The organism is Nocardiopsis sp. YSL2, from assembly GCF_030555055.1.
Taxonomy (GTDB): Bacteria; Actinomycetota; Actinomycetes; order Streptosporangiales; family Streptosporangiaceae; genus Nocardiopsis.
This window is the reverse complement of the sequence record NZ_JAMOAO010000001.1, coordinates 513,972-629,314: the sequence shown is the minus strand read 5'-3', so window position 1 is coordinate 629,314 and position 115,343 is coordinate 513,972. Positions and strand designations below refer to the sequence as shown.

Annotated in this window: 104 protein-coding genes and 1 riboswitch (1 of these 105 only partly in view); of the genes, 66 read left to right on the top strand and 38 right to left on the bottom strand. The window is 71.5% G+C overall.

The genetic code is table 11. From position 1 onward, the window contains the following. The first annotated feature begins 164 nt into the window (after nucleotides 1–164). From M1P99_RS02740 to M1P99_RS02725, 4 genes are all read left to right on the top strand, one after another. Complete coding sequence (locus M1P99_RS02740) at nucleotides 165–1,577, top strand: LCP family protein (RefSeq protein ID WP_304451104.1); 1,413 nt, start codon at nucleotides 165–167, stop codon at nucleotides 1,575–1,577. A gap of 158 nt (nucleotides 1,578–1,735) precedes the next feature. Next, nucleotides 1,736–3,148, top strand: a complete 1,413-nt coding sequence (locus M1P99_RS02735; protein ID WP_304455550.1) for an LCP family protein — start codon at nucleotides 1,736–1,738, stop codon at nucleotides 3,146–3,148. Between the two features lie 136 nt (nucleotides 3,149–3,284). Then, complete coding sequence (locus tag M1P99_RS02730) at nucleotides 3,285–3,932, top strand: DUF2975 domain-containing protein (RefSeq protein ID WP_304451103.1); 648 nt, start codon at nucleotides 3,285–3,287, stop codon at nucleotides 3,930–3,932. After that, nucleotides 3,932–4,159: a helix-turn-helix transcriptional regulator gene (locus M1P99_RS02725; RefSeq protein WP_304451102.1), complete on the top strand. Its 228-nt coding sequence runs from the start codon at nucleotides 3,932–3,934 to the stop codon at nucleotides 4,157–4,159. The genes M1P99_RS02730 and M1P99_RS02725 overlap by 1 nt, the downstream gene beginning before the upstream one ends. 60 nt (nucleotides 4,160–4,219) lie before the next feature. On the opposite strand, the gene M1P99_RS02720 is transcribed toward M1P99_RS02725, so the two are convergent. The 10 genes from M1P99_RS02720 to M1P99_RS02675 all read right to left on the bottom strand — a co-directional run bounded on the left by M1P99_RS02720 (nucleotide 4,220) and on the right by M1P99_RS02675 (nucleotide 15,699). Then, on the bottom strand, nucleotides 4,220–4,939 hold the full coding sequence (locus tag M1P99_RS02720) for a DUF4191 domain-containing protein (RefSeq protein ID WP_304451101.1): 720 nt from the start codon (nucleotides 4,937–4,939) through the stop codon (nucleotides 4,220–4,222). Between the two features lie 214 nt (nucleotides 4,940–5,153). Next, the gene (gene lipA, locus M1P99_RS02715) at nucleotides 5,154–6,107 is read right to left on the bottom strand and encodes a lipoyl synthase (RefSeq protein WP_304451100.1); all 954 of its coding nucleotides are present in this window, start codon (nucleotides 6,105–6,107) and stop codon (nucleotides 5,154–5,156) included. A 68-nt stretch (nucleotides 6,108–6,175) separates the two neighbouring features. Then, on the bottom strand, nucleotides 6,176–6,874 hold the full coding sequence (lipB, locus tag M1P99_RS02710; RefSeq protein WP_304451099.1) for a lipoyl(octanoyl) transferase LipB: 699 nt from the start codon (nucleotides 6,872–6,874) through the stop codon (nucleotides 6,176–6,178). A 9-nt stretch (nucleotides 6,875–6,883) separates the two neighbouring features. After that, nucleotides 6,884–7,816, bottom strand: a complete 933-nt coding sequence (locus M1P99_RS02705) for a TIGR01777 family oxidoreductase (RefSeq protein ID WP_304451098.1) — start codon at nucleotides 7,814–7,816, stop codon at nucleotides 6,884–6,886. Nucleotides 7,817–8,087: 271 nt separating this feature from the next. Continuing rightward, complete coding sequence (locus tag M1P99_RS02700; RefSeq protein ID WP_304451097.1) at nucleotides 8,088–8,663, bottom strand: NADPH-dependent FMN reductase; 576 nt, start codon at nucleotides 8,661–8,663, stop codon at nucleotides 8,088–8,090. A 137-nt stretch (nucleotides 8,664–8,800) separates the two neighbouring features. After that, nucleotides 8,801–10,546 carry a 2-oxoglutarate dehydrogenase, E2 component, dihydrolipoamide succinyltransferase gene (gene sucB, locus M1P99_RS02695; protein WP_304451096.1) on the bottom strand — a complete coding sequence of 582 codons (1,746 nt, stop codon included), beginning with the start codon at nucleotides 10,544–10,546 and terminating at the stop codon, nucleotides 8,801–8,803. 103 nt (nucleotides 10,547–10,649) lie between these two features. Next, nucleotides 10,650–12,026: a dihydrolipoyl dehydrogenase gene (gene lpdA, locus M1P99_RS02690; protein WP_304451095.1), complete on the bottom strand. Its 1,377-nt coding sequence runs from the start codon at nucleotides 12,024–12,026 to the stop codon at nucleotides 10,650–10,652. Between the two features lie 99 nt (nucleotides 12,027–12,125). Next, on the bottom strand, nucleotides 12,126–13,643 hold the full coding sequence (locus M1P99_RS02685; protein ID WP_304451094.1) for a leucyl aminopeptidase: 1,518 nt from the start codon (nucleotides 13,641–13,643) through the stop codon (nucleotides 12,126–12,128). A 260-nt stretch (nucleotides 13,644–13,903) separates the two neighbouring features. Further along, nucleotides 13,904–14,662, bottom strand: a complete 759-nt coding sequence (locus M1P99_RS02680; protein ID WP_304455549.1) for an adenosylcobinamide-GDP ribazoletransferase — start codon at nucleotides 14,660–14,662, stop codon at nucleotides 13,904–13,906. Between the two features lie 41 nt (nucleotides 14,663–14,703). After that, nucleotides 14,704–15,699: a bifunctional adenosylcobinamide kinase/adenosylcobinamide-phosphate guanylyltransferase gene (locus M1P99_RS02675; RefSeq protein WP_304455548.1), complete on the bottom strand. Its 996-nt coding sequence runs from the start codon at nucleotides 15,697–15,699 to the stop codon at nucleotides 14,704–14,706. 208 nt (nucleotides 15,700–15,907) lie between these two features. Here M1P99_RS02675 and M1P99_RS02670 point away from each other — a divergent pair, with 208 nt between their 5' ends. Continuing rightward, nucleotides 15,908–16,114, top strand: coding sequence for a hypothetical protein (locus M1P99_RS02670; RefSeq protein WP_304455547.1), 207 nt, complete (start codon nucleotides 15,908–15,910; stop codon nucleotides 16,112–16,114). 113 nt (nucleotides 16,115–16,227) lie between these two features. Here M1P99_RS02670 and M1P99_RS02665 read toward each other — a convergent pair whose 3' ends face one another. Beyond that, entirely contained in the window at nucleotides 16,228–17,235 is a 1,008-nt protein-coding gene (locus M1P99_RS02665; RefSeq protein WP_304451093.1) for an aldo/keto reductase family protein, read from the bottom strand. A 159-nt stretch (nucleotides 17,236–17,394) separates the two neighbouring features. Further along, the gene (locus M1P99_RS02660) at nucleotides 17,395–18,054 is read right to left on the bottom strand and encodes a DUF3043 domain-containing protein (protein WP_304451092.1); all 660 of its coding nucleotides are present in this window, start codon (nucleotides 18,052–18,054) and stop codon (nucleotides 17,395–17,397) included. A 96-nt stretch (nucleotides 18,055–18,150) separates the two neighbouring features. Between M1P99_RS02660 and M1P99_RS02655 the strand changes: the two genes are divergently transcribed. The 7 genes from M1P99_RS02655 (at nucleotide 18,151) to rpsD (ending at nucleotide 23,812) form a co-directional block, all read left to right on the top strand. Further along, complete coding sequence (locus tag M1P99_RS02655) at nucleotides 18,151–18,924, top strand: PspA/IM30 family protein (protein ID WP_304451091.1); 774 nt, start codon at nucleotides 18,151–18,153, stop codon at nucleotides 18,922–18,924. Beyond that, complete coding sequence (locus tag M1P99_RS02650) at nucleotides 18,921–19,199, top strand: hypothetical protein (RefSeq protein ID WP_304451090.1); 279 nt, start codon at nucleotides 18,921–18,923, stop codon at nucleotides 19,197–19,199. Before M1P99_RS02655 ends, M1P99_RS02650 begins: the two co-directional genes overlap by 4 nt. Before the next feature lie 308 nt (nucleotides 19,200–19,507). Next, nucleotides 19,508–20,434, top strand: coding sequence for a zinc metalloprotease HtpX (gene htpX / locus M1P99_RS02645; RefSeq protein WP_304451089.1), 927 nt, complete (start codon nucleotides 19,508–19,510; stop codon nucleotides 20,432–20,434). A gap of 39 nt (nucleotides 20,435–20,473) precedes the next feature. After that, a complete protein-coding gene (locus tag M1P99_RS02640) occupies nucleotides 20,474–21,088 on the top strand; it encodes a hypothetical protein (protein ID WP_304451088.1) in 615 nt (204 codons plus the stop codon). 275 nt (nucleotides 21,089–21,363) lie between these two features. Then, nucleotides 21,364–21,711, top strand: a complete 348-nt coding sequence (locus M1P99_RS02635) for an iron-sulfur cluster assembly accessory protein (RefSeq protein ID WP_053615247.1) — start codon at nucleotides 21,364–21,366, stop codon at nucleotides 21,709–21,711. A gap of 181 nt (nucleotides 21,712–21,892) precedes the next feature. Further along, a complete protein-coding gene (locus M1P99_RS02630; protein WP_304451087.1) occupies nucleotides 21,893–22,864 on the top strand; it encodes a carbohydrate kinase family protein in 972 nt (323 codons plus the stop codon). Between the two features lie 336 nt (nucleotides 22,865–23,200). Beyond that, entirely contained in the window at nucleotides 23,201–23,812 is a 612-nt protein-coding gene (gene rpsD, locus M1P99_RS02625) for a 30S ribosomal protein S4 (protein WP_304451086.1), read from the top strand. Nucleotides 23,813–23,986: 174 nt separating this feature from the next. Here rpsD and M1P99_RS02620 read toward each other — a convergent pair whose 3' ends face one another. Continuing rightward, complete coding sequence (locus tag M1P99_RS02620) at nucleotides 23,987–24,235, bottom strand: sulfurtransferase TusA family protein (RefSeq protein WP_304451085.1); 249 nt, start codon at nucleotides 24,233–24,235, stop codon at nucleotides 23,987–23,989. Nucleotides 24,236–24,772: 537 nt separating this feature from the next. On the opposite strand from M1P99_RS02620, the gene coxB reads away from it, so the two are divergent. The 4 genes from coxB (at nucleotide 24,773) to M1P99_RS02600 (ending at nucleotide 29,162) form a co-directional block, all read left to right on the top strand. Then, complete coding sequence (coxB, locus tag M1P99_RS02615; protein WP_304451084.1) at nucleotides 24,773–25,630, top strand: cytochrome c oxidase subunit II; 858 nt, start codon at nucleotides 24,773–24,775, stop codon at nucleotides 25,628–25,630. After that, nucleotides 25,631–27,301: a cytochrome c oxidase subunit I gene (ctaD, locus tag M1P99_RS02610; protein ID WP_304451083.1), complete on the top strand. Its 1,671-nt coding sequence runs from the start codon at nucleotides 25,631–25,633 to the stop codon at nucleotides 27,299–27,301. It begins immediately after the preceding gene. 10 nt (nucleotides 27,302–27,311) lie between these two features. Beyond that, on the top strand, nucleotides 27,312–27,737 hold the full coding sequence (locus M1P99_RS02605) for a cytochrome c oxidase subunit 4 (protein ID WP_304451082.1): 426 nt from the start codon (nucleotides 27,312–27,314) through the stop codon (nucleotides 27,735–27,737). A gap of 234 nt (nucleotides 27,738–27,971) precedes the next feature. Beyond that, nucleotides 27,972–29,162 carry an Ig-like domain-containing protein gene (locus M1P99_RS02600; RefSeq protein ID WP_304455546.1) on the top strand — a complete coding sequence of 397 codons (1,191 nt, stop codon included), beginning with the start codon at nucleotides 27,972–27,974 and terminating at the stop codon, nucleotides 29,160–29,162. Between the two features lie 81 nt (nucleotides 29,163–29,243). Here M1P99_RS02600 and M1P99_RS02595 read toward each other — a convergent pair whose 3' ends face one another. Continuing rightward, complete coding sequence (locus M1P99_RS02595; RefSeq protein ID WP_304451081.1) at nucleotides 29,244–30,374, bottom strand: glycosyltransferase family 4 protein; 1,131 nt, start codon at nucleotides 30,372–30,374, stop codon at nucleotides 29,244–29,246. Nucleotides 30,375–30,727: 353 nt separating this feature from the next. Here M1P99_RS02595 and M1P99_RS02590 point away from each other — a divergent pair, with 353 nt between their 5' ends. Continuing rightward, nucleotides 30,728–31,033: a YrhK family protein gene (locus M1P99_RS02590; RefSeq protein ID WP_304451080.1), complete on the top strand. Its 306-nt coding sequence runs from the start codon at nucleotides 30,728–30,730 to the stop codon at nucleotides 31,031–31,033. Nucleotides 31,034–31,049: 16 nt separating this feature from the next. On the opposite strand, the gene M1P99_RS02585 is transcribed toward M1P99_RS02590, so the two are convergent. The 4 genes from M1P99_RS02585 to M1P99_RS02570 form a co-directional block, all read right to left on the bottom strand. Continuing rightward, on the bottom strand, nucleotides 31,050–32,093 hold the full coding sequence (locus tag M1P99_RS02585; RefSeq protein WP_304451079.1) for a C40 family peptidase: 1,044 nt from the start codon (nucleotides 32,091–32,093) through the stop codon (nucleotides 31,050–31,052). Between the two features lie 324 nt (nucleotides 32,094–32,417). Then, the gene (locus M1P99_RS02580) at nucleotides 32,418–33,419 is read right to left on the bottom strand and encodes an NlpC/P60 family protein (RefSeq protein WP_304451078.1); all 1,002 of its coding nucleotides are present in this window, start codon (nucleotides 33,417–33,419) and stop codon (nucleotides 32,418–32,420) included. Between the two features lie 252 nt (nucleotides 33,420–33,671). Next, nucleotides 33,672–35,105: an NYN domain-containing protein gene (locus M1P99_RS02575; RefSeq protein WP_304451077.1), complete on the bottom strand. Its 1,434-nt coding sequence runs from the start codon at nucleotides 35,103–35,105 to the stop codon at nucleotides 33,672–33,674. Further along, on the bottom strand, nucleotides 35,102–35,365 hold the full coding sequence (locus M1P99_RS02570) for a hypothetical protein (RefSeq protein WP_304451076.1): 264 nt from the start codon (nucleotides 35,363–35,365) through the stop codon (nucleotides 35,102–35,104). Before M1P99_RS02570 ends, M1P99_RS02575 begins: the two co-directional genes overlap by 4 nt. Before the next feature lie 131 nt (nucleotides 35,366–35,496). Between M1P99_RS02570 and M1P99_RS02565 the strand changes: the two genes are divergently transcribed. The 3 genes from M1P99_RS02565 to M1P99_RS02555 are packed head-to-tail and all read left to right on the top strand — an operon-like array spanning nucleotide 35,497 to nucleotide 38,343. Further along, nucleotides 35,497–37,275, top strand: a complete 1,779-nt coding sequence (locus M1P99_RS02565) for a DEDD exonuclease domain-containing protein (RefSeq protein ID WP_304451075.1) — start codon at nucleotides 35,497–35,499, stop codon at nucleotides 37,273–37,275. Beyond that, entirely contained in the window at nucleotides 37,250–38,017 is a 768-nt protein-coding gene (locus M1P99_RS02560; RefSeq protein WP_304451074.1) for a rhomboid family intramembrane serine protease, read from the top strand. Before M1P99_RS02565 ends, M1P99_RS02560 begins: the two co-directional genes overlap by 26 nt. A gap of 50 nt (nucleotides 38,018–38,067) precedes the next feature. After that, nucleotides 38,068–38,343 (top strand): Lrp/AsnC family transcriptional regulator, encoded by a 276-nt coding sequence (locus M1P99_RS02555; RefSeq protein WP_053615267.1) that lies wholly within the window; start codon nucleotides 38,068–38,070, stop codon nucleotides 38,341–38,343. A 58-nt stretch (nucleotides 38,344–38,401) separates the two neighbouring features. Here the strand turns inward: M1P99_RS02555 and trpD are convergent, their stop codons facing one another. Both trpD and M1P99_RS02545 read right to left on the bottom strand, forming a co-directional pair. Next, entirely contained in the window at nucleotides 38,402–39,493 is a 1,092-nt protein-coding gene (trpD, locus tag M1P99_RS02550; RefSeq protein WP_304451073.1) for an anthranilate phosphoribosyltransferase, read from the bottom strand. A 232-nt stretch (nucleotides 39,494–39,725) separates the two neighbouring features. Next, nucleotides 39,726–40,163, bottom strand: coding sequence for a hypothetical protein (locus M1P99_RS02545; RefSeq protein ID WP_304451072.1), 438 nt, complete (start codon nucleotides 40,161–40,163; stop codon nucleotides 39,726–39,728). A 553-nt stretch (nucleotides 40,164–40,716) separates the two neighbouring features. On the opposite strand from M1P99_RS02545, the gene M1P99_RS02540 reads away from it, so the two are divergent. The 4 genes from M1P99_RS02540 to M1P99_RS02525 all read left to right on the top strand — a co-directional run bounded on the left by M1P99_RS02540 (nucleotide 40,717) and on the right by M1P99_RS02525 (nucleotide 45,042). Continuing rightward, on the top strand, nucleotides 40,717–41,271 hold the full coding sequence (locus M1P99_RS02540; RefSeq protein ID WP_304451071.1) for a heme-copper oxidase subunit III: 555 nt from the start codon (nucleotides 40,717–40,719) through the stop codon (nucleotides 41,269–41,271). A 95-nt stretch (nucleotides 41,272–41,366) separates the two neighbouring features. Beyond that, complete coding sequence (locus tag M1P99_RS02535; protein ID WP_304455545.1) at nucleotides 41,367–42,269, top strand: cytochrome c; 903 nt, start codon at nucleotides 41,367–41,369, stop codon at nucleotides 42,267–42,269. Continuing rightward, entirely contained in the window at nucleotides 42,262–43,386 is a 1,125-nt protein-coding gene (locus tag M1P99_RS02530; protein ID WP_304451070.1) for a ubiquinol-cytochrome c reductase iron-sulfur subunit, read from the top strand. The genes M1P99_RS02535 and M1P99_RS02530 overlap by 8 nt, the downstream gene beginning before the upstream one ends. Before the next feature lie 3 nt (nucleotides 43,387–43,389). Then, on the top strand, nucleotides 43,390–45,042 hold the full coding sequence (locus tag M1P99_RS02525; protein WP_304451069.1) for a cytochrome bc complex cytochrome b subunit: 1,653 nt from the start codon (nucleotides 43,390–43,392) through the stop codon (nucleotides 45,040–45,042). 753 nt (nucleotides 45,043–45,795) lie between these two features. On the opposite strand, the gene M1P99_RS02520 is transcribed toward M1P99_RS02525, so the two are convergent. Next, on the bottom strand, nucleotides 45,796–47,595 hold the full coding sequence (locus M1P99_RS02520) for a long-chain fatty acid--CoA ligase (RefSeq protein ID WP_304451068.1): 1,800 nt from the start codon (nucleotides 47,593–47,595) through the stop codon (nucleotides 45,796–45,798). Nucleotides 47,596–48,095: 500 nt separating this feature from the next. Here M1P99_RS02520 and M1P99_RS02515 point away from each other — a divergent pair, with 500 nt between their 5' ends. Both M1P99_RS02515 and M1P99_RS02510 read left to right on the top strand, forming a co-directional pair. Next, nucleotides 48,096–48,536, top strand: coding sequence for a hypothetical protein (locus tag M1P99_RS02515; RefSeq protein WP_304451067.1), 441 nt, complete (start codon nucleotides 48,096–48,098; stop codon nucleotides 48,534–48,536). A gap of 146 nt (nucleotides 48,537–48,682) precedes the next feature. Continuing rightward, nucleotides 48,683–49,630, top strand: a complete 948-nt coding sequence (locus M1P99_RS02510) for an ROK family glucokinase (protein WP_304451066.1) — start codon at nucleotides 48,683–48,685, stop codon at nucleotides 49,628–49,630. Nucleotides 49,631–49,711: 81 nt separating this feature from the next. Here the strand turns inward: M1P99_RS02510 and M1P99_RS02505 are convergent, their stop codons facing one another. Beyond that, nucleotides 49,712–50,551 carry a 1-acyl-sn-glycerol-3-phosphate acyltransferase gene (locus M1P99_RS02505; protein ID WP_304455544.1) on the bottom strand — a complete coding sequence of 280 codons (840 nt, stop codon included), beginning with the start codon at nucleotides 50,549–50,551 and terminating at the stop codon, nucleotides 49,712–49,714. 633 nt (nucleotides 50,552–51,184) lie between these two features. Here M1P99_RS02505 and M1P99_RS02500 point away from each other — a divergent pair. Genes M1P99_RS02500 through macS form a run of 3 tightly spaced genes read left to right on the top strand, consistent with a single transcriptional unit; the run spans nucleotide 51,185 to nucleotide 53,937 of the window. Beyond that, a complete protein-coding gene (locus M1P99_RS02500) occupies nucleotides 51,185–51,982 on the top strand; it encodes a carboxylesterase (RefSeq protein ID WP_304451065.1) in 798 nt (265 codons plus the stop codon). Then, entirely contained in the window at nucleotides 51,979–52,812 is an 834-nt protein-coding gene (locus M1P99_RS02495) for a hypothetical protein (protein ID WP_304451064.1), read from the top strand. Before M1P99_RS02500 ends, M1P99_RS02495 begins: the two co-directional genes overlap by 4 nt. Before the next feature lie 3 nt (nucleotides 52,813–52,815). Beyond that, complete coding sequence (gene macS / locus M1P99_RS02490) at nucleotides 52,816–53,937, top strand: MacS family sensor histidine kinase (protein ID WP_369696577.1); 1,122 nt, start codon at nucleotides 52,816–52,818, stop codon at nucleotides 53,935–53,937. Nucleotides 53,938–54,291: 354 nt separating this feature from the next. Here the strand turns inward: macS and M1P99_RS02485 are convergent, their stop codons facing one another. Beyond that, the gene (locus M1P99_RS02485; RefSeq protein ID WP_304455542.1) at nucleotides 54,292–54,852 is read right to left on the bottom strand and encodes a molybdopterin-dependent oxidoreductase; all 561 of its coding nucleotides are present in this window, start codon (nucleotides 54,850–54,852) and stop codon (nucleotides 54,292–54,294) included. A gap of 398 nt (nucleotides 54,853–55,250) precedes the next feature. On the opposite strand from M1P99_RS02485, the gene aroF reads away from it, so the two are divergent. Beyond that, nucleotides 55,251–56,297 carry a 3-deoxy-7-phosphoheptulonate synthase gene (aroF, locus tag M1P99_RS02480; protein ID WP_304451063.1) on the top strand — a complete coding sequence of 349 codons (1,047 nt, stop codon included), beginning with the start codon at nucleotides 55,251–55,253 and terminating at the stop codon, nucleotides 56,295–56,297. A gap of 63 nt (nucleotides 56,298–56,360) precedes the next feature. Here the strand turns inward: aroF and thiI are convergent, their stop codons facing one another. The 7 genes from thiI to thiO form a co-directional block, all read right to left on the bottom strand. Next, nucleotides 56,361–57,641, bottom strand: a complete 1,281-nt coding sequence (gene thiI, locus M1P99_RS02475; protein ID WP_304451062.1) for a tRNA uracil 4-sulfurtransferase ThiI — start codon at nucleotides 57,639–57,641, stop codon at nucleotides 56,361–56,363. Nucleotides 57,642–57,805: 164 nt separating this feature from the next. Further along, nucleotides 57,806–58,831, bottom strand: a complete 1,026-nt coding sequence (locus M1P99_RS02470; protein ID WP_304451061.1) for a 6-phosphofructokinase — start codon at nucleotides 58,829–58,831, stop codon at nucleotides 57,806–57,808. Between the two features lie 118 nt (nucleotides 58,832–58,949). Then, nucleotides 58,950–59,612, bottom strand: a complete 663-nt coding sequence (locus M1P99_RS02465) for a response regulator transcription factor (protein ID WP_304451060.1) — start codon at nucleotides 59,610–59,612, stop codon at nucleotides 58,950–58,952. Between the two features lie 50 nt (nucleotides 59,613–59,662). Continuing rightward, a complete protein-coding gene (gene pknB / locus M1P99_RS02460; protein ID WP_304451059.1) occupies nucleotides 59,663–61,645 on the bottom strand; it encodes a Stk1 family PASTA domain-containing Ser/Thr kinase in 1,983 nt (660 codons plus the stop codon). A 789-nt stretch (nucleotides 61,646–62,434) separates the two neighbouring features. Beyond that, a complete protein-coding gene (locus tag M1P99_RS02455; protein WP_304451058.1) occupies nucleotides 62,435–63,199 on the bottom strand; it encodes a thiazole synthase in 765 nt (254 codons plus the stop codon). Nucleotides 63,200–63,201: 2 nt separating this feature from the next. Beyond that, the gene (gene thiS, locus M1P99_RS02450; RefSeq protein WP_304451057.1) at nucleotides 63,202–63,417 is read right to left on the bottom strand and encodes a sulfur carrier protein ThiS; all 216 of its coding nucleotides are present in this window, start codon (nucleotides 63,415–63,417) and stop codon (nucleotides 63,202–63,204) included. Beyond that, on the bottom strand, nucleotides 63,408–64,604 hold the full coding sequence (gene thiO, locus M1P99_RS02445) for a glycine oxidase ThiO (RefSeq protein WP_304451056.1): 1,197 nt from the start codon (nucleotides 64,602–64,604) through the stop codon (nucleotides 63,408–63,410). The genes thiS and thiO overlap by 10 nt, the downstream gene beginning before the upstream one ends. Beyond that, nucleotides 64,602–64,714, bottom strand: a riboswitch (TPP riboswitch). It overlaps the preceding gene by 3 nt. Nucleotides 64,715–64,780: 66 nt before the next feature. Between thiO and M1P99_RS02440 the strand changes: the two genes are divergently transcribed. Continuing rightward, a complete protein-coding gene (locus M1P99_RS02440; RefSeq protein WP_304451055.1) occupies nucleotides 64,781–65,158 on the top strand; it encodes an Rv2175c family DNA-binding protein in 378 nt (125 codons plus the stop codon). Between the two features lie 120 nt (nucleotides 65,159–65,278). Continuing rightward, a complete protein-coding gene (thiE, locus tag M1P99_RS02435) occupies nucleotides 65,279–65,953 on the top strand; it encodes a thiamine phosphate synthase (RefSeq protein ID WP_304451054.1) in 675 nt (224 codons plus the stop codon). Nucleotides 65,954–66,120: 167 nt separating this feature from the next. Here the strand turns inward: thiE and M1P99_RS02430 are convergent, their stop codons facing one another. The 3 genes from M1P99_RS02430 to M1P99_RS02420 form a co-directional block, all read right to left on the bottom strand. After that, entirely contained in the window at nucleotides 66,121–67,014 is an 894-nt protein-coding gene (locus tag M1P99_RS02430; protein ID WP_304451053.1) for an SDR family oxidoreductase, read from the bottom strand. A gap of 67 nt (nucleotides 67,015–67,081) precedes the next feature. Continuing rightward, entirely contained in the window at nucleotides 67,082–68,365 is a 1,284-nt protein-coding gene (locus M1P99_RS02425; RefSeq protein WP_304451052.1) for a DUF418 domain-containing protein, read from the bottom strand. A gap of 157 nt (nucleotides 68,366–68,522) precedes the next feature. Beyond that, a complete protein-coding gene (locus M1P99_RS02420; RefSeq protein WP_304451051.1) occupies nucleotides 68,523–69,605 on the bottom strand; it encodes a polyprenyl synthetase family protein in 1,083 nt (360 codons plus the stop codon). A 251-nt stretch (nucleotides 69,606–69,856) separates the two neighbouring features. Between M1P99_RS02420 and metF the strand changes: the two genes are divergently transcribed. Then, nucleotides 69,857–70,723 (top strand): methylenetetrahydrofolate reductase [NAD(P)H], encoded by an 867-nt coding sequence (gene metF, locus M1P99_RS02415; RefSeq protein ID WP_304455541.1) that lies wholly within the window; start codon nucleotides 69,857–69,859, stop codon nucleotides 70,721–70,723. Here metF and M1P99_RS02410 read toward each other — a convergent pair. Together M1P99_RS02410 and M1P99_RS02405 are read right to left on the bottom strand one after the other, a co-directional pair. Continuing rightward, on the bottom strand, nucleotides 70,632–71,249 hold the full coding sequence (locus M1P99_RS02410; protein ID WP_304451050.1) for a GNAT family N-acetyltransferase: 618 nt from the start codon (nucleotides 71,247–71,249) through the stop codon (nucleotides 70,632–70,634). The two genes, metF and M1P99_RS02410, sit on opposite strands and share 92 nt — an antisense overlap. Nucleotides 71,250–71,525: 276 nt before the next feature. Further along, a complete protein-coding gene (locus tag M1P99_RS02405) occupies nucleotides 71,526–72,020 on the bottom strand; it encodes a transcriptional regulator (RefSeq protein WP_053615297.1) in 495 nt (164 codons plus the stop codon). A gap of 563 nt (nucleotides 72,021–72,583) precedes the next feature. Here M1P99_RS02405 and pyrR point away from each other — a divergent pair. From pyrR to M1P99_RS02330, 15 genes are all read left to right on the top strand, one after another. Then, nucleotides 72,584–73,222, top strand: a complete 639-nt coding sequence (gene pyrR, locus M1P99_RS02400; protein ID WP_304455540.1) for a bifunctional pyr operon transcriptional regulator/uracil phosphoribosyltransferase PyrR — start codon at nucleotides 72,584–72,586, stop codon at nucleotides 73,220–73,222. After that, entirely contained in the window at nucleotides 73,222–74,130 is a 909-nt protein-coding gene (locus M1P99_RS02395; protein ID WP_304451049.1) for an aspartate carbamoyltransferase catalytic subunit, read from the top strand. The genes pyrR and M1P99_RS02395 overlap by 1 nt, the downstream gene beginning before the upstream one ends. A 137-nt stretch (nucleotides 74,131–74,267) precedes the next feature. Further along, on the top strand, nucleotides 74,268–75,569 hold the full coding sequence (locus M1P99_RS02390; protein WP_304451048.1) for a dihydroorotase: 1,302 nt from the start codon (nucleotides 74,268–74,270) through the stop codon (nucleotides 75,567–75,569). 50 nt (nucleotides 75,570–75,619) lie between these two features. Then, a complete protein-coding gene (gene carA, locus M1P99_RS02385; protein WP_304451047.1) occupies nucleotides 75,620–76,765 on the top strand; it encodes a glutamine-hydrolyzing carbamoyl-phosphate synthase small subunit in 1,146 nt (381 codons plus the stop codon). A 10-nt stretch (nucleotides 76,766–76,775) separates the two neighbouring features. Next, a complete protein-coding gene (gene carB, locus M1P99_RS02380; protein ID WP_304451046.1) occupies nucleotides 76,776–80,081 on the top strand; it encodes a carbamoyl-phosphate synthase large subunit in 3,306 nt (1,101 codons plus the stop codon). Between the two features lie 309 nt (nucleotides 80,082–80,390). Next, on the top strand, nucleotides 80,391–81,290 hold the full coding sequence (locus M1P99_RS02375) for a dihydroorotate dehydrogenase electron transfer subunit (RefSeq protein ID WP_304451045.1): 900 nt from the start codon (nucleotides 80,391–80,393) through the stop codon (nucleotides 81,288–81,290). 79 nt (nucleotides 81,291–81,369) lie between these two features. Then, nucleotides 81,370–82,311: a dihydroorotate dehydrogenase gene (locus M1P99_RS02370; protein ID WP_304451044.1), complete on the top strand. Its 942-nt coding sequence runs from the start codon at nucleotides 81,370–81,372 to the stop codon at nucleotides 82,309–82,311. Nucleotides 82,312–82,616: 305 nt separating this feature from the next. After that, a complete protein-coding gene (pyrF, locus tag M1P99_RS02365; protein ID WP_304451043.1) occupies nucleotides 82,617–83,330 on the top strand; it encodes an orotidine-5'-phosphate decarboxylase in 714 nt (237 codons plus the stop codon). Between the two features lie 327 nt (nucleotides 83,331–83,657). Next, a complete protein-coding gene (mihF, locus tag M1P99_RS02360; RefSeq protein WP_121179861.1) occupies nucleotides 83,658–83,981 on the top strand; it encodes an integration host factor, actinobacterial type in 324 nt (107 codons plus the stop codon). Between the two features lie 321 nt (nucleotides 83,982–84,302). Continuing rightward, nucleotides 84,303–84,890 (top strand): guanylate kinase, encoded by a 588-nt coding sequence (gmk, locus tag M1P99_RS02355; protein WP_304451042.1) that lies wholly within the window; start codon nucleotides 84,303–84,305, stop codon nucleotides 84,888–84,890. A gap of 99 nt (nucleotides 84,891–84,989) precedes the next feature. Further along, complete coding sequence (gene rpoZ, locus M1P99_RS02350; RefSeq protein WP_053615306.1) at nucleotides 84,990–85,256, top strand: DNA-directed RNA polymerase subunit omega; 267 nt, start codon at nucleotides 84,990–84,992, stop codon at nucleotides 85,254–85,256. A 363-nt stretch (nucleotides 85,257–85,619) separates the two neighbouring features. Next, nucleotides 85,620–86,813: a bifunctional phosphopantothenoylcysteine decarboxylase/phosphopantothenate--cysteine ligase CoaBC gene (coaBC, locus tag M1P99_RS02345; protein WP_304455539.1), complete on the top strand. Its 1,194-nt coding sequence runs from the start codon at nucleotides 85,620–85,622 to the stop codon at nucleotides 86,811–86,813. Between the two features lie 251 nt (nucleotides 86,814–87,064). After that, nucleotides 87,065–88,258 (top strand): methionine adenosyltransferase, encoded by a 1,194-nt coding sequence (metK, locus tag M1P99_RS02340; RefSeq protein ID WP_053615308.1) that lies wholly within the window; start codon nucleotides 87,065–87,067, stop codon nucleotides 88,256–88,258. A gap of 151 nt (nucleotides 88,259–88,409) precedes the next feature. Continuing rightward, on the top strand, nucleotides 88,410–89,156 hold the full coding sequence (locus M1P99_RS02335; RefSeq protein ID WP_304451041.1) for a hypothetical protein: 747 nt from the start codon (nucleotides 88,410–88,412) through the stop codon (nucleotides 89,154–89,156). Between the two features lie 129 nt (nucleotides 89,157–89,285). Next, on the top strand, nucleotides 89,286–90,146 hold the full coding sequence (locus tag M1P99_RS02330; protein WP_304451040.1) for an LPXTG cell wall anchor domain-containing protein: 861 nt from the start codon (nucleotides 89,286–89,288) through the stop codon (nucleotides 90,144–90,146). A 205-nt stretch (nucleotides 90,147–90,351) separates the two neighbouring features. On the opposite strand, the gene M1P99_RS02325 is transcribed toward M1P99_RS02330, so the two are convergent. Next, nucleotides 90,352–91,584: a DUF349 domain-containing protein gene (locus M1P99_RS02325; RefSeq protein ID WP_304451039.1), complete on the bottom strand. Its 1,233-nt coding sequence runs from the start codon at nucleotides 91,582–91,584 to the stop codon at nucleotides 90,352–90,354. A 439-nt stretch (nucleotides 91,585–92,023) separates the two neighbouring features. Here M1P99_RS02325 and M1P99_RS02320 point away from each other — a divergent pair, with 439 nt between their 5' ends. Together M1P99_RS02320 and aspS are read left to right on the top strand one after the other, a co-directional pair. Further along, complete coding sequence (locus M1P99_RS02320) at nucleotides 92,024–92,701, top strand: MBL fold metallo-hydrolase (RefSeq protein ID WP_304451038.1); 678 nt, start codon at nucleotides 92,024–92,026, stop codon at nucleotides 92,699–92,701. A 143-nt stretch (nucleotides 92,702–92,844) separates the two neighbouring features. Further along, nucleotides 92,845–94,617, top strand: a complete 1,773-nt coding sequence (aspS, locus tag M1P99_RS02315) for an aspartate--tRNA ligase (protein ID WP_304451037.1) — start codon at nucleotides 92,845–92,847, stop codon at nucleotides 94,615–94,617. Between the two features lie 101 nt (nucleotides 94,618–94,718). Here aspS and M1P99_RS02310 read toward each other — a convergent pair whose 3' ends face one another. After that, nucleotides 94,719–94,859: a hypothetical protein gene (locus M1P99_RS02310; protein ID WP_179827869.1), complete on the bottom strand. Its 141-nt coding sequence runs from the start codon at nucleotides 94,857–94,859 to the stop codon at nucleotides 94,719–94,721. 588 nt (nucleotides 94,860–95,447) lie between these two features. Between M1P99_RS02310 and M1P99_RS02305 the strand changes: the two genes are divergently transcribed. The 3 genes from M1P99_RS02305 to M1P99_RS02295 all read left to right on the top strand — a co-directional run bounded on the left by M1P99_RS02305 (nucleotide 95,448) and on the right by M1P99_RS02295 (nucleotide 99,442). Next, a complete protein-coding gene (locus tag M1P99_RS02305; RefSeq protein WP_304451036.1) occupies nucleotides 95,448–97,514 on the top strand; it encodes a SpoIIE family protein phosphatase in 2,067 nt (688 codons plus the stop codon). Between the two features lie 9 nt (nucleotides 97,515–97,523). Next, nucleotides 97,524–98,867 carry a replication-associated recombination protein A gene (locus M1P99_RS02300; protein WP_304451035.1) on the top strand — a complete coding sequence of 448 codons (1,344 nt, stop codon included), beginning with the start codon at nucleotides 97,524–97,526 and terminating at the stop codon, nucleotides 98,865–98,867. 83 nt (nucleotides 98,868–98,950) lie between these two features. Beyond that, nucleotides 98,951–99,442 (top strand): SRPBCC domain-containing protein, encoded by a 492-nt coding sequence (locus M1P99_RS02295; protein WP_304451034.1) that lies wholly within the window; start codon nucleotides 98,951–98,953, stop codon nucleotides 99,440–99,442. A 19-nt stretch (nucleotides 99,443–99,461) separates the two neighbouring features. On the opposite strand, the gene M1P99_RS02290 is transcribed toward M1P99_RS02295, so the two are convergent. Further along, nucleotides 99,462–101,018, bottom strand: coding sequence for a serine/threonine-protein kinase (locus M1P99_RS02290; RefSeq protein WP_304451033.1), 1,557 nt, complete (start codon nucleotides 101,016–101,018; stop codon nucleotides 99,462–99,464). Between the two features lie 376 nt (nucleotides 101,019–101,394). Here M1P99_RS02290 and M1P99_RS02285 point away from each other — a divergent pair, with 376 nt between their 5' ends. The 13 genes from M1P99_RS02285 to M1P99_RS02225 all read left to right on the top strand — a co-directional run. Next, a complete protein-coding gene (locus M1P99_RS02285; RefSeq protein WP_304451032.1) occupies nucleotides 101,395–101,790 on the top strand; it encodes a DUF948 domain-containing protein in 396 nt (131 codons plus the stop codon). Further along, nucleotides 101,787–102,077: a hypothetical protein gene (locus tag M1P99_RS02280; RefSeq protein ID WP_304451031.1), complete on the top strand. Its 291-nt coding sequence runs from the start codon at nucleotides 101,787–101,789 to the stop codon at nucleotides 102,075–102,077. Before M1P99_RS02285 ends, M1P99_RS02280 begins: the two co-directional genes overlap by 4 nt. Before the next feature lie 128 nt (nucleotides 102,078–102,205). Then, on the top strand, nucleotides 102,206–102,853 hold the full coding sequence (locus M1P99_RS02275; protein ID WP_304451030.1) for a hypothetical protein: 648 nt from the start codon (nucleotides 102,206–102,208) through the stop codon (nucleotides 102,851–102,853). A 95-nt stretch (nucleotides 102,854–102,948) separates the two neighbouring features. Beyond that, on the top strand, nucleotides 102,949–103,458 hold the full coding sequence (locus M1P99_RS02270) for a hypothetical protein (protein ID WP_304451029.1): 510 nt from the start codon (nucleotides 102,949–102,951) through the stop codon (nucleotides 103,456–103,458). A 224-nt stretch (nucleotides 103,459–103,682) separates the two neighbouring features. Next, nucleotides 103,683–106,355, top strand: a complete 2,673-nt coding sequence (gene alaS / locus M1P99_RS02265; RefSeq protein WP_304451028.1) for an alanine--tRNA ligase — start codon at nucleotides 103,683–103,685, stop codon at nucleotides 106,353–106,355. An 822-nt stretch (nucleotides 106,356–107,177) separates the two neighbouring features. Beyond that, on the top strand, nucleotides 107,178–107,681 hold the full coding sequence (gene ruvX, locus M1P99_RS02260) for a Holliday junction resolvase RuvX (protein ID WP_304451027.1): 504 nt from the start codon (nucleotides 107,178–107,180) through the stop codon (nucleotides 107,679–107,681). Then, nucleotides 107,665–110,502, top strand: coding sequence for an endolytic transglycosylase MltG (gene mltG / locus M1P99_RS02255; protein ID WP_304451026.1), 2,838 nt, complete (start codon nucleotides 107,665–107,667; stop codon nucleotides 110,500–110,502). Before ruvX ends, mltG begins: the two co-directional genes overlap by 17 nt. Before the next feature lie 16 nt (nucleotides 110,503–110,518). Then, nucleotides 110,519–111,355: a shikimate dehydrogenase gene (locus M1P99_RS02250; protein ID WP_304451025.1), complete on the top strand. Its 837-nt coding sequence runs from the start codon at nucleotides 110,519–110,521 to the stop codon at nucleotides 111,353–111,355. A gap of 378 nt (nucleotides 111,356–111,733) precedes the next feature. Continuing rightward, nucleotides 111,734–112,318, top strand: a complete 585-nt coding sequence (gene infC, locus M1P99_RS02245; protein WP_082376763.1) for a translation initiation factor IF-3 — start codon at nucleotides 111,734–111,736, stop codon at nucleotides 112,316–112,318. A gap of 186 nt (nucleotides 112,319–112,504) precedes the next feature. Beyond that, complete coding sequence (gene rpmI / locus M1P99_RS02240) at nucleotides 112,505–112,699, top strand: 50S ribosomal protein L35 (RefSeq protein ID WP_304451024.1); 195 nt, start codon at nucleotides 112,505–112,507, stop codon at nucleotides 112,697–112,699. A gap of 171 nt (nucleotides 112,700–112,870) precedes the next feature. Beyond that, nucleotides 112,871–113,245, top strand: a complete 375-nt coding sequence (gene rplT, locus M1P99_RS02235) for a 50S ribosomal protein L20 (protein WP_179827896.1) — start codon at nucleotides 112,871–112,873, stop codon at nucleotides 113,243–113,245. Nucleotides 113,246–113,278: 33 nt separating this feature from the next. Next, nucleotides 113,279–114,130, top strand: a complete 852-nt coding sequence (locus M1P99_RS02230) for an RNA methyltransferase (protein WP_304451023.1) — start codon at nucleotides 113,279–113,281, stop codon at nucleotides 114,128–114,130. A gap of 648 nt (nucleotides 114,131–114,778) precedes the next feature. After that, nucleotides 114,779–115,343 carry the 5' portion of an ATP-binding protein gene (locus M1P99_RS02225; protein WP_304455538.1) on the top strand. Its footprint extends 500 nt past the window's final position, so the window shows 565 of its 1,065 coding nt (coding positions 1–565); its start codon is at nucleotides 114,779–114,781; its stop codon lies off the right edge, out of view.

Sequence of the window (115,343 nt, the reverse complement as noted above, 5' to 3'; positions counted from 1 at the left end):
GGATGGATCCGCGCCCGGGTGCGTGCGGAGCACCCCGGACCTGCTGTTAGCATCCGTTCATCGCCTGACCCGGACGGTGTCGCCTTCCCGTCCGTCCCGTCAGCCGAATCCCCCGCACCTCCCCGTGCTCCCCCGCGTCCCACCGCACCCTGCCGAAGGTACGTATGGCTGGCAAACGCTCCGCCCCTCGCCCCTCGGGCGTCCTCAGCGCCGCCCGGCTGTCCACGGGCCAGTGGGTCGCCTGCGCGGCCACCGCGCTGGCCATCATCGCGAGCCTGGGCGGCTACACCTGGTACCAGGGCATCGTCGGCAACATCACCACCGCGGAGGTGGACACCGACGAGTGGGACCGCCCGACCAGCGTGGAGGGCGTGATGAACATCCTCATCATCGGCTCCGACGTGCGCTCGGGTGAGAACGCCGAGTACGGCGAGGCGGAGGGCGAGCGCCCCGACACCATGGTCATCGCCAGCGTCAACGTCGACAGCGGCGCGGCCACGCTGGTGAACCTGCCCCGGGACCTGGTCGTCGACCTGCCCGGCTGCGAGCCCTCCGAGGGGTACGACGGGATGAGCGCCCAGAGCGGCATGCTCAACTCGGCGATGACCTTCGGCGGGATCGGCTGCCAGTGGACCACCGTCGAGCAGGTGACCGGCGTGCACCTGGACCACTTCGTCATGATGGACTTCGGCGGCTTCAAGGAGATCGTGAACGCCATCGGCGGGGTGGAGATGTGCGTCCCCGAGCCGATCGACGACCCCAAGGCCCACCTGAACCTGGAGGCCGGGCGCCAGACGCTCAACGGCGAGGACTCCCTGGGCTTCGTGCGCTCGCGCTACGGCCAGGGCGACGGCAGCGACCTGTCCCGGATCGGGCGCCAGCAGGAGTTCATGGGCGCCATGCTGCGCCAGGTCCTCAGCAGCGAGGTGATGTCCAGTCCCGTGACCGTCACGAACTTCCTCGGCGCCGTCACCGACTCGATCACCACCGACGAGGAGCTGACCATCGACACGATGGCCGACATCGCCATCTCCATGCGCGAGGTCGACCTGGAGCGGGTCCAGTTCGTCACCGTCCCCAACGGCCAGCACCCGGCCGACCCCAACCGCATCATCATGAGCGCCGACGCCCCGGCGCTGTTCGAGGCGGTCAACAACGGCACCCTCATGCCGGAGGAGGACGAGGAGGACGCCGGCGGCGAGGAGGCCGAGGCGGCTCCGGACCCCTCCGAGATCTCCGTGGAGGTCCTCAACAACACGGGCATCGGGGGGCTGGCCGCCGAGGTGGAGGGCGTCCTGCTCGGCGAGGGTTACGCGGTCACGGGGACGGGCAACCCCGTGGAGCGCTTCCCCGAGGCCACCACCGTGTACTACGCGCCGGGCGAGGAGACCGCGGCGGAGCTTCTGGCCGGTTCCCTGGACCAGGCCGAGACCGCGGAGGCCGAAGGGCTGGAGCAGACCCTCGAACTGGTCATCGGCGCCGACTGGGCGGGCTTCGCCGACGCGGGGTCCGAGGTGTCGGTCACCGAGGACCTGGGCGGCTCCACCGCCGCGGCCGACGAGGAGAGCGCCTGCTGAACGCGGGTCCCTGACCGGGGGCGCCGGTCGCGGTCTGGCCCCGGGTGTCGTGTTCGGGTAGCATCCGCCCGTTGTGTTCGTGCCGTTATCTCCCATTTCGGACGGATCCCGCCCCGCCCCCGGATCGGATCGCAGGTGCCCCGTTGTCCCGTAGGAAGATGCCCGCGCGCAGACGTCTGAGCCTGGGCCAGTGGTCGGCGTGCGGAGCGACCGGTGTGGTGATCGCCGCCTGCCTGACCGGATACGGCATGTACAACGATGCCCTGAGCGTCGAGACCGAGACCGTGGACCCCGACGGCTGGGGCGACCGGCCTCCCGAGGTGGAGGGGCTGCACAACATCCTGCTGTTGGGGACCGACGAGCGTGCCGGGGACGAGGCGCAGTTCAGCGAGGAGAACGGCATCCGTCCCGACGTCCTCGTGATCGTCAGCATCGACGCGGACAACGGCGGCGTCACGATGGTCAACCTGCCACGCGACCTCATCGTCGACCTGCCCGCCTGTGACCCGGTGGGCGACTACCCGGGCTGGGCGGGCGGCTCGGACCAGCTCAACCACGCCATGTTCTACGGCGGTATGGACTGCCAGGGCAACGCCGTGGAGACCATCACGGGCGTGCACCTGGAGCACATCGTGGCCGTGGACTTCGCGGGCTTCGAGGCCATCGTGGAGACCATCGGCGGCGTGGAGATGTGCGTGCCCGAGCCGGTGAACGACCCCAAGGCCCACCTGACACTGGAGGCCGGCGAACAGCGGCTGACCGGCGAGCAGGCGCTCGGCCTGGCCCGCTCGCGGGCCAGTACCGAGTTCGGCAGCGACCTGAACCGTATCGAGAACCAGCAGCGGCTCATGGGCGCCATCATGCGCGAGGTCACCAGCGGGGACATCCTCTCCAGCCCCACCACGCTCTACAGCTTCATCGACGCGGTCACCGACAGCCTCGTGACCGACGACGGCCTCACCGTGGACAAGATGCGCGAGTTGGCCGTGGCCGTGCGCGAGGTCGACCTCGAACAGATGACCATGGTGACGGTGCCGGTCGTGGAGCACCCGGCCGATGACAACAAGTTGGCCTTCAAGGAGCCCGCGGCGCAGGACCTGCTCGCCGCCGTCGCGGCCGGCGAGGTCCAGGCGGAGGACGAGGGGGAGGACGAGGACGGCGGGTCCGAGGAGGAGTCCGAGGCTCCGGTCGAGCCCTCGGATGTTTCCGTGCGGATCCTCAACGGGACGGGCCAGACCGGTCTGGCGGCGCAGGTCGAGCCGCTCCTGGCCCAGGAGGGCTTCACCGTGACCGGCACGGGCAACCCCGAGACGCGGTTCCCCGAGGCGACCACGGTCTACCACGGCCCCGGCCAGGAGGCCGAGGCCGAACTGCTCGCCTCCGCGCTGACCGCTGCGGTGACCGAGGAGGTGCCGGACCTGGAGGGCGGCCTGGAACTGGTGATGGGCGCCGCGGACTGGGGGCCGGTCGTGGGCCTGGGCGGCGGATCGGACGGCGGTGAGGGCGACGACGGCGCCCTGGGCGGGCTGGACACCAGTACCGCGGCCGAGGACGAGGTCACCTGCGGCTGATCCTGCGAGCGAGGCGCCGGGCCCGGTACGCGCCGCCCGGAGCGCACGGGGCCCTCGCCGTGTCTGGGGAGCGGGATGACACGTCTGAACTTATCGTTTATCGTTATTATCGAGAAACGATAAGAGAGAGGTCTTCGTGCGCGCACTGCCCACGCTCCGCTGGTCCAGGGCCGACACCCTCGCCACCCACCTCATCCTGGTGCTCGGCATCGGGCTCTCCGTCCTGGGCGCAACCGCCCAGCTGCTGTGGGTCGCGCTCGGCATCGGCAGCGGGACGTCTTCCGGCGCCGTCACCGCCACCAGGCCGGACGGCGTCCCCGAGCCCCGCACCGAGGCACCGACGAGCGCGCAGGACGTGACGGTCACCGACACCGGGCGGATGGTGATCGAGTTCCACGATCCCACGGCCTGGGAACGCTTCCTGATCGCGGCACCCGGTCTGCTCGGCGTCTCCGCCACCCTGCTGGTGCTCCTGATGGTCTGGAGCCTGGTCCGCGGCCTGGGAGCCGGAGACCCCTTCGTCCCCGCCAACGCGCGCCGGGTCTACGTCATCGCGCTGACCGTGCTGATCGGTTCCGTGGTGGTGCCGACGGTCGCCGCGGTGTGCGAGAACGTCCTGCGGGGCCGGGCGCTGGAGTCCGACGAGATCGCCTTCTCCTTCGTCGTCTTCGGCGAGGGAGGGATCTCGCTGCCCCTCGTCCTCACCGGCTTCCTCCTGGCGGCGCTGGCCGAGGTGTTCCGCCGGGGCACGGCCCTGCGCGCGGACGTCGAAGGGCTGGTCTGATGCCGCCGGAGGAGGCCGCGGGCATCCGGGTCCACCTGGACAAGGTGCTCGCCGAACGGGGGATCACCCTCACCGAGCTGGCCCAGCGGGTGGGCGTCACCGTCGTCAACCTGTCGGTGCTCAAGAACGGCCGCGCCCGCGCGATCCGCTTCTCCACCCTGGCCGCGCTGTGCCGAGAACTGGACTGCAAGCCCGGTGACCTCCTCGACTACGAGGAAGGGGAGTGACAGACGCCGAAGGGGGCCGTCCCGGTGCGGGACGGCCCCCTTCGGCGTTCGCGGAGGCGGCTAGCCGCCCATCTTGCCGCGCATGCCCTTGGGCATCTTCGCGCCCTTGGGGACCGGGCCCTTGGGCATCTGCATCGCGGCGGGAAGCGCCTTGAGCCGGTAGTTCAGCTCGGCCGTTCCGGACTTGTCCAGGTTCCGGGGCAGCTTGACCAGCGCCCGCTGGAGCTTGGAGACCGGCACCTGGTCCTCGCCGTTGCCGACCTTGAAGTCGTAGATGGGCGTGTCCATCGCCACGCGCGAGACGCGCTTCTTCTCGGCCGCGATCAGCCCCCGCAGGCGGCCGGGGTCGCCCTCGCCGACGAGCACCACGCCCGGACGGCCCACCACGCGGTGCACGACGTCCATCTGCTTGTTGGCGGCCACACCGGGCTCGACGACCCAGTTGCCGCGCATGTTCTCCAGGATCGCCATACCCGCGCCCAGGCGGCCGTCCAGCATCTTGTACTGCACGCGCTGCGCCGAGCGGGTGAAGATGATGAAACCGACCAGGAAGGCCAGCGGGATACCGGTGAGCGTCCAGATGATCCACGAGCCGGTCCAGATCCCGACGGCGACGGCGACGGCGAGGATGACCACCGCGACGGCGGCGGCCAGCGGGATGCTCTTGGGACTCTGCTGGTGGACGACCTTGGCGACCATGCCGATCTGCTTGAGCCGGCCAGGCTGCTTCTCGGCCCCGTCCTTGCCGGACGTCGTCTGGGAACTGGGCTTTTTCGCCATCGTGCTCTCAGGCAGCGCGCGCCGACCCGGGGTCGGCGGGGAACGGATTCCCTGGGCTGCCTTGCCTCCTCTTCGCGGTCGACCTGGTGCGGCGCCTTCCGGCGCCACCAGCTGGGCGCCTCTCCCACCAGGATAGGCGGAACGGTCCGCCCAAGCGGAACGGTGGCCCGGAGGCCACCGTTCCAGCTTGGTTACGACTCGGGCGGATTGCCCGTTATGCCTCGTTCTTGGCGGCGGCCAGCTCGGCGTCCCGCTTCTCGCGCGCCTGCTTGTACAGGCGCCCGGCGCGGTAGGAGGAGCGCACCAGCGGGCCGGACATGACCCCGGCGAAGCCGATCTCCTCGGCCTCCTCGCCCAGCTCCACGAACTCCTCCGGCTTCACCCAGCGGTCGATCGGGTGGTGCAGCTTGGAGGGGCGCAGGTACTGGGTGATGGTCAGCAGGTCGCAGCCGGCCTCGTGGAGGTCGCGCATCGCCTGGCTGATCTCCTCACGGGTCTCGCCCATGCCCAGGATCAGGTTCGACTTGGTCACCAGGTCGTCGGCGCGCGCCTGGGTGATGACGTCCAGGGAGCGCTCGTAACGGAACCCGGGGCGGATGCGCTTGAAGATCCGCGGCACCGTCTCGACGTTGTGCGCGAGCACCTCGGGGCGGGACCCGAAGACCTCGGCCAGCTGGTCGGGGTCGGCGTTGAAGTCGGGGATCAGCAGCTCGACGCCGGTGTCCGGGTTGAGCTCGTGGATCTTGCGGACCGTCTCGGCGTAGAGCCAGGCCCCGCCGTCCTCCAGGTCGTCGCGCGCCACGCCGGTGACGGTCGCGTAGCGCAGCTCCATCTTCTTGACGGAGGTGGCGACCTTGGTCGGCTCCATGCGGTCCAGCGCGGTGGGCTTGCCGGTGGCGATCTGGCAGAAGTCGCAGCGCCGGGTGCACTGGTCACCGCCGATGAGGAACGTGGCCTCGCGGTCCTCCCAGCACTCGTAGATGTTGGGACATCCGGCCTCCTGGCACACCGTGTGCAGGCCCTCGCTCTTGACCAGGGAATGGAGCTCGGTGTACTCGGGCCCCATGTGCGCCTTGATCTTGATCCACGGCGGCTTCTTCTCGATGGGGGTCTCGCTGTTGCGCGCCTCCACGCGCAGCAGCTTGCGGCCCTCAGGAGCGATGGTCAACGTGAACCCGTTCCCTTCTGTGCCCCGTGTGCGGGGACCCTCTGCCCCTTGTGGGGGCTGTGTCATCCTCAGGCGGCGGCACCGGCGAGCAGCGCCGTGCCGTCGGTGTGGCCGTACTCCGTCGCGCCGAGGACGTCGGCCAGGTGGCGTTCCACGCGCGGGCGCACGTCGGCGACGGTCACCGGGCGGCCCAGCTCGGCCGAGATGGTGGTGACGCCGGCGTCGGAGATCCCGCAGGGGACGATCCGGTCGTACCACGTCAGATCATTATCGCAGTTCAACGCGAGTCCGTGCATACCGACCCCGCGGGCGATCCGGCAGCCGATCGCGGCGACCTTGCGCTCGATGAGCCCGCGCTCGGGATCGGCGTCCAGCCACACGCCCGTACGGCCCTCGACGCGCCTGCCGGTCAGGCCGTACTCCGCGATCGTGCGGAGGATCGCCTCCTCCAGCATGCGCACGTAGGCGATCACGTCGATCGGGTCGGGCAACTTCACGATGGGGTACACCGTGAGCTGACCCGGCCCGTGCCAGGTGATCTTCCCGCCCCGGTCGATGTCCACGACCGGAGCGCCCGGGTCGGAGGTGGGACGATCCCACCTCCCGGTGCGCTTGCCCGCCGTGTACACGGGTTCGTGTTCGAGGAGCAGGACCGTGTCGGCCACTTCGTCGGCGACGCGGCGCTCGTGGAGCCGCTTCTGCAGGTCCCAGCCCTCGTGATAGGGGACGGGGCTGTCGCCCAGCCATGCGTAAACGAGATCACTCACACACACACCTTACGCCCCGGATCGGGGTGCGGGTCTGGCCAGGATGTCGGAAAGCGCACTGTCGATGGTGGGCAGGCGAAAGGAATACCCGGCGGCCAGCAGGCGTTCGGGCACCACCCGCAGGTCCAGCAGCGCCGACTCCTCGGCCAGGTCCCCCATCGTCGCCCGCAGCGCGGTGGCCGGGAGCGAGACCAGGGTCGGACGGCCCAGCGCGCGCCCCAGCGCCTCGGTGAAGGCGGCGTTGCTCACCGGCTCGGGGGCGCACAGGTTCACCGGCCCGGTGATCTCCGGCCGTTCGAGCAGGAACAGGATCGCGTCGACCTGGTCGCGCAGCGAGATCCAGCTCATGTACTGCGCGCCCGACCCCAGGCGCCCGCCCAGTCCGGCACGGTACAGCGGGATCAGCGTCCTGAGCAGCCCGCCCGAGCGGTCCAGCACCACCGAGGTGCGCAGGTGCGCCACCGACAGCCCCGCCTCCTCGGCGGGACCGGTGGCCGCCTCCCAGGCCTGGCACATCCCGGAGAGGAAGCCGGTTCCCGCGGGGCTGTCCTCGGTGGCGACCTCGCCGCCGGTGTCCCCGTAGTAGTACGCGCCCGACGCCGACAGCAGGCGCGGGGGAGGGCAGGCCATCGACGCCAGGGCACGGGAGAGGACACGCGTGCCCCTGACCCGGCTGCGGCGGATCTGGGCCCGCCGGTGCCGTGACCACGGGACGCGGTGGGCCGGCTCGCCGGCCAGGTGCACCACGGCGTCGACCTCGTGCAGGGCCACGGTGTCCACGCGCCCCTGCTCCGGCCGCCACTCCGCCTCTTCCACGCAGGGCACACGGCTTCCCCTGGGCGGATGGCGCACCACGCGCACGACGCTGTGGCCCCCGTCGAGCAGGGCCGCGCACAGCGCGCCGCCGATGAGGCCCGAGGCCCCGGTGATCGCCACTCTCATGCACCTTGACCTACCCCGCCCGGCGTGCGCGGCGGTGGGCGGACCCGCCAAGTTTTCTCCGGCTTTTTCGGCGAAAGGCCTGCGCGGGGTGCCGCCGTCTTCTACCTTGAAGGTGGGACGGGGGACTCCGCGTCAACGCGGAGCTACCGTGGGCGACGCGCCGTCATTGCGACGGGCGCGCGCCCGGCCACAGACCTTTGATGATGGGGATCATCAGGGGATGGTGATTGGTGGGGTAAGGGACGGGGCGGTGCCATCGGCACCGCCCCGTTCATCGTGCCAGGGACTCGATGCCCGGATAGGGGCGGCGCTCCCGCGCCTCGCGCAGGGCGAGCGCCCACCACCGCAGCTCCTCGACGAGCACACGCACCGCCATCCGGGCCTCCGCCATGTCCTGCGCCGGGAGGCCGTCCGGACCGAACGCCAGGTGCGCGTCGTGGAAGCTCACGGTGTCGCGCAGGGTGGCCGTGTGCAGCTCGGAGAAGACCGACCGCAGCTGCTCCACCGCCCGCAGGCCGCCGGAGCGCCCGCCGTAGGAGACGAACCCCACCGGCTTGCCGAACCACTCCCGGCGGGCGGAGTCGATCGCGCTCTTCAACGGCCCCGGGTAGCCGTGGTTGTACTCGGGGGTGACGACGACGAACCCGTCGGCGGCCGCCACGCGGGAACCGAAGTCGGCCATCGGCGCCCCGTGCCCGTCGCCGGGCCCCAGGTCCGCCACGTCCAGGACGTCGACGTCCAGGCCGGAGTGGTCGCCCACCTGCTCCAGGAACCAGTTCCCGACCAGGGTGCCCGTGCGGCCGTTGCGGTTCGCGCCCAGGATGACCGCGATCCGGAGGTTGTCCATATGCGTCCTTGTCCTCGTCCTTCCGGTCCACGGTAGGACCTCAAGGTAGCTTGAGGTCAACTCGGGGCGGGGTGGCCCCGCACACGACCGGGCCGGACGCCGACGACGGCGTCCGGCCCGGTTCGGGGTCGGAGGAGCTACAGACCCAGGTCGCGCTCGAAGTCGCCCTCCTCCAGGCGCGCCTTGACGTCCTGGAGGAAGCGGCCGGCGTCGGCGTTGTCGATCAGGCGGTGGTCGTGGGCCAGCGACAGGTAGACCATCGACCGCACCGCGATCACCTCGCCGCCCATGGCCTCGTCCTCGACGACGACCGGGCGCTTGACGACCGCGCCGGTGCCCAGGATGGCCACCTGCGGCGTGTTGATGATCGGCGTGCCGAACAGGGCGCCGACACTGCCGGTGTCGGCGATGGTGAACGTGCCGCCGCTCAGGTCGTCCGGACCGAGCAGGCCGGTGTGCGCCTGGTCGGTCAGCTTGGTGATCATCCTGGCGAGGGACCCCAGGTTCAGTCCGCCGGCGTCCTTGACGACCGGGACGAGCAGGCCGCGCTCGGTGTCGACCGACACACCGAGGTTCTCCACCGCGTGGTAGGTCACCTCGTGCGAGTCGTTGTCGATCACCGCGTTGATCTGCGGGTGGGACTTGAGCGCCTCGACGGCGGCCAGGGCGAAGAACGGGAAGAAGTCCAACTCCACGCCCTCGCGCTTGGCGAAGTCGACACCCGCCTGCTCGCGCAGGCGCGCGATCTTGGTGACGTCCACCTCCACGACCTGGGTGATCTCGGCCGCCGTGTTGAGCGACTCCACCATGCGGTCGGCGATGGACTGGCGCAGACGCGACAGCTTCTCGGTCCGGCCGCGCAGCGAGGAGGCGTCCGAGACCGCCTTGTGCTGGGTCGTGCTCGGCGCGGGCGCGGCGGCGGCCGCCTTCTGCTCCTCCGCGGCCTTGAGCACGTCCTGCTTGCGGATGCGGCCGCCCACACCGGTGCCCTTGACGCGGCTCAGATCCACGCGGTTCTCGGCGGCGAGCTTGCGCACCAGCGGAGTGACGTAGGCCTCGGTCACCGTGTCGGTGCCCGAGGCCTGCCCGGTGCCGCTCAGCGTCTCGATGTCCACCGACGGCACGTCGTCGGCCGCGGACTGCCGCGCGGGGGCCGGGGCCGACGGGGCGGCGGGCTCCTCGGCGGCGGGCTCCTCGGCGGGGGCGGGCTCGGGCTGGGCGGGAGCGGCGGGCGCGGCCGGAACTGGAGCGGAGCCCTCGGCCCCGATCAGCGCGATCTCCGCGCCGATCTCCACGGTGTCGTCCTCGGCGGCGATGATCTTGGTGAGTACACCGGCGACCGGGGACGGGATCTCGGTGTCCACCTTGTCGGTGGAGACCTCCAGGAGCGGCTCGTCCACCTCGACGGTGTCGCCCTCGCTCTTGAGCCACTGGGTGACGGTGCCCTCGGTGACGCTCTCGCCCAGGGCGGGCATGGTGACCGACGTGGTGGGGCCGTCCGCGGAGGCGGGCGCGGCCGGGGCGGGCTCGGGGGCGGCCGCGGGCTCCGGCTCCTCGGCACGGGCGGGCTCGGGGGCGGGCTCCGGCTCGGGCTCGGGCTGCGCGTCCTTGGCCGTCGACCCGCCGTCCCCTCCCTCGCTCTCGCCTTCGCCGCCGATGACCGCGATCTCCGCGCCGATCTCCACGGTCTCGTCCTCGTCCACCAGGATCTTGGTGAGTACACCGGCGACCGGGGACGGGATCTCGGTGTCCACCTTGTCGGTGGAGACCTCCAGGAGCGGCTCGTCTACCTCGACGGTGTCGCCCACGTTCTTCAGCCACTGGGTGACGGTGCCCTCGGTGACGCTCTCACCCAGGGCGGGCATGGTAACGGAAGTCGGCATGGGTTCCTCGTTGGATCTGGACGCGGTACCTGCCCAACCCCTTGACTGGGCAGCGCGGATGTGGCGGGGGCGGGCCGTATCGGCCCGCCCCCGGGTGGTGCGGTCAGTCGTGGACGTGCAGCGGCTTGCCCGCCAGCGCCAGGTGCGCCTCGCCCAGCGCCTCGGACTGGCTCGGGTGCGGGTGGATCAGCTGGGCGACCTCCGAGGGCAGGGCCTCCCAGTTGTAGATCAGCTGGCCCTCGGCGATGAGCTCGCCGACCCGGCTGCCGACCATGTGGACGCCCAGGACGGGGCCGTCCTTCTCGGCGATGACCTTGACGGCCCCCGAGGTCTGCAGGATCTGGCTCTTGCCGTTGCCCGCGAGGTTGTAGTTCATCTCCACGACGTCGTGGCCGCGCTCCTTGGCCGCCTTCGTGGTCAGGCCCACGGACGCGACCTCGGGCTCGCAGTAGGTGACGCGCGGGACACCGTCGTAGTCGATCGCGGGCGGGTTCTGCCCGGCGATGTGCTCGGCGACGAAGATGCCCTCGGCGAAGCCGACGTGGGCCAGCTGCAGGGTCGGGATGAGGTCGCCCGCAGCGTAGATGTTGCCCACGCCCGTGTGCAGGTTCTCGTCCACCTGGACGAAGCCGCGGTCCAGGGTGATGCCCTGCTCCTCGTAGCCCAGGCCCTCCGAGACCGGTCCGCGGCCGATGGCGACCAGCAGCAGCTCGGCCTCCAGGGTCTTGCCGCCCTTGAGGGTGACGGTCACGCCCGCGTCGGTGGTCTTGACCGACTCGAAGGGGGTGCCGAGCTCGTACTTGATCTTGCGCTTGCGGAAGGCCCGCTCCAGGAGCTTGGAGCTGGACTCCTCCTCCACGGGGACCAGGTGGGGCAGGGCCTCGACGATGGTGACGTCGGCGCCGTAGGAGCGCCAGACGCTGGCGAACTCCACGCCGATGACGCCGCCGCCCAGGACGATGACGGACTCGGGGACGCGGTCCAGGCCCAGGGCCTGGTCGCTGGTCATGACCTTCTCGCCGTCGATGTCCAGGCCCAGGGTCTTGGGCTTGGAGCCGGTGGCGAGCAGGATGTTGCGGCCCTTGTAGACCGTGTCGCCGACCGTGACCTCGTCGGCGCCGGTGAGCTTGCCCTCACCCTCGACGACGGTGATCTTGCGGGACTTGACCAGGCCGGTCAGACCCTTGAACAGGCCGTTGACGACCTTGTCCTTGTACGAGTGCACCGCCTGGATGTCGATGCCCTCGAACGTGGCCCTGACACCGAAGTTCTCGCTCTCCTTCGCGGTGTCGGCGACCTCGGCCGAGTGCAGGAGGGCCTTGGTGGGGATGCAGCCGCGGTGCAGGCAGGTGCCGCCGAGCTTGTCCTTCTCGATCAGTACGACGCTCTGGTCCAGCTCCGCGGCGCGCAGTGCCGCCGCGTAGCCGCCGCTGCCGCCGCCAAGGACGACGAGGTCGAAGGTGCCGCCGTTCTCACTCACGGGAACGAACTCCTTGTTGTGGTGGCTGGTGGGAATGCAGGGGGTGACCGGGGGGAGCGGCGCTCCCGGCTCACAGGAGCGCCGCCCCGACCACGGGAACTACTTCGCGTACTCCTCGGCGATGCGGACCAGGGTGCGGGTGCCCGCGCCGGTGCCGCCCTTGGAGGTGTAGCCGTGCGGTCCGCCCTGGTTGAAGGACGGGCCCGCGATGTCGAGGTGCGCCCACTTGACGCCCTCCTCGATGAACTCGTTGAGGAACACGCCCGCGGAGAGCATGCCGCCCCAGCGCTCACCGGCCACGTTGGCGATGTCGGCGACCGCGGAGTCCAGCCCCGCGCGCAGCTCGCCGGGCAGCGGCATCGGCCAGGCGGCCTCGCCCGCGGCGCCGGCGGCGGCCACGACGTCCTCGCGCACGCCGTCGTCGTTGGACATGACCGCGAACACGCGGGTACCGAGCGCGACGAGCTGTGCGCCCGTCAGCGTGGCGATGTCCACGACCAGGTCCGGCCCGTCCTCCTGCGCGCGCACCAGGGCGTCGGCCATGACCAGGCGGCCCTCGGCGTCGGTGTTGAGGACCTCGACGGTCTTGCCGCCGTACACGCTCAGCACGTCGGAGGGGCGCTGGGCGGTGCCGCTGGGCATGTTCTCGGCCACCGCCAGGTAGGCGACGACGTTGACCTTCACGCCCAGCTCCGCGATGGCGCCCATGGCGGCGAGCACGGAGGCGGCGCCGGCCATGTCGGACTTCATCCAGTCCATCCCGCCCGCGGGCTTGAGGGACAGGCCGCCGGAGTCGAACGTGATGCCCTTGCCGACGAAGGCGACGGTGCGGCTCGCCTCGGGGTGGGAGTGGGCCAGGCGGACCAGGCGCGGCGGGTTGGCCGACCCCTGCCCGACACCGGTCAGGCCGCCGTAGCCGCCCTCGGCCAGCGCCTGCTCGTCCATGACCTCGATCGCCAGGCCGGTGCGCTGGGCCACCTCCTGCGCGGCGGAGGCCAGGTCCTCGGGGACCAGGTCCGCCGGGGCCGTGTTGACCAGGTCGCGGGTGAGGGCGACGGCGTCGGCCAGGACGCCGGCGCGCTCGACGGCGGACGCGGCGTCCTCCGCCGGGCTGATGACGGTCAGGGTGACCGCACCGGCCTTCTCCGCGCTGCGCTCGGCCTTCTCGCCGGTGCGGTAGCGGTCGAAGGCGTAGGCGCCCAGGCGGGCGCCGAGCGCCACGGCGCCGGCCTCCGCCGCGCTCTGGGCGGGCAGGGCGAGTGCGACGCGGCCCGCGCCCTCGGGGCGGGCGGACAGCGAGCGCAGGGCGGCGCCCGCGGCGCGGGACAGGGTGTCGGGGTCGACCGGGCCGTCGGTGGGCGCCGGGCCGAGTCCGACCGCGACGACGACCGGGGCCTTCACGGCTCCGAGGGAGGCAATGGTGTGCACCTCCTCAGGGGCGCCGCTCGCTCCCAGGAGCGACAGGGTCGAGGCGAGGCCGCCGGAGAAGGCGGCATCGACGTCATGTGCGCCCGACGCAGGCTCCGGAGCGTCGCCTCCGGAGTGGTAACCGACGACGACCGCGTCGGCGTCGAGCGAACTGGGGGACTCCGTATGTACTGACAACGACGTGCTCACGCCCCCGATGCTAGTCGCCCCACGTGCCGATCGGCGACGTGCCGCCCCGCGCTGCCAGGGCGCTGACGCGGCTCGCGTGCGGGCGGAGCGCCCCCCGGGGCGGCCGGGGCCCGCGCGTGCGGCGAGGGTGGCTCTGGTCGCCGGTGGGGGGTCTCGCACGGCGTCGGCGTGGCGGACCGCGGTTCCCCGGGCCTGGGTGCGATGAAACCTGGTGTGAAAAAATGTGATCATGGCGACACTGGTCACCCGTCCGAGCGCCGTCAGAGCCAGGCCGTACCCGCGGCCGCCACGACCAGGACCGACGTCCCGGCCGACTCCGCCAGCGCGCCCAGCACGTCGCCGGTGATCCCGCCGAGCCGGCGCACCGCCCGGCGCAGCAGCAGCCCCGCCACCGCCAGGCCGAGCACGACCGCCCCCGCGCAGAGCGCGGCGAACCCCGCCCCGTGGGGCAGACCCGTCAGACAGAGCAGTGCCACCACCGCGCAGGCCGCCGCGGCCAGCGGCGCACGGACCGTGCCCGCCACGAACGCGCCCAGACCCTCCGGCCGGGCCGACGGAACCCGAGCGGTGCAGGCCAGGGTCACCGCCAGGCGGCCACCGGCCCCGGCCACCACCGCCGCGGCCGTCGCCGCCCAGGGCGAGGCCGCCACCAGCTGCCCGAGCGCCAGCACCTGCGCGACCAGGACCAGGACCAGCGTGACCACGCCGAACGGCCCGATGTCGGAACGGCGCATCACCTCCAGGGCGCCCTCGGCGGGCCGCCCGCTCCCCAGGCCGTCGGCCAGGTCGGCCAACCCGTCCAGGTGCAGGCCCCGGGTCAGCAGCGCCGCCGCCCCCACTCCCAGCCCCGCCGCCAGGGCGCCGGACAGCCCCAGCCAGGCCCCGGCCACCGCCACCGCGCCGGTGGCCGCGCCCACGGCCGCGCCGACGACCGGGGCCCAGAACATCGCCCACCCGGCCGTGGAGCGGTCCACCCGCTCCACGCGCACCGGGACGGCGGTGAACGTGCCCACCGCCATCCGGGCCCCCGCCCGCGCCGCCGCGACCCCGGCCCCCGCGGTCACGGCAGCTCCGTCACGCGCCCGGCGGCGGCCAGGACGACCTCCTCCGACTCGGCCCCCACCCACTGGTTCAGCAGGCCCAGGTAGTCGCGGAAGATCCGGCCCGCGCGGGTGGCCGGGACCACGCCCGACCCCACCTCGTTGGTGACCGCCACGACGTAGGCCTGCGTGGTGCGCCAGGCCTCCAGCAGCCCGTGGATCCGGCCCTCCACCATCTCCTCGGCCTCCTCGGGAGGGGTGTCGTCCCACATGCCGTTCTCGTCCATCACCGCGGCCAGCCAGGTGCCCAGGCAGTCCACGAGGACGGCGCCGCGGGTGCGCTTGAGCACCTCGGCCAGCTCGACGGTCTGCTCCGTGCGCCACCACCAGGGACGCCGGTCCTGGTGCAGTGCCACGCGCCGCGCCCACTCCGGGTCCCGGTCGGGGTCGGGCACGGGGCCGGTCGCGGCGTAGACCACCCGCGGCTCGGCCAGCAGCCGAAGCTCCGCCTCGGTGGACTTGCCCGAGCGGGCGCCGCCGGTGATGAGCGTGCGGTGGGGGCCGTGCGGGCGCGACCCCGGCCACACGGTGGGAGGACACGACATCTCCGCCCCGTCACTGGGCGCCAGGGCGCCCCACAGCCGGGCCCGGCGGGCGAACTCCTGGGGCGAGCGGACGCGGTGGTCGCCGCCGACCGCCACGACCGCGGTGGTCACGCCGACCACGCCCGACCGGCGCAGCTCGCCGATCACCTCGGGGCGCTGGGCGGCGTCGACGATCACCATGTCGACCTGCTGGTCGGGGGGAGACGAGGCGTAGGCCGACCCGCCGCCCGGCCCGGCCTCGACCGGGGGCGGGGCCGGTTGCGGACCGGGGGAGGAGCGGGCGTACAGCAGCCGCCCCCCGTCGGGGCCCACCACCAGCACGCCGTCGGCGGTCACGGTCACCGAGTAGGCAGGGGGGACCGGGCCGACCACCGCCCCCTCGCGGATGCGGAAGCGGTCGTCGACAGTCACGCGCAGCGGAAGCCGGCGTTCGGCGAGAGCCCTGTTGCAGGAGGCGCAGGTGCACTGCGGGGCCGGCCAGCCCGCGTGCCCCGCGGTCCCGAGGAATCGGATACGCACCCGATCGAGTAAACCGCATGTCGGACCAAGGCTTGGTTAAGCTCGGGCCAGGAACACGGTGGCCCGCACTGTGAACCCCGTGACGAAGGGCGGTCGAACAATGGCGTGGACCTGGCGGTATCTCGACGCGGACGGCGCGGACAAGGCGGAGGAAGGGCTCCCCGCGGAGTCGTTCACCTCGCGCGGCGACGCCGAGAGCTGGTTGGGGGAGAACTGGCAGGAGCTCGCCGAGGGCGGCGTGGTCCGCGTCGTGCTGTCGGAGGACGGCGACGAGGCCTACACCATGTCCCTGGAGCCGACCGGGTAGCCCCCCGGGCCCGGGCCGAAGCAGGAAGGGCCGCGCCGCAGGGGCCGAAGGTTCCCGTGCTCAAGGCGCCCGAAGCGGCCCCGGTGCCCTCGGGCACCGGGGCCGCCCGCGTGTCAGCGTGTGCGGATGTTGTCCGGGCTCTTGGTCAGGGCCGGGTCCCGCTCGACGCTGTCACCGAGGATCTCGTCGATCCTGGCGAGCAGCTCGGCGTCGAGCTTCACCCCGGCCGCCCGGACGTTGTCCTGGACCTGTTCCGGACGGGACGCGCCGATGATCGCGGCGGAGACGTTCGGGTTCTGCAGCACCCAGGCCACGGCCAGCTGGGGCATGCTCAGCCCGGCCTCGGCGGCCAGCGGCTCCAGCTGCTGCACCCGCTCCAGCAGGGCCTGGTCGCCGGCCTTGTCGGCGATGAAGTGCTTGCTCTTCGGGTCGTCCGCGCGCGACCCGGCGGGGGCCGCCTGGCCCGGCTTGTACTTGCCGGTCAGGACGCCGCCGGCGATGGGCGACCACACGACCTGGCCGATGCCCTCGCGCTCGCACACCGGCACGACCTCGGACTCGATGACCCGCCAGAGCATGTTGTACTGCGGCTGGCTGGAGACGATGCGGTCGAAACCCATCTCGTCGGCGATCTTGAGCGCGCGCTCGATCTCCTCGGCGCGCCACTCCGAGACGCCGATGTAGAGGGCCTTGCCCTGGCGGACCAGGTCCTCGAAGGCCCGCATGGTCTCTTCCAGGGGCGTGGTGTAGTCGAACCGGTGGGCCTGGTAGAGGTCCAGGTAGTCCGTGCCCAGACGGCGCAGGGAGTCCTCCGCGCCGCGCAGGATGTGCTTGCGCGACAGGCCCTTGTCGTTCTTCCCCTCGCCCATGGGCCAGTAGACCTTGGAGAAGATCTCCAGCCCGTCGCGGCGCTCGCCCTTGAGCGCGCGGCCGAGCACCTCCTCCGCCCTGCCCTGGGCGTAGACGTCGGCGGTGTCGAACGTGGTGATGCCGGCGTCCAGCGCCGCACGGACACACGCGGTGGCGGTGTCCTCCTCGACCTGGGACCCGTGGGTGATCCAGTTCCCGTAGGCGATCTCGCTGATGATGAGACCGCTCTTGCCTAGATGCCGAAATTCCATGCCGAGCACTCTAGTCAGCCGGGGCGGTCGCGACCACAGTGGCCCCGGCGGTCGGCAAGCGCTTTCATCGCGCAACACGGTGAAGGGCCGGTGCGAACACCGGCCCTGCTCACGTGATCGGTATGGGGATGTCGGGGAGACGGAACGGTGATGGACGGGTCAGCGCACACCGGCGGCGGGGTCGTCGCCGACCTTCACCGTCGGCTTGGGCAGGCGCAGGCGCCGGAACTGGAGCTGGCGCATGGCCGCGTACATGCCCACGCCGGCGACCTTGGGGTCGTCGGGGAAGTGGGCGGCGGCCGTGCGCTTGACCTTGCGCGCGGTGAAGACGCCCTCGGCGACGAGGGTCACCATCATCAGCGGCCACGCGACGTAGGCGACCCCGACCTGGAAGACGGGGTTGTTCACGAACAGGAGTGCGATGATGAGGATGGAGAAGGGCAGGAAGAACTCACTGGCGCTGCGCCGCGAGTCGACGTAGTTCCGTGCGAAGGCACGGGGCTTGCCGAGGTCCTGCTCTCGGAAGTAGCGCTCCTCGCCCTGCGGGACGCCGGAGCGCCGGGCGGGCTGACCCTTCTGGCGGTCGAGGCGGTCCCGGTAGGCCCGGTACGCCTCCTTGCGGGTCTGTGGAGCTTGCACGGGCCGGCGCAGGTCCTTACCGGATTCCTTGCGCTTTGGGGTGGGGACACCCTTCTTGGGGGTGTATCCCTTAGGTTGGGTGGCCTCAGTGGCCTCAGGGCTGGCGGATTCGGCAGAGTTCGAATCCGTGGCTGCGGAAGCGGAGCGACGTCGGAACACACCCTCAGGGTAGCCGGTCACAGCTTTATGGCGACCGTGGGCCAGAGCGCGTAGGGTTGGGCGAAGCGCCCGCTGGGAACAGCCGATGTACGCAGCGAGAAGGGGACGGCCACGCCGATGAGCGTGTTTCAGCGACTTTCGATGATCTTCAAGTCCAAGGCCAACAAGGCGTTGGACTCCGTCGAGGACCCCAGGGAGACCCTCGACTACTCGTACCAGAAACAACTCGAACTCCTCCAGAAGGTCCGTCGCGGGGTGGCGGACGTCGCGACCTCGCGCAAGCGCGTCGAGCTGCAGATCCAGCAGCTCGAACAGCAGTCCGGCAAGCTGGAGAACCAGGGCCGGGCGGCCCTGACCCAGGGACGTGAGGACCTCGCCCGCGAGGCCCTCACCCGCAGGTCCGGTCTGGCCACGCAGATCGAGGGCCTGCGCGAGCAGCACGCCAACCTCCAGAACGAGGAGCAGAAGCTCACCACGGCCGCCCAGCGGCTGCAGGCCAAGGTCGACGCCTTCCGTACCCGCAAGGAGACGATCAAGGCGACCTACACCGCGGCCCAGGCCCAGACGCAGATCAGCGAGGCCTTCTCCGGCATCTCCGAGGAGATGGGTGATGTCGGCATGGCCGTGCAGCGCGCCGAGGACAAGACCGCCGAGATGCAGGCCCGCGCGGGCGCCGTCGACGAGCTGCTCGCCTCCGGGGCGCTCGACGACGTCACCGGCACGGCCAAGGACGACATCCAGGGCGAGCTGGACCGCATGGCCAGCACGACCGGAGTCGAGGCCGAGCTCGAGCGCATGAAGATGGAGCTCGGCGGCGGCAGCGGCAGTGCCGCCCCCCAGATCGAGGGCGGGAACGGCGCCGGCAGCACCGGGAACCGGGAGGGCGCATGATCGTCCGTATCTTGGGTGAGGGCCAACTGGACCTGACCGACGCCGACCTGGGCGTCCTCAACGAGTTCGACGCCGCGCTGGAGGCGGCGCTCGACTCGGCCAACGAGGAGACGTTCCGCGAAGCCCTGCACCGGCTGCTCGAGCGGGTGCGTGCGGACGGCAGCCCGCTGCCGGACGACGCCCTGGAGCCGTCGGACTTCATCCTTCCGCACGCCGAGGCCAGCATGGCCGATGTGCGGGAGATGCTGCAGGACGACGGTCTGATCCCGGGCTAGCGACCGGACCCTCCACCACCGTCCAGGTGGGTCCGGTGACCGCGCGGGCCAGGACCTCCGGCCGGGCCACGGCCGACCGGGACCCCGCCCGCCGACCGCGTGCGCGTACTTTGGTGCCGCGGCCGCCGTGACGACGTCACGGCGGCCGCGGCTTCCTCGTGTGGGGGACCGGTGCCCGCCGTCGCGGCACCGCGACGCGCCCGTGTCCCCGTGTCCCCGGGGCCCTCCAGCACGCCGGGAGTACGGCCTTAACCCTTCTCTCACCTGGTCGAACTAGACTCCGAATCACTCATCGCAGAGGAGTCGCAATGGCGGGTTCGAAGTTTCGACCGGACGGCGGCCTCACCGCCCGGATGGTGATGACCATGGCGCTGCTGGCGCTGGTCTACGTCGCCTTCATCGTGGGGCTGGTCCTGGCGGGCCTGAACATCTGGCTCGTCATGGTCATCGTGGGCGCCTTCGCCCTCTTCTCCTACTTCGCCTCGGACAAGATCGCCATGTTCTCCATGGGCGCGCGCGAGGTCTCGCCGGAGCAGGCACCCGATCTGCACGCGCTCGTCGACCGGCTGTGCGCGATGGCGGACATGCCCAAACCCCGGGTCGGCATCGCCGACTCCGACGTTCCCAACGCCTTCGCCACCGGGCACAGCGAGAAGTCCGCGGTCATCTGCGTGACCTCCGGCCTGCTGCGCCGTCTGGACGGCCCGGAACTGGAGGCGGTCCTGGCGCACGAGCTCTCCCACATCGCCCACCGCGACGTGATGGTGATGACCATCGCCGGCTTCCTCGGCATCGTCGCCGGCTTCCTCACCCAGGCGGGACTGCGCTTCGCCGCGTTCAGCGGCGCCGCCGGGGGCCGCAGCAACAACGGCGGTCCCGCGCCCGCGGTCGTCGCGCTGCTGGTCGTCCTGGTCAGCGCCATCGCCTGGGCCCTGAGCTTCCTGCTCATCCGGGCGCTGTCGCGCTACCGGGAGCTGTCGGCCGACCGCGCCGCCGCCTACCTGACCGGCCGCCCCTCCACGCTGGGCAGCGCCCTGAGCAAGATCACCGGCGACATGGCGCGCATCCCCACCCGGGACCTGCGCCAGGCGGAGCCGTTCAACGCCTTCTTCTTCGCCCCCGCGTCCTCGCGCAAGGGCTTCAGCGTCAGCCAGCTGATCGCCACGCACCCGCCGGTGGACCAGCGCCTGGCCCAGCTCTCCGACATCTCCCGCCAACTCGGTCAGGGCAGCTGACCGCCACGCCACCGCCGATCTGGGAACGAGGCAACCACGATGAGCTTCTGGCGCGCCCTGCTGGGCCGGTCCGCACCGGCCCGACCCGACCTGGACGCCCTGTTCGCGCTCCCCTCCGCGGCACTGACCCTGCGGGCGTCGGTGGGCCTGAGGCCCACCGGCACGGCCTCGGTGGCCTACCGCGCGGCCGAGGGCGCGGCCTTCGCCGACCTTCAGCGGGACGTGACCGCCCTGCTGGACGCCGACGACGGGCCGCCGGTCAGGCAGGTCACCGACGACTACGGCTACTCATGGCTGGTCGTGCGCTCGCACCAGGCCACGCCGGGGGAGGGGGAGGTCACAGACGCCGACGTCTCCGGCCTCGTCACCGACCTGCACGCGGTCAACTCGACGCTGGAGGCCAACGGCTACGGGCCCTCCCTGCTGTGCTCCCTGCTCGGCTTCTCCGACGAGGGCGGAGGGCGGCGGCTGGGACTGGTGTACCTCTACAAGCGCGGCACCTTCTACCCCTTCGCCCCGGCCGGTGGACAGCGGCGCGACAACGCGCTGGAACTCCAGGTGGAGGCGGCGATCGGTGACGACCTGCCGATGGAGAAGGACCGGTCGCGCTGGTTCCCCGTCTACGGCGCTCCCGGACTCGACCCCTCCGCCTGACCGGCGGGCGGCGTGCACAGGGGTCGCTCGGGCATGGCATCGTGGAGCCGTCGACACTACCCTGGTGGACACGAGCACACGAGTGCTCCGCCGGCTCCAACCGCACCTGGGGCCACGGACACAGGGAGAACACGGCGGCCGCACGGCGGAATGCCGTGCGAAGCCCGGGCGTTGACCCCGGTTGAGGAGGACCGCACCGCCACCCGCGGGACGGTCCGCTACGCGACCGGGGGTCGCCAGGCGGCCGCAACCCCTTTCAAGAGGAGCTTGACAACATGACGGTTCAGAGCGAGACCACCGAGGGGATCATCCTCACCGACGAGGCGTCCGGCAAGGTCAGGGCGCTCCTGGAGCAGGAGGGACGCGACGACCTGCGTCTTCGGGTGGCCGTTCAGCCGGGTGGTTGCTCAGGTCTGCGCTACCAGCTCTACTTCGACGAGCGCGACCTCGACGGCGACGTCGTCACCGACTTCGGCGGTGTGGAGGTCGTCACCGACAGGATGAGCTCCCCCTACCTCGTCGGTGCCACGATCGACTTCGTCGACACCATCGAGAAGCAGGGCTTCACGATCGACAACCCCAACGCCACCGGCTCCTGCGCCTGCGGCGACTCCTTCAACTAGGGGTCCCGGAAGCAGAACCCGGGGAGGGCGGATCCGTCCGCCCTCCCCTTCGTCGTCCTCCGCACGCGTGAGGGCGCGGTGTACTGGGTACGCTGAGGCGGTCATGTCGGGGGTCGAGTGCCGCCCGACCGCCGTCCGGTCGTCCACGACCGACAACTCCCGACCAAGGAGCCCACGTCCCGTGCGTATCGCGGTTGCCGGATCCATCGCCACCGACCACCTGATGTCCTTCGAGGGTCGGTTCGCGGAACAGATCATCCCGGACCAGATCCAGCAGTTGTCCCTCTCCTTCCTCATCGACGAGCTGGACGTGCGCCGCGGCGGCGTCGCCGCCAACATCTGCTTCGGGATGGGCGCCTTCGGCCTCGACCCGGTCCTGGTGGGTGCGGCCGGCGCCGACTTCGAGGACTACCGGGCCTGGCTGGACCGCCACGGTGTCGACACCCTGTCCGTCTACATCTCCGAGCTGCGCCACACCGCGCGCTTCATCTGCACCACCGACCGCGACCAGAACCAGATCGCGTCCTTCTACGCCGGCGCCATGGCCGAGGCCCGCAACATCGAGCTCAAGCCGATCGCCGACCGCCTCGGCGGCCTCGACCTCGTCCTCATCGGCGCGGACGACCCCGACGCCATGGTCCGCCACAGCCAGGAGTGCCGGACCCGCACCATCCCCTTCGCCGCCGACCCCTCCCAGCAGCTCGCCCGGATGGACGGCGACGCGGTGCGCACCCTCATCGAGGGGGCCGCCTTCCTGTTCGGCAACGAGTACGAGAAGGCGCTGGCGGAGCAGAAGACCGGCTGGAGCGACGCCGAGATCCTCGCCAGGGTCGGCACCCGCGTCACCACTCTGGGCGCCAAGGGCGCCCGCATCGACCGGCGGGGCGAGCCGTCCGTGCACGTGCCCGCGGCCCAGGTCGGCGACCTCGTCGACCCCACCGGCATGGGTGACGCCTTCCGTGCCGGCTTCCTGGCCGCCCACGCATGGGGCCTGTCCCTGGAGCGGGGCGCCCAGGTCGGCAACGCCACCGCGGTGCACTGCCTGGAGGTCGACGGGCCGCAGGAGTACCGGCTGACCGCCGCGGGCCTGTTGGAGCGCCTGGAGCGCTCCTACGGCACCGAGGCCGCCGACGAGGTCCGCTCCTTCCTGTGAGCGCGCACCCGCCCGGGCCGGGTGCTCCTGGTCCGGGCGGTCCCGGCGAACCCGTAGAGTAGTAAGCCGCGACCCGCACGACCCGGTGGATTCCGCCGGGCCGCGCCCCGAAGGGTCGGCCCCGGCCGACCAGCACGGGTGCCCCGTGCCGGCCGGTGCGCTGAAACGCGTGCCGGTCTTCCTAGCCCAAGCCGTCCGCGCCGGGTCGCCGCGACGGTGGGGAACCCGTTCCTGAGCACGCGTCCCGCGCGCGCGGGGACTCGGGCGCCGTGAGCGCCTCCCAGATTTAGGCAAGCCTTACCTGGGATTCCCTGATTGACCCTGAAAGGACATTGCATGCGCTACACCGGACCGAAGGTGCGGTTGTCCCGGCGCGCCGGCACTCCGCTGACCCGTAAGGCGGTCAGCTACTTCGAGAAGCGTCCGTACCCGCCCGGCGAGCACGGCCGCCGCGTCCGTCGCAACAGCAGCGACTTCGCCGTCCGTCAGTCGGAGAAGCAGAAGGTCCGCTGGTACTACGACCTGACCGAGAAGCAGCTGCTGCGCATCTACGAGAACGCCAAGAAGCGTTCCGGCCGCACCGGTGAGGAGATGCTCGCCGAGCTGGAGCTGCGCCTGGCCACGGTCGTGCTGCGCGCCGGTCTGGCCGCCTCGATCTACGCCGCCCGCCAGTTCATCAACCACGGCCACATCACCGTGGACGGCAAGAAGGTCGACATCCCGTCGTACCAGGTCAAGCCGGGCCAGATCATCAGCGTGCGGGAGAAGTCCCGCTCCATGGTCCCGTTCGTCGAGGCCGCCGAGGGCGTGCACGCCGACGACAAGATCGCCGGCTTCCTCGCCGTCAGCCACAAGGACCTGCGCATCGCGGTCACCGACCGCCCCAAGCGCGAGCAGATCCCCGTGCCCTTCGACGAGCAGCTCGTCGTCGAGTTCTACGCTCGCTAGGAACCGCGCGGGCTCCGCGGAGCACCGACGCGCGAAGGCCGCACGGACACCGTCCGTGCGGCCTTCGCCGTGTCCGGGGCCGCCCCCGAGCCCCGGTATCGGTCCCTGCCGAATCGTTATGGCACCGGAACCGGAATGCGGAACGGGTCGGGGGAGCCGTCCGCCCCGCCCGGATCAGTACTTCCGGCGGATGTGAAAAGCGCTACCCCGCGCCAGCGGCTCCTCCACGAGGAACTCGTGCATCTTCATCCGGCACCACGCCGGGATGTCGGCTCGTGCGGCCGGATCGTCCGCGGTGACCGCGATGACCGCCCCGATGGGCACCTCGTGCAGCCGCTGGGACAGCATGATGATCGGCAGCGGGCACTTGCGGCCCACCGCCTCCACCGTCACCAAAGGCCCGCCGGACGCGTGCTCAGGCATGCGCACCCCCTGTGTCGTCGTCGCCGTAGCCCAATCTTGACCTGCGCCTCCCCTTAAGGCGAACCCGGTTAAGGGCGTCGTAAACACAGCGATACGCTCGCAATGGCCTCGCGCCGCGAACCGTGTCCACCTCAGCCGCAGGCGGAGACCGACACGGCCCACGGCCGGGGGCCCGGGGGGTACGCCGGGCCGCGCCACGTAGCCAGCCGGGAGGTCCCGCCTCCGCGGGGCGACGGGCCCGGCTCCGCGCGCCGCCGCGGGCCGTGCACGGGCTCGGTCGGCAACACGCTGACCAGGCAAGCCCATGAACGGGACGCTGGGCGGTTCGCGATAATGTTTCCCCCTGACAAGCTTTGGATACTTAGGCCGCCCGTGGAGGATCCACGGGCTTCACCGCTGGGAAGGCAATCCGTGAGTCCGACCCGCCAAGAAAATCGGCGTTCCAACACGCGCCGATGGGCACCACGCGGCGCCGCGCTCGCCGTGTTGGGGCTGGCCGCGACCGGCTGCGCGTCGAACGAGCTCACTCGTTTGGGCATGCCGGAGCCGATCACCGAGCAGGCCGAGCGTGTTCTCTCGCTCTGGCAGGGTTCATGGGTGGCGGCGTTCGCGGTCGGCATTCTCGTGTGGGGGCTGATGATCTGGACGATCATCTTCCACCGCAAGCGCTCTGAGCAGCTGCCGCCCCAGGTGCGGTACAACCTGCCCATCGAAGCGCTCTACACCGTGCTGCCGATCGTCATCATCTCGGTGCTGTTCTACTTCACCGCGCGAGACCAGGCCTACCTCCTCGAGACCGAGGAGCCCGCCGACGTACACGTCGAGGTCGTGGCCTTCCAATGGGCCTGGCAGTTCAACTACCTCGACGACACCAAGGAGGAGGGCGGCGAGACGCTCTTCACCGAGGTGGGCACGCCCAACCCCGACGGCACCGCCGACCGCTCGACGCAGCCCACGCTCGTCCTGCCGGAGAACGCGGTGGTCCACTTCGACCTCCACTCGCCCGACGTCATCCACTCCTTCTGGGTCCCGTCCTTCGGCTTCAAGATGGACGTCATCCCCGGCCGCGACAACGCGTTCCAGGTGAAGCTCAACGAGGGCACCGAGGGCGAGTACGTCGGCCGCTGCGCCGAACTGTGCGGTGTCGACCACACCCGCATGCTGTTCAACGTCGAGGTCCTGCCGCAGGACGAGTACGAGGCGTGGGCCGCCGACCAGCAGGTCGAGGCCGAGGCCGAGGCGGCCGAGACGGCCGAGGACCCCGAGATGTCCGAGGGCACCGGAGCCGAGGGCACCGATGCCGAGGGCACGGGGGCCGAGGGTGCGGAGAGCACCGAGGCCGATGCCGAGGGCACGGGCGTCGGAGCCGACGACGCCGAGGAGAATGACGAGTAAATGACCACCACGGCAACAGAACCCCGTAGCGGCGCCCAGGCGCCGGCCAAAGGGTCGATCATCGTCAACTGGCTGACGTCGACCGACCACAAGGTCATCGGGTACATGTACCTGATCACCTCCTTCGCGTTCTTCCTCTTCGGTGGCATCCTGGCGCTGCTCATGCGCGCCGAGCTGTTCTTCCCGGGCATGCAGGTCATGTCCAACGAGCAGTTCAACCAGATGTTCACCATGCACGGCACCATCATGCTGCTGATGTTCGCGACCCCGCTGTTCGTCGGGTTCTCGAACATCATCATGCCGCTGCACATCGGCGCCCCCGACGTCGCCTTCCCCAGGATCAACCTGTTCGGGTACTACCTGTACCTGTTCGGCAGCCTCATCGTCGTGGCCGGGTTCCTGACCCCGGGCGGCGCCGCCAGCTTCGGCTGGTTCGCCTACACCCCGCTGTCCGACGCGGTCCGCTCGCCGGGCCTGGGCGGCGACCTGTGGATCCTCGGCCTGGCCGTGTCCGGTCTGGGCACCATCCTCGGTGCGGTCAACTTCATCACCACCGGGCTGTGCATGCGCGCGCCCGGTATGACGATGTTCCGCATGTCGATCTTCTCCTGGAACACGATGCTCACCAGTGTCCTGGTGCTCATCGCCTTCCCGGTGCTGACCGCGGCCCTGATCGCCCTGGGCGCCGACCGCATGGTGGGCACGCAGGTCTACAACGCCGAACACGGCGGTGCCATCCTCTGGCAGCACCTGTTCTGGTTCTTCGGGCACCCCGAGGTCTACATCATCGCCCTGCCGTTCTTCGGTATCGCGACCGAGATCCTGCCGGTGTTCAGCCGCAAGCCGATCTTCGGCTACAAGAGCCTGGTGGCGGCCACCATCGCCATCGCCGGCCTGTCGGTGACCGTGTGGGCGCACCACATGTTCCCGACCGGCGCGGTGCTGCTGCCCTTCTTCTCCTTCATGACGTTCCTCATCGCGGTCCCCACCGGTGTGAAGTTCTTCAACTGGATCGGGACGATGTGGCGAGGGCAGCTCTCGTTCGAGACGCCGATGCTGTTCACGATCGGCTTCCTGGTGACCTTCCTCTTCGGCGGCCTCACCGGCGTGCTGCTGGCCTCCCCTCCGATCGACTTCCACGTCACCGACTCCTACTTCGTGGTGGCGCACTTCCACTACGTGGTGTTCGGCACCGTGGTGTTCGCGATGTTCGCGGGCTTCTACTTCTGGTGGCCCAAGTTCACCGGAAAGATGCTCAACGAGAAGCTGGGCAAGGTGCACTTCTGGCTGCTGTTCCTCGGCTTCCACGGCACCTTCCTGGTCCAGCACTGGCTCGGCGCGATGGGCTTCCCCCGCCGCTACGCCGACTACCTGCCCGGTGACGGCTTCACCGAGCTGAACCAGATCTCCTCGGTCTCCTCCTTCGTGCTCGGCGCCTCGACTCTGCTGTTCTTCTGGAACATGTACGTCACGGCCAAGAAGGCACCGAAGGTGACCGTGGACGACCCGTGGGGCTACGGCTGCTCCCTGGAGTGGGCGACGTCCTGCCCGCCGCCGCGGCACAACTTCACGTCGCTGCCGCGGATCCGGTCCGAGCGCCCCGCGTTCGACCTGAACCACCCGCACGCCGCGGCCCCGGGCGCCGTCCCGGCGGGCGCCACGAAGGAGTAGGGCGCACACAATGAAGATGCAGGCCTATCTGTTCATGGGCATCTCGACCTTCTTCGGTCTGGCGGCGGCCCTGTACATCTACTGGTCCGTCCAGGACACCGGACAGGTCGAGTGGACGGGTGCCACCGCGCTGGTGGTCTCCATCGGCTTCGGCTGGATGATCGGTTTCTGGCTCTGGCAGGCGGCCCGCCGCAGCGAGCACTTCCACGGGCTTCCCGCGGAGGAGCGGCTGGACGGCGAGATCGCGGAGAACTCCGGCGAGTACGGCTTCTTCAGCCCGCACAGCTGGTGGCCGATGTTCGTCGCCCTGGCCGTGGCGTTCACCGCCGTCGGCGTGGCGATCGGCTGGTGGATGGTCCTGATCGGCGGCTTCGCCGTCATCCTCACCGCGATCGGCTGGGTGTTCGAGTACTACCGCAAGGAATTCCAGCACTAGCACGCTCGCAGTACCGACCCCGGTGACCGGGGGTTTCGCTACACGGAACCCACCCGGTCGCCGGGGTATCTTTTTGTGTGACCGATGCGTGACTTGGTGTGATTTGCGCCGGTCGCGGCCTATCCACAGCGGTTGCTGGAGGTGTTGGGCGTGGAGGGACGAGTCAACGGACCCGCGGCGGCCCGTGCGACGGCGGCGGGCACCGCCGTCCTGCTCGCGGCGGCCGGATGCGGGATCCTCGGGGGCGGGGACGCCGCCGAGGACGACGAAGGGCTCGCGGGGCCCCAGGTCTCCGTCAGCCCCGCTCCCGGGGCGACGGACGTGCCCCCGGACACCCCGGTCCGCGTCTCCGTGACCGAGGGCTCGCTCGCCGGCGTCACCATCGAACAGGTGCGTGCGGGCGAGAGGGTCGAGTCGCTTCCGGTCACCGGCACGCTGTCCGAGGACGGCACGACCTGGACCAGCGACTGGAACCTCGTGCCCGGGACGGCCGTGGGCGTCTACGCCGCCGCCGAGGGCGCCTCGGGCCGTCAGCGGGAGTTCCGGTCGGAGTTCACGACCGCGCCGGTGGAGGAGGGCGGGGCGCTGGGCATCGAGTTCAACTTCCCGCGCTCGGGCGACGTGGTCGGCGTGGGCATGCCCGTGATCGTCGGCTTCGACACGCCGGTCGAGCACAAGGAGCAGGTGGAGAACTCCATCGAGGTCACCTCAGAGCACCCGGTGGAGGGCGCTTGGAACTGGCTCGACGACGAGACGGCCGTGTTCCGGCCGCGCGAGTTCTGGGAGCCCTACCAGGAGGTCACCGTCGACCTGCGCCTGACCGGCGTGCAGGCGGCCGAGGGCGTGCACGGTACCGAGGACCACCGCCTGGAGTTCGAGATCGGGCGAGAGATGATCTCCACGATGCACGTGCCCGACCACGAGATGACCGTGGCCGTCGACGGCGAGACGGTGCGCACGATCCCGGTGAGCAACGGCAAGGCGCACCGGCGCTTCAACACCACCACCTCGGGCGTCCACCTGCTGATGGAGAAGTACTCCCGGCTGGTGATGGACTCCGCCACCGTCGGCATCCCCCAGGGCTCCCCGGGCTACTACCGCGTGGACGTGGACTGGGCCGTGCGCACCTCCAACAGCGGCGAGTTCACCCACGCGGCGCCGTGGAACACGGGCAACCTGGGGGTGGCCGACGCCTCCAACGGGTGCACCAACATGTCGGTGTCCGACGCCCGCTGGTACCACGACCAGGCGCTGATGGGCGACGTCCTGGAGACCACCGGCACGGACCGGCAACTGGAGTGGGACAACGGGTGGGGCTTCTACCAGCGCTCATGGGAGGAGTGGCTCGACCACAGCGTGACGGGCGAACCCCAGGTGACCGACGGTTCGGGAACGCCGGGCAGCGTCCACGGCCAGGGGCTGTAGCGCCGCCTTCGCGCCCTCGCCGGTCGCGCCGCGCGCCCGGGGCGCCGGGGCCAGGAGTCCGCGCGCGGGTCCGTGCGCGCCTCAGGGGGCGCTCAGGAGCTCGTCGAGCCCCTGAGCCGTGCGCTCCCAGGTCCAGGACCGGGCCACCCATTCCCGCCCGCGTGCGCCCATCTGGGCGGCGCGGTCGGGATCGCGCAGCAGTCCGATGAGCGCGCGGGCGGTCGGCCCGGGCACCGAGCCGTCGACGACCAGGCCGGTCTCGCCGTCGAGCACCGCGTCCGGGGCGCCGCCCGAGTCGCCGGTGACGACCGGCACACCCGTGGCGGACGCCTCCAGGTAGACCATGCCGAGGCCCTCCACGTCCAGGCCGCCCCTGCGGGTCCGGCACGGCATGGCGAACACGTCGGCCGCGTCGTGGTGGGCGGGCAGCTCGTCGGCGGGGACCGGTCCGGTGAAGACCACCGACTCGGTCCCGCGGGCCGCGGCGCGCAGCCGGCCGGCGTAGGGGCCGTCGCCGACGATGAGCAGGGCGGCGTCGGGCACGTCGGCCAGCACGCGCGGCCAGGCGCGCAGAAGGGTGTCCTGGCCCTTGCGGGGGACCAGACGGGAGACGCACACGACCACGGGCCGCGCGCCCAGCCCGTGCCGGGCGCGGATCATCGCGCCGCCCGCGCCCGGGTGGAACCGGTCGGTGTCCACCCCGGGCGGCAGGTGCCGCATCCGGGCCGCGGCCGGGGCCGACAGCGCGCGGGACAGCCGTCGGCGCGTGTAGCCGCCGAGGTAGGTGACGGCGTCGGTCGTCTCTCCGACGCGCCGCAGCGCCTCGCGGGCACCGGGCAGACCGGACCAGCCGGTCTCGTGCCCGTGGGTCAGGGCCACCTGGCGGCGGACGCGGCCGCGCAGGCCCGCGGCCAGCAGGCCCAGCGGCGCGGCGGCGCCGTAGAGCACCGAGTCGCAGCCCTCCAGGTCCACGATCGCCCGTGCCCGCGCCGCCACCCGGGGCGTGGGCAGGAGCACGCGCGCGGCGTCGCGCACGATCGGGAACGGCTGGCGCAGGTCGAAGCCGGGATCGGCCGCGTCGTCGCGCCTGGTGGGGGAGGAGCAGTACACCACCACCGAGTCGGAGCGGCGCAGCGCCAGTTCGTGGACGAAGGACTCGATCCCCCCGGCGCGCGGGGGGAAGTCGTTGGTGATGATCAGCGTTCGCGGCACGGGGGAGAGTCTAGGGCGTGTTCCGTGGATGCCGCCCGTCGCGAGCGGCGTTCCGGTGCGGCCGTCACAAGGCCGAAGAAGAAGGCGTCCCGGTGTGGCTGTCGACTGATGAGAACGCGGCGAGAGCCGTGCCGGGGCGCCGCGCAGCAGGGGGAGTATCCGCGGAACATGCCCTAAGGCGGGTAGCGCTGGAGGGGCGGGACCGTGGGACGCGCCCAGAAGGCCCCGGCGCGCCGCGGTGTCCCTCGGAGGAGGCGGTCCGACCGCGTGGGAGGATCGTCCGGCGCCCGCCGGGCGGTCCTGGAGCCGTGCCGCGCCGGGACGGGCGGACGACCAGTACCCGAGGAGGTGCCGTGCCCGGTCCGCACAGGGAGAAGCCGCTCGACGTGAAGATCGGCCGACACGAACTGGTCGTCCGGCAGCGCTACGAGGCGGCGAGCATCTGCAACGACATCCTCATCGGTCTGTGGTTCGTCGCGGGCAGCATCATGTTCTTCTCACCCGCGTGGTCGACGACGGGGACGTGGCTCTTCCTCATCGGCAGTGTGCAGATGCTCATCCGCCCGGTCATCCGCCTGTCCCGCCTGGTCCACGTCCGCCGCGTGCGCTCCCGCTCGGGTGCGGGACCGGCCTCCTCCGAGACGGCGATGGACTTCTGAGGGCCGGGGCCGGGGTTCAGGGGCGGACGGCCACGTAGAAGTTCGAGCGGTAGTAGTCGTTCAGCGTGACGGTGCCGATCGGCTTGCTGGACGTGGAGGCGTGCACCATGACGCCGTCGCCCGCGTACATGCCCACGTGGCCGGGGTTGGGGCCGTAGAAGAACAGCAGGTCGCCCGGCTGGATGCTGTCCCAGGAGACCTGGGTACCCGCGTTGACCTGGTCGTAGGTGGTCCGGGGCAGGCTCACACCGGCCGCGGCCCAGGCCGCCTGGGTCAGGCCCGAGCAGTCGTAGCCGTTCGGACCCGTGCCGCCCCAGATGTAGGGCTTGCCGACCTGCGCGTAGGCGAAGTCCAGGGCCGTGCGGGCGTTGCCCGAAGCGGAGCCGGTGTAGCTGCTGCCCGTGCTCCCCCCGGTACCGCCGCCCGATCCGCCCGTGGACGCCTCGGTGTCGTTGCTGACGTTCTCCGTGGCGGCGGCGCGCTCCTCGGCGGTCAGCTCCGAGAGCAGCTCCTCCTGCTCCGCGATGGCCTCCTCCGCCTCCTCGGCGGCGGTCTCGGCCTCCTCCAGCGCCTCGGCCGCGGCCTCTTCGGTGGCGCTGGCCTCGGCCTCCAGCGACTCCAGGTGCTCGAGTTCCTCGAGGTACTGCTCCAGGCCCTCGTTCTGCGTGTTGGCGAGGTAGCTCAGATCGGCCTGGTGCTCCAGCGCCTCCTGGGGGCCCTCGGCGCCGATCAGGTGCGTGGGCGAGGTGAGGTCGACACCGCTGTAGGTCGCGTTGGCCAGGCCACGCACACCCACGCCCAGCGACTCCACCTTCTCCTCGGTGTCCTCGATGCCCGCGAGGATCTCCTCCAGCTCCTCCTCGGCCGCCTCATGGACCTCCTGGGCGTCGTTGTAGACGGCGTTGAGGTCGCTGTACTCCTCCTCCAGGCTCTCGATCTCCTCACGGACCTCGTCCGCGGTCGGATCGGCGTGCGCGACGGAGGCCGGCAGCAGGAGGACCCCGGCGGCGAAGGAGGCGACGATCGCGGTGCGGCGGCCGCCGGTGCTGGAAACAGACACGTTGGGTGACACCTTTCTCCCCTCGATGGAGCGCGTCCGGGACGCGGACCGAGGGACTGCACCGGGCGGGATCGGAGGCCGGTGGGGACGGCCGAAACGGTGAGGGGGTGTGCCCGACCCGGGCGTGGCCGTCACCTCCGGGGGGAGGTGAAGAGGTCCAACCACGCTCGGCGATGAACACTAGTGCATCCCTTGGTGCGCTCTCAACCGATTCGTGATGTTCGGCCGGATCGTAAGGACTGTCCGAAAACCCCCTGGTAGGCCACCGGAAACGACGAGGCCGCCGCCCCGGAAGGGGACGGCGGCCTCGTGCGGTCGCGGTGCCTAGACGCGCACGGCGAACTGGAAGTGTTGGGCCCAGTAGGCCGCCAGCCCCACGGACTCGATGTTGCGTCCGGTCCGCGGCGCGTGCACCATCGTCCCGTTGCCCGCGTAGAGCCCGTTGTGGCCCAGCTCGGGGTAGAAGAACATGATGTCGCCCGGCTGGAGCGCGCTCATGTCGTAGATGCGCGTGCCCACGTCGGCCTGCGCGTACGTCGTCCGCGGCAGGTCCACCCCGCCGTTGCGCCAGGAAGCCTGCACCAGGCCGGAGCAGTCGTAGCCGTTGGGGCCCGTACCGCCGTAGATGTAGGGCTTGCCGATCTGGGCGTAGGCGAAGTCCAGGGCGGAACCCGTGCTGCCCGACGCGCTGCCGGTGTACTCACCGCCCGCGTCGCTGGCGCCCTCGGTGGAGGCGTCGGCGTCGGGGAACTCGGCGAGCAGCTCCTGCTGCTCCTCGATCTTGCCCTCGACCTCGTCCTTGGCCTCCTCGGCCTCCTCCAGCGCCTCCTCGGCCTCCTCCAGAGCGGTCTCGGCCTCGTCCTTGAGCGAGAACAGGCGCTCGGCGGACTCGCCGAACTCGTCCAGCTCTGCCTGCTGGGTCTCGGAGAGGTAGTTCAGGTCGGCGTTCTGCTCCAGCAGGCCCTCGGGCCCGTCGGAGGTCAGCACGTTGGTGGTGGAGTCCAGGTCCCCGGACTGGTAGGTGGCGCTGGCGAACTGCGTGACCTTCTCGCGCAGCTCGTCGTAGCGCTCCTCCTCGTCGCCGACCTGCTCCTCGAGCTCCTCGTACTGGGCCTGGGCTACCTCGTAGTCCTCTTCGGCCTGGTTGTAGGTCTCGACGGCGCTGGCCGACTCGGTGTTCAGCTCCTCGATGCGCTCCTCGACGTCCTCACGGGTCGGGTCCGCGTGGGCGGTACCGGGCACGAGAAGGGAGCCGGCGACGACGGCGCCGATGCCGGTCGAAGCAGCGATTCGGCGCGCCGCACTGCGACCACCGGAGTTCTTCATGGCGGTCCACGCTCCTTGGGGTTGGGATGTCCGCACGAAATGCTGAGGGGGAACGACGGGGGTGCCGCGCCGGAGCGGGCACGCGCGAGTGTGCCGGCCTCCACCGGGTCAAGAGCGCACAGCTCTCGATCTCACTCCGGTCAAGCACTCACGTTCCTGGAAGAACCTAGCGGAACGGCAGGCACGGCTCAACCACGCGAGGGCACCAGCACCACGCGTGGTGATCCGTATCACGATCGGGCGGGGCCGTGATCAGCCGTGGGCCTCCAGACGGCGCAGAAAGATCGCCGACGGCACGGCCCGCGCGCCGGACCGGCGTACGGCGGAGACGATCTCCTTGTCGGAGGTCACCACCGCGACCGGCCGACCGGGCGGTTCGGCGCCCACCAGGCGCACGATCAGCTCGTCGGCCGTCTCCCCGGGCGCGCTGAACAGCAGCCGTACACGCCGGGGCGAGGCCACCACCGGGGGCGTGTCCACGTCGGCGCCGTCGAAAACACAGGTGATCTCCGCCTTGGTCCGGCTCGCCAGACCCTCCAACGACCCGAGGAGCCGGGCCCGCTGGTCGGCCAGGGGAAGCGTGCCGTACCCCGTCTTGGTGACGTTGTAGCCGTCCACCAGCAGGTGGACGCGCGGGGCGGTGAGCATGTGCTCCAACAGCCCCGGGTCGTCGTCGGGCAGGCCGCCGAGCGAGACCCGCCGGTGCTCGCGCTCGGCCTCGGCGACCAGATCCGCCGGGCTGTCCAGCCCGGTGGGCAGCGCCAGTTCGCGGCGCAGCCCGTGGGCGGCGTCCACCATCACGTCCACCAGGACCCGCAGCCGTGCCTCGTCGGCGTTGCGCCCGCTGCGCACGGCCCGGCGCGCGTTCTCCACCTGCGCCTCCGCCGCCGTCAGGCGTGTGCGCAGCCGCCGGTTCTCCGACTCCAGAGCGCTGACCTGGGTCGCGGACTCGCTCTCCCGGTCCGCGGTCTCCGCCAGCGTGCGCTCGGCCTCCTCACGGGCACGCCGGGCGCGCTGGCGCTCGGTGTGCACCTTGCGCCGCAGGTCGGAGATCTCCGCGCGCTGATCGCGGATCTGTGCCCGCAGCCGTTCCACGTCGGCCTGGTGGCCGTGCCTGGTCTCGTCCAACTGGCGGCGTGCCGCGTCCAGCGCCTCGACGGCCGCGTCCGCCTCCCGGGTACTGGCCGCGCGCTCCAGCTCCTCGTGGACGCCGTCGATGATGCGGGGCCACCCCTCGGGCCGCAGCAGGTACGCGCACGCGGCCACCGCCACGGGGTCGGCGGCGGGGGGCACGACGCCGGAGCGCAGGCCCTCGGCGAGCTCCGGCCACACCTGCTCGACGCGCGCGGCGACCATCGCGCGGAACCCGTCATCGGACTCCAGCTGTGCGGCGATCTGCGGGCCCGCCAGGCGGGCCCTGCGGCGCGGCTCGAACTTGGCCACCCGGCGCAGCAGCGGCGGAAGGTCGGCGGCGCGCATCCCGCCCAGCACGTCGGACCCGTACTCCACGATCCGGGCGCGCACGGCCTCGGGCAGGGGACGGCTCAGGTGCTCCGACCCCGCGCCGGCACCGTCGACGGGCGCGTCGGCGGCCGACTCGTCCCGCTCCCGCGAAGCGGCCTCCGACGCCTCCGACGCCTCCGACGCCTCCGCACCCTCGCCGCCCTCGTCCGGGCGGCCGCTCATGACCGACCCGTCGCGCTCTCAGCCGCGTCTGCGTCGGGGCGCGCGACGATCTCCACCGCGTCGGTCGCGCCGCACCAGCGGCACTTCACACGCTCCACGGACTCCGAGAGGACGGTGCGGTCCTCGACCAGCCCCGCACCCGACAGGTCCTGGTGCACGTAGTCCTGGGAGCGGACGGTCCTGGTGACGTCGAACCGTGTGAGGTTGCCGCATCCGGTGCACCGCCACCGCTCACTGTCACCCGGCATCGCGATCCCCACGGTTCCTCCTCGTCGTCGTCCTGTCGGCGGAGCGCCTGCACTCACGCCCCACTCACCCCCATCTTTCCATGTCGGGCAGGTCAGGCCGCATCCCGACCGCTTTGGTCGGTACCGCGCACTACCCTGACCGGGTGGTTCGACAGTCCGCGGCGTCCACCGGCGTCCAAACCAGCCTCGGCGACCTCGGCACGCCGCTGGCCGAGACGACGTTCGTCGTGCTGGACCTGGAGACCACCGGCACCAGCGCCTCCAACGCCCGGATCACCGAGGTCGGAGCGGTCAAGGTCCGCGGCGGCGAGGTCCTGGACGAGCTGTCCACCCTGGTCGACCCCGGTGTCCTCATCCCGGCGAGCATCACCCTGCTGACCGGTATCACCCAGTCCATGGTGGCGACCGCCCCGCCGATCGAGGACGTCCTGCCCAAGGTGCTGGCCTTCCTCGACTCCGACCCCGACACCGCGCTGGTCGCGCACAACGCGCCCTTCGACACCGGCTTCCTCAAGGCCGCCTGCGAGCGCCAGGGCCTGGAATGGCCCGGCTACCCGGTGGTGGACACCCTGCGCCTGGCGCGGGCCCTCCTGCCGCGCAGCGAGATCCGCAACCACAAGCTCGGCACGCTCGCGGCCTTCTACGGCGCGCCGACCACACCCAACCACCGCGCGCTGGACGACGCCCGCGCCACCGTCTCGGTGCTGCACGGGCTCATCGAGCGGCTCGGACCCATGGGCGTGCACAGCCTGGAGGAACTGCGCGCGGTCAGCAAGCCCCCGAGCCGGGCCCAGATCGCCAGGCGCCACCTGGCCGAGGACCTGCCCGAGGAACCCGGCGTGTACGTGTTCACCGACGCCCGCGGGGACAGCCTCTACGTCGGCAAGAGCAACAACCTGCGCCGCCGCGTGCGCTCCTACTTCACCGCCGCCGAGAACCGCCGGCGCATCCGGGAGATGGCCGGGCTGGTCGAGGGCGTCACCCCCATCGTGTGCGCCACCGAACTGGAGGCGTCGGTGCGCGAGCTGCGCATCATCGCCGAGCGCAAACCGCCCTTCAACCGGCGCTCGCGCAATCCCGAACGCGCCAGCTGGGTCAAGCTCACCACCGACGCCTACCCCCGGCTGTCGGTGGTGCGCGTCGTCCGCGACGACGGCGCCCCCTACATCGGCCCCTACGCCTCGGCCAAGGACGCCGAACGCGCCAAGGAGGCCCTGCTGCACACCCTCCCGTTGCGCCAGTGCACGCACTCCCCCTCCGCGGGCGCGGGGAAGGGCCGGCGGGGCGAGGGATCTCCGCCGGGGGCGGTGGGCATCGGGTGGGCCGAGCCCTGTGTGCTGGCCCAGATCGGCCGGTGCGGCGCGCCCTGCGACGGCAGCGAGTCGCTCCAGGACTACACCGCCCACGCCGACGCCGCCGCCGAGGCCATGACGGGCGACCCCGCGCGAGTCGTGGCCGCCCACACCGCGCGCATCGACGAGCTCGCCGCCGACCTGCGCTACGAGGAGGCCGCCGGCCACCGCGACCGCCTCGCCGCCTTCCTGAACGGCGCCCGGCGCGCCCAGCGCCTGTCCGCGCTCTCGGCCGTCCCGCACCTGGTGGCCGCGCGCCGCACGGGCGCCGACTGGGAGACCTGCGTGGTCCGCCACGGCCGCCTGGCCGCCAGCGCGGTGCTGCGGCCCGGCACCGACCCCGCGGCCTTCCTCGCCTCGCTGGTGGCCACCGCCGAGCGCGTACCCGCCGGACACGGCCCCAGCCCCCGCGCCCTGCCCGGGGAGAGCGAGCTCATCCTCGACTGGCTCGCCGACCCCGCGACGCGCCTGGTGGAGATCGAGGGGGAGTGGACATGCCCCCTGCGGGGCGCCGAAGCGCACGCCGAGCTGACACACTGGGCCCATGGCCGCGCTGCTCCCGCTCAATGACGACTACCCCGTCCGCCGAGCTCCCGTCGTCGCGTTCACGCTGATCGCGGTCAACGTGCTGGTCTACCTGGCCTCGCCGCAGGCGTCCACCGCCGTGTGGTACCCGGCGGACATGATGGGCCGCTACTGCGCCATCGAGGACTACTTCCTGCGCTGGGGCGCGATCCCCAACGAGATGCTCGGCCGCGTCGACCAGGCCCGGCCCCTGACCGAGGCGTGCGGTGCCATCGGCGGCAAGTCCGTGTGGCTGTCGGTGTTCGCCTCGATGTTCGTGCACTCGGGCCCGATGCACATCATCGGCAACATGGTCTACCTGTTCGTCTTCGGCCCGGTGGTCGAGGACCGGATCGGGCGGGTCCGCTTCCTGGGCCTGTACCTGGTCACCGGCGTCACCGCGGCCTACGCGCACGCGATCACCGACATCGACGGCTCGATCCCCATGGTGGGCGCCTCCGGCGCGATCTCCGGTGTGCTCGGCGCCTACCTGGTCGTGCAGTTCCGCAGCCGCGTGACCTCGCTGGTGTTCGGGGTGATCCCGATGCGGCTCCCCGGGTGGGCCCTGGTGGGAAGTTACTTCGCGTTTCAGTATCTTCTCTATGTCACCACCTCGTACGCTCCGGGCGCCGGATCCAACGTGGCCTACGCGGCGCACGTCTACGGGTTCATCGCCGGGGTGATCGCGGGACTGGCGGTCTACCGGCTGCGATGGCGCTCCGGGACGCGGCTCTCCGACGTCTACTAGCGCGCCGACGCGCCGGGCGCCCGTCCCGCACCCAACGCCCAGGAGGCACTGTGATCACCGCGATCGTCATGGTCAAAGCCGACGTCAACCGCATCCCCGAGGTCGCCGAGGCGATCGCGGAGATCGAGGGCGTCAGCGAGGTCTACTCCGTCACCGGCAACGTCGACCTCATCGCCATGGTGCGGGTCCGCCGCCACGAGGACCTCGCCGAGGTCATCCCAGGGCGGGTGAACAAGGTCCCGGGCGTGATCGCCTCCGACACCCACATCTCGTTCCAGACCTACTCCAAGCACGACCTGGAGTCGGCCTTCGCCCTCGGCTGGTGAGACGACGGGGGCGCGGCACCGCATCCGGCGCCGCGCCCCCGTGCGATCCCCGCCGGGCTCACAGGCCCTTGGCGTACTCCTGGCTGGTCTCCACCCAGGTGGACAGCGTGCGCTCGGCGGCGCCGCTGTCGACGGCGGCGGCCGCGCGCTCGTACCCGTCCCGCACGGACTCCAGGAGGGGGCCCTCCACACCGGCCACGGCGGCCAGCGCCGCACCCGCGTTGAGCAGGACCGCGTCGCGCACCGGCCCGGGCCGGCCCGCCACCAGGTCGCGTACGGCCTGGGCGTTGAACTCCACGTCGCCGCCGCGCAGGTCGTCCGGCTCCGACCGGGCGATGCCCAGGTCGGCCGGGTCCAGGCGCTCGCGGCGCTTCTCACCGTCGCGGACCACCCAGACCGTCGAGCTCGTGGTGGTGGTCAGCTCGTCCAGCCCGTCGTCGCCGCGGAACACCAGGGCCGAGGAGCCGCGCTCGGCGAACACGCCGGCCATGATCTCGCACATGCGCTCGTCGAACACCCCGATCGCCGAGGTCGAGGGCCGGGCCGGGTTGGTCAGCGGGCCCAGGAAGTTGAAGATCGTCGGCACCGCCAGTTCGCGCCGGGTCTTGGCGGCGTGCCGCAGCGACGGGTGGAACATCGGTGCGAAGCAGAAGGTGATGCCGGCGTCCTCGGCGACGCGGGCGGTCAGCTCCGGCGACAGGTCCAGGACCACGCCCAGGCGCTCCAGGACGTCGGCCGTGCCGCACGAGGACGAGGCCGCGCGGTTGCCGTGCTTGACCACGCGCGCGCCCGCGGCCGAGGCCACGATCGCGGCCATGGTCGAGACGTTCACCGTGTGCGCACGGTCGCCACCGGTGCCGACGATGTCCAGGGTCGGCCCGGACACGGTCATCCGGACGGCGTGGTCGAGCATGCCCTGTGCCAGGCCGGTCACCTCGGACACGCTCTCGCCCTTGGCGCGCAGCGCGACGGCGAAGCCGGCGATCTGGACGTCGCTCGCGGAGCCGGACATGATCTCGTCCATCGCCCACTCGGTGTCGGACGCGCTGAGCGTCACGTCGTTGAGCAGGGCGGTGATGAGGTTGGACCAGGTGCGCTCGGCGACGGCGGAGCGGTCGGAGGCGGGGCTGGAAGCAGAAGGGGCGTTCATCGGTTCTGGGACTCCACGGTGAGACGGGCTCTGAGGGCGTTGGCGGGCGAGGGGACGCGAGGGCCGGAGCCGGAGGCTCTCCGCCGGGGGCGGAGGACCTATCCCCTTCGCGGGGCGGGCCTGCGCCATCGCCCGATGTCGGCGCCGTGGTTCAGGGCGCCGCCCACCACCCGGCGGCGTCGCATGTCCCGCTCACCGTTCTCGTCCGTTCCGCGGCCGTGTCCCACCAGGGTCACCCGCTGAGCGCCGCGACGCGCCGGCGCATGAGCTCGGCCAGCGACTCGGCGAGCGCGATGGGGTCGATCGGGTGGCTGACGACCTGCTCGGCCTGCGACCAGGTCGCGAGCCAGCCGTCGTCGCGCCGGCCGACCAGGAGCAGCACCGGCGGGCAGCGGTAGATCTCGTCCTTGACCTGGCGGCACAGGCCCATCCCGCCGACCGGGGCGGTCTCTCCGTCGAAGACGGCGACGTCGATCCGCTCGGCCGGGTCGGTGGAGGCCAGCTTGCGGAGCACGACAGGAGCGGTCGCGACCTCGACGAACTCCACCTTGGGCACGTCGGCGGCCGGGCGCCGCCCGATCGCGGTCATGACCTGCTCCCGGGTGTCGGCCTTGTCGCTGTAGACCAGCACGCGCATCCTGGCACCCGTGTCCGTACCGCTCTCGACCATCGCGCAACCGTCCCATCGCGTCGGACCGCGGCCGCTGCCATCGGGGGGTGCGGCCGGGGCGTTCGTTGGCTCTCGCCTATGACTGTATTGCCTCGCGGGCCCACTGCCCAGGACGGATCACGCGACCGCCGCCGGGCTGAGACCTTCGACACCACAGGATGCCAGCACGTCCGGGAGCAACTCTCACCCGCCCCGGCGGCGGCGTTGTGCAACAGTGACCGTTTCGTTGTCCGGCCGTAGGCTGAGCGCGGTTGGAGCGCCCCGGGCGGGGGTACGGAACGCCTCAGCCGCCCAGGATCGCGTCAGATGGCCCGTCAGGGCGCGTCTTCGGCTGACAGGCGGCAGCCGAGCGGCTACAGTAACGCCCGAGTCACGGTGAAGCGCCCCCTCCCCGGCCCGCGGAGGGCCGGTCCGGGGTCTGATCGGCCTCCTTACGGGGGGTCGAGTTCGGGTCTTCGCGAGATGCCGTAATAATGCTCCCGTGGCGACAGCAACCGCGAAACCAAAATCAGCACCGACACCAGCACATGGTGCGGCAAAGCGTCCTGACCTGGTGAGCGTTGGCACCATCGTGTGGTTGGCCAACGAGCTCATGTTCTTCGCTGCGCTGTTCGCGATGTACTTCACCATCCGATCGGTGACCAACGGGAACCCCGAGCTCGGGCCCTGGCCGGCGACGCACCTCAACGTGCCGTTGGCGACCTCCATCACCGTTGTCCTGGTGGCTTCCAGCTTCACCGCGCAGGCCGGCGTCTGGGCCGCCGAGCGCGGGGACGTCAAGAAGCTCCGCCTGTGGTTCTTCATCTCGTTCTTCATGGGACTGTTCTTCATCTGCGGACAGGCCTTCGAGTACTACCAGCTCATCGCGCACGAGGGCCTGACTCTGCAGTCGAGCGCCTACGGGTCGATGTTCTACCTGACCACGGGCTTCCACGGACTCCACGTCATCGGCGGGTTGGTGGCGTTCCTCATCATGCTGGGACGCACGTACGCCGCGAGGCGCTTCACTCACCAGCAGGCGACCAGCGCGATCGTCGTGTCCTACTACTGGCACTTCGTCGACGTCGTCTGGATCGCTTTGTTCTTCACCATCTACTTCATCCAGTAACCCGAAACGGGGAAACCGTGAAATGGATTACCGCGCGGCGACGGCATCCCCTCGCGGGGTATGTCGTCGTCATCCTCGCGCTAGCCCTGTTCGGGGTGGGGTACGCCGCACTGGCGCCCACCTCCGACCAGGCACAGGCGCGCACCCTCGCCGCTGACGTCTCGTCACAGGATGACGCCGACGTCGACGTCGCCGAGGGCCGGGCCATCTTCGACCAGACGTGCGCCACGTGCCACAACTACGACGGTTCCGGGTCCGCGACCGGTCCGGACCTGCGCGACGTTGGCCCCGCGGCGATCGACTTCCAGGTCAGCACCGGCCGCATGCCGTCGATGAACCCGAACGCCCAGATGCCGCGCAAGGACATGGTCATGTCCGAGCAGGAACTGGCGAACCTGATCGCGTACTACAACGCGGAGATCAGGAACGGCGAGGCCGGGGCCGAGATCCCCACCGACGTTCCCGACCAGGCGCCCGACCGGGAGGAGTTCCCGACTCCGGTCCGCGCCGACTTCGAGGACGAGGAGTCCTACGAGGAGGCGGTCGAGGAGGCCGAGGCCGAGTACGAGGCCGCCGTCGAGGAGTACGAGGCCGAGTACGACGCCTACATCGCCGGTGCCGACAACACCGACATGGGCATGAAGCTCTACCTGACCAACTGCGCGCACTGCCACAGCTGGTCCGGTGGCGGCGGCGCCCTGACCGACGGCCGCTGGGCCCCGGAGATCCACGACGCGAGCCCGCGTGAGATCTACGAGGCCATGGTCAGCGGTCCCGGTGCCATGCCGATGTTCAGCGACACAGTGATCGCGCCGGACGAGAAGCAGGAACTGATCTCCTACGTCAAGACCCTCCAGGCCGAACCGAACGCCGGCGGCCCCATCGACCTCCAGCGTGTCGGCCAGGTCGCCGAGGGCTTCATCTCGTGGACCATCGGGCTGGCACTGATCGTCGCCTGCGCGATCTGGATCACCGCTAAGCAGCGTGCACATGACTGACAAGACGAACAACGACAACAACGAGCCCGACGAGACTCCCGAGCGCGTCGTGGGTACGCCCACGGCCGAGGAGCACACGGTGGCCGAGGCCGAGGCCGAGCGCTCACACGAGGGCCCCTACAAGGCGTCGGAGACCCACCAGCGCTCCGAGGAGCAGCAGCGCCGTGGCGAGAAGCTCGCGTCGCTGTGGTTCATCATCGCCTTCCTCGGCGGTATCGGTTTCCTGGCCTCCTACTTCGTGTTCGGGGCCGACGAGATCGGTGATCCGCAGATCGGCCAGTACTCGAACGCGCTGCTGGGTGGCACGCTCACCCTCTCGCTGTTCGGTATCGGCGCGGGGATGACCGTGTGGGCGCGCAATGTGATGCCCCACTACGAGGTCGCCTCGCCCTACGACGAGCTGCCCTCGGACGACAAGGAGAAGGGCTCCTTCAGCGCCTTCTTCATGCAGAGCGCGGACGAGAGCGGCTTCACCCGCCGTCCGCTCATGCGGCGCACGCTCATCGCGGCCATGCTGCCGCTGGGCATCGCGCCGATCGTCCTGCTGCGTGACACCGGCCCCCTGCCCGGGGACAAGCTCAAGGTCACGCCGTGGGCCGACGGCCGCCGCATGGTGGTCGAGGGCACGCACCGCGAGCTCCGGCCCGAGGACCTGGCGGAGGACCCGTACGGCATGATCTCCGCGCTCCCCCTCATGCACGAGGAGGACTACGGGGAGAACGTGCACTACCCGCACGGGATCAGCCTCAACGACCAGGCCAAGTCGGTCATCCTGCTGATCAAGATGCCGACGGGCGAGGACGGCCAGGTCGAGTGGGGGGAGGAGATGACCGAGGAGCGCCGCAACTGGACGCACGAGGGCATCATCGCCTACTCCAAGATCTGCACCCACGTCGGTTGCCCCGCGGCACTGTACGAGCGCACGACGCACCGCATCCTGTGCCCGTGCCACCAGTCCACGTTCGATGCCGCGAACGCCGCCGAGGTGGTCTTCGGACCGGCGCACCGCCCACTGCCCCAGCTGCCGATCGGCGTCGACTCCGAGGGCTACCTCGTGTCGACGGGCGACTTCTCCGAAGCGCCCGGTCCGACGTTCTGGGACTACGCGAAGGACTAGTCGATGAGTAAGACCACGCAAGCACCCAAGGCGTTGCGCGGCGTCGGGAATTTCATCGACGACCGCTTCCACCTGGCCAAGACGGGCGAGAAGAACCTGCGCAAGGTCTTCCCGAACCACTGGTCGTTCATGCTGGGCGAGATCGCCCTGTATTCGTTCATCATCCTGCTCGTCACCGGCGTGTTCCTCACGCTGTGGTTCAAGCCGAGCATGGCGGAGATCGTCTACGACGGCTCCTACGAGCGCCTCCAGGGCGTTCCGATGAGTGAGGCCTACGCCTCCACGCTGTTCATCGACTTCGAGGTGCGGGGCGGGTTCCTCGTACGGCAGATCCACCACTGGGCCGCGCTGATCTTCCTGGCGTCGCTCGTGGTGCACATGCTCCGCGTGTTCTTCACCGGGGCGTTCCGCAAGCCGCGTGAGATCAACTGGCTCATCGGTGTCGGTATCTTCAGCATCGCGATCGTCGAGGGCCTCTTCGGCTACTCGCTGCCGGACGACCTGCCCTCGGGCATGGGCGTGCGCATCCTGCAGGGCGTGATCCTGTCGCTGCCGCTGGTCGGTACCTACATCTCGATGTTCCTCTTCGGCGGGGAGTTCCCCGGCGAGGAGATCATCACGCGCCTGTACATGCTGCACATCCTGCTGCTCCCGGCGCTCCTGCTGGCCCTGATCGTGGCCCACTTCATGATCCTGTGGCACCAGAAGCACACGCAGTACCCGGGAGTGGGGCGCACGGACAAGACGGTCGTGGGAACACCCATGTTCCCGGCGTTCGCGGTCAAGGCCGGAGGGTTCTTCTTCTTCACCTTCGCCGTCACCGCGGGTCTGAGCGCCTTCGTGCAGGTCAACCCGATCCACCTGTTCGGGCCGTTCACACCGACGTCCATCACCTCCGGCCTCCAGCCGGACTGGTACATGGGCTTCCTGGAGGGCTCGCTGCGCATCTTCCCGAACACGCTCGACTTCGACATCTTCGGATACGCGGTGCCCGTCGCGGTGCTCATTCCGGGACTCGGCATCATGGGCCTGCTGTTCGGCGCGCTGGGCGCCTGGCCGTTCATCGAGCAGTGGATCACCGGGGACAAGCGGGCGCACAACGTGGCCGACCGGCCGCGCAACGCCCCCGTGCGCACCGGCCTGGGGGTCGCGGGCATCACCGCCTACGGCATCCTGTGGCTGGCGGGGTCCAACGACATCCTGTCGGAGACCTTCTCCATCAACCTGTACCTCACCACGTACATCTTCCGTGTGCTGATCATCGTGGGCCCGATCCTCGGGTTCATCATCACCAAGCGGATCTGCCTGGGCCTGCAGCGGCGCGACCGCGAGACCCTGGAGCACGGGTACGAGAGCGGCATCATCCAGCAGCTGCCCAGTGGTGAGTTCATCGAGGTCCACCGGGAGAGCTCCGAGGAGACCGTGGAGGTCCTGTCCAGCAAGCCGACGATCACGTCGACGGCCCTGGAGGACACGGTCGACGACAAGGGCGTGGAGAGCCCCGAGGCCCGCAAGGGCATGGGCAAGCTCCGCCGGCGCCTGGCCCTCTGGTACACGAGGGACAACGTGTCCGTGGAGGGGGTGGAGGCCCACTCCGGCCACCACCTGCACCACTCCCACTCCGCCGAGGAGTCGGACAAGGAGCACGCCCACTAGGGCGCGCGACCACGCAGAGAGGGCCCGGCGCAAGCCGGGCCCTTTGTGCTGTGTTTCTTTGGGGCCTCCGCGCTGTGCTGTGCTTTTCTTGGGTCTCCGCGCTGTGTTTTCTTTGGGCCTCCGCGCTGTGTTTTCTTTGGGCCTCCGCTCGTTCCTCGCTTCGGCCCGTGCTCGGGGCGCTGGGAGGCCAGTGTTCTTCGTCGTCGACTTGCCTGGCTCGCAAGCTCGCTGGCGGCCCCGTCTCCTCCTGCAGAACACTGGCGCGCCCCTCGCGAACCCCCCTGTGGCCCCCTCACCCGTAGAGGCTTCAACCCACACGGGCACTCCAAGCAGGGACGCCCTACGTCCACCCCCTGCGGTTCCGAAGGCGCCTACGCGCACGCTCAACCCCCTGTGCCTCGGGTCCCGCGAAGGGATGGCCTTGCGTCCCAGGGGGAAGCCGCAGGGAACGGCCTGGGGCCACCTGAGGGGGTGAGACGCAGGCCGGTGGGAGAGGGGGTGTGCAGGGGGTTGGAGCCGCACGAAAACGGCCTACCTCGACCCCAGGGGGTGAGAGGTAGGCCGTTCAGTGTTGGGGACTACAGGGGGTTGATCGGGCCAAAGCAGGAAGCACTGCGCCGAAGGCGTCCGTTGAGGGTGGTGGCGGGCGACGGCGCGGGCACGAGCGGAGGCCCAAAGAAAGCAGGGGGGTGAGGGCGCCGACGGGTCCTGGAGTGCACCGGAAGGCGCGAAGGCCCCGTCTTCCGGGCGTCCTCAGCCGGCGTAGATGTCCTCGATCTCCTGGCTCCACTCCTTGCTCACCACGTGGCGCTTGACCTTGAGGGAGGCGGTCAGCGCGCCGCTCTCCTCGGTGAAGTCGCTGGGCAGGATGCGGAACTTCTTGATGCCCTCGGCCTTGGACACGGCCTTGTTGGCGTTGTCCACGGCCTCCTGGACGGCGGCGTTGAGGTCGGGGTCCTCGGTCAGGTCGGCGATGGCGCCGGACTTGCCGTTGGCCTCCTTCCACTGCTCGAACGCATCGGGGTCGATCGTGACCAGGGCGGCGATGAACTTGCGGTTGTCGCCGACCACCATGCACTGGCTGACCAGCGCGTGGGCGCGGATGCGGTCCTCCAGCACGGCCGGGGCGACGTTCTTGCCGCCCGCGGTCACGATGATCTCCTTCTTGCGGCCCGTGATGCTGAGGAAGCCGTCGTCGTCCAGGGAGCCGAGGTCCCCGGTGCGGTAGAAGCCGTCCTCGGTGAAGGCCTCCTTGCTGGCCTTCTCGTTGTCCCAGTAGCCGACCATGATGTGGTCGCCCTTGAGCAGGACCTCGCCGTCCTCGGCGATGCGCACGGTGGTTCCGGGCAGCGGCTGGCCCACGGTCCCGATCTTGTTGAACTCGATGCTGTTGACCGCGGTGGGGGCGGTGGTCTCGGTGAGGCCGTAGCCCTCGATGATCGTGAAGCCGATACCGCGGAAGAAGTGGCCCAGGCGGGCGCCGAGCGCCGAACCGCCCGAGACGGCGGAGTCGGCGTTGCCGCCCAGGGCGGCCAGGAGCTTGCCGTAGACCAGCTTGGCGAACAGGGCGTGCTTGAGCTTGAGGCCCAGCGGGACGCGGCCGGTGTCCAGCGCCTGGCTGTAGGCGATGGCGGTCTCGGCGGCGGCGTTGAAGATCTTGCCCTTGCCCTCGGCGGTGGCCTTCTGCTCGGCCTTGGTGAAGACCTTCTCGAACACGCGGGGGACCGCGAGGAGGAACGTCGGGCGGAACTCCGAGAACTGCTCGATCAGCTCCGGGCCGGTGGAGGGGAAGTGGCCCAGGGTGGCCTTGCCCTCGACGACCATGACCTGGACGAAGCGGGCGAAGACGTGGGCCAGCGGGAGGAAGAGCAGGGTGGAGGGGTTCTCCTTGCCCTTGAGGACCTGCCGGGCCGGCCCCTCCAGTGCCTGGAGGGCGATGAAGAGGAAGTTGCGGTGCGTGAGCTCGCAGCCCTTGGGGCGGCCGGTGGTGCCGGAGGTGTAGATGAGCGTGGCGAGGTCGTCGGCCTTGACCGCGGTGCGCCGCTTCTCGAGGGTGGCGTCGTCGACGTCGGTGCCGGTCGCACGCAGCCGGTCCAGGTCCTCGCCCTCGATCGTCCAGACCTGGCCGAGGTCGGGGGCCGAGGAGCGGACGGACTCGACGCGTTCGGCGTGGTCGGTGGTCTCGACGAAGGCGGCCCGGGCTCCGGAGTTGCTCAGGATCCACTCGACCTGCTCGGCGGAGGAGGTCTCGTAGACCGGAACGGTGACGGCGCCGATCGACCAGATGGCGTAGTCGAGGACCGTCCACTCGTAGCGGGTGCGCGACATCAGGGCGACACGGTCGCCGTGCTCGATACCCGCGTTGATGAGCGCCTTGGCGTACGCGGCGATGTCGCCGTGCAGCTCCGCGACGGTGATGTCGCGCCACTGGCCGGCTTCCTGCCGACGGGCGGCGACGGCGTCGGGCTCGCTTGCCGCGCGCGCGTAGAGCGTGTCGGTCAGCCGCGCGTCATCGGCGATCTCAACCTTGACGGGAGAGCTGTATTCGCGCACGTGATGCTCCTGGACGTGTACGGGGATCTTGACAGGGGGGACGTGATGAGCGTAACAACACACGCTACTCGTGAGTAGGTCATGTTGCCGTTCGGTATCCAACAGTGATCCGTGTCCATTCGCGGCCACGGTGAACCCGCAGCTCGGAACGGTGTGGAAGCGGTGTCCCCGACCCCCTGGGATGGTTGTTCGTACGGGGGATATGCCCGGTCCGGTGGCGATCGACGCCGGACCGGCCGTCCGGGAGTGCGCAGGTCAGAACTGTGGTCCCGGCTCCTTCTCGTACGCACGCGAGACTATCCCTTGTCGTGACCTTCGTCCACATCAGGTGGCTTCTGTGGTGTTTCGGGCGTTTTTCAGTGCGGAGGGTCGGAGCGTGCCGTCGCGAGGCGTCCCGGGGCCACCCTGGTTCGCCCCTGATCCTGCCCTGAGAAACCCGCCCGGCGCCGCCCGGGCCGGTTAACGTGAGCCCAGAGGATGCCGACGAAGGAGGTCCGGAGATGACGGAGAACGACGGTCGCCCGCAGGGATCGGGGCGGGGCGAGGCCCCCGACCTGATCGACGACGCCCTGAAGCTGGTCGACGGCCTGCAGCGCAAGCTGATCACCGCGGGGGTGCGGCGCGGGGTCGGTGCCGTCACCTCCGCGCCGCGCAAGGGCGACGTGTGGGAGGAGGCCATCCGGCTGGAGACCAAGCCGGAGCGGCCCGCGGTGGAGGAGCTGTTCGACATCGTGCGCACGTCCGCCCCGGAGGTCGCCGGGCACCTGGGCCGGGCCGGTCTGGCTCTCGCGGGCGCCCTGGGGCGCACGTGGGACGTGGTCGAGCGCTCCCTTGAGCAGACCGGATCGGACGCCGACCGGTCGGCCGGCGACGACTCCGGAACCGGCTCGGGCCCGAAGCGGGGGGACGAGGCGAAGCCGCAGGTCACCTCCGGGGAGTAGGGCGCTTCCGATGGGTTGGGCTCCTGGGGTACCTCGGGTCGCTTCGGCCTGGTTTAATCGAGGGGTTTACACCATTTGAAAGACCTCTGTCATGAAGCCTGCGGCTTATGTCAGAGTTCGTGCGTAAGTAGGAAGGAACTGCCCCCATGCTGACCATCGGCGTAGACATCGGCGGTACCAAGGTCGCAGCCGGGGTCGTGGACCAGGACGGGCAGATCCTGGACAAGGTCAAGTACCCCACCCCCTCCAACGACCCGGCGGGCCTGGCCGACGTGGTCGCCCGCGCCGTCGAGGACCTGCGCTCGCGTCAGCCGGAGCAGGCGTGCCAGGCGGTCGGCGTCGGTGTGGCCGGGTTCGTCGACGAGGACCGCGCCACGGTGCAGGTCGCGGTCAACCTGGGTCTGCGGGACGAACCCCTCAAGGAGCGCGTCCAGGCGAAGGTCGGCCTGCCGGTGGTGATCGAGAACGACGCTAACGCGGCGGCCTGGGCCGAGGCGCGCTTCGGCGCCGGCCGCGGCAGCGCCCACCTGGTCTGCGTCACCCTCGGCACCGGCATCGGTGGCGGCCTGGTCCTGGACGGCGCCCTCTTCCGCGGCCGGTACGGCGTGGCCGCGGAGATCGGCCACTACCGGATGGTGCCGCACGGGCGCCGCTGCGCCTGCGGCAACCACGGGTGCTGGGAGCAGTACGCCAGCGGACGCGCCCTGGTGGCCGAGGGGCAGGACCTGGCGCGGACCGACCCCCGGGCCGGCGAGAGGATGCTCAAGCTCGCCGACGGCGACGTGGAGAAGGTGGAGGGGCACGTCATCACCCAGGCCGCCCTGGAGGGCGACAGCGCCGCTCTGGAGTGCTTCCGCATCGTCGGCGAGTGGGCCGGACTGGGCCTGGCCGACCTGGCGGCCATCCTCGACCCCGAGTGCTTCGTCCTCGGCGGCGGTGTCTCCGACGCCGGCGCGATCCTGCTGGACCCGGTCATGACCTCCTTCGCCCGCCACGTCTCCGGCCGCCCGGGCCGCCGACTGGCCGAGGTCCGGCTGGCCGAGCTCGGCGGCGAGGCCGGCATCGTCGGCGCGGGCGACCTCGCCCGGCACTGACGGGCCCGGCCCCGGCACGAACGAGGGCGCGGCCCCGGTGAACCACCGGAGCCGCGCCCTCACGCGTGGACGGGAGCCGCCTCACTCCCGCGGGTCCGCGCCGTCCTCCCCGCTCTCGGCGGCGTCGCGCTCGGCGCGCTTGGCCGCCTTGCGGGCACGGCGCTCCTCCTTGCGCTTGGCGCGGTCGGAACGGCGGCGGTCCTTGTCGCTGGCGTGCTGCTCGCGGCGGGCCTCCTTGGCCTCGGCCTCCAGCTCGGCCTTGACCGACTGCGCGTAGCGGTCCACGTACTCCTGGCCGGACAGCTCCATCAGCGCGTACATGATCTCGTCGGTGATGGCCCGCAGGACCCGGGGGTCACGCTCCATGCCGTAGTAGCGCGAGAAGTCCAGCGGCTTGCCGAAGACCACCTTGGGGCGCACACCCAGCTTCGGGATGGTGCGGCCGGGCGGCATGATCTTCTCCAGGTTGATCATCGCCATCGGAACCACGGGGGCCTTGGCCTCCAGGGCCAGCCGCGCCACGCCCGTCCGGCCGCGGTAGAGCTTGCCGTCGGGGGAGCGGGTGCCCTCGGGGTAGATGCCCAGCAGGTCGCCGCGCTTGAGCACGCGCAGGCCCGTGCGCAGGGCCGCCTCGCTGGCCTTGCCGCCGGAGCGGTCGATCGGGATCTGCCCCACTCCGGTGAAGAACGCCCGGCTGAAGAAGCCCTTGACGCCGGTACCGGTGAAGTACTCGGACTTGGCGAGGAAGGTGATCTTGCGGGGGAGCGGCAGCGGACCGAAGAAGTGGTCCGAGAACGACAGGTGGTTGCTCACCATGATGGCCGGCCCGCGCCGGGGCACGTTCTCCACGCCCTCCGCCCGCGGTTGCCACAGCACGGCCAGGATCGGGCCCAGGAACGCCTTGACCACCCAGTAGAACATCGTCCAGATCACCCCTGCACACGCGGGGAGTCCGCAGGCAGGGCCTGCCCGATTCTCTGTCCCGCTCGGCCGACAACGTCAGAACCGCCCCGGCCACCGACAGCGGGGGAGCGCGACTGACATGCGCCATCCTCCCACCGCGCGGGGCCAACTGCCAAAGTGTCCCCTCGGCCCTCGCGCGCGGGCCGCGGTGTCCGGTGCCCGCCTGAGGATACCGAGTCGAAGGAGGAGCGTTCGTCCGCCCTCTCGGCTTTCTCCCTCTTCGGGACGGAGATCCCGGACCGCCCGACGGTGTCCCGGGGCTCTGGGCCCGCCACGTCCGCCCCGTGGCCTCTCTGCCGCGACACCCTCCGCCCCGGCCGGGGCCGGGCGACCGGAGCCCTGTCCGGGACGAAGCGGACACACCCGAACGTGGGCGACATCTCCTCCGCCTGCGCCTCGCCCGGGTGGAGGCGAGATTCCTCTTCAGGCGAAGAACGGGGCGCCTTGACGTCTGATGACAAACACTCCGTCGAACGGCTAGCCTCACGCCTGGGGGCCGGGAACGCGATTTCCGGAGTGTGCCCCGATCTCCACCACCCGCCCGCACCATCCGCGCGACCGCGCGGCGCACGATCTCCTGGGAGCCACCGCGTGAACCCGACCGACGCCACCCCGGTCCTCCCGGGTGCCGAACCCTTCAGCCACGCAGGGTCCAGGACCGGCGTCCTGCTCTGCCACGGATTCACCGGGTCCCCCTACTCCATGCGCCCGTGGGGCGAGTACCTGGCCGCGGCCGGGCTGACCGTGGAGGTGCCGCTGCTGCCCGGGCACGGCACGGTGTGGCAGGACATGAACCTCACCGGGTCCGACGACTGGTACGCGCACGTGGAGCGCGTCCTGCTCGACCTGGCGGCGCGGTGCGACGAGGTCTACGTCATGGGCCTGTCCATGGGAGGGGCGCTCACGGTCCGCTTGGCCCAACGGCACCCCGACACCGTGCGCGGCATCGTGCTCGTCAACCCCTCGCTGGTCGTGGAGGACTACAGACTGCCCCTCATCGCGCCGTTCGGGCGACTGGCGGCGCGTCTGCTGCCGTCCACACCGGGCGTGACCAGCGACGTCTCCAAGGACGACACGAGCGAGGGCGGCTACGACCGGGTCCCGACCGCCGCCGCCGCGACACTCCCGAAGCTGTGGCGTGCGGTTCAGGGGGGCATGTCCGGTTTGCGGGCGCCGGTTCTGGCCTTCCGGAGCCCCCAGGACCACGTGGTGGGACCCGGGAGTCTGCGTATGCTCGCTCACAGGGCGGTCAACACGAGGGTGGCCATCCACCTGCTGCACGACAGCTACCACGTGGCCACGCTCGACCACGACGCGCCCGCCATCTTCGACGGGAGCCTCGCGTTCGTGCGAGAGCACGGTGAAAGCGGGGAAGGAGCCGACCGATGACACAACGTCGGGGCAACGGCCTGCTCGCCGATGCCTACGTGCCCCTGATCCTGCTCGCGCCCTCGCACGCGGACCTGATGCTGGACGCCCTGCGCCGCAGCGGGATCGCCGCGTACGCGGTGCCGCTGGAGGAGGACGTGCAGGACCCCGCCGGGGGCAGGGCCGACGACCCGCCCACGGACCACCTCTACGTGGACGCCGAGGAGCGCGGGGCCGCCGAGCGCGTGCTGGGCGCCGAGCTGCCGGGGCTGGGCGAGACGGCCCGTGTGGAGCCCGGCCCCCAGATCGGCGGCGACCTGCTCGACGGCCCGCCGGAGAACGTCGATCCCGACGCCGCGCCCGCGGAGACCGCCGACGAGGACGAGGTGTGGCAGGACCTGGTCGCACGGTTCTACGACGGAGACGACGGCACCGAGCGCCGCCGGGTGGCCTGGCCCGACGCGGAGAACCTGAGCGTCCGGGACGAGGACGAGGACTCCGGTGCCGGGCGTGCGGGCGGGGACATCCTGGCGGGCTCGGACGGGGCCGACGACGAGGACGCGGCCGCCGAGCGGGCCCGCAGGGCCGAGGCGGAGCTGGAGGGCCACTACGAGCCGCCGCCACCGCCGCCCCTGCTCCAGGGGAGCCGGGTGGGCATCGCGGCCTGGTTCGGCCTGCTGAGCGGCCCCGTGGTGCTCTTCGGTTCGGCCTTCCTGGGGATCTCGCTGCCCAACTGGCTGATGTTCGCGGCGGTCGTGGCGTTCCTGACGAGCTTCGTCGTGCTGGTCCTGCGCATGACCGACAGCAGGGCGCCCGGCGACAACGGTCCCGACGACGGGGCGGTGGTCTGAGCCCTGGGCTTCGACGTCCCCCTGTGGCGCGGGATCACTCTGTACCGTGCCGCCTCCCTCGTCTACTCGCTGGTCCTGCTCGTCCACCACCACGAGCACCTGGTCCGGCCCTGGGCCGCCTGGGGCGTCCTGGCGGTCATGGCGGCGTGGACGGCGGTCACCGCCTACGCCTACCTCCGCCCCCGGTGGCGGACCCGGCGCCTGCTGACCGCGGACCTGGCGGTCTCGTTCGGCTGCCTGTTCGCGACGGCCGTCGCGGTCTCCCCCTACTACCTCACACAGGCCCCGCCGCTGAGCGGCTACTGGTTCGCCGGGGCCGCACTGTCGGCGAGCGTGATCTGGGGCCGTCGCGGCGCCGCGACGGTGGCCCTGCTCTACGGCTTCGCCGACCTCACCCTCAGGGTGCTCATGGGCGCGGCCATCACGGGGGCGACCGCGCGCGGCGTGGTGCTCCTACTGCTGACCGGCCTGGCCGTGGGCTACATGGCCCGCGTGGCCGAGCGGGCCGAGGAGCGCTTCACCCAGGCCGTGGCCCTGGAGGCCCGCCTGTTCGAGCGCGAGCAACTGGCCCGGGAGATCCACGACTCGGTCCTCCAGGTCCTGGCACTGGTCCGGCGCCGCGGCGCCGAGGCAGGCGGGGAGGCGGCCGAGCTCGGCCGGATGGCCGGCGAGCAGGAGGTGCGCCTGCGCTCCCTGATCGCCGACGGCCTGCCCGAGCCGAAGGGCGGGCCGGTGGACCTGCGCGAGCTGCTGCGCAGACAGGAGTCGGTCACCGTCTCCGTCGCCACCCCGGCCACACCGGTGCTGCTGTCCGCCCGGTCGGCCGGGGAGGTCTCCGCGGCCGTCCAGGCCGCCCTGGACAACGTGGCCCGCCACTGCCCGGAGGGCACCCGCGCCTGGGTGCTGGTGGAGGACGAGGACGGCACCGTGACCGTCACCGTGCGCGACGACGGCCCGGGCATCCCGGCCGACCGCCTGGACGCCGCCCGCTCCGAGGGCCGTCTGGGCGTCGCCCAGTCCATCCAGGGGCGGTTGCGGGACCTGGGAGGGACGGCGGAGTACGTGTCCCAGCCGGGCGAGGGCGCGGAGGTCGAGCTGCGCGTGCCCCGCGCCGCCGGGGGTTGAAGGTGAGCCGTCAGGTGGCGGGTCCACAGGGGGTCACAGGCCAGCGTGCCCGCCTGCCGCAACCCCAGGGGGTTGAAGGTCAGCGGTCCCGCTCACCGTGACCCCAGGGGGTGACAGGTGGGGGCCGTCAAGTCCGCCGGGACCCCAGGGGGTCGATCCGGGCCGAAGCGAGGAGGGGCTGCGCCGCGGGCGTCCGTTGAGGGTGGCGGCGGGCGACGGCGCGGGCACGAGCGGAGGCCCAAAGAAAGCACGCGCGAGGGGCGCGCCTGTGCCCGCAGGAGGAGTCTCCGCCGCCGGCGAGCCCGCGAGCCGGGCAGGAGCGATGACGAAGGCCCCGGCGTACGGCGCCCCGAGTCACTCCTGGTGGGCGAAGCGCTGCTCCCGCCACGGGTCGGCCCGGTTGTGGTAGCCGCGCTCCTCCCAGAAGCCCCGGCGGTCGGCCGTCATGTACTCGACGGCGCGCAGCCACTTGACGCTCTTCCAGCCGTACAGGTGGGGCACCACCAGCCGCAGCGGAAAACCGTGCTCGGGGTCCAGCGGCCGGTGGTCGCGCCCCATGGCCAGCATCGTGCCCTCGGCCAGGAAGTCGTCCAGGCGCAGGTTGGCGCTGTAGCCGTACTCGCCCCACGCCATCACGTGCGTGACCTCGGGGGCGGGCGGGGCGATGTCGACCAGGTCCTGGGGCAGCACTCCGTACCAGGGCACGTCGGGGACGCTGAAGCGCATCACGCAGTGGAAGTCGCGGACCGTGTCCGTGCGCGGCAGGCGGGAGAACTCGTCCCAGGTCCAGCGGTAGGTGCCCAGGGTCTCGGTGGCCCCCATGACACGGAAGTCCCACCGGTGCGGCCGGAAGGTGGGCACGGGGCCGTAGTGCAGGGGCTTGTGCTCGTGGCGTATCGCCTGGCCGGGCGGCAGGTGGGCCCGCCGTGTGTTCCCCCGGTCTCCGGCCCGGGCTCCCTCGTGCAATCCGTCCCCTCTCTCAGACGGCCGGTCCTCCCGCGCCGTCACTCGGTGCGCCTCCCCTGCTGGGTGGGGGATGGGAGGCTCTGGCCATCCTGCCAGGCGGCAACGAGAGCTAGGTCACTCCCCCCGGGTGTGCGGGTTCTGTCTGGACGTGCGCTATAGTCACAGCCATGCAGCGGAACTTTTGGCGCTTTTATGGCTACCGGCCCGACTCCCGGACGGTCGCCTGTCAAGCGCTGCGCTGATACAGGACGACTTCGAAGGAGCCCCGGGCCGGACGGCCCGGGGCTCCTTCGCGTTCCGGCCGCCGCCACGGGGCTCAGCCACTCCAACAAACAGGGACTACCCACATGGTCATCGTGATGGCACCGGACGCGACCCCCGACAACATCGACGATCTGGTCGAGCTGGTCAGCTCGGTCGGCGGCGAGGCCTACGTGACGCGCGGCGTGAGCCGCACGATCATCGGCCTGGTCGGCGACGTCGAACGGTTCCAGGACCTCGGCCTGGCCGCCAAGCCCGGTGTCAGCGACGTGCTGCGCATCTCGGCCCCCTACAAGCTCGTCAGCCGCGAGAACCACGACAGCCGCAGCGTGGTGAGCGTGCGCGGCGTCCCGATCGGCGGCGAGAACATGACCGTGATCGCCGGGCCGTGCGCGGTCGAGACCCCCGAGCAGACCCTGGAGGCCGCCAGGATGGCGCTGGCCGCCGGCGCGTCGCTGCTGCGGGGCGGCGCCTACAAGCCGCGGACCTCGCCCTACGCCTTCCAGGGGCTGGGGGAGCAGGGCCTGAAGATCCTCGCGGACGTGCGCGAGGAGACCGGGATGCCCATCGTGACGGAGGTCGTGGACGCGGCCGACGTCGAGCTGGTCGCCTCCTACGCCGACATGCTCCAGGTCGGCACGCGCAACATGCAGAACTTCGCCCTGCTGCAGGCGGTCGGCGACGCGGGCAAGCCCGTCCTGCTCAAGCGCGGCATGAGCGCCACGATCGAGGAGTGGCTGATGGCCGCCGAGTACATCGCTCAGCGCGGCAACCTCGACATCGTCCTGTGCGAGCGCGGCATCCGCACCTTCGAGAAGACCACCCGCAACACCCTGGACATCAGTGCCGTCCCGGTGGCGCAGAACCTGTCCCACCTGCCGGTGATCGTGGACCCCTCGCACTCCGGCGGCAAGCGCGACCTCGTCCTGCCCCTGTCGCGCGCCGCCATCGCGGTGGGCGCCGACGGCATCATCGTGGACGTGCACCCCGCACCGGAGGAGGCGCTGTGCGACGGCCCCCAGGCGCTGCAGGAGGGCGACCTGGCGGAGCTGCGGGACCTGTCGGCGACCCTGGCCACCCTGAGCGGCCGTACCCTGACGCCCGCGCCGGGCCGGGAACTCGCCGCGCTGTGACGGCGTGAGAGCGTGAGAGCGGGTGCTCCGCGGGCCCTCGGGCGTGCGGAGCACCCGCTCGTCTCAGACGCGGGCCGCGGCGGCGGGTGCCACCCGGGCGGGCGCCGCGTCGCCCAGGAAACTGGGCTTGTGCAGCTGGGCCGTGGTGACCAGGTGCTCGGCCAGCTCCTCGGCGTCCATCCGCCTCTCGATCTGGCGCAGGTCCGGGATCTTGGCCGCGGTCTCCACCTGGCGCGGCGTCAGCATCGTGCAGCAGTCCTCGTCGGGCAGCTCAGAGATGGCCAGGGTGCCGATCCGGCGGGCCTGCTCCATGATCTCGGTCTTGTCCATACCGATGAGCGGCCGCAGGATCGGCAGGTCCACCGCGTCGTCCAGGGCGGTGAGGTTGGTCATCGTCTGGCTGGACACCTGGCCCAGGGCGTCCCCGGTGATCAGGCACTCCGCGCCCAGGTCGTCGGCGAGCGCCTCGGCGGTCTTGAGCATCAGGCGGCGCTGGGCGACGATCTGCAGCCGCTCGATGCCCGAGCTCTTCAGCTGCTGCTGGGCCTTGCCGAAGGGCACCACGAACAGCCGCGAGCCCACCTGGTAGCGGTCGATCTGGCGCACCAGGCTGTAGGCCTTGTAGATCGACTCGGGGCCGGTGAACGGCATCCCGGAGAAGTGCAGGAAGTCCACCTTCAGGCCGCGCCGGATCATCCGGTGCGCCGCGACCGGCGAGTCGATGCCGCCCGACATCAGCACCAGGCCGCGACCGCTCATCCCGGCCGGCAGGCCGCCCTGGCCCGGGATGCCGTCGGTGAACACGAACGCCTCGTCCTTGTCGACCTCGACGAACAGGGTGTTGTCGGGCCGCTTGAGGTTGACCGGGTACCCGTGCGCTTCGATGATCTTGGAGCCCAGGTAGCCGGCCAGCTCCGACGAGGTCATCTCGAAGCGCTTGTCCCGGCGGCGGGCCCGCACGGCGAACGTGCCGCTGCGGTCGGCCAGGGAGCGCACCGCGATGTCGGTGATGGCGTCCAGGTCCTTGGCCACTCGGCGCACCAGGTGCACCCAGACCACGCCCATGACGTTGGCCATGCGGTCGGCGATCTCGGCGACCTCCACGTCGGAGGCGCCGGGTTTGCGGACGATGATGACGCCCGAGCCGCGCTGGGAGAGGCGGACGTCGCCCAGGTCGCGTACCGACGCCCGGATGTTGTTGTGCAGCCTCCGCTCGAAGAGCTTGCGGTTGGACCCCTTGAGGACGATCTCGCCGAGCTTCATGAGCACGCAGAGCTCGCCCAGTCCGGTGCCGGCTCCGACCTCGGCTACGGGGAGCGGCGCGGACTCGAGCGACGCTGACATGGTGCTACCTCCGGTGCGTACAGGATGACTGCCGCCTCCAGTATCGAACATCCGCACCACCGTTCCGAACGCCGGGCACAGCACCGCCCCCGTACCGACGGGACGGCGGCACGGGGGCGGGAGGCCACTGGGCGGACGTTCGGCGTCCACCGCACACGCGCTGGCTAGCCGAAGAAGACCTCGGCCTCCTCGTAGCGCTCGGCCGGGACGGTCTTGAGGGTGTCGGTGGCCTCGGCCAGGTCCACCCGCACGATGTCGGTGCCCTGCAGACCGACCATCTTGCCGAACGCCCCGTCGTGCACGGCGTCGATCGCGTTCACGCCCAGACGGGTGGCGAGCACCCGGTCGAACGCGGAGGGGGTGCCGCCGCGCTGCACGTGACCGAGCACCACCGAGCGCGCCTCCTTACCGGTGCGCTGCTCGATCTCGTCGGCCAGGCGCTGGCCGATGCCGCCCAGGCGGACGTGGCCGAAGGCGTCCGTCTCCCCGGTCGCCAGCTCCATCTGGCCCTCCATGGGGTGCGCGCCCTCGGCGACCACGATGATGGGCGCGTACTGCGTCTGGAAGCGGCTCTCGACGTGCTTGACGACCTGGTCGATGTCGAAGGGCCGCTCGGGGATGAGGATCACGTTGGCGCCGGCCGCCATGCCCGAGTGCAGCGCGATCCATCCGGCGTGGCGTCCCATGACCTCCACCACGAGCGCGCGGTGGTGCGACTCGGCGGTGGTGTGCAGCCGGTCGATGGCCTCCATCGCGATGTTCACGGCCGTGTCGAAACCGAACGTGTAGTCGGTCGCGTTGAGGTCGTTGTCGATGGTCTTGGGCACGCCCACGACGTTCACACCCCGGTCGTGCAGCTGCCGCGCCACGCCCAGGGTGTCCTCGCCGCCGATGGCCACCAGGGCGTCCACGCCCAGTCCGGCCATGTTGTCCTTGACCCGCTCGACACCGCCCTCGATCTTCATCAGGTTGGTGCGCGAGGAGCCCAGGATCGTGCCGCCGCGCGGCAGGATGCCGCGCACCGCCGTGACGTCCAGCGGCATGGTGTCGCCTTCCAGGGGGCCGCGCCAGCCGTCCCGGAAGCCCACGAACTCGTAGCCGTAGTCCTTGATCCCCTTGCGGACGACGGCGCGGATGACCGCGTTCAGACCAGGGCAGTCTCCACCGCCGGTCAACACCCCGACTCGCATGCGACAACTCCTCGACGTAGTGTGATTCAGCGCATCGCGCCATATGGTCTAGACCATAGTGGGCCGGGGGAGTCCAGGCCAACCCGAGAGCCGGTGCGGATCGCGCGGGCGGGTGCCGCTACCCGTCCAGTCCCTGGTCGATGGCGTAGCGCACGAGTTCCACCCGGTTGTGCAGGTGGAGCTTGGCGAGTGTGTTCTGCACGTGGTTCTGCACCGTGCGGTGCGAGATCGTCAGCCGGGCCGCGATCTGCTTGTAGGCCAGCCCCTTGGCGACCAGGCGCAGCACCTCGGTCTCGCGCGGGGTGAGCGCGGGGGCGGTGCTCTCCGGCTCCCGGGGTGCCCGCTCCGAGGCCAGCCTGCGGTACTCGCCCAGGACGAGACCGGCCAGTCCCGGTGTGTAGACCGCCTCCCCGGCGTGCACACGGCGCACCGCGTCCAGCAGTTCCTCGCGCGCGGCGGACTTCACCAGGTATCCGGTCGCCCCCGCCTTGACCGCGGCCAGGACGTCGTCGCCCTCGCCGCTGGCCGACAGCACCAGTACGCGGGGCGGCTCGGCCAGGGCCACCAGCCCCGCCGTCAGCTCCACCCCGGACATGTCCGGCAGGTTCAGGTCGACCACGGCCAGCGTGGGGCGCGCGGCCGGCGCGATGCGCAGGGCCTTGGCGCCGTCGCCCGCCGTTCCGACCACGTCCACCCCGGCCTCGCCGAGGTCGCGCGCGACCGCGTCGCGCCACATCGGATGGTCGTCGACCACCAGTACCCGGATCGCGTCCATGCCCATGGGGCGAGCCTATCGGCACCCGACGGGCGCCGACGGCGAGCGGGGCCGGTTCAGTCGTCGTCCCCGCCGTCGCCCTCGCCCTCGAAGTCGCCCAGGTCGATGCCGCCCGGGGTCGCCGTGATGGTGATCTCCGTGTCCTTCGGGGCGGTCCCGGTGTGGGACTGCGACACCACGACGAGGCCGTGGAAGAGCCGCTCGACCTTGACCTTGAAACCGGCGTCCTTCAGGATCTCCTTGGCCTCGGTGATGCGCTTGCCGGTGACGTCGGGGATCTCGATGCCCGGCGGGCCGGTGGAGACCGTGAGCTGGACCTCGCCGCCGGCGCCGACCGTGCTGCCGTTGTCGGGGCTCTGCGTGATCACCACGCCCTCGTCGACGTCCTCGCTCTCCTCCTCGGTGACCGACACGGTCAGACCGAGGTCCTCCAGGGTCCGCTGGGCCTCGTCCAGCTCCTGCCCGGTGACCGCGGGCACCTCGATGCCGCGGCTGATGGTGAGGGTGACGCCCTCCTCGCGGTCGGCCTCGGCTCCGGCCTCCGGATCGGTGGAGATCACTTCGCCGGGTTCCACGTCCTCGGCGTCGACGGGCTCCTCGACGAGGGTCTCGGGGTCGAAGCCGAGGTCCTCCAGGGCGGCGAGGGCGTTGGCGATGTTCTCGCCCGCCAGGTCGGGCATCTCCACCGCCCGGGGGCCCATGGACAGGTACACGGTCACGTCGTCGCCGGGGGAGAGCCGCTCGCCGGCCTCGGGCTCGGTGCGGGCGACCGTGCCCGGGTCCTCGTCGCTGTAGACGGGCTCCTCGACCAGGTCGTAGACCAGCCCGGCGGTACGGATGTCCTCGCGGGCGGACTCGGGGCTGGCCCCGACCACCTCCGGCACCGCCTCGAAGCGGCCGAAGACGAACCACCATCCGCCGGCGATCAGCACGACCGCCAGGACCGCCGCCCCGATCCCCATCAGGAGGCCGCGGCGGCCCCGGGGGCCCTCGCGGTCGTCGGGGTAGTCGTCGTCCTCGTATCCGTCGTCGCCGAAGTCGGCGCCGCCCATGTCCACGATCATCGTGGCGTTCTGGGTGCCGGGACCCGCGCCGCCCGCGATCAGTTGCGGAGCGGTGACGGCGGCCGTCGGCGAGGCCCCGGCGGCGACGGGAGGCAGCGGTCCCGCCGGTGCCGCGGTGTCCTCGGGCAGCCGGTCCAGGACCTCCAGGACCTTGGCGAGGTACTGCCCCGCGTTGCCCGGACGGTACCGGGGGTCGCGCTCGGTGGCCTTGGTCACCAGGTCGTCGACCTCGGGCGGCAGGTTGGGCAGGAAGTGCGACGGACGCGGGACGTCCTCGGTGACGTGCTGGTAGGCGATCGCGATCGGGGTCTCGCCCGTGTGCGGCTGGCTGCCCGTGAGCAGCTCGTAGAACATGATGCCGGACGCGTAGACGTCGCTGCGCGCGTCGGCGGTGCCCTTCTCGATCTGCTCGGGCGCCAGGTAGGCGGCGGTGCCCATGAGCGTTCCGGTCCGGGTCAGGCCCTGGTTGGACTGCTCCACGGCGCGGGCCAGACCGAAGTCGGCCACCTTGACCCGGCCGTCCTGGGTGATCAGGACGTTCTCCGGCTTGACGTCGCGGTGCACCATCCCGGCCTGGTGGGCGGCACCGAGGGCGGCCAGCACCGGCGCCATCGTGTTCAGGGCGTCCCGCGGGGTGAGGCGGCCGCGCTCCTTGAGCATGTCGCGCAGCGTGCGCCCGGGCACGTACTCCATGGCCAGGAACACGTGTCCCTGGTCCTCGCCCTGGTCGAAGACCTGGACGACGTTGGGATGCGAGAGCTTGGCGACCGAGTGGGCCTCGTTGATGAAGCGCTGGACGAAGGTCGGGTCCTGCGCCAGGGACGCGTGCATGACCTTCAGCGCGAGGCGTCGGTCCAGGCGGAGGTCATGGGCGACGTAGACGGTCGCCATCCCGCCACCGGCGATCCGGGACTCGACGAAGTAGCGTCGGTCCAGAGTCGAGCCTACGAGCGGGTCGGAAGTCGTCATGTCCACGGCGGAGTGCTGTCCTTGCTGCGGGGAGCGCGGGCGTTTCGCGGCCGGTGGCGCGTACCCGACACAGGGTGTCGAACCGACACGATAGCGGAAGCCCGCCCCGGATCTGCCCCGCGGTCTGCGGTCGTGGCGCCCCGCTTCCGCTGTGAGGGAGGCGACGGCGCCGTTCTCTTCGTCGTCCGCGCCGTGTCCGGTAGGGACAGGGCGCACCCACCCACGGTAGAGGACTGAGGCAAGCGCCCGGGTGAGGCGGGCTCGCGGGCGCTTGATGCCGGGTTGGGTTCGGGGCGCTTCACGCCGGGTCCTTCGTCGTCGACTCGCCTGGCTCGCAAGCTCGCCGGCGGCAACGTCTCCTCCTGCAGGCCCCGGCGCGCCCCTCACCCCTGTGCTTTCTTTGGGCCTCCGCGCTGTGTTTTCTTTGGGCCTCCGCTCGTTCCTCGCTTCGGCCCGTGCTCGGGGCGCCGGGAGGCCAGCGTTCTTCGTCGTCGACTTGCCTGGCTCGCAAGCTCGCCGGCGGCCCCGTCTCCTCCTACAGAACACTGGCGCGCCCCGAGCCAACCCCCTGGGGTTCAGGCAGGCTGATCCACCTACCCCAACCCCCTGGGGTTCACGCAGGGCTGTGTGTGCACCTTCAACCGCCTGGGGGTGCAGGTGGTGGCGCGCCCCTCACCCCTGTGCTTTCTCTGGGCCTCCGCTCGTGCCCGCACCGTCACCCGCCACCACCCTCAACGGACGCCTGCGGCGCAGCCCTTCCTCGCTCTGGCCCGATCAACCCCGGGGATGACGGCTCTATCCGGGGGTGGACGCGTGGGCGTAGCGGCGTACGGGGATGCGTCCGGCCAGGCGGGCGGCGCGTCCGGCGCGCACGGCGTCGCGCATCGCCGCCGCCATCAGTGCCGGGTCCTGCGCGCGGGTGACGGCGGTGGCCAGCAGGACCGCGTCGCAGCCCAGCTCCATGGCCAGCGCGGCGTCGCTGGCGGTGCCGATCCCCGCGTCCACGATGACGGGCACCCCGGCCCGCTCGACGATCAGCTCCAGGTTGTGCGGGTTGCGGATGCCCAGGCCCGAGCCGATCGGCGCGGCCAGGGGCATCACCGCGGCGCAGCCGATCTGCTCCAGGCGCCGGGCCAGGACAGGGTCGTCGTTGGTGTAGGGCAGGACGGTGAAACCGTCGTCCACGAGGCGTTCGGCGGCGTCCAACAGCTCCACGGGGTCGGGCAGGAGCGTGTGCTCGTCCGCCACGACCTCCAGCTTCACCCAGTCGGTCTCCAGTGCCTCCCGGCCCAGCCGGGCGGTGCGCACCGCGTCGGCGGCGGTGAAGCAGCCGGCGGTGTTGGGCAGGGGACGGATCTTGTTGCGGCTCAGGACGTCCCAGACCGACCCCTGCGTGCCGGGGGCGACCCGGCGCATGGCCACGGTCGTGAGCTCGGTGCCGGACGTGACGAGGGCGTCCTCCAGGACCTCCAGGGAGGGCGCCCCGCCGGTCCCGGTGATGAGCCGGGAGCCGAACGCGGTGCCCGCGATCACGAGCGGGTCGTCGATGTGCTCGGTCATCTTCAGCCTCCCTGGACGGCGGTCAGGACGTCGACGCGGTCGCGGTCGCGCAGGGGCGTCTCGCTCCACGCGGCCCGGCGCACCACCTCGTCGTTGAGGGACACGGCGATGCCGCCGGGGACGGCGCCCTCGGCGGTCCCGGTCAGCTCGCGCACGACCGACTCCACGGTGGTGTCGGCGGTGACGTCGCGGGGGGCGCCGTTGATGATCAGTTCCACTGCTCCTCCAGGGTCGTGGTGTGGCCGTGTCCGCGGTCGGCGGCGAAGCGGCGCGCGTGGTCGGGCAGTGTGCCGGTGGTCAGGACCTGGGCCATGACCTCGCCGGTGACGGGGGTCAGCAGCACCCCGTGCCGGAAGTGCCCCGCGGCCAGGTGCAGGCCGGGGACACGCGTGGGGCCCAGGAGGGGCTCGTTGTCGGGCGAGCCGGGCCGCAGGCCCACACAGGTCTCGGTGATCTCCAGTTCGGTCACCCCGGGTACGAGTTCACGCGCGTCCCGCAGCACCTGCCAGAGGCCGCCCGCGGTGAGAGAGGTGTCATAGCCCAGCTCCTCCTGGGTGGCGCCGACGACCACCTCGCCGTCCGCGCGCGGGACGAAGTAGACGGGGAAGCCCCTGACCAGCCCCCGGACGGTGCGGCCGACGATCGGCGGCTCGCCCCCGGGCGCGCGCATGCGCAGCAGCTGGCCCTTGACCGGGCGGACCGGCGGCACGACGGCCTCGGGGACCGCGATCCGGTCGGTCCAGCAGCCCGCGGCCAGGACCACCTGGTCGGCGGCCAGGGTCCGGCCGTCGGACAGCCGCACACCCAACCGGGCTCCGCCGGGACCCGGGCGCAGGACCTCCTCGGCCCGGGCGCGGATCTCGGCCACGCCGGTCCGCGCACCGGCCTCCACCAGGGCCCGCAGCAGCAGCCGCGGGTCGACGGAGTGGTCGTCGGGGGCCAGGACGCCGCCGCGCACGGACGGGGCGAGCATCGGTTCCAGGCGTCGGCACTCACGGCCGGTGAGCCGTTCCGCGGCCACGCCGAGGCGCTGTTGGAGGGCGTGCAGGTCGGTCAGCAGGGCCAGGTCGTCGCGGTCGTAGGCGACCAGGAGCGTGCCGGTGGCGCGGTAGCCGACCGTGTGCCCGCTGACCCGCTCCAGCTCGGTGACGAAGTCGGCGAACATCCCGGCGGAGCGCATCGCGAACTCCATCAGGGGTTCCTCGCCGAACATCGCCTCGGTGGCGGGGGTGAGCATTCCCGCGGCGACGGTGGAGGCGGCGCGGGCGCCGCTCGGATCGGTGACGGGGTCGGGTTCGACCACGGTGACCGGCAGGCCCCGGTCGGCCGCCCGCCAGGCGGTCACCCGTCCGGCGAGTCCGCCTCCGACCACGAGGACGCCGTGTTCCTCGGAGTTGGTGGGCATGGTGCTCGGTTCCACTCCCTTCGCCGGCATGACCCGGATCAGGTTCGTGCGGTCGGAGGCTCTCAGCCTCCCTCTCAGCCGGGTCCCACCCGGCTCCCGCGGGATGTTCGGTTCTGTCTCCATCCTAGGCCAGAGCATCCGGAAGGGTCCCGCCACGGTGCTTCCCGCCCGCGCGGATGTGGCAGATTGGAGGCGTGACACAAAGCGACAGCGACATCGACACCCTGGTCGGCACATGGCTGACCCTCAAGGAGGCGGCACAGCCGCTCGGCGTGAGCCCCAACCGGATCAAGACGCTGATCCGGGAGAAGCGCCTGATGGGCGTGGTCCGCCAGGGAGAGCTCTCCATCCCGGCCGACTTCGTCGACGGCCACGACCTCGTCAAGGGGCTGCCGGGCACCCTGGTGCTGCTGACCGACGCCGGGTTCTCCACGGAGGAGGCCCTGCGCTGGCTCTTCACGCCGGACGAGACCCTGCCCGGCACGCCGATCCAGGCCATGCGGGAGAACCGCGGCACCGAGGTGCGCCGACGCGCCCAGAGCATGGCCTTCTGACCCGAGCCCGTCCGGCCCCGGGCCGGAGGGTTCCCCGCGTCCGGGCGCCCGAGGGCGCCCGGGGCACGCCGGTGCCGTCGGCCCTTGGGCGGCCATCCCGCAGCCTCTAGGGTGGGGCGTGTGAGGACCAGCCACGGAACCAGCCTGCGCAAGCGCCTGGACGCATCCCTTCTGTACCTGTGCACCGACGCCCGGACCGAGCGCGGCGATCTCGCCGAGTTCGCCGACGCCGCCCTGGCCGGCGGGGTGGACATCATCCAGCTCCGGGACAAGGGGCTGGAGGCCCGCCAGGAGATCGCCGCCCTGGAGGTGCTGCGCGGCGCCTGCGAACGGCACGGTGCCCTGCTCGCGGTCAACGACCGCGCCGACATCGCGCGTGCCGTCCGCGCCGACGTCCTGCACCTGGGCCAGCGCGACCTGCCCGTCCCCATGGCGCGGGACGTCGTCGGCGCCGACCCGATCATCGGGCGCTCCAACAACGACCCCGAGGCCGCGGCGGCCTCCGCCGAGGAACCCGGCAGCGACTACTTCTGCGTGGGCCCGGTCTGGGAGACGCCCACCAAGCCGGGGCGCCCCGCGGCCGGACTGGACCTGGTCCGGCGGGCCGCGGCCCTGGGCACCGACCGCCCCTGGTTCGCCATCGGCGGGATCGACTCCGACAACATCGGCAGCGTGCTCGACGCCGGGGCCGACCGAGTGGTGGTCGTACGCGCCATCACCGAGGCCGAGGACCCCCGTGCCGCCGCCGCGGTGCTGCGCGCCCGTCTGGTCGAACACGCCCAGAACACGGCCTGACCGCGCGGGGACCGCACCCTCCCAGGACCGGAAGAGGGTCCGCGCGTCCGGCGCCCCGCCGACGCGCCGGTGCGCCCGGTGCGTGCCGGCCCCCAGGGTCGCCCACGTGATCGTGGGCGCCGCTCTCGTGGCCCCGGTCGTCCTCCGACCGGGGCCGTGGCACGGGCTCAGACGGACACGTGTGACAGAGCGCTCGGGTGGCGGCGCAGGAACCCCTCGATGGACTGCGCGGGGTGGCCCGTGAGCTTGGGCACGGTGGGCGCGACCACGTCCATCTCTCCGGCGGCGATCGCCGCGTAGGAGGAGGCCCAGCCCTCGGCGGCCCACTCCGGCGCCCCGCCGGCGCGGCGCGACTCCAGCGCCTCCTCCCAGGTCTCGGGCACGTAGCGCACGGTGCGGCCGGTCAGGGCGCTCAGCTTGTCCACGGTCGCTCCGAGCGTCAGGGCCTCGGGGCCGGTGACGTCGTAGGTCGCCCCTTCGGCGAGGGCCGCCCGTTCCGGGTCGGCCAGCACGGCCGTGGCCACGTCCGCCACGTCGTCGCGCGACACCCACGCGGCCCGGCCGTCACCGGCCGGGCCGCGGATCACACCCTCCCCGTCCACCCAGTCGGGCAGCAGGTCCAGGTACAGGCCGGGTCTCAGGAACGTGTGCCCCACGCCGGTCGCCCGGATGTGCGCCTCCGTGAAGAAGTGCGTGCGCGCGAAGGTGAAGGTCGCGGCCGGGCCGGCCCTCAGGAAGGACAGGTAGACGATCCGGGACACCCCGGCCTTGACCGCGCCGTCCACCGCGCTCAGGTGCTTGTCGATCCGGTCCTCGGACGCGGTCGCCGGGACCAGGAAGAGCGTGTCCACGCCGCGGCACGCCCGCTCGAAGCCCGCGGTGTCCTCATAGGCGGCCATCGCCGCGGTGCTGCCGGGGTACTCCGGCGCCCGGTTGATGTCGCGGACGATGAGCCGCTGCGGAAGGCCCAGGCGCGCGATCCTGGCGGCCACCCGACCGCCCAGCGCTCCGGTGGCCCCGGTCACCCCTATGGTGTGCTTTGTCATGTGATCGTCGCCCATGACACCTCATCCTGAGGGACGAGGGGCCGCCGGGCACTCACCGGCACGCCCTTTTTGCGGCAGCCGGTCACCGGCTGGTGTGCTCTTGGTCCTCACCGGGTCCGGGCGGCGTCCCCGCGTCCGCCGGTGCCGTGGTGGGGCGCTGGTAGGACAGCCGGCGCAGCAGGACCTCGGCCGGACCCCGCCTGTCGGCCCGTTCCATCGCGTAGGCCGCGGCCACCGTCACCAGCCACACCGCGATCGCGTACAGGGCCATGCTCCACGAGGTCAGGTGCGCGCCCAACCCCAGGCCCCAGGCGGCCAGGACCGGCGCGCACAGCACGGACTGGCCGAGGTAGGAGGTCAGCGAGCGCTTGCCGGTCGCGGTCAGCGCGGTCAGGACCACTCCGGGTGCGCGGTCGTGTTCCTGGATCCGGCGCGCGACCAGCGCGATGAGCGCGACGTAGCCCAGACCACCGGCCACACCGGTGACCGTGTGCGGCATGGCCAGCATGGCGGCGTGCGCCTCGTGCAGCTCCCAGACTCCGATCTGGGCCAGCGCCTGCGGCAGGCCGCCGATCCACGCGGTGGCCAGACCGGCGACCGCCACGGTACGCAGTAGGCGCAGATGGCGGCCCGGCTCCTCCAGGATCCGGCGGCGCGCCGCCCAGAAGCCGAGCAGGATCGCGGCCGGGACCGCCAGGCCCAGCAGACCCTGGCCGAGGACGACGATCGGCCAGATCGTGACACGGCTCACCGCGGCCCAGAACAGCGACGGTTCGGCGATGCTGCCGGCCATGAAGTCGAGGTCGAGGCCGCCCGTGCCGTCGCCGGGCGGCGTGAGGACGATCGCCAGCACACTCGCGGCGGACATCAGCACCATGAGGCCCGCCAAGACCCCGGCCCACACCAACAGGGTGGTGTCCCGACGCCGGAAGAACAGCCAGCACAGCACGAGACCGGCCAGGCCGTAGGCGCCCAGGACGTCGCCCATCCACAGCAGCAGGGCGTGCCAGAAGCCGAAGATGAGCAGCCACAGGTTGCGGCGGCGCAGCAGGGCGTCGACGGCACGGGGGTCGGCGCCCGCCGCCTCCTGCCGCGCGGCCAACTGCACCATCCCGTACCCGAACAGGAAGGCGAACATCGGGTAGCTGCGCGAGTCCACCATGACGACGGTGAGGAACTGCGCGACCGAGTCCAGGGGCCCCTCGGGCACCGGATGGGCGTTCCCCCCGGTCATCGGAGCCGCCCAGAGGTACCAGGTCGCGTTGGCGATCGCGATGAACAACAGCATGAAGCCGCGTGCCAGGTCGGGTGCGAGCGCCCGCTCACCCCGGCCGACCGGCCCTCGCGACGTACTCGCGCGTGTCATGGACGGAGCCCCGTTCTCTTCTGTTCGCGATATGTCTTCACACCGATTCAAACGGGGCCGGTGCCGGGGCACAACCGGCACCGGGTCGGGGTATCCACCCAGTTCTCCCCTAGGGGGCGGCACCCGGCCGCCCCCACGGGTGCGCGCGGTCTGGGACTCAGTGGGTGCGCGCGGTGGCGGCCACGACCAGCTCGCGCAGCGGCCTCCGGGCGGCGTCGTCCAGTTCCGGGCTCTCCAGGGCCGTGACCGCCTCCTCGGCGTAGCCCTCGATCATCTTCTCGCAGGCGTCCAGCGCTCCCGAGCGCTCGATCAGCGAGCACATCCACGCCACCGACTCCGCCGACAGGTCCGGCGCGCCCAGCAGCGAGCGGAACCGCTCGCCGTCGGCGGCCTCCGCCCGGGCCAGGGTCTCGGCGACGATCAGCGTGCGCTTGCCCTCGCGCAGGTCGTCCCCGGCCGGCTTGCCGGTGGTGCCCGGATCGCCGAACACGCCCAGGACGTCGTCGCGCAGCTGGAAGGCGACACCGAGCGGCATCCCGTAGGCCGTGTAGACCGCACCCAGGCCGTCCAGGCGACCCGCCAGGGCCGCGCCGACGTGCAGCGGGCGCTCCACCGTGTACTTGGCGGCCTTGTACCGCATGACCCGCAGGGCCGCCTCGCGCGAGGCCGTGCCGCGCACCTGCTCCAGGGTGTCCAGGTACTGCCCCGCCATCACCTCGGTGCGCATGGCGTCGAAGGGCGGTCGCGCGTCCTGCAGCGTCCGCAGCGGGAACCCGCTGGCCTGGAACATCTCGTCCGACCACACCAGGCACAGGTCGCCGATGAGGACCGCGGCGCCCTGGCCGAACTCGTCGGCGTCGCCGCTCCACCGGTGGTCGGCGTGGAGCGCGGCCAGGCGCTTGTGGGTGGCGGGCAGGCCGCGCCGCGTGTCGCTGTTGTCGATGACGTCGTCGTGGATCAGGGCGCAGGCCTGGAGGAACTCCAGCGCGGCGGCGGCGCGGGCCACCCGCTCGTCCTCGGCGGCGCCCCCGGCGCCCCTCCAGCCCCAGTAGAGGAAGGTCGGGCGCAGGCGCTTGCCGCCGGCGATCATCGCCTCCAACGCGTCCATGGCCGGCGCGAGCTCCTCGCCGATCGCCAGGACCTGGGCGCGGTGGTCGGCGCAGAACGCGGCCAGCTCGCGGTCGACGGCGGAGCGGATGGCGGTGACGGGTGAGGCGGAAGAGGAAGAAGAAGGGGCCATACCCAGCACAGTAGCGGCTGACGCGCGGGCCGCAGCGCGGCTCGCGAGCCCCCGACCGAGCCGGGTCGCCGCGATGGCGATCCTGACATTCTCCCGGGAGATCTCACGTATTGGGACGTCTTTTCCGCGGTGCCCGGGAGTCCTCGCCTAAGGTTGGAGTCATGCTCGCTGCACCGACACGCCCCGTGGCGCTCCGAAACCCCTCACCCCGCCCCCGGCACATCCGAGAGCTGCTCCACGCGGGCGAGCCGCTGTTCTCCTTCGAGTTCTTCCCGCCCCGAACCGAGCTGGCGCAGGAGCGCCTGTGGCGCGCGATCCGCGAGATCGAGGCCCTCGGCCCCTCGTTCGTGTCCGTCACCTACGGGGCCGGCGGCAGCACCCGCGGCATGACCGTCGAGACCACCGAGCGCATCGCGACCGACACCACGCTGCTGCCGGTCGCGCACATGACCCTGGTCGACCACTCGGTCGCCGAACTGCGCCACCTCATCGGCCGCTTCGCCGACGCGGGCGTGTCGAACATGCTGGCCGTGCGCGGGGACCCGCCCGGCGACCCCGACGGCGAGTGGGTGCGCCACCCCCAGGGGCTCACCTACACCGAGGAACTGGTGCGCCTGCTCAAGGAGAGCGGCGACTTCTGCGTGGGCGTGGCGGCCTTCCCCTACAAGCACCCGCGCTCGGCGGACGTGGAGACCGACACCGACCACTTCGTGCGCAAGTGCGACGCGGGCGCGGACTACGCCATCACCCAGATGTTCTTCGACCCGGAGGACTACCTGCGGCTGCGCGACCGCGTGGCGGCGCGCGGGTGCGAGGTGCCGATCATCCCCGAGGTCTTCCCGGTGGTGCGCACGTCGTTCATCCCGCGCTCCGAGCAGCTGTCGGGTGCGAAGTTCCCGGCCGATCTGGCGGCGAAGTTCGAGAGCTTCGGCGACGACGCCGAGTCCGTGCGCGCCTTCGGTATCGAGTACGCCCAGCGCATGTGCCAGCGGCTGCTGGCCGAGGGCGCACCGGGCATCCACTTCATCACCTCGAACCGGTCCACGGCCACCAGGCAGATCTATCGGGAGGTCTCCGGTCGTCGGGAGGACCGCTCAGCGGGAGCCGCGCGGCCATGATCGCGAAGGGCTGACCGGGGCTGCCGGGGAAGGTGAACTCCTCCAGCACCTCGGTGAACCCGCACGAGAGGTACAGGTGGCGCGCCACGGAGGGTCCCGCACGCGTGGACAGCACCGCGGTGCGCTCCGGCCTGTCCCGTGACAGGGCGTGCAGCATGGCCCGGCCGACGCCCCTGCCCTGCGCCTCCGGTCGGACGTGGACCTCGGCGATCTCCAGGGGGTCGGACAGGTAGCGGCGCACGTCGCGGGTCCGGCCTCGGGTGCGCAGCCCCTCCACGACCGTGTCGTGCCACCACTGGCCGGGTCTGCCGTGGAAGGCGTAGGCGAAGCCGGCGGCGTCCGTGCCGCTCAGGGCGACGACGGAGCGGAACCCGGGGTAGGAGGCGTGGCCGTCCATGATGGCGGCCCGCCCGGGCAGCTGCTCCGGGGGCGGGCGCATGGCCGCCTCGTACACCTCCAGGAGTGCGGGGACGGCGTGCGAGAACGTCCGTGGGTCCAGTTCACGCAGCTCGGTGTCGTCTACCACGGACCAACACTATGCCCGCCCGGTCCGCGCGCGGGTGCTTGACGACCCGCGCGGCCTGCGGTTAACTGGGCGTATCGAACAGGAGTTCGATCACCGCCGGTTCGGCCGGCGGCGCGGCGGCGCGGCCGGCGTGGGGAGGGGAAGCCCCAAGGCCCGGCCGCGCCGCTCTCGTTCACACCACTCGCGTGCCGGATCCCGGGAGCGGGGGGAGCCGACACGACGAGAACCGGCAGTCCAGGGCGGCTACCGGTTCTGGTCAGTGCGGGCGTGCCCAGGTCAGAAGGCGTCGACGGCCCGGCGCGCCTCGGGGTCGAGAACGCCCCAGTTGATGAGCTCCTCGGTCAGGTCCGAGGGCGACTTGTCGTAGATGACCGCGAGTGAGCGCAGGTCCTCCTGGCGGATGGACAGCACGCGCCCGTTGTAGTCGCCGCGCTGGCTCTGGATGGTGGCCACGTAGCGCGACAGCGGACCCGCCTTCTCCTGCGGGACCTGCTGCATGCGCTCGAGGTCGATGACGAGCTTGGGTGTGGGGCCCAGCGGGGTGGGTGCGGCGCCGCCGGGCAGCAGCTCCGACATCGGGACACCGTAGAAGTCGGCGAGCTCGGCGAGCTTCTGGACAGTGACCGCACGGTCGCCACGTTCGTAGGAGCCGACCACGACGGCCTTCCAGCGCCCGTGGGACTTCTCCTCCACCCCGTGCAGGGACAGGCCCTGCTGGGTGCGGATGGCACGCAGTCGCGCACCGAGGGACTTCGCGTATTCGGATGGCATGTTCTTGTCGCTCCCGGCCGTGACGGTGGCTGGATCGGAGGGGGATGTGGACCGTTCGCCCGCCCGCCCGGCTGAGCGGACCGGCAGTTCGGTGACGGGGCGCAACCCCACCCGGTATTGATTACAGACAGTGACGCTAGGACGGTCTGGCTCCCAGGTCAAGCCGTTGGGGTGAAACGCGACGAATCAGTGGCCAAACCGTGTGTAGGTGAGACTCCTCTCATGTCCGGATCGATCGGGGCGAGAGGGGGCACACCGGGAGGGCGAAAAGCCCGCTCCTACAGGGAATTTCAGCTTTTGCACCAGGTAAGGATGTATCCGTCTTGTCATGGTTTGGCTACTCTCGGGCGCGAAACTGCCCACATGGGGTGTGACTAGAGTCACACTCTCCGAAGCGGTCACCGCCCCTCATCTCGGGCTCCGTGATCTCCGCTGGTAGCGTGGGGCGCATCGACATCCTTTAACGACCTGTTCTGTGAGGCAGGGAAGGGGTCATCACTTTGTGTGCGCAAAAACAAGCAAGAGGTGACGGCGAGGGCTCCGTGCCCCCGACGCCACCGGAGGTGCCCGACGGCACCCGGGCCGTGCTCGACGGCCCCGAGATCAACCGGGCCCTGACCCGCATCGCCCACGAGGTGCTCGAACGCACCAAGGGCGCGCGGGACGTGACCCTCCTGGGCATCCCCTCCCGCGGCGTCCCGCTCGCCCAGCGCCTGGCGCGGCGCATCGAACGCGTCGAGGACCTCGGAGTCCCCGTCGGATCCCTCGACATCACCATGTACCGCGACGACCTGCGCCTGGCACCCGCGCGCGCCCTCGGCAGGACCGAGATCCCCGTGGGCGGGCTCGACGACCGCGTCGTCGTCCTCGTGGACGACGTCCTCTTCTCCGGTCGCACCGTGCGCGCCGCCCTGGACGCCCTGGGCGACCTCGGGCGCCCCCGCGCCGTCCAGCTCGCCGTCCTGGTCGACCGCGGCCACCGCGAGCTGCCCATCCGCGCCGACTACGTGGGCAAGAACCTGCCCACCTCGCTGCGCGAGAACGTCACCGTGCGCCTGGAGGAGACCGACGGGCACGACGCCGTCCTCCTCGGACCGGCCCGCCCGTCGCCCGCCACCACCCTCAAACGACGGCCTTCGGCCGCAGAGTCTCCCTCTTCCCGCACCCGCACGGCCCCCGACACCGCCGAGGGGAACGCCTGATGCGCCACCTGCTGTCCACCGGCGACCTGTCCCGCGACGAGGCCACCCTCATCCTGGACACGGCCGAGGAGCTCGCCCAGGTCGGCGACCGATCCGTCAAGAAGCTGCCGACCCTGCGGGGCCGCACCGTCGTCAACCTCTTCTACGAGGACTCCACCCGCACCCGCACGTCCTTCGAACTGGCCGCCAAGCGCCTGTCCGCCGACGTCATCAACTTCTCCGCCAAGGGCTCCAGCGTCTCCAAGGGCGAGAGCCTCAAGGACACCGCGCTGACCCTGCAGGCCATGGGAGCCGACGGCGTCGTCATCCGCCACAGCGCCTCCGGCGCCGCGCACCGGCTCGCCAACTGGGTCGACGGCTCCGTGCTCAACGCGGGCGACGGCACCCACGAGCACCCCACCCAGGCGCTCCTGGACGCCTTCACCATGCGCTCCCGGCTCGGCCGCCTGGAGGGCCTGCGCGTGGCGATCGTCGGCGACATCCTGCACAGCCGTGTCGCCCGCTCCAACGTGCTCCTGCTCACCACCCTGGGCGCGCACGTGACCCTGGTCGCGCCGCCCACCCTGCTGCCGGTCTCGGTCCACACCTGGTCGTGCGAGGTCTCCTACGACCTCGACGACGTCCTGCCCAAGTCCGACGTGGTCATGCTGCTGCGCGTCCAGGCCGAACGCATGCACGAGTCCTTCTTCCCCTCCGAGCGCGAGTACAGCCGGGGCTTCGGACTCGATGGCGAGCGCCTGCGACGCATGCCGCAGGACGCCATCGTCATGCACCCCGGACCGATGGTGCGCGGAATGGAGATCTCCGCCGAGGTCGCCGACTCCCCGCGCTGCACCGTCACCGAACAGGTCACCAACGGCGTCAGCCTGCGCATGGCCGTGCTCTACCTGCTGCTCGGCGGGTCCTGAACAGCGGCACCGGCACGCCCTCCGACCACACGGGGCGCCCGCGCCCGACCGCCCCGACGGCCGCCCGAAGAACGGTCCGCGCCGACGGGCGGCCACCGAGCCTGACTCCACACGAATCACGAGGAAGCCACACCGCGATGCCCGACACCAACGCACCGCACCTGATCCGCGGCGCCCGTCCGCTCGGCGGCGATCCCGTCGACCTCCTGCTCGCCGACGGCAGGATCGCCGAGGCGGGCCCCGGCCTGACCGCCCCCGAGGGCGCCGAGATCGTCGACGCCACCGGCCTGGTCGCCCTGCCCGGGCTGGTGGACCTGCACACCCACCTGCGCGAGCCCGGCCGCGAGGACGCCGAGACCGTCGCCACCGGGTCGCGCTCGGCCGCCATGGGCGGCTACACCGCCGTGCACGCCATGGCCAACACCGACCCCGTCGCCGACACCGCCGGCGTCGTCGAGCAGGTCTGGCGCCTGGGCCGCGAGGCCGGGTACTGCGACGTGCGCCCGGTCGGCGCCGTCACCATCGGCCTGGCCGGCGAGCGCCTCTCCGAGATCGGCGCCATGGCCGACTCCGCGGCCCGCGTCCGCGTCTTCTCCGACGACGGGATCTGCGTCTCCGACGCCCTGCTCATGCGGCGCGCGCTGGAGTACGTCAAGGCCTTCGACGGCGTCATCGCCCAGCACGCCCAGGAACCGCGCCTGACCGAGGGCGCCCAGATGAACGAGGGCTGCGTCTCCGACCGCCTCGGCCTTCCGGGCTGGCCCGCGGTCGCCGAGGAGGCGATCATCGCCCGCGACTGCCTGCTCGCCCAGCACGTCGGCTCCCGCCTGCACGTGTGCCACGTCTCCACCAAGGGCTCGGTCGACATCATCCGCTGGGCCAAGGCGCGCGGCTGCGACGTCACCGCCGAGGTCACACCCCACCACCTGCTTCTCACCGACGAACTGGTGGAGAGCTACGATCCGATCTACAAGGTCAACCCGCCGCTGCGCACCGCCGAGGACGTCCGGGCACTGCGCGAGGGTCTGGCCGACGGCACCATCGACATCGTCGCCACCGACCACGCGCCGCACCCGGCGGAGGCCAAGGAGACCGAGTGGTCCACGGCCGCCATGGGGATGGTGGGTCTGGAGACCGCGCTCGCGGTGGTGCAGGAGACCATGGTCGACACCGGCCTGCTCACCTGGGCCGAGGTCGCCGAACGCATGTCCACCGTCCCGGCCCGCATCGGCCGGGTCGACGGGCACGGGCGCGGCCTCGCCGTCGGCGAGCCCGCCAACGTCGTCCTGTACGACCCCGCGGCGCCCGTGGCGGTGGACGGGGGAGCCATGGCCACGAAGAGCGGCAACACGCCCTTCCGGGGCATGACCCTGCCGGGCCGTGTCCACGCCACGTTCCTGCGCGGCGTCCCGACCGTCCTGGAAGGCAAGATCAAGTGAGCAGAGCAGAGAACGCCCAGGTACGGCCTGGCGCGGTAGAGGGGGGCAACGTGTCCGAGGCAACGGGCGGTCCGGCGATTCTGGTGCTCGAGGACGGCCGCGTCTTCCACGGCCGCTCCTTCGGCGCCGTCGGCGAGACCTTCGGCGAGGCCGTCTTCAACACCGGCATGACCGGCTACCAGGAGACCCTCACCGACCCCTCCTACCACCGGCAGATCGTCGTGATGACCGCGCCGCACATCGGCAACACCGGCGTCAACGACGACGACCCCGAGTCCGGCCGGATCTGGGTCGCCGGATACGTCGTCCGCGAGCCCGCGCGCATCCCCTCCAACTGGCGTGCCCAGCGCACCCTCGACGAGGAGCTGCGCCGCCAGGGTGTGGTCGGCATCGCCCTCACCGGCACCCGCGCCCTCACCCGCCACCTGCGCGACCGGGGCGCCATGCGCGCCGCCGTCAGCTCCGTGGAGACCGACCCCCAGGCACTGCTCGCCCGTGTCCTGGAACAGCCGGCCATGGCCGGCGCCGACCTGGCGGCCCAGGTCAGCACCGACGCGCCGTACGAGGTCCTGCCGCCCGAGGGCGTCCAGACCCGCTTCCACGTCGCCGCGGTCGACCTGGGCATCAAGGCGATGACCCCGCAGCGCCTCGCCGAGCGCGGCTGCCGCGTCACCGTGCTGCCCTCGTCCGCCACAGCCGAGGACATCCTCGCCCTGGACCCGGACGGCGTGTTCTTCAGCAACGGTCCCGGCGACCCCGCCACCGCCGACGGCCCCGTGGCCGCGATGCGCGGAGTGCTGGACGCGGGCACGCCGCTGTTCGGCATCTGCTTCGGCAACCAGATCCTGGGCCGATCCCTGGGCCTGGGCACCTACAAGCTCCGCTTCGGGCACCGCGGCGTCAACCAGCCGGTCCGCGACACCCGTACGACCAAGGTCGCCATCACCAGCCAGAACCACGGCTTCGCCGTCGACGCGCCGCTCGACACGCCCTTCGACACCCCCTACGGCCGGGCCGAGGTCAGCCACATCGGCCTCAACGACCAGGTCGTCGAGGGCCTGCGGCTGCTGGACCGCCCCGTGTTCAGCGTCCAGTTCCACCCGGAGGCCGCCGCCGGCCCCCACGACGCCGCCGCACTCTTCGACGAGTTCTGCGACCTGATGTCCGCCCAGCCCGCACCGGCTGCCAAGCAGTAAGAGGAAGAGCATGCCGCGCCGTAGTGACCTTTCATCCGTCCTCGTGGTCGGCTCCGGTCCGATCGTCATCGGGCAGGCGGCCGAGTTCGACTACTCGGGAACCCAGGCCTGCCGGGTTCTGCGGGCCGAGGGCCTGCGGGTCATCCTGGTCAACTCCAACCCGGCCACGATCATGACCGACCCCGAGATCGCCGACGCCACCTACGTCGAGCCGATCACGACCGAGATGATCGAGAAGATCATCGCCAAGGAGCGCCCCGACGCCCTGCTGCCCACACTGGGCGGGCAGACCGCGCTCAACGCCGCCGTCGCCCTGGACGAGTCCGGCGTCCTGGCCAAGTACGACGTCGAGCTCATCGGCGCCAACATCGAGGCCATCCAGTCCGGCGAGGACCGCGAGTCCTTCAAGGGCATCGTCGAGCGCGTCGGCGGCGAGTCCGCCCGCTCGCGCATCTGCCACTCCCTCCAGGAGTGCCTGGAGGCCGCCGAGGAGCTGAACTACCCCGTCGTCGTGCGCCCGTCCTTCACCATGGGCGGCGCCGGGTCCGGCTTCGCCCACGACGAGGCCGAACTGCGCCGCATCGCCGGACAGGGCCTGGCGCTCTCGCCGACCACCGAGGTGCTCCTGGAGGAGTCCATCCTCGGCTGGAAGGAGTACGAGCTGGAGCTGATGCGCGACACCAACGACAACGTCGTGGTCGTGTGCTCCATCGAGAACCTCGACCCCATGGGCGTGCACACCGGTGACTCCATCACCGTGGCCCCCGCCATGACCCTGACCGACCGCGAGTACCAGAGGCTCCGCGACATCGGCATCGCGGTCATCCGCGAGGTCGGTGTGGACACCGGCGGCTGCAACATCCAGTTCGCCGTGCACCCCACCACCGGCCGGATCATCGTCATCGAGATGAACCCGCGCGTGTCCCGCTCCTCGGCTCTGGCCTCCAAGGCCACCGGCTTCCCGATCGCCAAGATCGCGGCCAAACTCGCCGTCGGCTACACGCTCGACGAGATCCCCAACGACATCACCCAGGAGACCCCGGCCAGCTTCGAGCCCACGCTCGACTACGTGGTCGTCAAGGTCCCCCGGTTCGCCTTCGAGAAGTTCCCCGGGGCCGACCCCGCCCTGACCACGACCATGAAGTCCGTGGGTGAGGCCATGGCCATCGGCCGGTCCTTCCCCGAAGCGCTGCAGAAGGCCATGCGCTCCCTGGAGAAGGCCGGCGTCGGCCTGACCTGGGCGGGCGAGCCCGGGGACAAGGACGAGCTGCTGCGCCTGTCCGCGACCCCGACCGAGCACCGGCTCCGCCAGGTCCAGCAGGCCCTGCGCGCCGGCGCCACCGTCGAGGAGCTGCACGAGGCCACCCGCATCGACCCCTGGTTCCTGGACCAGATGCTGCGCCTGGAGGAGGCCGCCCGCGACCTGGCCGCCGCGCCCAAGCTCGACGCCGAGCAGCTGCGCGCCGTCAAGGGCCTGGGCTTCTCCGACCTCCAGATCGGCGAGATCACCGGCAAGCCCGAGGAGGTCGTGCGCGAGCTGCGCCACGCCCTGGGCATCCACCCCGTCTACCTCACCGTGGACACCTGCGCGGCCGAGTTCGCCGCACAGACGCCGTACCTGTACTCCAGCTACGACGAGGAGACCGAGGTCCCCCAGGGCGAGCGGCCCAAGATCATCATCCTGGGCTCGGGGCCCAACCGCATCGGCCAGGGCGTCGAGTTCGACTACTCCTGCGTCCACGCCTCCTTCGCGCTCTCCGACGCCGGCTACGAGACCGTGATGGTCAACTGCAACCCCGAGACCGTCTCGACCGACTACGACACCAGCGACCGGCTCTACTTCGAGCCGCTCACCCTGGAGGACGTGCTGGAGGTCGTGCGCGCCGAGCAGCTCACCGGCACGGTCGCCGGCGTCATCGTCCAGCTGGGCGGTCAGACCCCGCTGGGCCTCGCCCGCCGCCTCAAGGACGCCGGTGTGCCCATCATCGGCACCAGCCCCGAGGCCATCGACCTGGCCGAGGACCGCGGCGCGTTCGGCAGGGTCCTGGCCAAGGCCGGACTCCCCGCGCCCAAGTACGGCACCGCCCACTCCTTCGAGGAGGCCAAGACCGCCGCCGACGAGATCGGCTACCCGGTCATGGTCCGCCCGTCCTACGTCCTGGGCGGACGCGGCATGGAGATCGTCTACAGCGAGACCATGCTCGCCGACTACATCGAGCGCAACGCCGAGGTCAGCCCCGAGCACCCGGTGCTGATCGACCGCTTCCTCGACGACGCCATCGAGATCGACGTCGACGCCCTCTACGACGGGCGCGACCTGTACCTGGGCGGCGTCATGGAGCACATCGAGGAGGCCGGCATCCACTCCGGCGACTCCGCGTGCACCCTGCCCTCCATCACCCTGGGCAGCGACGACATCGAGCGGATCCGCTACTCCACCGAGGCCATCGCCCGCGGTACCGGGGTGCGGGGCCTGCTCAACGTCCAGTACGCGCTCGCCTCCGGGGTGCTCTACGTGCTGGAGGCCAACCCCCGCGCCTCGCGCACCGTGCCGTTCGTGTCCAAGGCCACGGCGGTGCCGTTGGCCAAGGCCGCGGCCCGCGTCATGGCCGGGACCCCGATCGCCGACCTGCGCGCCGAGGGCATGCTGCCGGCCTCCGGTGACGGCGGCGACCTGCCCGCCGACGCCCCGGTGTCGGTGAAGGAGGCCGTGCTGCCCTTCAACCGGTTCATCAACAAGGAGGGCGAGGGCGTCGACACCATCCTCGGCCCGGAGATGCGCTCCACCGGCGAGGTCATGGGCCTGGACGTGGAGTTCGGCTCGGCCTACGCCAAGTCGCAGCTGGCCGTCAACGGCTCGCTGCCGACGGAGGGCAGGGTCTTCGTCTCGGTCGCCAACCGCGACAAGCGCTCGATGATCTTCCCGGTCAAGCGCCTGGCCGACCTCGGCTTCGAGATCCTCGCCACCGAGGGCACCGCGGTGGTGCTGCGCCGCAACGGCGTGCACGCCACGGTGGTGCGCAAGCACAGCGAGGGCGCCGGCCCCGAGGGCGAGCCCACCATCGTGCGGCTCATCCACGAGGGCGGTGTCGACCTGGTCGTCAACACCCCCTTCGGCGGAGCCGGGCAGGCCGGGCCCCGCCTGGACGGGTACGAGATCCGCACCGCGGCCGTCCTGCGCGGCATCCCCAGCGTCACCACCGTGCAGGGGCTGGCCGCCGCGGTCCAGGCGATCGAGGCGCGGGTGCGCGGTGACGTGGGCGTGCGCTCCCTCCAGGAGCACGCGAGCGCCCTCACCGAGCGCCGTCAGGCGTAGGGCGCAGGCGGGGTTCCGGAGGACCCGACGGTGTGCTCCACAGGAAGGGCACCGCCGTAGGCGTCCGTTGAGGGTGGTGGCGGACGACGGGCGGGCGAGGGAGTGCGCCGAAGGGCCCGAAGGTCCCCGTACCTCCGGCGCCCGGGCACGAACCGAAGCGAAGCCGAGGTTCGGGGGAACACAGCCTAGGCTGTACGTCCGGGCCGCATCCGCCGGGTGCGGCCCCCTGACGGGCTGTAGAGTGCGGGCGCCGCGGGCCACGGGCCCCGGCGTCCGCACCGCCGAGGTGAGAGAGGTTTGCGCCACACCATGAGCGACAACGGACCGGTGCAGGTCAGGTGCCCCGTGCTGAACGTGCGCAGGGTGGACGCCTACTACGCCATCACCGTCGTCGCCCCGGGCATAGCCGAGCGCTTCCGCTCGGGCCAGTTCGTCTCGGTGTCGGTGGGCGGCGACCACTCCAGCACGCTGCTGCGCCGCCCCTTCGCCATCCACGACGTCAAGCCCGACTACGGCGGCACCGTCGAGTTCCTGTTCTCCGTGCGCGGGACCGGGACCGCCTGGCTGGCCGAGCGAAGATCACGCGACCTGCTCGACGTGGTCGGCCCGCTGGGGCGCCCGTTCCCGCTGCCCCGCGACCCGGTCAACTGCGTGCTCGTGGGCGGAGGGTCCGGCAGCGCCCCGCTCTTCCCGCTGGCGCAGTCGCTGCGGCGGCGCGGCTGCCGGGTGGACTTCGTCCTGGGCGCGGCCTCGGCCGACCGGGTGTTCAGCGCCATCACCGCCCGCCGCGTCGCGGAGACCGCGGTCTTCACCACCGACGACGGGTCCTTCGGTACCCGCGGACGCGTCACCGACGTCCTGGGGCGGGTCATCGAGGAGGCCCGTTCCGACGTGGTCTACGCCTGCGGGCCGATGCCGATGCTGCGCGCCGCCACCGCCGTGGCCGGCACGCACGGCATCCCCGTGCAGGTCTCGGTCGAGGAGACCATGGCCTGCGGCACCGGGATCTGCATGACCTGCGTGGTCCCGGTGGTGGGGGACGACGGCATCACCCGCATGGTGCGCTCCTGCGTGGACGGCCCGGTCTTCCGGGGCGAGCAGGTGCGCTTCGACGACGTCGGCTCGATCCCCTTCGACGCCCTGGGCGCGCCCGGGTGGAAGGGCTCCAGCGCCGCGCGGGCCGCCGAGTCGGCCCGCGACATCGCCTGAGGGCCCCTTCCGCCCCGCCCTCCCCGAACCACCACAGCACCGCGGCACCGACGCGGCAAAGACGAGCGAGTAAGGGCACGTGAACGCAGACCTCAGGACGCGGCTGGGCGGTATGGACCTGCCCAACCCCGTGGTGACCGCCGCCGGGTGCGCCGGAGCCGGGCGTGAACTGGCCCAGTTCTTCGACGTCTCCCAGATCGGCGCCGTCACGACCAAGTCGGTGATGCTGGAGCCGCACGCCGGGCGTCCCGCGCCGCGCATGGCAGAGACCCCGAGCGGCATGCTCAGCACCACGGGCATGCAGGGTCCGGGCGTGGACGTGTTCCTCCAGCGGGACCTGCCGTGGCTGCTGTCCCGGGGCGGTCGGGCGATCGTGTCCATCGCGGGCACGGGTGTGAACGAGTTCGGGGAGCTGGCCCGCCGGATCTCCGGCGCCGAGGGCGTCAGCGCCATCGAGGTCAACCTGTCCTGCGCCAACCACGCCGACCCGGCCGGCCGGTACTTCGCGGACGACCCGGCCCAGGCCGCGGCGGTGGTCCAGACGGTGCGCTCGCACGCCCGCTCCGACCTTCCCGTGCTCGCCAAGCTCTCCGCCGACGTCCCCGACGTGGTGGACCTGGCGGGGGCGTGCGTGGCCGCGCGGGCCGACGGCCTGACGATGATCAACACGGTGCGCGGTATGGCCGTGGACTCCCGCACCCTGCGCCCGGCGGTCGCCGGGGGGATGGGCGGGCTGTCCGGGCCGGCGCTGCGCCCGATCGCGGTGGGATGCGTCTACCGGGTCCACGAGGCCATGCCGGACGTGCCGATCGTCGGTGTGGGCGGGGTCCGTACCGGGGCGGACGTGATCGAGTTCATGGCGGCGGGCGCGAGCGCCGTCGCCGTGGGCACGGTCAACTTCTCCGACCCCTCGGCCTGCGCCCGCGTGCTCAGGGAGTTCACCGAGGCGCTCGACGCGCGCGGCATCGCACGCGCCCGAGACCTCGTCGGCGCCGCCCACCGGCCCGGGATCGGGGTCTGAGGGGCGCCGGTGGGGGGTCGACAGGCCCCTGACCGGGCTGAACGGCCCTGAGAGGGGTCTGTGCGACCAGCCGGGGACATCCGGGACAAGTGGGGTCGGGTCGGGAAGCAAAGCGCTCCTGCGGCCGTTTGGGCCGCTGTTACGGGGAAGTGATCCTTCCTGGGCGCATGAAGTAACTCATCCGGGGAACCGCACACCATGGTGGTGTGCACATGACAGCGAACGTGCATCCTCGAGTACCGCTGTAAGCACGTCGAGGATGCCGACGCCGGCACCGAGCCGGTGGCACACGAATGGAGAACCGCATGACCGCGCCTTCCGCGCCAGCTCCGATCGCCGTGGCGATCGACGCGAACGACATCGAGACCGCCGCGACCTGGGCGTCCGCGGTCGCGCCGCACGTGAGCACGGTGAAGGTGGGCCTGGAGCTGTACCTGCGGTACGGGCCCGAGGTGATCAGTGCGGTGCGCGGCGCCAACCGGGTCAAGGTCTTCCTGGACCTGAAGCTGCACGACATCCCCGCCACCGTCGCGGGCGCGGCGCGCAGCGTCGCCGGCCTGCGGCCCTCGATCCTCACCGTGCACGCCGGCGGGGGAGCGGACATGGTCCGGGCCGCGGTGGAGGCCGCGCCGGACACCGAGATCGCCGGGGTGACGGTGCTCACCTCGATGAGCGACAAGGACCTGGAGGAGGTCGGGCTGCTCGGGCCGGCCCGGGACGCCGTGCGGCGGCTGGCGGTGCTGGCCGTGGGGGCCGGGGCGCGCGCCCTCGTGTGCTCGCCCCAGGAGGTCGCGCTGGTGCGCGCGGAGGTGGGACCCGACGTCACCCTGATCACGCCGGGCGTGCGCCCGGCGGGGGCGGACCGGGGTGACCAGTCGCGCGTGGCGACGCCGGAGGAGGCCATCGAGGCGGGGGCGGACCTGCTGGTGGTCGGCCGGCCGATCACGCGCGCCCCGGACCCCGGCGCGGCCGCCGCCTCCGTCGCCGCGGCCGTCCGGCGCGCCGGGGTGCGGGTGTAGCGCCGATGAACGCAGCCGACCCATCACGCGCAGTTATGTCTTACGGACGGTCACGAAATAGGTGTGTCCGAAACCCGGTTTCGGCGCCCCAGAGTGACCTGGGTCACCCCTCTGTGACCTGCGCTGGTGGCACGCCTGCTGGGGCCTTGAATCGGGACTAAGGTCCTCGTTTTCGTCTCAGGCCGCAATTGAATCATTACTCTGCGTAGTTCCTTCGATGAAATAGCCGCTGAAAGGGCACTTTACGTTGCCTAACAGGGGTCAGACCTACTAACTTGCGCAGGCGTCCGCCCTCTACAAACGAGTAGAAATCCGAGGTGACCCGGCGTGGCCCTTCCTCCCCTCACACCCGAACAGCGCACCGCGGCTCTTGAGAAGGCCGCCAAGGCCAGAAAAGAGCGAGCGGAGGTCAAGAACAAGCTCAAGAACGGCGGGATCTCGCTGTCCGAGGTGCTTTCCAACGGCCTCAAGGACGACGTCATCGGGAAGATGAAGGTTTCGGCATTGCTCGAATCCCTTCCCGGTGTCGGCAAGGTCCGTGCCAAGCAGATCATGGAGCGGCTCAACATCGCTGAGTCGCGCCGTGTCCGGGGTCTGGGCACCAACCAGCGTGCCGCCCTTGAGGACGAGTTCGGCGACCTCACCAAGTAGGACCAGCAGCACCCAGTAGGACCCGGACAACGCAGTGCACCGGTCTCGCCGCGTCCCCCACAGTCGCGGCGGGAGCCCCCGCCGCGCAGGCGGACGGGCCCGGATGAGTGGCATCCCCGCGCCGCGGTCGGCGGGCGGTCGGCCCCAGGTCGAACCGTCCGCCGCACCGCGGCGCGGTGGTATAACTGGGACTTCCCGCGAGTGTTCGCGGTAGATCCCGCACACCAGCCGCCCGCCGCGCCCCGGCACGGGAGGTGCGCGGTTCCCGGCCGGCCCGAGGAACCCGCCCGCGGCGGCCCCGAAGGGAAGCCAGAAACACACATGCCTGAGCTCGGATCCCAGTCCCGTCCGGCCGAGAAGCGGCTGACCGTCCTGTCCGGTCCGTCGGGTGTGGGCAAGAGCACGGTCGTCGCCGGCATCCGCCGCGAGCACCCCGAGGTGTGGCTCTCGGTGTCGGTGACCACGCGCCGGCCCCGCCCGGGCGAGCGGGACGGCGTCCAGTACCACTTCGTCTCCGACGAGGAGTTCGACCGGCTCATCGCCGAGGGCGAACTGCTGGAGTGGGCCCAGTTCGCGGGCAACCGCTACGGCACCCCGCGCGGCCCCGTCGAGGAGCGCCTCGCGGCCGGCGTCCCGGTCCTGCTGGAGATCGAACTCCAGGGCGCCCGCCAGGTCCGCGAGTCCATGCCCGACGCCCTGCACGTCTTCCTCGCCCCTCCCTCCTGGGAGGAGCTGGTCCGCCGCCTCACCGGCCGCGGCACCGAGAGCGACGAGGTCATCCAGCGCCGCCTGGACGTCGCCAAGGTCGAACTCGCCGCCGAGAAGGAGTTCGACACCACGCTCGTCAACACGTCCGTACGGGACGTGTGCACCGACCTGCTAGCGTTGATCACCGCGCCCAAGGTGTGATAGCGGGCGGGCCGAGCCCGCCGCGCCGCATCCGGGTGCGTCCGACCGAACACGTCACGGCTTTCGACGAGCCGGAGACCGTCCCTGGGGGTATTCAAAGTGGCTGGTACCGAGCCCGTCGCCGAAGGCATCACCAACCCGCCCATCGACGACCTGCTGCAGCTGGTGGACAGCAAGTACAGCCTGGTCACGATGGCCTCCAAGCGGGCCCGCCAGATCAACGCCTACTACGCCCAGCTGGGCGAGGGCCTGCTGGAGTACGTCGGCCCGCTCGTGGAGACCCACGTTCAGGAGAAGTCGCTCTCCATCGCCCTGCGCGAGGTCAAGTCCGGACTGCTCACCGCGGAGCCGTACGAGGGCGCCTGACAGACGCGCCCTTCGCGGCTCGGGGCGCTTCACGCCGGGGCCTTCGTCGTCGACTTGCCTTGCTCGTTCCTCGCTGCGGCCCCGTCTCCTCCTGCAGGCACCGGCGCGCCCCTCGCTCCTGCTTTCTTTGGGCCTCCGCTCGTTCCTCGCTTCGGCCCGGATAGACCCCCTGTGGTCGGGGCAGGCTGAATCGCCTGCGTTCCACCCTCCGGGGTCCCGCAGGTTGAACGGCCCACGTTCAACCCGTGGCGATCAACCCCGTGGGGGTGGCGCGTACCGAGCGGGGTCCGGGCCGGGGGAGCGCTGCCGGGACGGGGCCTGGTAGAACTCCTAGGTGTGAGTGACACACGAACCGTTCCCCAGGTGGTCCTCGGCGTCGGCGGCGGAATCGCGGCCTACAAGGTCTGCGAACTGCTCAGGCGGCTGACCGAGTCCGGCCACCAGGTCAGGGTGGTGCCCACCGCCGACGCGCTCCGATTCGTCGGCGAGCCCACCTGGGCCGCCCTGTCCGGCCGGCCGGTCTCCACCGGAGTGTGGGACGAGGTCCACGAGGTCCCGCACGTGCGCATCGGACAGTCGGCCGACCTCGTGTTCGTGGCCCCGGCCACGGCCAACATCATGGCCAAGGCCGCGGCGGGCCTCGCCGACGACCTGCTCACCAACACCCTCCTGACCGCCCGGTGTCCCGTCGTCTTCGCACCGGCGATGCACACCGAGATGTGGGAGCACCCCGCGACCCGGGCGAACGTGGCGACACTGCGCTCGAGGGGCGCGATCGTCCTGAACCCCGCCGAAGGCCGCCTCACCGGTGCCGACACCGGACGGGGCCGCCTGCCCGAGCCCTCTGAGCTCTTCGAGGCGGCGCGCCGCGTCCTGCGGCGGGGCACGACCCCTCCCGACCTGGCCGGCCATCGTGTGGTGATCTCCGCGGGCGGAACCCGCGAGGCCATCGACCCGGTGCGCTACATCGGCAACCACTCCTCGGGCAAGCAGGGCTACGCCCTGGCCCGCAGCGCCGCAGCCCGCGGCGCCGACGTGACCCTCGTCTCCGCCAACGTGTCCCTGCCCGACCCGGCCGGCGTCCGTGTCGTGCGCGTGGAGTCGGCCCGGGAACTGGCTGGTGCGATGGACACCGAGCGCGTGCGGGCCGACGCTGTGGTCATGACCTCGGCCGTGGCCGACTTCCGCCCGGTGAACAGCGCCGCGTCCAAGATCAAGAAGTCGGGCGCGGCGCCCGCCCCCGTCGAACTGGTCGAGAACCCCGACGTCCTGGCCGGCCTGGTCGCCTCCCGAGCGAAGGAGGGCCTGGCGCAGACCATCGTCGGCTTCGCGGCCGAGACCGACGACGTCATCGCCAACGGGCGGGCCAAACTGGAACGCAAGGGCTGTGATCTGCTCGTGGTCAACCAGGTCGGCGGAGGCCGCGCCTTCGGTACCGAGGACAACCAGGCGGTCGTGCTCGGTGCCGACGGAACCACGGTGGAGATCCCCTTCGGGCCCAAGGAGGACCTCGCCGACCAGGTGTGGGATCTGGTCGCACCGCGCCTGTCCTCCTGAGGGCGGGGACCCACGGCTCGAGAGAACCGCACGGTCGGGGGGACTGGATTCCTACCGCCGAGTACGCCAGACTTCCCTCGGAAGCCCGTGACGACCACCGGCCGACCACGGGATTACCGTTCCCACCACTCCCGTTAGAGTGGACTGAAAACCAACCGCGTCAGTCGGCATTGAGCGCCCCGGCCGGGAGCCTGGGCGGGCGTGCCGCACCGACCATGTCAGCCAGCAGCCGCTGCAAGGAGTCACGCAACGTGTCCCGCCGCCTTTTCACCTCCGAGTCGGTCACCGAGGGCCATCCCGACAAGATGGCCGACCAGATCAGTGACGCGATCCTCGACGCGATGCTCACCACCGACCCCCGGAGCCGGGTCGCGGTCGAGACACTGATCACCACCGGTCAGGTCCACATCGCGGGCGAGGTCACCACCCAGACCTACGTCGACATCCCCGCGATCGTTCGGGAGAAGATCCTCGAGATCGGTTACGACTCCTCCGCCAAGGGGTTCGACGGTGACTCCTGCGGGGTCAACGTCTCCATCGACGCCCAGTCCCCGGACATCGCCCAGGGCGTAGACACCGCGTACGAGGCGCGGGTCGAGCACGAGGACGACACCCTCAACCGGCAGGGCGCCGGCGACCAGGGCCTGATGTTCGGGTACGCCAACCGCGAGACCCCCGAGCTCATGCCGCTGCCGATCAAGCTGGCGCACTCGCTCTCCGAGCGCCTGGCCGAGGTCCGCCGCAACGGCACCGTTCCGTACCTGCGTCCGGACGGCAAGACCCAGGTGACGGTGGAGTACGAGGGCCAGACCCCCGTGCGCCTGGACACCGTCGTGGTCTCCAGCCAGCACTCGGCCGACATCAACCTCGACGAGATGCTCGCTCCCGACGTGCGCGAACACGTCATCGAGCCCGTCGTGGCCGCGTTCGGCCTGGAGGCCGACGACTACCGGCTCCTGGTCAACCCGACCGGCCGCTTCGAGATCGGCGGTCCCATGGGCGACGCCGGCCTGACGGGGCGCAAGATCATCGTCGACACCTACGGCGGCTACGCCCGGCACGGCGGCGGCGCCTTCTCGGGCAAGGACCCGTCGAAGGTGGACCGCTCGGCCGCCTACGCCACGCGCTGGGTCGCCAAGAACATCGTGGCCGCGGAGCTCGCCGAGCGCGCCGAGGTCCAGGTCGCCTACGCCATCGGCAAGGCGCACCCGGTCGGCGTCTTCATTGAGACCTTCGGCACCGAGAAGGTGGCTCCCGAGCTGATCGAGAAGGCCGTCAAGGAGGTCTTCGACCTCCGTCCGGCCGCGATCGTGCGCGACCTCGACCTGCTGCGCCCGATCTACTCCAAGACGGCCGCCTACGGCCACTTCGGCCGCGAGCTGCCGGAGTTCACCTGGGAGCGGACCGACCGCGCGGCCTCGCTGCGGTCGTTCGTGGGCGCCTGAGCCCACTCTCTCCGTCCAGGCGACGGATTCCCGCCCGGGGGCGGGCGGCCCGAGCGGCCGCCCGCCCCCGGCGTGTGTGCGCAGCCCGTATGACTACGACGTGTTAGGACATATACACGTAGAGTCATGTCGCCATGCGGAGGAGTGCGCCGTGGGAGTCTCAGCGGTGATGTCGGCTATGGGACTGGCGACGTTGATCGCCCTTCCCGCCGCCCAGCCAGTGGCCGAGGGGGAGGGCTCCCGGGACGTCGAGGTCGCCCCCGGTGCGGGGAGCCTGCATGTGACCGTCGTGGACGACGTGGAGGACCGCCTGCGTCCGGGCGACCGTGTGCGCTACACGATCCGGGTGCGCAACTCCGGCTACGAGGCGCTGCCGGAGACCCAGATCGTGCAGCTCCTGCCGCCGGGGATGCGCCACGTGTCCGACTCGGGGGAAGGGGTCGTCGGCGCCGAGGCGTCCAGGGTGGTCTGGGACCAGCCGCTGGAACCGGGCCAGCGGGCGACACTGACGGTCACCGCCGAGGTCGAGGCGCGGCCCGAAGGCGCCTCCCGGGCCGCCACCACGGTGTGCCTGCGGCCCGAGGAGGGCGCGCCCCTGGCGGCGTGTACCGCGGCCGTCCACCGCGTCCACGGTGTGGTGCCGATGGGGTGGGTGGTCGCCGGTCTTTCCCTGGTCGCGGCCGTCGCGGCCGTCGCGGCCGTCGCGGTGGGTGCGCGTGGTCTGGCACGCTACCGGAGCGCCCGGCGCCCGCGCCCGCAGTCGGACCCGGCTCCGGAGTCGGCGCCGGTGCCGGAGGCGGAGCCGCGCGCGTCGGTGGGTGAGGGGACGGGTTCGGAGTCCAACGTGCGCACGTTTCCGGGGACGGCACCCGTGTACCACCTCGATGCGCATCGGTAGCGACCACGCGTGCAATTCAGGATTTGCTGGAGTTTGGCCAGTTCGAGATGTCACTCCAGGGCTGTGAGCGTGCAGGAATGTCACTATGAGTGCGTATTCAGTTGCATTGCGTGAACACTTGGAGGGGTCATGACCACAGTCAACGCTCGCAACGTGCTCCGGGCGGCGGCCATGTCGGCCGGCGCCGTGATCGCCGCCCCGCTCCTGTGGGGGCTGGCTCCGGCTGCGGCCGACGAGGTCGCGTACACGTCCCACGCCGAACCGACCGTCAGCATGGACACCACCGAGCTGATCGAGGAAGCGCTGAGCGACCTGGACCAGCCGAGCGACTCCCTGAAGGAGTCGGTGAACGTCGGCGACATCGACGTTCCGAAGATCCCGTCGACCGAGTCGGTGGAGTCTGTCGGGGGGTCGGGTGATGATCACTACGGCCACGACGGCCACGACGGCCACGACGGCCACGACGGCAAGGACGGCCACGACGGCAAGGACGGCAAGGACGGCAAGGACGGCAAGGACGGCAAGGACGGCAAGGACGGCAAGGACGGCAAGGACGGCAAGGACGGCAAGGACGGCAAGGACGGCAAGGACGGCAAGGACGGCAAGGACGGCAAGGACGGCAAGGACGGCAAGGACGGCAAGGACGGCAAGGACGGGAAGGACGGCAAGGACGGGAAGGACGGCAAGGACGGGAAGGACGGCAAGGACGGGAAGGACGGCAAGGACGGGAAGGACGGCAAGGACGGCAAGGACGGTCACGATGGCCATGACGGTCACGACGGTCACGACGGTCACGATGGTCACGACGGCCATGACGGCCACGACGGCAAGGACGGCCACGACGGCCATGACGGTAAGGATGGCCACGACGAGGTCCTCGCTCAGACCGGTTCTTCCGTGGCCGTTCCGGCGGTCGGCGGTCTCGTGTCCGTGCTGACGGGTGTGGGCGCCATGATCCTCGGGCGCCGTCGTACGGAGGCCGAGGGCTAGAAGCGCACGGTACGGGGGTCGGGAGCGATCTGGCCCCCGACGTGAGGCGGCACCACCGGGAACGGTGTGCCGCCCCGCCTGACGGAATCGCCGGTGTCGCGGCCCGCGTCCTGGGCGCCCCCGCCGATACCGGTGCCACACGTCAGAGGGCCCGAATGGTGACGCGGCACGCGGCCGCGCCCCATTCGGGCCCCTTTCGCTGAGGTCAGCTCATCTCGTTGAGTGCCTTCTCCGCCTCGACGAGCCAGGAGCGGCGGGCCTCCAGAGCGGCCTCGTGCTCCTTGATCCGGCGGGTGTCGCCGTTGGCCCGCGCCTTCTCCAGCTTCACCTCGAGTCCGCTGATCGCCTGCGACAGCTGGTCGACCGTGTCCTTGGCGCGTGCGCGGGCCTCAGGGCTGCTGCGCTCCCACTCGGCGTCCTCGGCGCGGCGCACGCCGTCCTCGATCTGCCGGAAGGCGCCCTCGAGCTGGTCGCGAACGTCGCGCGGCAGCTCCCCGGCCTCCTCCCAGGCCTCCTGGTACTCGCGCAGCCGGGCGCGGGCACGGCGGGGGTCGTTGATCCCGGGGATCTCCGCCTTGGCCTCGGCCAGGATGCGCTCCTTGGCGTCGGCGTTGACCCGCAGTTCGGCGTCGCGCTCGGCGAACGTGGCGTTGCGCGCGTCGAAGAAGGTGTCCTGGGCCGCCTTGAACCGCGCCCACAGCTTGTCCTCGCTGGCGCGGTCCGCCCGGCCGCTGCTCTTCCACCGCTGCATCAGGTCGCGGTACGCGCGGGCCGTGGGCCCCCAGTCGGTGGAGTGGGCCAGCGCCTCGGCCTCGCCGACGATGCGCTCCTTGTCGGCCCGGACCGCTTCGCGCTCCTGGTCGAGGTTGGCGAAGTAGGCCTTGCGACGCTTGGAGAAGGAGTTGCGCGCAGCGGACATGCGCTTCCACAGCGCCTGCTCGGTGGGGCGGTCGGCCCGCGGGGCCTTCTTCCACTCCTCGATGAGCTGGAGCATTCGCTCCCCACCGGTCTTCCAGTGGGTGGTCTCCACCGCGACCCGCTCGGCCTCGGCGACGATGCGCTCCTTGATCTCGCGCGCCTGCCCGCGGGCCTGCTCCTGGGCCTGCTTCTGTTCGACCTTGCGCTCCTCCGCGCGGCCGGACAGCGCGTCCAGCCGTCGGGAGAGGGCGTCCAGGTCGCCCACGGCGTGCGCGTCTGTGACGGCGGTGCGCAGCTTGTCGATGGCGGCCATCGCGGCGGAAGCCGACAGGTCGGTGCTGCGCAGCCGCTTCTCCAGCAGCTCCACCTCAGTGACCAGGGCGTCGTATTTGCGGCGGAAGAAAGCCAGCGCTTCGTCCGGCGCCCCCGCCTGCCACGATCCGACGACCCGCTCGCCTTCGCTCGTGCGCACGTAGACCGTGCCGTCGTCGTCTACGCGGCCCCAAGGGTCCGTGGTCACCGTGTCCTCCTGCTGTCATGAACCCGGCCGAGGTCGGGTTCGGGTCGTCGCGACGTATCGCGCCGGTCCGTGATGGGAACCATCGTGCTCAGCACGATATAGCCATACGATTCAGCGGTGAACGACGCGCCGTGTCTCACAGTCTGCGCAGATCATGGGTCTGCTGATGTGCCTTCGTGCGTCCGGCCGACGCGGGACCCCGCACGTGGGCGGGCCAGGGGCGCCAGGGCACACGACGACGGTGACCAATATGGCATTACCACGCGCTCTGGCAAAGAGGCCAGACGGGCGCGGTGATCGAATGGTGATGAAACGAGCCGCTCCCGCGCTCCTGGCCGGTCGCCCGATCTCGGTACCCTCGGCAAACAGGGTCCGCGCGGGCGCACGTCCGTCGCGCGCGGCCCGAGACGACCCCGATCCCGCAGGAACAGGACGCCCCGTGCTCATCGCCGCGATTCCCACCGGCCCGCTCGCCGCGAACTGCTACGTGGTCGCCCGGGCCGCGGGCACCGACTGCGTCATCGTCGACCCGGGCCAGGAGGCCTCCGAACAGGTGGCCAAGGTGCTGGCCGAACACGACCTGACCCCGGCGGCGGTGCTGCTCACGCACGGGCACTTCGACCACGTCTGGTCCGCCGCCGACCTGTGCGAGCGCCATGGCGTCCCCGTCCACCTGCACCCCGCCGACCGCGGCCTGCTCACCGAGCCCGCCGCCGGCGTCGACCAGGGTTTCGCCGTCCAGTTGGCCGCGCTGCTGGGCCCGGGCCCCTACACCGAGCCCGCCACGATGGTCGAGGTCACCGGCGGCGGGACCCTCGTGCTGGCGGGGATGGACTTCTCCGTCGAGCACACCCCGGGGCACACCCCCGGCTCGGTCGTCTACACCGTGGACACCGAGGACGGAGTGCCGGTCATGTTCTCCGGCGACCTCGTCTTCGCCGGCTCCATCGGCCGCACCGACTTCCCCGGCGGCGACCAGGCGGACATGGGCCGCAGCCTCACCAGCGCCGTCCTGGGCCGCCCGGACCGGACGCAGATCCTGCCGGGCCACGGCCCGGCGACGACGGTCGAGCGAGAGCGCGCCACCAACCCCTACCTGCGGGACCTGTCCGCCTGAGGCCGCGGTCCGAGAACGGGAGGCGGCGCGAGCGGCGGTTGACGGTAGGATTCCAGGTGATCAAGAGGCATTGTTCCGGCCGGTCCCAGTCAGGGTGCCCCGGCGTCTTCGCCCAGCCGTGTAGTTAGTGGACTTGGTAACTCATGCATCGTTACAGGACTCATTCGTGTGGTCAGCTCCGCAAGGAGCACGTCGGGCAGCAGGTGCGCCTCTCCGGCTGGGTGCACAATCGCCGGGATCTCGGTGGTCTGCTCTTCGTCGACCTGCGTGACCACTACGGGGTCACGCAGCTCATGGCCCGCCCGGAGTCTCCGGTGTTCGAGGAGCTCAGCCGCCTGCCCAAGGAGACGGTGATCCGGGTCACGGGGGAGGTCGCCGCGCGCAGCGACGAGAACGTCAACCCCAACCTGCCCACCGGCGAGATCGAGATCGACGCCGCCGAGCTGGAGGTCCTGGGCACCACCGAGGAACTGCCCCTGACGGTCTTCCCCGAGGACAACACCTCCGAGGAGCGCCGCCTGACCTACCGCTTCCTCGACCTGCGCCGCGAGCGCATGCACCGCAACGTCATGCTGCGCTCGCAGGTGGTCGCCTTCATCCGGCAGAAGATGACGGACCTGGGCTTCCACGAGTTCCAGACCCCCATCCTCACCAGCTCCAGCCCCGAGGGCGCGCGCGACTTCCTCGTCCCCTCGCGCCTGCACCCCGGTGAGTTCTTCGCCCTGCCGCAGGCCCCCCAGCAGTTCAAGCAGCTGCTGATGGTCGCCGGGTTCGACCGCTACTTCCAGATCGCGCCGTGCTTCCGCGACGAGGACAGCCGGGCCGACCGCTCGCCCGGCGAGTTCTACCAGCTCGACATGGAGATGAGCTTCGTCGAGCAGGAGGACGTCTTCGAGGTCATCGAGCAGGTCATGACCGACGTCTTCCGCGCGTTCTCCCAGGAGTGGGAGATCACGTCGCCCTTCCCGCGCGTCGCCTACCGCGACGCCCTGGAGTGGTACGGCACCGACAAGCCCGACCTTCGTGTGCCGATGAAGATGCTCGACGTCACCGAGCTGTTCGACAAGACCGACTTCCGCGCCTTCGCGGGCAAGAAGGTCCGCGCGCTGGCCGTCCCGCAGGTCGGCGACAAGCCGCGCAAGTTCTTCGACGGCATCGGCGACTACGCCGTCGAGCAGGGCGCCAAGGGCTTGGCCTGGCTCAAGGTCGGCGAGAACGGCGAGCTGACCGGTCCCATCGCCAAGTTCGTGACCGAGATCTCCGACGAGCTGCTGTCGGCGCTGGGCGCGGGCCCGGGCCACGGCCTGTTCTTCTGCGCCAGCGAGGACGAGGACGAGATCAACCGCATCATGGCGCCGGTGCGCGTCGAGGCGGGCAAACGGGCCGGCCTGGCCGAGGAGAAGGTCTACCGGTTCTGCTGGATCGTGGACTTCCCGATGTTCGAGCGCAACGACGACGGCGACATCGAGTTCAGCCACAACCCGTTCTCCATGCCGCAGGGCGGCATGAAGGCGCTGGAGACCGAGGACCCGCTGGACATCCTCGCCTGGCAGTACGACATCGTCTGCAACGGTGTGGAGCTGTCCTCCGGCGCCATCCGGAACCACTCGCCGGAGATCATGTACAGGGCCTTCGACATCGCGGGCTACGACAAGGACGCGGTCGAGGCCGAGTTCGGCGGCATGCTCAAGGCGCTGAAGTTCGGCGCTCCGCCGCACGGCGGCATCGCGCCCGGCATCGACCGGATCGTGATGCTGCTGGCCGACGAGCCCAACATCCGCGAGACGATCGCCTTCCCGCTCAACCAGAACGCGCAGGACCTGATGATGGGCGCCCCGGCCGTGGTGTCCGACCAGCAGTTGCGCGACGTGCACATCCGCACGGTGGTGCCGCCCAAGGAGACCAAGCGCTCCTGAGCGGCTCCGCGTACCGGCCCGACGGGGCCGCCTCCCGCGAGGGGAGGCGGCCCCGTCGTCGTGCGGGCGGGGTGCGGCCCGGAGGCAGGGGGCGGGTCGGGTCAGGGCTTGCCGGCGCCGCAGCGCTGGCAGCAGATGTCCTCGTCGTCGGGGTTGCTGTGGGTGCACAGACGACAGGTCCAGTTCCAGGTGGTGCCGTTCAGCGGCGGAACCGCGCCGGCGTTCTCGCGTACCAGGTACATGGGATGTCCTCGGGGTTCGGCGAGTTTGCGAACTGATGGGTCGGTGCCCGGTTTATCCTGTCTTGAACATGCCACATTCGGTCACAGGGACATATCCAGCGGATACGGGTGGAAATTCACGGGAGTGAACGCGGCCGATCCTGGACACGATGGCCCCGCCCGGATGCGAACGTCGCCGCCATCCCTTACCGTTGGGGGCGAATCACCCCACTCGCACCACGAGTCGCACGTGCCCTGGAGTGAGCGCCGTGCACCACTGGAACCGCCCGTACCGGTGGTCATTGTGGGGTCGGAGTGCATTGTGCGGTATTCAGTCACACGAGCGTAACGATTCACGCCCAGAGGTGCGTCGAGTACCGATGGGAGTGGGGAATTCGGCGCTGACGTATTTCACCGGCGAGGCTGTGAGTCCGGAGTTCAACGAGGTCGGGGACGTGTCGGCGGACGGAGGTCCCCACAGCCCACCCGTTCCCCTCCCCGGATCGCGCCGCCCCCGGATACTAGAATGATCCGAATCGGTACGTACACAGGGGTGACCGCGCCTGGACGCGGGTGTGACGTCCGAGACGACATGAGGATGAGTCATACGTGAACGGAAAACGCGCCTCAGGCGATGGCTCCGAGAACGCGCTCGCCACGGCGTTCTCCCATGCCCCCGAGCCCATGGTGCTCACTCGGGACGACGGCGCGATCCTGCACGCCAACGAGGCCTTCACCGAGCTGTTCGGGCGTGAGGCCGCCGACCTCGTCGGCCGGGCGTGGTACGACCTCCTCGAAGGCGACGACGTCCACCGCGGGTCCGCCACCCACTCCGAGGCCCTCGCCGGACGGGGCGGCGGACGCGCGCGCCTGCGCCTGGCGCTGGCGGACAAGAGCGTCCTGCTCGCCGAGGCCGACCTGCGTCCCCTGCCGTCGGCCGACGGCGACGCACCCGCCTCCGCGGGAGGGGTGGTGGTACTGCTCCACGTGCTCTCCACCGAGGAGGCCGACCTGCGCGTGGTCGGTGAGCTGCGCACCGACAACTCCGACTCCGTCCTGTGGAGCCTGGACCTGAGCTCGGGGCGCCTGCACGAGCTCTTCGGCCCCACCCCGCTCGGCGCGCTCCTGGCGGGAGCCGACCGCGAGCTCGAACGCATCCTGGAACGGGTCCACCCCGACGACATCGCCCGCGTCCGCGACGCCATGTCCGCCTCCTTCGCCGGGCGTGACTACGAACAGCGCTTCCGCGTCTTCGACCGGCTCGGCGACGAGCGCTCGCTGCACGTGCGCGCCCGCTTCGTGCCCGGGCGCCCCGACCGGCTGGTCGGCATCATCGACGACGTCACCGAACACGTCCAGCTGGTCCGCCGCCTGGCCGACCGCCGTCGCACCGAGGCCGAGCACGGCCGCCTGGTCACCGAGCTGTCCTCCAAGCTCGTCTCGGCGACCACCGTCGACAAGGTGATGGACCTGCTCAGCGAGGAGTTCCTGCCGATCTTCGGCGGCATCCAGGCCATCGCCCTCTACGTCGAGGGCGGACTGCTGCGTGCCTCGCCCAGCGGCCTGGCCACCCTCAACGTCAGCCGCATAGACGGCCGCCGCGCCGACGACACCGACTACCCCATGGGCGCGGTCATCCAGGACCGCCAGCCCCGCTTCTTCGAGTCCCGCGCGGAGGTCATCAGCCGCTTCCCGGCCGCCGAGGAGCTGATGCGCGACTCGGCGGTCAGGGGGCAGGCCTGGGCGACCGTGCCCATCTTCGGCGACGGCAAGGTCGCCCTCGGCGTCTGGCAGATGGTGTGGGGGCGCCCCCACCACGCCAGCCGCGACGAGCGCGCCCTCATGCTCACCTTCGCCGGACTCGCCGGCCAGGCCCTGCAGCGCATCAAGGCCCAGCAGGCCGAGCTGGAACTCGCCGACGCCGTGCAGCGCCGGATGCTGCCCCGCCAGGTCGCCCGTTTCCCCGACATGGACATCGCCACCAAGTACCTGCCCTCCCGCGCGGACTGGCGCATCTGCGGTGACTTCTACGACGTCATCGAACTCCCCGGCGACAAGGTCGGCCTGCTCGTCGGCGACGTCCAGGGGCACGGCGTGGAGGCCGCCGCGGCCATGGGGCAGATTCGCGTCGCCTTCCGCGCCTACGCCACCAACCAGTCCGACCCCGGCGTCGTCCTGGGCGAGACCAACCGCCTGCTCACCGAGACCGGTGAGATCGTCTTCGCCACCTGCGGCTACCTGGTCGTGGACCGCACCAGCGGTGTCATGCAGGCCGCCTGGGCCGGACAGCCGCCTGTCGTCCTCGCCGCGGAGGGCCGGTACGAACTCTGGGAGCCCGAGACCGGACCGCCCCTGGGCGTGCTGCCCGACACCGAGTACACCGTCTCCACGCGCGTCCTGGCGCCCGGCACCACCCTGCTGCTGTGCTCCGACGGACTCGTGGAGAGCGCCGAGGTCCCCATGCAGGACGGGCTGGCGCAGGTCGGCGAGGCACTGGCCGCGCACGCCGAGGACCCCGAGGCCGCCGCGCAGGTCCTGGCCGAGATGGCGCCCGCCGGACGGGGCGACGACATCGCCCTGCTCATCACCCGCATGACCAAGCCCGTCGGACGCGTCCCCGAACAGGCGCCCGCCGACCTCGGCCGGCAGGGCGAGTACTCGCCGAACAGCCCTTAGTCTCGGTGGGTGTCCGAAACACTCTTTGACGATGCCGGGTCCGAAGCCGCCAAGGGCCAGGAACCACTCGCGGTCCGCATGCGGCCGCGCACCCTGGACGAGGTCGTGGGCCAGCGCCACCTGCTGGGCGCGGGCAGCCCGCTGCGCCGCCTGGTCGAGGACGACGCGCCCATGTCCGTGTTCCTGTGGGGGCCGCCCGGGACGGGCAAGACCACGCTGGCCACCGTCGTCAGCCGGGTCACCGAGCGCCGCTTCGTGGAGCTGTCCGCCGTCAACGCGGGTGTGAAGGACGTGCGCGCGGTCGTGGACGAGGCACGCAGGCGCATGGGGATGCACGGTACGCGCACACTGCTGTTCGTGGACGAGGTCCACCGCTTCAACAAGACCCAGCAGGACGCTCTGCTGCCCGCCGTGGAGAACCGCTGGGTGAGCTTCATCGGCGCCACCACCGAGAACCCGTTCTTCTCCGTGGTCAGCCCGCTGCTGTCCCGGTCCCTGCTCCTGACCCTGGAGTCCCTGGACGAGGACGACGTGCGCGCCCTCGTCGACCGTGCGCTGACCGACGAACGCGGGCTGGGCGGGCGGTACACCCTCACCGAGGAGGCCGCCGACCACCTCGTCCGCCTCGCCGGGGGTGACGGCCGGCGCTCCCTCACCTACCTGGAGGCCGGCGCCCTGGTCGCCGGTGCTCCCGGGGCCTCCGGCGCGGAACCCGTCACCATCACCGCCGAGCACATCGAGCGGGCGGTCGACCGGCACGCGGTGCGCTACGACCGCTCCGGCGACCAGCACTACGACGTCATCAGCGCGTTCATCAAGAGCATGCGCGGCAGCGACCCCGACGCGGCACTGCACTACCTGGCCCGCATGTTCGAGGCGGGAGAGGACCCCCGCTTCATCGCCCGCCGGATCGTGGTGCACGCCAGCGAGGACGTGGGCATGGCCGATCCCACCGCGTTGCAGACCGCCGTCGCGGCCGCTCAGGCGGTCGACCTCATCGGTATGCCCGAGGCGCGCATCAACCTGGCCCAGGCGGTCATCCACATCAGCCTGGCGCCCAAGTCCAACTCCGTGATCACCGCCGTGGACTCCGCCATCGCCGACGTGCGCGCCGGGCGGATCGGACAGGTACCCGGACACCTGCGCGACGGCCACTACAAGGGTGCCGCCGAACTCGGGCACGGCAAGGGCTACCGGAACGCCCACGACTTCCCCGGCGGCGTCGTGGCACAGCAGCACGCGCCCGACGAACTGGCCGACCGGGAGTACTACCGCCCCACCGCACACGGCGCCGAGCGCCGCTTCGGCGAGGTCCTCCAGCGCATCCGGGGCGTGCTCAAGGGCGGCGGCTGATCCCTCCGGCCCAGGTCGGCTCGGTCCCATCGGGGTAGGAACACTCGTGAGCGACCGCCCGGCAGCGCAGGGGGGTGAACGCGGTGGCGACCGACACACACCTGACGATGACCCTGCCCGGCGACGACCAGATCCTGGTGACCGCGGAGCTGGCCGTCCCGCCGGACAGGGCCTACCGGGCCTGGACCGCGCCCGAACTGGTACGCCTGTGGTGGGCCGGGCGGGACGCGCGCACGACCGACGTCCACATCGACCTGCGCGTGGGCGGGCGGTGGCGGTACGCGATGGAGGCCGGCGGTGGCGAGATCGCCTTCCACGGGTACTTTCGGGAGATCGCGCCCGGCGAGCGGATCGTCTCCACGGAGGTCTTCGAGGACCCCGCGGGGTACGCGCGAGCCGGGGAGGAGCTCGTCAACACCGTCACCTTCACCGGGACCGTCACCGGCACGCTGCTGACCCTGCTGGTCCGGACCCGCACGCGGGCGCAGCGCGACCGCATCGTGGTCCCGGGCCTGGCGGACGAGCTGCGCGAGCGGATGGAACTGCTCGAACGGGCGGCCGCCGGGCCGGTATGAGCGCGCGGCCGCCCGCTTCTCAATCGGTGAAGCGCTCCACGACCGACACGATCTCCCGCGGGCCCTCGCCCTCCTGCTCGGCGAAGGTGACCTCCACGATCACCACCGGGCCCCAGGACAGGTACTCGATGAAGTCCTGGCCGGTCAGCTCCCAGGTACCGCGCCCGTCCCCGTCGACGAACACGTGGTCGGGCGCGGCGCAGAACTTCGCGCACAGCACCTCGGCGTCGGGTGCGATGACCGCCTCGCCGGACTCGCCCGCCTCCTCCCACTGCTCGGCCCACTCGTCGTGGGTCGGCACGCCCTGCCCGGTGATCGGCTCGCCGCGCTCCTCCACGGGGTGGACCACCGGCGTGTAGACCCAGGGGCCGGTCTCCGGCGCTTCCTGTTCGGCCGGATCGATGCGGACGACCATGGTCAGGTCCTCCTCCTCGTCGGTCGCCTCCACGGGCGCTTCCTCCTCCTCGGCGACCTCCGAGACCAGCTCCTCGTCCGACGCGGAGTCGAGGAGCTGGGCGATACCCCACACACCGGTACCGATGAGACCGAGCGCCAGGGCAGCGGTCCCGGCCAGGAACAGCGCGCGGGTGGGGCGGCGCCCGGACAGGCGGCCCTCCAACCGGATGACCTCGGGCACCCGCGCGGGCGGCTCGACCGCGTGCCACTCGCGCTCCAGGATCAGGGCCAGCTCGTCGCGGCCGGGCGCCGGGGCGTCCTCCGCGTTCTCGGCCTGCCAGACCGCGATGACGGCGCCGATGATCTCCCTCAGCCCGGGGCGCTCGTCCGGGTCGGGGGACAGGGCGCGGCCGACCACGGGTCGCAGCCCCTTGGCCAGCCCGTCGAGGTTGAAGGCGCCCTGAGCGGCACGTTCGGCGATCTCGTCGGCCTCGCCGGTGCCGAAGGGCAGCCGCCCGGTTCCGGCGAAGGCCACGACCGCCCCCCAGGCGAAGACGTCGGCGGGGGGAGTGGCCACACCGCCGCGGTAGCGCTCGGGAGCGAGCCAGGTGGCTCCCGACCCGCGCATCCGTTCGGCGGAGGCGGGGACGGCGCACTCCATGATGTGCGGGCCGTGCGACTCCAACAGGACCTCGCTGGGGCGCAGCGAGCCGTGCGCCACCCCGTGCGCGTGCAGGGCCGCGAGCCCTTCGGCCAGGCCGGTCGCCAGGGCGATGAGCTTGCCCGTGCCCAGGCCGCCGCGCTTGGTCACGTAGTGCGAGAGCCGTTCCCCCGCGAGGTAGGGCATGGCCTGCCACGGCGGGTTGGCGTCACTGTCGAAGGCCAGCGGCGTGACCACGCGGGGGGAGTCGACTCCCGCCAGAGCGCGCAGGCGCTCGGCCAGCGCCGGGTAGACGTCGGGTGACTCCAGCTCGGGCGAGCGCAGTGTCTTGACGGCCACGAGGCGGTCGGCGGAGGCGGCGGAGGAGGCGTCCACGGCCGCGTAGACCGTGCCGGTGGAGCCCTGGCCCAGTCTGCCCAGGACGAGGTACGGGCCGATCCGCGCGGGGTCGTCCGGGTACAGGGGCGCCAGGTCCGGTGGTACCAGTACGGAGATCTCTCGGGGAGAACGTGGGCTCATGGGGGTCCTGTCGGTGCTTCTGCGGCCGCGAGTCGGCGGAGTGTCCGGACATCGTAGTGAAGATCCCGCTCTGTAGTGATTGTCCTGGAGGTGCGGTCGGACGTCGATACGCCTGACCCTCCTCGGCCAACTCGTTCACTGGTCGCGACTCGGATGTGATCAGCGGACACCGTGGCGTGCCCGCCCGGACAGGCCACGGACGCGATAGGGTCGGCCGAAACCGGCGGTGTTCTCGACGCTCGGCGCCGGCCCCTCGCGGGAGGCCGGACCCGGCGCGGTCGCCGGTCCCCCGACCCTGGACGCACCCCCGGACCGAGACGGCGGGGGAGACCGTTCCGACTCTCGAAGAAGCCCTCTACCTGCCCTCGGAGCACGCATGCTGACCGGAGTGGACGTCGCCGCGCTCGTCGCCGCGGTGGTCTGGGCGGTGCTGGCCACGTTCCTGTGCGTGGCGCTCGTCAGACTCATCAAGCTCATCAACGCGGCGACCAAGGTCGTCTCCGACCTGGGCGACCGCACGCCGCCGCTGCTGGAGGACGTCGCCTCCACGGTGGAGCGGACCAACACCTCGCTCGAACGGGTCGAGGAGATCACCGCCAACATGCAGGCCACGTCGGAGGACGTGTCCACCGTCACCGCGCTGACGCGGTCGGTGGTCACCGGGCCCCTGGTCAAGGTGGCCTCGTTCTCCTACGCGGTGCGCCGCGTGCTCGGCGAGCGCCGCACCCTGGCGCTCGTGCGCAGTCGCCGCCGCAAGGAGGCCCGCCGGTGACCGGCCGACTCCTCTACCTCGCCGCCGGCGCCGCCCTGGGCGGCTACGCGGTGCACCGGTTCAACCGCGCCCGCCGCGCCATGAGCCCGGGCGGCCTCGCCGACCGGGTCGAGGGCCAGGTCAGCGAGTACCGGGGCGCCCTGCGCGAACTCAACGAGGACCTGGCCGACGCGGTCCGCGACCAGGAGGCCGAACTCCTGCGGCGGTACGCGCCCCGCAAGGGCCGGCGCGCCCTGCCCGCCGAGGACACGGCGCGGGACCGGGCCCGGTTGTCCGCCGAGCGCTGAGCCCCGTCGCCAGGCGGGGACGCGCCCGTGCGCCGAAGCCATGCGGGGGGCGAGTCGCGCTACTCGATAACTACAGAGGGTGATAGATGTGTAGCCGTCGGTAGTATCCCTTGTTCCTGGAAGGTGCCATGAGCTTCGTAAAGCGATTCGTCAGTCTGGCCGTCGCCACCACAGCGGCCGTTCCGATGGTGATGGGCAGTGCCCAGGCCGACGACTGGTCCGGCTATGACGGGATCGAGACCTTCCACGCGCACCTGAAGCCTGTGACGGTGAACAACTCGCAGGCGTCGGGGACCACCACCGTCTGGCTGGACGGCAACACCGCACGGGTGCGCATGGAGGTGGACGACGTCCTGGCCGACCATCCGCACGCCCAGCACATCCACATCGGAGGCCGGGGAGAGTGCCCGACCCGCTACGACGCGGGCATCCACAACGGAAAGCGGGCCCTCAGCACCCTCGACGGCCTGGAGTCCTACGGCGGGGTGGAGACATCCCTCACCACCGAAGGAGACACCAGCGCGGACAGCGGTCTGGCCGTCGACCGCTTCCCCGACGCTCCCGGCGGTTCCTACACCTACGACCGCACGTTCGAACTGAGCCAGGCCGCGGCGGACGCGATCCGCGCGGACAACGCCGTGATCGTCGTCCACGGCATCGACTACGACGGCGACGGGACCTACGGGGACGTCCTGGGCGCCAGCGAGCTCGACCCGGCACTGCCGATGGAGGCCACCAACCCGGCCGCCTGCGGTCCGTTGCACATGAAGCACTGACCTCTGGCGGTGTGGACGGCCCCGGCCGCCCACGGGTCGCGGGGGACACCGGTCCGGCGAGCGCCCGCCCGCCGGACCGGTGTCGTCCACCACCGGTGCCACCGCCGTCGCCGCCCGCGCCCCCGCGCGACTCCGCGAAGCCGCCGTGGACCGTGATCACGCTGCGGATCCTGATGTTCGCCGGCGCCGCCGCGGGCCTGCTGCTCACCGCCCTCTTCGGTTTCCTGGCGTCACAGGAGGACGCCCCCTTCCTCGTCGTGGCGGTGGCGGCCTTCGGCCTCTACGGGCTGGGCTCACTGACGCTCGCGATCCTGGCCGGCCGCCGACACCCGGCCCTGCGGTGGGTCATCGTGGCCTTCCACGTTCTGGCACTGGCGTACCTGCTGTTCGCCGCCGGCATGAGGCCCGAGCCGCCGCCCGGGCAGCCGGACCCGGCGGGCGCGTTCAACGGGCTGTGCGGCTGGTTCACCATCACCTGCCTCGTTCTCGTCTCCGTCGGGCCCAGCGGCCGGTACTTCACGAGGCCGGCGGAGCAGTCCCTCCCGCCCGCTCCGCCCGCCGCCTGGCCGACTCCCGGCGGTCAGGGCCCGCGGCCGCTCCCGTAGGAACCGGCGGGGACCCGCGCGGTGGCCAGCGGCTATAGCCTTGGAACAACGCAGCCGCCGCCGTTGTCGTCATCAGAGCGGGTCCCGGCGGCCATCGCAGACCACGCGCGCCGGTGCGGCGGTCCCCTCTACGATGGGCCACCACCGAGCACACCACACGACGGTCCCGCACACGGGACCCCCACGTCGCCCCGGGCGGCGCAGCCAAGCACAGGAGGGCATCAATGGAGACGGCAGAGATCGCGCGCCGCTTCCTCAGTTTCTTCGAGAAGAACGGACACACCGTGGTGCCCTCGGCAAGCCTCATCGCCGAAGACCCCACGCTGCTGCTGGTGCCCGCAGGCATGGTCCCGTTCAAGCCCTACTTCCTGGGTCAGCGCACGCCCGACTACAGCACGGCCACCAGCGTCCAGAAGTGCATCCGTACCAAGGACATCGAGGAGGTCGGCAAGACCTCCCGGCACGCGACCTTCTTCCAGATGCTCGGCAACTTCTCCTTCGGCGACTACTTCAAGGAGAGGGCGATCCCGCTGGCGTGGGAACTGGTCACCACGCCCGTCGAGGACGGCGGCTTCGGTATCGACCCGGAGAAGCTGTGGGTGACCGTCTACCTGGACGACGACGAGGCAGCCGACATCTGGCGAGACAAGGTCGGCGTGCGACCCGAGCGCATCCAGCGCATGGGCATGGAGGAGAACTACTGGTCCATGGGCGTGCCCGGACCCTGTGGCCCCTGCTCCGAGATCTTCTACGACCGCGGTCCCGAGTACGGCGTCGAGGGCGGTCCCGAGGCGGACGAGAACCGCTACATCGAGATCTGGAACCTCGTCTTCATGCAGTACGAGCGGGGCGAGGGCGGCGACAAGAGCGGCTTCCCCATCCTCGGCGAGCTGCCCAAGAAGAACATCGACACCGGCCTGGGCCTGGAGCGCCTCGCGGCCGTCCTGCAGGGTGTCGACAACATCTACGAGACCGACATCATCGGCCGCGTGCTGCACCGCGCCGCGGAGCTGACCGGCACCGCCTACGGCACCGACCACGAGCACGACGTGATGCTCCGTGTGGTCGCCGACCACGTGCGCAGCGCGGTGATGCTCGTCGGTGACGGCGTCAAGCCCGGCAACGAGAAGGCCGGGTACGTCCTGCGCCGGATCCTGCGCCGCTCCATCCGCAACCTGCGCCTGCTCTCGGGGGAGAGCGACACCCTCTTCCTGCACGAGCTGACCACCGTCAGCATCGACGCGATGAAGGACATCTACCCCGACCTGCTCGACAAGGCCGACGTCATCCACGGGGTCATCGACAACGAGGAGAAGAACTTCGCCGACACCCTGCGGGCGGGCACGGCGCTGTTCGGCCGCGCGGCCGAGCGCACCCGCCAGGCGGGCGGCACGGTCTTCTCCGGATCGGACGCCTTCCAGCTGCACGACACCTACGGCTTCCCCATCGACCTCACCCTGGAGATGGCGGCCGAGCAGGGCCTGTCCGTGGACGAGACGTCGTTCCGGGAACTCATGCAGCGGCAGAAGGACACCGCCAAGGCCGACGCCAAGGCCAAGAAGCTCGGCAACGCGGACGTGTCGCTGTACGCGCGCCTGCTGGAGGGCGCCGGACAGACGGAGTTCCTCGGCTACACCGACTCCGCCAGCGAGTCCCAGATCAAGGGCCTGGTCGTCGGCGGCGTCGCCTCGCCCGCCGCCCGGGCGGGGGAGAAGGTCGAGATCGTCCTGGACCGCACCCCGTTCTACGGCGAGAGCGGCGGCCAGCTGGCCGACACCGGCACGCTGGCGGTCGACGGTCGCGGCGTGGTGGACGTCGAGGACGTCCAGAAGCCGCTGCCCGGCCTGTTCGTGCACCGGGGGACCGTGCGCGAGGGTGAGATCGTCCTGGACGACACCGTGCACGCGTCGATCGACACCGGCCGCCGGCGCGCGATCGAGCGCTCCCACTCCGCGACCCACCTCATCCACTCCGCGCTGCGCAACGCGCTGGGCCCGACGGCGGGCCAGGCCGGTTCGGAGAACCGCCCCGGCCAGCTGCGCTTCGACTTCACCGCCGACAGCGCGCTGGGCACCGACCGCCTGGCCGAGGTCGAGGAGGAGGTCAACCACGTCCTGGCCGGCGACATCCCGGTCCGGACGCAGGAGAAGAGCCTGGACGAGGCGCTGAAGATGGGCGCCCTGGCCATGTTCGGCGAGAAGTACGGCGACCGCGTGCGCGTGGTCGAGATGAGCGACTACTCCGTCGAGCTGTGCGGCGGCACCCACGTGGGATCCACGTCCCGGCTGGGCATCGTCAAGCTGCTGGGGGAGTCCTCGATCGGCTCGGGGGTGCGCCGCGTGGAGGCGGCGGTCGGCGTGGACGCGTTCAAGCGCCTGTCCAAGGAGTCGGCGCTGGTCGGACAGCTCTCCGAGCAGCTCAAGACGCCGCGCGAGGAACTGCCCGAGCGCATCGACACCATGGTCTCCCGGCTGCGCGCCGCGGAGAAGGAGATCGAGAAGATGCGCGCCGCGCAGGTACTCCAGTCGGCGGGCAGGCTCGCCGAGGGCGCGCGCCGACACGGCTCGGCACTGGTGGTCGCCGAGTCCGCGCCCGAGGGCGCGAGCGCGGACGACCTGCGCACGCTGGTTCTGGACGTGCGTGGACGCCTCAGTGAGGACGAGCCGGTGGTCGTGGCGATGACCACCGTGCCCAAGGACCGCCCGGTCGTGGTCATCGCGGTGAACAAGGCCGCGCAGCAGGCCGGGATCAAGGCGGGCGAGCTGGTCGGTATCGCGGCCCGCGCGCTCGGCGGCGGTGGCGGCGGCAAGCCGGACATCGCCCAGGGCGGCGGCAAGGACGCGAGCAAGGTGGACGAGGCCCTGCGCGCCGTGGAGGCGCACGTGGCGTCGGTCTAGCCGACGGCGACGAGCACCACGACGGGGGCGGGACCGCGCGGTCCCGCCCCCGTCCGTTCACGCCACCCGCGGGGCCGCCCCGTCACCCGGATGCCGCAGGCGCCCCGCGACAGCGGCCGCGCCCCGCGACACGGTGTCGGCCGTGCCCCGCGCCACCGCGTGGGGCCGGGGCGGTCGCACGCCGTACTGATGGCGTGTCACGCCCCACCGTGCGACAGGATTCCCGCTCCGCTCCGGGCGGTCCGCGTTCGGCCCCGTGCCCCCACTCCCCGGTGGAGCCCGGCGAGGCCCCGGCCCCGCCCCGGTCGTGCCGGGCACGTCGCCGTGCGTGACTCCACCCGTCGTGACCTGGGGTACCGCCACCTCCCCTCGACCGCGCGGGACACGCCTGCCGACGTGACCGGGCGGGACGGCCCCCGCGTCCGCGCCCCGGCCGGGCCGTCGGCGTGCCCCGGTCGCCGCCCCACGCGGCTTTCCCGCGGGCGCGCGGTACGGACTCTGATGCCCCAACGTCCTACTCGCGTGGCTTACACTCTGACGGGTACGTGCCCCGACCCGGCCCCCGTCGCCACACGTACATCCGGCGATCGGCGGACCCTGCGGAGCACATGAACGACGGCGACGCCCAGCGAGGCTGCGCACCGTCATCGAATCGGGCATACTGTGGCGCGTCACAGCCGATCACACGGCTGTCTGCGCGGCCGCGCCCGCGATCCAGCTGATGAACAGGACCACCGTGTTGAGGATTTCCCAGCCGCGGTGCCGTGCCTTCGACGGCACAGCCCGCCCGTGTACCGTCCCCGGGTCGTGGGAGACGTCCTCTTGAGGCACGGTGTACGCCTGGCGCTCGATCCAGGCAACGCCCGCATCGGGGTCGCCGCGAGCGACCCCAGTGGTACGCTCGCGAGCCCGGTCGAGACCGTGCGGCGCGGCAGGGGCGACCTCGATCGGATCGCCCGGCTGGTCGTGGAACGGGAGGCACGCGAAGTCGTCGTGGGCTACCCCGCCTCCCTGTCCGGCGAGGAGGGGCCGGCGGCCCGGTCCGCCCGCGCGTTCGCGAACACCCTCGCCGGGCTCCTGTACCCCGTACCCGTCAGGCTGGTCGACGAACGGCTCACCACGGTGACCGCCCAGGGACAGCTCCTCTCCGGCGCCTCCTTCGGCAGGAAGGGCGCCAAGGGCGGCAGGGCGCGCAGGTCCGTCATCGACCAGGCCGCGGCCACGGTCCTCCTCCAGAGCGCCTTGGACCAGGAACGGTCAACAGGCCACCCCCCGGGCGAGATCGTCCGCTCCAGCCAAGGAGACTCCGATGAACGACAGGGATGATTACCCCGATAATCCCTACCGTGGGCGGGCTGACCGCGAAGGCGGCTACGACTACGATCCGCTGACCGACCCGCTCGCCGCGCAGCCGCCGTCGCGCGGGCGCCGGGCGCGTCCGGGCCCGCCCGACGCCGCCGGTCCCGTGGGCCCGCCGCACACGTCCACCGGTGAGTTCCGCACCCCCCAGTACGCGCCGAGGCCGGAAGGCCACCTCGACCCCCTGGAGCCGGGCGGTCCGGCGCCCACCGGGCGCCGTCGCCGGGCGGCGGAGCCGCAGGAGGAGCCGCCGCGCCGCACCGGTGCCGTGCCCCAGGGCGACCAGGGCCGCCGCGGCGGTGCCGCCGAGGCGCTGCGCGGCAGCCGCGCCGCGCGCTCGGCGGCCCAGCGCCAGGGCGGCGGTCCCGTCGACCCCCAGCCTCCGGCGGGGGGTTCCGGCCCCCTGCCCGCTCCGGGCCCGGCCCAGCCGACCACGGCACAGCCGCCCGGCGCCGCGGCCCCCGGTGCTCGCCAGGGACAGCGATCCGCGCCTTCGGACCCGACCCAGGACGGGTTGGCGGCCCTGGCCGGTCTCGGATCGCCCACGCCCCCCGCACCGCAGGCACCCCCCGCCTCACAGGCACCACAGCAACCGCTCGAGGGCGAGGAACACCCCCGTCGCGGTCGTCGCGCGCGCCGCGAACCCTCCGCTCCCGGCCCCGCCGACGCGGGGCCGGACGCGGGTGCCTTCGTCGAGCCAGAGGAGCCCGTGGGCCGCCGTGCCCGCCGCAAGCGCGCCAAGCGCGCACCCGACCCCGACGAGGGCGGCTTCCTCTCCGACGTCCCCGAGGACGACAGCGTCTTCGACACCGGCGCGTTCCCCGGTGTGCACCAGTCCGCCGACACCGGCGCCTTCGCGGCGATCAGCGATCCCGATGACCCCCCGCGGCGCGGGCGTCGCCGCGGTCGCGATCCCGAGCCCCCGGAGGACGAGCCCCGGAGCCGCTTCGGGCGCCGCAAGCGCGCGCGTCGGACCGAGGAGCCCGCCGCCGACGCGGACGCCTTCATGGCCGACACCCACGAGGAACCCGGCGCGTTCGAGCCTGAGCCCTTCGAGTCGGGTGCCTTCGCGCAGGCAGAGGAGCCCCAGGGCCGTCCCCGTCGCGGTCGCGGCCGCCGTCGCGGACGTGCCGACCGGCAGGCTCCCGACGAGGGCGACGCCACCGGTGAGACGCCCGTCGAGGCCTTCCGTGAGGAGGAGCCCGGCGGCCGCCGGGCCAGGCGTGCCCGTCGCGCCGAGGAGCCCGTGGCCGACACGGGCGCCTTCACGGACCGCGCCCAGGAGCCGTCCGGCCCCTTCGAGCCGGGCCCCTTCGACTCCGGCGCCTTCGAACAGCCCGAGGAGCCCTCGGGTCGCCGCGGCCGGGTCGCCGGCGTGCCCGACGAGGACCTCACCACGGGCGAGATGTCCGTCGAGGCCCCGGAGGAAGAGGAGCCGGTCGGCCGGCGGTCGCGGCGCAGGCGCCGCGGTGCCGCCGAGGAGCCGACCGGACGCCGCAGCCGCCGCAGGCGGGGACGCCGCGCATCGGACGGGTTCGACGTCGAGGACCCGCGCGAGCCCCTGCCCGAACCGGAACACGAGCCGGAGGCGCAGGCCGACGAGGACGACGACTACGACTACGAGGAACCGGCGCTCGACGACATCGCCGCCGCCTACGGCAACGGCCGCCGGCAGCGGGAGATGGCCCGTCGCGCCAAGCAGGCCCGTCAGCGCAAGGGGGGCTCGGGCAAGGCCCGCCGCAAGCGCAAGAGCAAGGGCCTGATGATCGCGCTCGTGCTCGTGCTGGTACTCGTCGTCATGGGCGGCGGGTACGGCGTCGTGCGCACCTACATCTTCCCCGCCGACTTCAGCGGGGAGGGCAGCGGCGAGGTCGTCTTCACCATCGAGGAGGGCGACTCCGGCACCGCCGTCGGCGCGAACCTGACCGACGCCGGGGTCGTGGCGAGCGTGCGCGCCTTCACCAACGCCCTGGACGCGGTGCCCCCGGAGGAGGCGGGCGAAGGGCTCGTGCCCGGCACCTACTCCCTCGCCGAGGGCATGAGCGGGGAGAGCGCGGTCGCCGCGCTGCTCGATCCCGACAACCGCCTCGGCGGCCGGGTGACGATCCGCGAGGGACTGCGCTCGGAGGAGATCTTCGAGCACCTCTCCACGGAACTGGGCATCCCCGTCGCCGACCTCGAGGAGGCCTACGCCGACGCCGACTCCCTGGACCTGCCCGAGTACGCGACCGCGGGCCCCGAGGGCTACCTCTTCCCCGAGACCTACCGGTTCGACGCCGGAACCGAGGCCGGCGTGGTGCTGAGGACCATGGTCACGCACTTCCGCCAGGTCGCGGAGGAGATCGAGCTGGAGGATCGCGCCGCCGCGCTCGACCGCGACCCCAACGAGATCATGGCGATCGCCTCCATCGTCCAGGCCGAGACCGGCAACGAGGAGGACATGCCCCTCATCTCCGCGGTCGTGCACAACCGGCTGGCGCTCGGCATGGAACTCCAGATGGACAGCACCTGCTTCTACGTGCTGGGGGAGAAGGGCACCTTCCTCAACGACGAGCAGCGCAGCGCGTGCGAGGCCGATCCGCAGGGCTACAGCACCTACGGCATGGCCGGACTGCCCGAGGGGCCGTTCGTGCCCCCCGGCCAGGACGCCATCGAAGCGGCCCTGGAGCCGGCGGACGTGAACTACCTCTACTTCGCGCTCATCGACCCCGAGAACGGTGAGACCGGCTTCTCCGAGACCCTGGAGGAGCACAACCAGATGGTGGCCGAGAACCAGGCCGAGTGGTAGGGAGCACGAGGAAGACATGGCTCTGGCACGCGCGGCCGTCCTGGGATCACCGGTGGCCCATTCGCTCTCCCCGGTCCTGCACACCGCGGCCTACGCGGCGATGGGGCTCGACGACTGGTCCTACGGCCTGTTCGAGTGCGACGAGAAGGGACTGGCGCCCTTCCTGGACGGTCTCGGCCCCGAGTGGCGCGGCCTGTCGCTGACCATGCCGCTCAAGCGGCGGGCCCTGGACCTGGCCGACGAGGTCACCGACCTGGCCCGCCAGGTCGGCGGCGCCAACACCCTGGTGCCCCGCGGCGGGGGCTGGGCGGCCCACAACACCGACGTCACCGGGATCGCCACGGCCCTGACCGAGGCCGGTGCCGGTGCGCCCCGCCACGTGGTGGTCCTGGGGGCCGGTGCGACCGCCGCCTCCGCGCTGGCGGCCCTGTGCGAGCTGGGAGTGAGCGCGCCGGTCACGGTTCTGGCCAGGGACACCGGCCGGGCGGGCGAGGTCGCCGACGCCGCGCGCCGACTCGGTCATCCACTGGAGGTCGCCCCGCTGGCCGATCTCCACGCCCACCTCGACGTGGACCTGGTGGTCTCGTCGCTGCCCTCGGGCGCGGCCGACCACTACACCGAGCACCTGGCCGCCTCCCGCGCCGACCTGTTCGACGTGGTGTACGCGCCCTGGCCCACCCGGGCGGCGGAGGCCGTCGCCGCGCGGGGCGGCCGCGTGGTGGGCGGCTTCCCCATGCTCCTGCACCAGGCCGTGGCACAGGTGCGCCTGATGACCGGTGCCGACGACGTCCCCGTGGCAGCGATGCGCGCCGCGGGCGAGGCCGAACTGGAGCGTCGCGCAGCCGCCGCCTGAGCGGTCCGGGTGTTCTCGCGGTACTGGTATAGTCGGAACGTATCGACTTGGTCCGGCGTGTTCACACGTCGGAGCCGCAAGCGGAGATGATCCTCCCACCTGCCGGGTCCTGCCCGTGTAGGTCCCGGTCCGGTGATCGAGCGCGTCGCGTTCTGTTCACGGGGTGCCCCGACCGGGGCGCCCGGTGGGTGTGACGTCCGTCATCGGGAACAATCGGCTGGATCACCCCGCTTGCACATGCTGGCGGGGTTTTCGTTTTGCGCTGACCCCGACGCGGCCCCGGAGCTCGACGGAGCACGAGCGAACGGGCCTAACAGACCGTCCACCGCCTGGCGGACGGTCGGTCCCAGGTAATCGAGAAAGCTAGGGAGGGGTCTCATCAGCGCCGAGCCCCGCATCAATGACCGCATCCGGGTGCCCGAGGTCCGTCTCGTCGGACCCAACGGTGAGCAGGTCGGAATCGTCTCCGTGCAGGACGCCCTGCGTCTGGCCCAGGAGTCCGACCTCGACCTCGTCGAGGTCGCCCCGACCGCGCGCCCGCCGGTCGCCAAGCTGATGGACTACGGCAAGTTCAAGTACGAGTCCGCGGTCAAGGCCCGTGAGTCGCGCAAGAACCAGTCGAACACGATCATCAAGGAGATCAAGCTCCGCCCGAAGATCGATCCGCACGACTACGAGACCAAGAAGGGTCACGTCGTCCGGTTCCTCAAGAGCGGGGACAAGGTCAAGGTGACGATCATGTTCCGCGGTCGCGAGCAGTCCCGCCCCGAGCTGGGTCGCCGGCTGCTGGCGCGACTGGCCGAGGACGTCCAGGACCTCGGCACCGTCGAGTCCCAGCCCAAGCAGGACGGCCGCAACATGGTCATGGTGATCGGCCCGCACAAGCGGCGGTCCGAGCACAAGGCCGAGGCCCGCGCCGCGGCGGGCGACAAGACCCGCCGCGAGCAGCGCGAACAGGCGTAACGGCGCCCGGGGAAGTCCCCCACCGCCCGGACCGCCGCGCAGGCGGAACCGGGCGGTGGGGTGGGCTGTGCGCGATCGGCCCGGATGCGTCGGAACCGGCGCGCGGGGCCCCGCCATAGCAGGGGAAGAACAGCGTCACCCGCCCAGAGCGGGTGACGCGCCGACGGAGTAGGAGACGACGGCGACATGCCGAAGAACAAGTCCCACAGTGGAGCCAAGGACCGTTTCAAGGTCACCGGCTCCGGCAAGATCATGCGCCGCCGTGCCAACAAGAACCACATCCTTGAGCACAAGACCTCCAAGCGCAAGCGCAAGCTGGGCAACGAGGCCGAACTGGCTCCCGCGGACACCAAGAGCATCAAGAAGCTCCTGGGTAGGTAGCACCCGGAACTTCCCTCCTCCCGAGCGTGCCCGTGCGACCGACCGCGCGTCGGTGCACAGACGGCACCCGGAGGACACCCACCTGAAGCGAACACGGGCCGCCTGGACCAGTCCTGGCCGGACCGGTCGGCGCGCCGTGCGCGCCGGATTTGAGACTACGAGGGAGTCACTGTGGCACGCGTGAAGCGGGCTCTCAACGCCAAGAAGAAGCGCAAGGTCGTTCTCGACCGGGCCAGCGGATACCGCGGGCAGCGCTCGCGCCTGTACCGCAAGGCCAAGGAGCAGATGCTCCACTCGATGACCTACTCCTACCGGGACCGCAAGGACCGCAAGGGGCAGTTCCGTCGTCTGTGGATCCAGCGCATCAACGCGGCCTCCCGCGCCAACGGCCTGACCTACAACCGCCTCATGCAGGGCCTGAAGCTGGCCGGCATCGAGGTCGACCGCCGCATGCTGGCGGAGCTGGCCGTGAACGACGAGGCCGCCTTCGCGGCCCTGGTCGAGCAGGCCAAGAAGGCCCTTCCGGCCACCCCGGCCGCCGCCTAGGGCGATCGAGGCGAGAGACAACAGCGAGTAGCGATGGCGAGCCACGAGTTCACGAGTATCCGGTCACCCAGGATCAAGGGGGTTCGGCGGCTCGCCAAGCGCACCTTCCGCCAACGTGAGCGGCGCTTCCTCGCGGAAGGGCCGCAGGCCGTGCGGGAGGCTCTGGCCGCCGTCGACGGCGGCCGCGACGGGCGGTCCCCCTATGGTGGGACCGCCCTCGGCGTCGTGGAGGTCTTCGCCACCGCGGAGGCCGCCCAGCGCCACCTGGACCTGGTGGACGCCGCCCACGCCGCGGGCGTCCCCACCCACCGCGTCAGCCTCGACGTGATGTCCGAGCTGGCCCAGACCGTCACTCCGCAGGGGATCATCGCGCTCTGCGAGTTCGTCGACGTCCCCCTCGACCAGGTCGGCGACGTCCGCTTGGCGGTCGTGCTCTCCCACGTACGCGACCCCGGCAACGCGGGAACCGTTCTGCGGACCGCCGACGCCGCGGGAGCCGACGTGGTGATCTTCACCGACGCCTCCGTCGACCCCTACAACGGCAAGTGCGTGCGCGCCTCCGCCGGCAGCCTGTTCCACCTTCCCGTCGTGGTGGGTGTGCCGGTCAGCGCCGCGGTGGAGTTCCTGCGCGGCCGCGGGGCCCGGGTGTGGGCCGCCGACGGCGGCGGCCCCAAGGACCTGCACCAGGTCGCCGACGGCGGCGACCTGGACGGACCCGTGGGCTGGGTGTTCGGCAACGAGGCCTGGGGCCTGCCCGAGGACGTGGTCCGCCAGACCGACGGCGCGGTCAGCGTGCCGATCTACGGCGGGGCCGAAAGCCTGAATCTGGCCACCGCTGCGGCGGTGTGCCTGTACACCACCGCTCGGCAGCAGCGCAGCGCCTGAGCGGGACCGGAGCGGGCCGTCGTACCCCGTGCGGCCCACGACAGCGACCACGAGTCGCGGACGGAATGTCCGGAACACCAGGGCACGAACGCCGTGGACCGATAGGCTCGGCGATGTCCCGGGTCGCCCATGCGGGGCACGGGTCGGATGGCGCGCGTCGACCCGTGTCGCGGGTACGGGGCTGCGTCCGTCCGCGGAGAACGGGCAGGCTGGGCAGCACGTGAGAGCAGGCGGGCCCCGAACGGCCGTGTTCGCTGCCTCCGGGTTGCCGTGCGCGCACGGAGTGCCTATACGCTCGTCCCCTGCCGGACGGTCCCGACCCGGGCCGCAAGGCGTACCAGGTGGAAGTGCAGGGTAGATCACCTGCGGTGGCGTCCACGGGCGTGTGGTGGATGTGATCGGTCAGCGGTCCTCGGCCCAGGAGCCTGCGGTCGTGGACCTTCAAGGGGAGCGGGGAGAGGCGTGGGCGGCGGCCGACAGGGGGATCACCCGGAGGGTGACCCGGGCGGGGGGACGGCGCACTCCGCGGACGAACCCCGAGCCGGGCACGGGCCCGCCGTACCCGGTTCCGCCGACGGATCGGCCCCCCTTCCCCCGGCGCCTCCGACGACCCCCGTGCACGCCGTGGCCGACCCGCCCTCCGCCGCCCTGTGGGACGTCGAGGGCGCGTCCAGCCACCTCGGAGGCGGTCCCCTGCACGCCGACGACCTGCCGGACGGCGTCCTCGTCGCCGACGCGCGCGGACGTGTCGTGCTCTTCAACGCGGTGGCGGCCCACCTGACCGGAGTTCCCGCCGAGGCCGCGCTCGGCCGCGACTTCCGCACCGCGCTGCCACTGGTCGGCCTCGACGGCCACGACTGGTGGGAGGCGACCGACCCCTACGGCGGGGCCCGCGACCGCGTGCGCCAGTCCGAGCGCTCGCTCTTCCTGCCCGACGAGCGCGAGATCCTCGTGGCCACCCGCTACGTACGGGCCCGGCCCCAGGGCGAGCTCGTCCGCCTGGTCGTCACGCTGCGCGACGCCGCCGCCCGGGCCGAACGCAGCCGCGCCGACCTGGTCTCGGAGGTCGCCCACGAACTGCGCTCGCCCCTGACCAGCGTCAAGGGCTTCACCTCCACCCTGCTCGCCAAGTGGGAACGGCTCACGGACAAGCAGAAGCTGTTCATGCTGGAGACGGTCAACGCCGACGCCGACCGTGTCACCCGCCTCATCC

Bases quoted from the DNA above. Each gene is read 5' to 3' on its own strand.
- M1P99_RS02530 (WP_304451070.1), top strand. From the start codon at position 42,262: ATGACTGACAAGACGAACAACGACAACAACGAGCCCGACGAGACTCCC.
- M1P99_RS02290 (WP_304451033.1), bottom strand. From the start codon at position 101,018: ATGAGCCCACGTTCTCCCCGAGAGATCTCCGTACTGGTACCACCGGAC.
- sucB (WP_304451096.1), bottom strand. From the start codon at position 10,546: ATGCCGACTTCCGTTACCATGCCCGCCCTGGGTGAGAGCGTCACCGAG.
- M1P99_RS02285 (WP_304451032.1), top strand. From the start codon at position 101,395: ATGCTGACCGGAGTGGACGTCGCCGCGCTCGTCGCCGCGGTGGTCTGG.
- M1P99_RS02250 (WP_304451025.1), top strand. From the start codon at position 110,519: ATGGCTCTGGCACGCGCGGCCGTCCTGGGATCACCGGTGGCCCATTCG.
- M1P99_RS02700 (WP_304451097.1), bottom strand. From the start codon at position 8,663: ATGGACAACCTCCGGATCGCGGTCATCCTGGGCGCGAACCGCAACGGC.
- M1P99_RS02605 (WP_304451082.1), top strand. From the start codon at position 27,312: ATGAAGATGCAGGCCTATCTGTTCATGGGCATCTCGACCTTCTTCGGT.
- M1P99_RS02735 (WP_304455550.1), top strand. From the start codon at position 1,736: ATGCCCGCGCGCAGACGTCTGAGCCTGGGCCAGTGGTCGGCGTGCGGA.
- M1P99_RS02495 (WP_304451064.1), top strand. From the start codon at position 51,979: ATGACACAACGTCGGGGCAACGGCCTGCTCGCCGATGCCTACGTGCCC.
- M1P99_RS02725 (WP_304451102.1), top strand. From the start codon at position 3,932: ATGCCGCCGGAGGAGGCCGCGGGCATCCGGGTCCACCTGGACAAGGTG.
- trpD (WP_304451073.1), bottom strand. From the start codon at position 39,493: ATGAACGCCCCTTCTGCTTCCAGCCCCGCCTCCGACCGCTCCGCCGTC.
- M1P99_RS02430 (WP_304451053.1), bottom strand. From the start codon at position 67,014: ATGGGCGACGATCACATGACAAAGCACACCATAGGGGTGACCGGGGCC.
- M1P99_RS02275 (WP_304451030.1), top strand. From the start codon at position 102,206: ATGAGCTTCGTAAAGCGATTCGTCAGTCTGGCCGTCGCCACCACAGCG.
- M1P99_RS02665 (WP_304451093.1), bottom strand. From the start codon at position 17,235: ATGGAATTTCGGCATCTAGGCAAGAGCGGTCTCATCATCAGCGAGATC.
- M1P99_RS02510 (WP_304451066.1), top strand. From the start codon at position 48,683: ATGCTGACCATCGGCGTAGACATCGGCGGTACCAAGGTCGCAGCCGGG.
- pyrF (WP_304451043.1), top strand. From the start codon at position 82,617: ATGACCGCGCCTTCCGCGCCAGCTCCGATCGCCGTGGCGATCGACGCG.
- aspS (WP_304451037.1), top strand. From the start codon at position 92,845: ATGCATCGTTACAGGACTCATTCGTGTGGTCAGCTCCGCAAGGAGCAC.
- thiO (WP_304451056.1), bottom strand. From the start codon at position 64,604: ATGCCCACCAACTCCGAGGAACACGGCGTCCTCGTGGTCGGAGGCGGA.
- M1P99_RS02420 (WP_304451051.1), bottom strand. From the start codon at position 69,605: ATGGCCCCTTCTTCTTCCTCTTCCGCCTCACCCGTCACCGCCATCCGC.
- M1P99_RS02655 (WP_304451091.1), top strand. From the start codon at position 18,151: ATGAGCGTGTTTCAGCGACTTTCGATGATCTTCAAGTCCAAGGCCAAC.
- M1P99_RS02670 (WP_304455547.1), top strand. From the start codon at position 15,908: ATGGCGTGGACCTGGCGGTATCTCGACGCGGACGGCGCGGACAAGGCG.
- M1P99_RS02375 (WP_304451045.1), top strand. From the start codon at position 80,391: ATGAGCGACAACGGACCGGTGCAGGTCAGGTGCCCCGTGCTGAACGTG.
- M1P99_RS02720 (WP_304451101.1), bottom strand. From the start codon at position 4,939: ATGGCGAAAAAGCCCAGTTCCCAGACGACGTCCGGCAAGGACGGGGCC.
- M1P99_RS02425 (WP_304451052.1), bottom strand. From the start codon at position 68,365: ATGACACGCGCGAGTACGTCGCGAGGGCCGGTCGGCCGGGGTGAGCGG.
- M1P99_RS02310 (WP_179827869.1), bottom strand. From the start codon at position 94,859: ATGTACCTGGTACGCGAGAACGCCGGCGCGGTTCCGCCGCTGAACGGC.
- M1P99_RS02515 (WP_304451067.1), top strand. From the start codon at position 48,096: ATGACGGAGAACGACGGTCGCCCGCAGGGATCGGGGCGGGGCGAGGCC.
- aroF (WP_304451063.1), top strand. From the start codon at position 55,251: ATGGTCATCGTGATGGCACCGGACGCGACCCCCGACAACATCGACGAT.
- rpmI (WP_304451024.1), top strand. From the start codon at position 112,505: ATGCCGAAGAACAAGTCCCACAGTGGAGCCAAGGACCGTTTCAAGGTC.
- M1P99_RS02680 (WP_304455549.1), bottom strand. From the start codon at position 14,662: ATGGCGGTGGGCACGTTCACCGCCGTCCCGGTGCGCGTGGAGCGGGTG.
- rpsD (WP_304451086.1), top strand. From the start codon at position 23,201: ATGCGCTACACCGGACCGAAGGTGCGGTTGTCCCGGCGCGCCGGCACT.
- M1P99_RS02470 (WP_304451061.1), bottom strand. From the start codon at position 58,831: ATGCGAGTCGGGGTGTTGACCGGCGGTGGAGACTGCCCTGGTCTGAAC.
- ctaD (WP_304451083.1), top strand. From the start codon at position 25,631: ATGACCACCACGGCAACAGAACCCCGTAGCGGCGCCCAGGCGCCGGCC.
- M1P99_RS02330 (WP_304451040.1), top strand. From the start codon at position 89,286: ATGACCACAGTCAACGCTCGCAACGTGCTCCGGGCGGCGGCCATGTCG.
- M1P99_RS02635 (WP_053615247.1), top strand. From the start codon at position 21,364: ATGACGGTTCAGAGCGAGACCACCGAGGGGATCATCCTCACCGACGAG.
- M1P99_RS02705 (WP_304451098.1), bottom strand. From the start codon at position 7,816: ATGAGAGTGGCGATCACCGGGGCCTCGGGCCTCATCGGCGGCGCGCTG.
- M1P99_RS02620 (WP_304451085.1), bottom strand. From the start codon at position 24,235: ATGCCTGAGCACGCGTCCGGCGGGCCTTTGGTGACGGTGGAGGCGGTG.
- M1P99_RS02640 (WP_304451088.1), top strand. From the start codon at position 20,474: ATGAGCTTCTGGCGCGCCCTGCTGGGCCGGTCCGCACCGGCCCGACCC.
- M1P99_RS02405 (WP_053615297.1), bottom strand. From the start codon at position 72,020: ATGCCATCCGAATACGCGAAGTCCCTCGGTGCGCGACTGCGTGCCATC.
- M1P99_RS02740 (WP_304451104.1), top strand. From the start codon at position 165: ATGGCTGGCAAACGCTCCGCCCCTCGCCCCTCGGGCGTCCTCAGCGCC.
- mltG (WP_304451026.1), top strand. From the start codon at position 107,665: ATGAACGACAGGGATGATTACCCCGATAATCCCTACCGTGGGCGGGCT.
- carB (WP_304451046.1), top strand. From the start codon at position 76,776: ATGCCGCGCCGTAGTGACCTTTCATCCGTCCTCGTGGTCGGCTCCGGT.
- htpX (WP_304451089.1), top strand. From the start codon at position 19,508: ATGGCGGGTTCGAAGTTTCGACCGGACGGCGGCCTCACCGCCCGGATG.
- M1P99_RS02230 (WP_304451023.1), top strand. From the start codon at position 113,279: ATGGCGAGCCACGAGTTCACGAGTATCCGGTCACCCAGGATCAAGGGG.
- M1P99_RS02575 (WP_304451077.1), bottom strand. From the start codon at position 35,105: ATGAGCGGCCGCCCGGACGAGGGCGGCGAGGGTGCGGAGGCGTCGGAG.
- M1P99_RS02455 (WP_304451058.1), bottom strand. From the start codon at position 63,199: ATGACCGAGCACATCGACGACCCGCTCGTGATCGCGGGCACCGCGTTC.
- M1P99_RS02505 (WP_304455544.1), bottom strand. From the start codon at position 50,551: ATGTTCTACTGGGTGGTCAAGGCGTTCCTGGGCCCGATCCTGGCCGTG.
- M1P99_RS02395 (WP_304451049.1), top strand. From the start codon at position 73,222: ATGCGCCACCTGCTGTCCACCGGCGACCTGTCCCGCGACGAGGCCACC.
- thiI (WP_304451062.1), bottom strand. From the start codon at position 57,641: ATGTCAGCGTCGCTCGAGTCCGCGCCGCTCCCCGTAGCCGAGGTCGGA.
- M1P99_RS02580 (WP_304451078.1), bottom strand. From the start codon at position 33,419: ATGAAGAACTCCGGTGGTCGCAGTGCGGCGCGCCGAATCGCTGCTTCG.
- M1P99_RS02560 (WP_304451074.1), top strand. From the start codon at position 37,250: ATGGCCGCGCTGCTCCCGCTCAATGACGACTACCCCGTCCGCCGAGCT.
- alaS (WP_304451028.1), top strand. From the start codon at position 103,683: ATGGAGACGGCAGAGATCGCGCGCCGCTTCCTCAGTTTCTTCGAGAAG.
- M1P99_RS02545 (WP_304451072.1), bottom strand. From the start codon at position 40,163: ATGGTCGAGAGCGGTACGGACACGGGTGCCAGGATGCGCGTGCTGGTC.
- coxB (WP_304451084.1), top strand. From the start codon at position 24,773: ATGCCGGAGCCGATCACCGAGCAGGCCGAGCGTGTTCTCTCGCTCTGG.
- M1P99_RS02390 (WP_304451048.1), top strand. From the start codon at position 74,268: ATGCCCGACACCAACGCACCGCACCTGATCCGCGGCGCCCGTCCGCTC.
- M1P99_RS02650 (WP_304451090.1), top strand. From the start codon at position 18,921: ATGATCGTCCGTATCTTGGGTGAGGGCCAACTGGACCTGACCGACGCC.
- M1P99_RS02465 (WP_304451060.1), bottom strand. From the start codon at position 59,612: ATGGGCATGGACGCGATCCGGGTACTGGTGGTCGACGACCATCCGATG.
- M1P99_RS02440 (WP_304451055.1), top strand. From the start codon at position 64,781: ATGTGGCAGATTGGAGGCGTGACACAAAGCGACAGCGACATCGACACC.
- M1P99_RS02525 (WP_304451069.1), top strand. From the start codon at position 43,390: ATGAGTAAGACCACGCAAGCACCCAAGGCGTTGCGCGGCGTCGGGAAT.
- gmk (WP_304451042.1), top strand. From the start codon at position 84,303: ATGCCTGAGCTCGGATCCCAGTCCCGTCCGGCCGAGAAGCGGCTGACC.